This is a genomic window from Comamonas composti DSM 21721, from assembly GCF_000429845.1.
Classification (GTDB): Bacteria; Pseudomonadota; Gammaproteobacteria; order Burkholderiales; family Burkholderiaceae_C; genus Comamonas; species Comamonas composti.
In genome coordinates, this window is the sequence record NZ_AUCQ01000007.1 from 1 (window position 1) to 114450 (window position 114450).

A 114450-nucleotide genomic window follows, 5' to 3' on the forward strand; every position below is an offset into this window, starting at 1 on the left:
TGCCTTGATCCGCTTTACCATTCAGTTCGGAGACCGTATCTCCGCCAACTGAAGTCCGACCCGTTTACACAAAAATTCGGACACGCCCTTTCTTCGCGCTGGCCCTTGCTTGCACCCGGGTGCAAGCTGCGGCCCATCGACTCGAACTCATCCCGATTGCACTTCAACGCGCCTGCGTAGAGATCGTGAGCACGCTCTTAGCGCCGACAATGGCAGGCAACACCTCCAGTATCTTTATCCCGTGACCTCTGCCCTCACCGCTCCCGCCCCAGTCACCCACTACGAGAACTTCCCCGTGGCCTCATGGCTGTGCCCGCCCCGGTTGCGCGCGCCGATTGCCGCGCTCTACCACTTTGCGCGCACGGCCGACGATCTGGCCGACGAGGGCGAGGCCTGTGCACAAGAGCGCCTGCAGCGGCTTGCGGCCTACCGGTCCGACCTCATGGCCCTGGGCAGCGAGCAGGAATTTCCCATGCTGGCGCGCACCGACTGGCCCCAGGTGTTCGGGCCGCTGGCCACCCAGGTGCGCGCCCACGGCCTGCCGCTGCCTCTGATGGACGATCTGCTCAGCGCCTTCATCCAGGACGTGCACAAGACCGAGGCCGCGCAAGCCTATGCGGACCGCGCCGAGCTGCTCGACTACTGCCGCCGCTCGGCCAACCCCGTGGGCCGGCTGCTGCTGCATCTATACGGCGTGCAGGACGCGCTGTCGCTGGCCCGCAGCGATGCCATCTGCACGGCCTTGCAGCTCATCAACTTCTGGCAGGACCTCTCGGAGGACTTGCCACGCGGGCGCCACTACCTGAACGATGCCGACTGCGCCAGGCACGGCATCGCGCGCGCCGACCTGCGCCCCGAACCCAGCGCCCTCACCCCCGCGCTGCGCGGCCTGCTGGCCGAACAGGCCGCCTGGGCCCGCGCCCTCATGGACCAGGGCGCGCCCCTGGTCCATGCCCTGCCCGGGCGCGCGGGCTGGGAGCTGCGCCTGGTCGTGCAGGGCGGGCTGCGCATTCTGGACAAGATCGATGCACTGCAGGGCGCCAGCCTCCACCAGCGCCCCACGCTGGGCAAGGCCGATGCACCCCGCATGCTGTGGCGGGCGCTGTGGATGAGAAGGCAGCCCGCAGACTGACTCCTAAAAAAAGAGCTGTTAGCGCAACCCAGCTCTTGATTTCAGCTATGTTTTCATCAAAATCCTAGAAGGGTCGCTTGCAAGCAGCTCTGCTTTGCATAGCATCCAGCCTGAACCATGCTGCCTCCTGCATTCTGGATATCCCATGGACGCAATCTGCGCCAGGCATTCCATAATCAAAAACGAGAGCAGCTTTCATTCGAGGATTTCCCTTTGCAGACCCCCATACTCAGCCTGGCCGACATCGAGGCCTACGAACAGGCCCTTCCCCTTTCCGCACGCATTGCCGACACCATCCACCAGGCCTTTGTGCGCACCGCCCAGCGCCACGGCAAGCGCCCGGCGCTGTCCATGGTGCTCAGCGCCAGCCCCGACGAAACACCTCTGACCCTGAACTACGAGCAGCTGCTGGGCGCCATCACCCAGACGGCCAATGCCTTCGCCGACCTGGCCGGGCCCGGTGCCGGCATCGCCTATCTGCTGCCCAATCTGCCGCAAACCCATATGACGCTGTGGGGCGCAGCCACAAGCGGGCATGCGGTGCCGCTCAACCCCCTGCTGCAGACCGAGCACCTGGTCGCCCTGCTCGAAGCCGCCGAGGCCCGGGTGCTGGTCGGCGGCGGTCCGGCCATGGCTGCCCCGCTGTGGGAGAAATGCCTGGCCATACAGGCCGCCATGCCCCAGCTGAAACTGGTCGCCGTGGACCTGCCCGGCCAGCCCGCGCCCGCAGGCGCGCTGAGCTTCGACGCCCTGCGCAAGGCCCAGCCCGCGGACCAGCTCATGTTCGACAGCGGCAAGGGCCCGGACGCCCTGGCCTCCTACTTCCACACCGGCGGAACCACGGGCGTGCCCAAGCTCGTCGCCCATACCCAGCGCAACGAGCTCACGGCCGCGCTGGGCGCTGCCGCGCTCATGAACCTCGACGAGGAGGATGCGATCGCCAACGGCCTGCCGCTATTCCATGTGGCCAGCGCCATGGCCTGCTCGCTGTCGGCCTTTCTGACGGGCGCCCACGTGCTCATCCTCTCGCCCCAGGGCCTGCGCAACCCGGAGATGATCCGCGGCTACTGGTCCATCGTGCAGCGCATGGGCGTGACGATTGCGGGCGCCGTGCCCACCTCGCTGGCCCCCATCCTCGATGCCGGCCCCGTGCCCGAGCTGCCGCATCTGCGCTGCTGCATCACGGGCTCGGCGCCCACGCCGCGCGCCCTGGCCGAGCGCTTTGCGCGCGAGACCCGCAAGCCCCTGTATGAAGTCCTGGGCATGACCGAGTCGGGCGGCGTCACCGCCATCGACCCGCTGGGCGGCGAGCCCAGTTTCTGCTCCGTGGGCTTTCGCATCCCCTACTCCGAGCTGCGCGTGCGCCGCCCCCTGCCCGGCGGCGGCCTGGGCCCGGACTGCGCGCCCGGCGAAGTCGGCCATCTGTTCGTGCGCGGCCCCTCGGTCTCGCCGGGCTACAAGAATGCGGCCCAGAACGCAGGCACCTTCGTCGACGGCGGTCTGGATTCGGGCGATCTCGCCTACCTGGACGAGCAGGGCAAGCTCTTCATCGCGGGCCGCTCCAAGGACGTGATCATCCGCAGCGGCCACAACATCGACCCCGGCATGATCGAGGAAGCCATGACCCGCCACCCGGACGTGGCCTATGCGGCCGCCGTCTCCCAGCCCGACGGCTATGCGGGCGAGCTGCCCGTGTGCTATGTAAGCCTGGCCCCGGGCGCGCGCGCCGATGCCCCGGCCCTGCAGGCGTTGCAGGAGCACGCCCAGCAGCACATTGCCGAGCGCCCGGCCTGGCCGCGCCACATCTACGTGCTGCCCCAGTTGCCCATGACCAGCGTGGGCAAGATCTTCAAGCCCGCGCTGCGCGAGGATGCGGCCTGCCGCCTGCTCGAACCCCAGCTGCGGCAAAGCCTGGGCGAGCTGCTCGCCGGCATCGACGCCAAGGAAGGCGGCAAGCGCGGCCTGCGCGTGACCGTGAGCCTGAGCCGCGAGGATGCGGCCGCGCGCCAGGCGGCCCAGGACATTCTGGCGTCGCACACCTTCGAGCACGCCATCGTGGTCCAGGGCTGATTCCAGCCTGCACCGCTCCCGGCCTGCTATGCAAACCAGAGCTGGTAGCGCTTGTCCTGTCTAGAATTTCAATAAAACCCTATGAAATTTGAGGTCAGGCAAGCGCAAGCAGCTACGATTTTTGCAGATCAGCCTCCGGGCTTTTTCTGCGCCATGGCAGCCATGGGACAATCTGCGCCCATATGAATCCGGATCAGTATGTGCAGGAGAAAGCTGCGGCCTCGGGCAGCAGCTTTTATTACGCCTTTTTGTTCTTGCCGCGCGAGCGCCGCGCGGCGATCACGGCCTTCTACGCCTTTTGCCGCGAAGTGGACGACGTGGTGGACGAGACCTCGGACCCCGGCGTGGCCGCCACCAAGCTCGCCTGGTGGCAGGGCGAGGTGCACAAGGGCTTTGCAGGCCAGCCCAGCCATCCGGTCATGCAGGCCCTGGCACCGCATATCGCCAGCTACGGCATCCAGGAGCAGCACCTGCAGGCCGTGATCGAAGGCTGCCGCATGGACCTCGAGCAGACCCGCTACCTGGACTTCGCAGGACTGGAGCGCTACTGCCACCTCGTGGCCGGCGTGGTCGGCGAAGTCGCGGCACGCATCTTCGGCCAGACCGATGCAGCCACCACGGCCTATGCCCACAAAATGGGCCTGGCCTTCCAGCTCACGAACATCATCCGCGACGTGGGCGAGGACGCGATGCGCGGACGCATCTATCTGCCCATCAGCGAGCTGCAGCAGTTCGACGTCAAGGCCCACGAGATCAACAAGCGCGAGTACTCCGAGCGCTTCACGGACCTGATGCGCTTTCAGGCCCGGCGCGCCCATGGCCTCTACAACGAGGCCCTGGCCCTGCTGCCCGCAGCCGACCGCCGCGCGCAAAAGCCCGGCCTCATGATGGCCAGCATCTACCGCACCCTGCTGCGCGAGATCGAGGCCGAGAACTTCCAGGTGCTGCACCAGCGCATCAGCCTGCCGCCACTGCGCAAGTTCTGGCTCGCATGGAAGATGCAGGCGCTGGGGCGCATGGCGGTATGAGAACAGCCGCCATCATCGGCGGCGGCTGGGCCGGTTTTGCGGCTGCGCTCACGCTTGCGCGCAGCGGCTGGAGCGTGGTGCTGCACGAGGCCGGGCGCGAGCCCGGCGGGCGCGCGCGCGGCATGGAGCTGGCGCTGCCCGACGGCACGGGCCACCGCGTGGACAACGGCCAGCACATTCTGATCGGTGCCTACACCAGCAGCCTGGAGCTGATGCGCAGCGTGGGCGTGGACCCCGAGCAGGCCCTGCTGCGCAAGCCCTTGACGCTGCGCTATGCCGACGGCAGCGGCCTGGGCTTTCCCGACTGGCCCGCACCGCTGGATGCGCTGGCCGGCATCGCCTGCGCACGCGGCTGGAGCGCTGGCCAGCGCCTGGCCCTGCTGACGCGTGCCGCACGCTGGCGATTCGCAGGCTTTGAGTGCGAAGAGAGCACCACCGTGGCCCAGCTATGCAACGGCCTGCCCCAGCGCCTTCTCGATGAATTCATAGATCCGCTGTGCATTTCGGCGCTCAACACGCCCATGCAGGAAGCCAGCGCCAGCGTGTTCCTGCGCGTGCTGCGCGATGCGCTGTTCAGCGGCCGGGGCGGCTCGCACTTCCTGGTTCCGCGCAGCGATCTCGGCACCCTGTTCCCGATTCCCGCAGCCCGCTGGCTTGCGCAACACGGCCAGCGCGTACAGCTTGGCAGCCGCGTCATCGAGATCATCCCCCAGGGCGAGCAATGGGCCTTGGCCACGGCGGCCGGCCACGCGCCCGAACAGTTCGACGCCGTTCTCCTCGCCTGCCCCGCGCCCGAGGCCGCACGCCTGGCCCTGAGCGCCGCCGGCCATGCCAGCCTGCCCGCGCGCGAGGGCATCGCCTTTGAGCGCTGGGCCGCCAAGGCCCAGGCCCTGGAGCACCGGCCGATTGCCACGGTCTATGCCTGGGCCCGGCAGGGCGAGCACCCGGCACGCCTCGCCCTGCCCTGGCTGGCCTTGCGCAATACGCAGCAGGCGCCGGCCCAGTTCGTATTCGACCATGGACAGCTGGGCGGCCCGCCGGGCCTGATGGCCTTCGTGATCAGCCACAGCCAGGCAGACAAGACGCCATTGCAGGCCCAGGTCCTGGCCCAGGCCGAGCAGCAACTGGGGCTGAAGCTCACGGCACTGCGCAGCGTGATCGACAAGCGCGCCACCTTTGCCTGCACGCCTGCACTCAGCCGCCCGGCGCCGGAGCTCGGCCACGGCCTCTGGGCCTGCGGCGACTATGTGCAAGGGCCTTATCCCGCGACCATCGAAGGGGCCGTACGCAGCGGCATACAGACCGCGCAGGCCCTGTGCCTGCCGCAATGACCGGGGCAAGCTGCAGCCCATCGACTCGAACTCATCCCGATTGAGCCCCAACGCGCCTGCGTAGAGATCGTGAACACGCTCTTACATCTTGAGGATTTTTCCATCCATCAATCGGGGCCTGGCCGATTTTTGCGGATTGAACATTCACTACAATGAGCGGCCGGCACTCGAATGCCGTCACCCAGCACCCTCTAATTCACAACACCGGCTGCCAATGCTGCCAGCGCGGATGTTGGGCAACAAACGCCCGAATCGGTTGATTTTTCAGCCGGTTCGGGCTTTTTTTTTCGCCCCTGAGCCTGATCGATTGCCTGTTGAGCGACCCGCCACAGGTCCGGGCCACGCCTGCATGCAGGCGCTTGCGCAGAGCGCCGGCCCGGCCTTTTTGAGCCACCACTTCTTGAGGAGCCGCGAGATGAGACATGGAGATATTTCCAGCAGCAATGACTGCGTAGGCGTTGCCGTGGTCAACTACCAGATGCCGCGCCTGCATACCAAGGCCGAGGTGCTGGAGAATGCGCGCCGCATCGGCGACATGCTGGTGGGCATGAAACGCGGCCTGCCCGGCATGGATCTGGTGATCTTTCCCGAGTACTCGACGCACGGCATCATGTACGACGCCAAGGAAATGTACGAGACCGCCTCGGAGATTCCCGGCGAGGAGACCGAGATCTTTGCCGCCGCCTGCCGCAAGGCAAACGTCTGGGGTGTGTTCTCGCTCACGGGCGAACGCCACGAGGAACACCCCCACAAGGCGCCCTACAACACGCTGATCCTCATGAACAACCAGGGCGAGATCGTGCAGAAGTACCGCAAGATCATGCCCTGGGTGCCCATCGAGGGCTGGTACCCGGGCGACTGCACCTATGTGAGCGAAGGCCCCAAGGGCCTGAAGATCAGCCTCATCATCTGCGACGACGGCAACTACCCCGAGATCTGGCGCGACTGCGCGATGCGCGGCGCCGAGCTCATCGTGCGCTGCCAGGGCTATATGTACCCGGCCAAGGAGCAGCAGATCCTGGTCTCCAAGGCCATGGCCTTCATGAACAACTGCTATGTGGCCGTGGCCAATGCGGCCGGCTTCGACGGCGTCTACTCCTACTTCGGCCACTCGGCCATCATCGGCTTCGACGGCCGCACCCTGGGCGAGACCGGCGAGGAGAGCATGGGCATCCAGTACGCCGAGCTGTCCAAGCACCTGATACGCGATGCGCGCAAGAACGCCCAGTCGCAAAACCATTTGTTCAAGCTCGTGCACCGTGGTTATACGGGCACCATCAACTCCGGCGACAGCCCGCGCGGCGTGGCCGAGTGCCCCTACAGCTTCTACAGCCAGTGGATCAACGACCCCGAGGGTACGCGCGAGATGGTGGAGTCATTCACGCGCGCCACCATGGGCACACCCGAGTGCCCCATGGAGGGCATTCCCAACGAGGCCGTCCAGCATCGCTGATACGGCCGGCCATCCGATGGGATCGCCGCACGGGTCGCGGCAGTCCATGCCGTGGCGCGCCTGGCTGGGTCTCGCAAGAAAACCCGACGATTGAAGACAGGGCCGCAGACAGCGGCTCCAGCCCTGGCTGCCCGGCTCCGCCTGGAGCCGGGACTTCCCTCCCGGTTTGCCAGAAGGATTCGACATGCTAGGTCTGGCCCTGTTCTTCATCGGAGTCGTTCTCATGGTCAATGGCGTGGGCCTGATGGGCCACATCGACAGGCGAGAGTCGGCCATTCTCAACCTGCTGGTGGGCCTGCTGGCCTTGCTGATCAGCGTCATCGGCATCTGGTGGGCCAGAGAGGCGGCGGACTTCTCGGCTGTGGCCGGTGGCCTGCTGTTCGCATTCACCTACCTCTACCTGGCTGCGGTGCAGTGGTGGGGACTCAAGGGCACGGGCCTGGGCTGGTATTGCCTGTTTGTGGCCGTCAGTGCCCTGATCTTTGCAGCCGCGGCCGCAGACATACGGCTGATCGCCATGTGGCTGCTCTGGACCAGCCTCTGGTTTCTGTTCTTCCTGACCCTGGCCCTGAACAAATCGCCGCGCTTTCTGCCCCTCTACACGATCTTCGTGGGCATCGTGAGCTGTTGGATTCCAGGCACGCTCATGCTGCTGGGCAAATGGTGACCTTCATGGACATTCACACGAACTCTTTCATGCAAAAAATGCAGAACCCGGCAAATTCTTCGGACGCGGACCCGCTGGCCGCCTACAGGATCGAGCAACAGCCCTACTACCAGCCCTGGGGCAACGAGATCGCGCTCTACCACCATGCCTACCAGAGCCGGCTGCCGCTGCTGCTCAAGGGACCCACGGGCTGCGGCAAGACCCGCTTCGTGGAATACATGGCCTGGATGCTCAAGCGCCCCTTGATCACCCTGGCCTGCAACGAGGACATGACGGCCTCGGACCTCGTGGGCCGCTATCTGCTCGACGCCGGGGGCACGGCCTGGCATGACGGCCCGCTGACCCTGGCCGTGCGCCATGGCGGCATCTGCTATCTGGACGAGGTCGTCGAGGCACGCCAGGACACCACCGTGGTCATCCATCCGCTGACCGATGCACGCCGCATCCTGCCGCTGGACAAGAAGGGCGAGCTGGTCCATGCCCACCCCGACTTCCAGCTGGTGATCTCCTACAACCCCGGCTACCAAAGCCACGTCAAGGATCTCAAGACCTCGACCCGTCAACGCTTTGCGGCCCTGGAATTCGACTACCCCCTGCCCGAGCTCGAAGCCGGCATCGTGACCCGGGAGACCGATATCTCTCATGCGCTGGCCCGCCAGCTGGTCAGCCTCGCGCAAAGCACGCGGGCGCTCAAGAACCGGGGTCTGGACGAAGGCGCCTCCACGCGCATGCTGATCTACGCAGGCCTGCTGCTGCGCGAAGGGGTCTCGGTGCACGACAGCTGCGAGATGACGATCACCCGTGCCCTGACCGACGACCCCGACACGGCCCTGGCCCTGAGCCAGCTGGTGGAGGCGCACTTCGGCCCGCGCACGCTCACCACCAGCGCCTGAACATGGAACGTCCATTCACGCTGGACCAGGATCAGCAGCACTACCACAGCCTGAGCCTGCTGGCCCAGGGCCTGGCTCACGCCTGGGTCGATGTGCTGCCGCTCACCCTGGCCGAGCAGCCCGTCCCGGCCTCCTTGTTCGGAGCCGCGCCCAGCGGCCCGCCACGCGCCGTGCTCACGACCGGCACCTGGGAGGATGGAGCCACACCGCAGGCCGCACCGCCGCGCTACCGCCTGCTGCTGCCACCGCTGCCAAAGGTGTGCCGCCAACAACGCCTGTCCCAGCACCAGGCCATGGTGGCCCATGCAGTGGCCCATGTGCGGCACTCGCCTGCGGCCCAGCCTGCGGCAGGACTCACGTCCATGGGCCTGGCCGTGGTTTCGGCCGTGGAAGATGCGCGCGTCGAGCTGCTTTTGATCGCTGAGTTTCCGGGGCTGCGTCCCTGGTTCGAACAGGCCCTGGCGGCTGCGCCGGCACTCGACGACCTGGGCTTCACGGCCTTCATGGCACGGCTGGACAGAGTCTTGCTGCTGCCCGGCAGCGAAGACCGGGGCCACTGGCCGAACAAGGCACGCCAACTGTTCCAGCAGGCACTCCAAAAGCATGGCCTGCAGGACTATGCGGCCTTCAGGGCCCTGGCCTCCATACTCGCCAATGACCTGGGCCAGGCACGCGTGCGCATGCCCCAGGACTATGCGCCGCCCAGCCCCTGCAGGGACGACAACAGCTATCTGTGGCGCCATGCCAAGTCCGATGCCGAGCAGGCCCTGGCCCTTCCCCAGGCGCAGCAACGCCAGCGCCCTGCCACCCGCCAGGCCTTGCCGGCGCCACCCCCTGCCGATCTTGAGCTGGGGCGCTTCAGCTACCCCGAATGGAACCATGTGACCGAGCGCCTGCGCCCTGACTGGTGCACGGTCATAGAAAAGCTGCCTGCCTGGCCCCTGCCTGCAACCGCAGACAGGCGCAAACCTGCAGCCCCCCGGCTTGCGCCCTGGCTGCTGCCGCGCGCCCGGCAGCTGGACCGGCGCCAGAAGCTGCGCCGCCAATGGGAGGGCGAGGACATCGACCTGCACGCGGCCATCGACGTGCTGGTCCACCAGCGGCTGGGGCTACAGCCCGAACCCCGGCTGTTTCTGCGCCCCGGCAAGGCCCCCCGCCCCACGAGCCTGCTGGTGCTGCTCGACGTTTCCGAGTCCGTGAACGACGCCAGCAGCGCCACGCCCCAAGGCGTCAGCCTGCTGGAGATCGAGAAACAGGCCGCCCTGCTGCTGGCTCACTCGCCCCTGCAGGGAGCGAACCGGCTGGCGATCCACGCGTTCTGCTCCAACACCCGGGCCCAGGTCTTCTACTACCGCCTGCTGGACTTCGGCCAGCCCTGCAGCGACAGCACCAGCGCCCTGCTCGACAGCCTGGCCGCGCGCTACTCCACACGCCTGGGCGCGGCCCTGCGCCATGCGAACAGTTGCCTGCAGGAGCAGCCCTGGGGCCAGCGCAGCGTGCTGGTCATCACCGATGGCCAGCCCTCGGACATCGACGTGCACGAACCGCGCTACCTGATCGAAGACGCGCGCCGCGCCGTGCTGGAAGCCCGCAGCACGGGCACGCGCATGGCCTGCCTCAGCGTGGACGCCGGGGCCGACGACTATGTGCGCCACATCTTTGGCTGGCGCAATTTCAGCATTGCCCAGGAGCCTGGGCAGTTGCCCGCGCGGCTGATGCAAATGGCAATAAGACTTGCGACATGATTCCTCACTTCGGGCTGAACCAGGGCCCCTGGCCCGCATAGTGCGGCCTGCCCATCAACCGAACCCTCTGGTCTGCTTTGGAATATGCAAATGGAAAAGCACCCAGCTCCCGGCCTGCCGCAGCCGCAAGACGCACCCTGGCCGGCCAGCTCCCGAACGGCCCCGGCCGGCAAGGCCTGGTTCAGCCAGGCCAGCCCGCTCAGAGTCTGTGTCATGCATCCCGACGATGAGCGAAGCCGCCTGCTGATCCAGCAGCTGCAGTACCTGGGCTGCCAGGTCCAGGCCCTGTGGCCCCCACGGCAGCAATTGCCCCTGGCTACCGAAGTGGTGTTTCTGGCCATGCACCCCCAGACCCTGCCCCAGCACCTGGGCTGGGCCCATGCCGAGCAAGCCCCGGCCCTGATTGCCATGCCCGGAGAGGAAAACGCCAGCGCGCTGTCCGGCATGCTGGCGCTCAAGGCGCTGGCCGTGCTGCCCGCAGCGGCCAGCGCCTTCGAACTGCTCTCCTGCCTGCTCGTGGCCTGCGAGACGCACAAACAGGCCCGCAAGCAGCAGGCCCGCATCGACAGGCTGCAGGCCAAGCTCCTGGGCCAGCGCCACGTCATCGAAGCCAAGAAGGTCTTGATGCACAGCCTGCAGATCGATGAGGGCCAGGCCTATGAGCTGATCCGCGAACAGGCCATGCGCAAACGCTGCACCGTGGAGAGCATGGCCGAGACCATTGTCAGCGCCAGCGTGCTGCTGTCACCAGCGGCCCAGGCCGCAAGATCGGCCAGGGCCGAATAGAACGCTGCAACTCGCCCTGTGCAAGGCCTGCCCGGCCCCGGCAGGATCGTTTGCATTCGAGAGCGGGCATCGCAAATACCATGGACCCTCCAAGCACTGTGCTGCCATTTGTAAAACCCGTAGATTTTTCACAAGCCAAAGGCTATGAGTTTGTGAGCGTATAGTGCAGGCACAGCCTGCGCTGGCAGCGTACTGAACAAGTGAATGGGCTGGCTTCCAAGAAGGCCATTCCCTGTTTTTCATACGAGGGTTCATGCATATTTCTTCTCCACTCTCCGACACCGACCTGGCCGACGGCCTGGCCGCCCTCCACTACCAATCACATAACGGTCTGGTCTTGCAACCCAACTCGAATCGCCTGGCCTACGCAGACCCGGAGTTCATGTTCCGCCGCGAAACCCGCGGCATACGCATGCAGCTGGAGCTGCTCAAGCCCGACCTGGCCCAGATCGAGCGCGGCATAGAGCACACCATCGTGGTCTATGGCAGCGCACGCTTTGTGGATCTGGAACAGGCCCAGGCCCAGCTGGAGGCCGCCCGCGCCAGCGGCGACGCCCAGCAGCTGGCCCTGGCCGAGCGCTCCATGCGCAACGCCCAGCGCTACGAACAGGCGCGCGCCTTCACGCGCATCGTGGCCAGCGAGAGCATGGAGCGTGATCTCAGCGAGCGCATGTACATCTGCACGGGCGGCGGCCCGGGCATCATGGAGGCCGCCAACCGCGGCGCCCACGATGCGGGTGCCCCCAACATCGGCCTGAACATCGAGCTGCCGCACGAGCAAAACGGCAACCGCTTCATCACGCCCGATCTGAGCTTCAAGTTCCACTACTTTGCGCTGCGCAAGATGCACTTCATGATGCGCGCCAAGGCCCTGGTGGTCTTTCCCGGCGGCTTTGGCACCATGGACGAGCTGTTCGAGGTGCTGACCCTGGTGCAGACCAACAAGGCCAGGCCCGTGCCCGTGATCCTGTTCGGCACGGACTTCTGGAAGCGCCTGATCAACTTCGAGGTGCTCATCGAGGAAGGCACGATCTCGCCCAAGGACTTGCAGCTGTTCCGCTACACCGACGATCCTGCCGAGGCCTGGGCGTTGATCAAGGAATACCACGCCACGGGTTGGTAAAAATAGATAGCTGCTAGCGCCTGTCACTACTGGATTTCAGATGGTTTTCGACCTGAAATCCTTTACTGGCCAGCGCTAGCAGCTTCTTTTTTTGTAGACAGTCCCAGCCTCCAGGCCGGCTTGAGGCAGCTGCCCATGCCCGCGCCCATGATCCAGAACAGCGAGGCCACGCCGATCAGCGAGCCCACGGCCCCCGAGAGCACGGGCATGGCCACGCTGGAGGCGTTGATCAGCATCAGCCTCAGGCCCAGGGCCTCGCCATGGCGGTGCTCGGGTGTGATCTGGTGCAGCATGCTCATCACCATGGGCTGTACCGAGCCCAGCGAAAACCCCAGCAGCATCGAGCAAATGCCCATGGTCCAGGCCGAGTCCATGAGCGGATAGGCCGCAAACACGCAGGCCGAGACCAGCATCGCGCCCGCCACCACCGCGCCCTCGCGCAAACGCTCCGCGACCAGGGGCATGAGCAGGCGGATCACCGTGGCGGCCACCGCAAACACCCCGAGCAGCGTGCCTATGACCGAGGCGCTGATGCCTTTTTCATGGCCCAGCAGCGGCAGCACAAAGGTGTGCACGTCCCAGCTTGCGGACTGCAGCCAGTTCACGAGCAGCAGTTGGCGAAAGCCGCGCTCGCGCAGCAGATCCCAGGCCTGAGCCTTGGGGCCGCCGGCAGGCGCGCGCACGGGCGGCAGCTCCTGCGTGCTGCGCACCCAGCTCCAGGCCAGCACCGGCGCCAGGGCCAGCAGCACAAAGGCCATGCGAAAGCCCATGGTGCTTTCCTCGCCGCCGAAGTTCGCATAGTCGATGAGCAGACCCGTGAGAAACGGGCCCAGGAAGTTGGAGACCGCCGGGCCTATGGCCAGCCAGCTGAAGACCTTCTTGAGCGCCAGCGCATCATGGGCAATGCGTCCCGCATGGCGCTGCACGGCAATCACCACCATGCCGCTGGCCCCGCCCGTGAGCAGGGCCGCCACGCACAGCGCCGGATAGCTGGGCAGCAGCAGGGCCAGGCCCGAGCCGCCGCTGGCCGCGAGCATGGCCAGGAAGAAGGGCTTGCGAAAGCCTGCACGATCCGCATAGCGGCCTGCGGGCAGGGCCATGAAGACCTGGGTCAGCGCAAACAAGGCCAGCAAAAAGCCCACGGCCACCGCGCTATGGCCTTGCTTTAGCGCCAGCAGCGGCGCCGCCAGGCGCATGCCGGCCATGGTGGCGTGCACGCAGACCTGGGCGGTGATGAGTTTGAGCAGCGCCAGGTTCACATCAGCCCTCGCCGTCCTCACCGTCCTCGGGTGCGCCCGTGCCCAGCAGGGGATCGTCAGGATCGGGCGCGGGCAGCTCCTGCACATCGCGCAGCTTGCGCTGGATGGCGCGCGTGCGCACGCCCATCTGCTCGAAGCGCCTGGCCGCAGCGTCGATGGATTTGCGCGTGGCGTCCACCACCTCGCCGAACTTGGCGAACTCGGTCTTGACCTGGCCGAGCACGGCCCAGACCTCGGACGAGCGCTTTTCGATGGCCAGGGTCTTGAAGCCCATCTGCAGGCTGCTGAGCATGGCCGCGAGATTCGCCGGCCCCGTCATCATCACGCGGCACTCGTTGTGCAGGGCCTCGACCAGGCCCGGGCGGCGCATGACCTCGGCAAACAGGCCTTCGGTGGGCAGGTACAGCACCGCAAAATCCGTGGTGTGGGGCGGGCTCACGTACTTGGCGTAGATCTTCTTCGCCTCCAGCTTGATCGAGGACTCGAACGCATTGCCCGCGGCCTGCATGGCGGCCTTGTCGCCCGCATCCTGGGCATCCAGCAGGCGCTGGTAGGCCTCCACCGGGTACTTGGCATCGATGGGCAGCCACACGGGGGCCTCGTCGCTCTTGCCCGGCAGGCGCACTGCGAACTCCACCATCTCGTCGCTGCCCGGCACGGTCTTCACGTTTTTCGCGTACTGCTCGGGCGTGAGCATGTTCTCCATGATCGCGCCCAGCTGCAACTCGCCCCAGGTGCCGCGCGTCTTCACATTCGTCATCACGCGCTTCAAGTCGCCCACACTGCCGGCCAGGGTCTGCATCTCGCCCAGGCCCTTGTGCACCTGTTCCAGCCGGTCGCTGACCAGCTTGAAGGATTCGCCCAGGCGCTGCTCCAGCGTGGCATGCAGCTTTTCATCCACGGTGCGGCGCATCTCGTCCAGGCGCTGGGCGTTGTCGCTGCGTATGCGCTCCAGCCGCTCGTTGAGCGTGGCGCGCAACTGCTCCGCCCCGGACTGGCTGGACTGGGACAGCCCGGCCAGCTGCTGAGTCACGGCATCCTGCAGCACCGCGAACTGGTGGCGCATCTGCTCGCCATTGCTGCCCAGCTGGTCCTTGAGCGCCGCACCCATGGTGGTCGTGCCGTGGGTGAGCTGCTGGCTCACATCGCTCTTGAGCGAATCCAGCGTGCCGCGCAAGGTCTGGGCCAGGGCTTCGAAGCGCTGCTGCACATGGGCGCTCAACTGCACCCGGCCCTGCTCGGCCGTCTCGCGCGCCTGGCTGCCCTCCTGGCCCAGCCGCAGCGCCAGCTGGCTCAGCTCCTGGCGAAAGGCACCCAGCGCCTGGGCCTGCTCGCTGCGCCCGGCCTGGGCATCGGCCTGGACCTGGGCCAGATGGGCCTGCAACTGCTGGGCCATGCGCTCCATGGCGCCATCGCTCTTGGCCACGGCCATCTGCGTGGACTGGGCTCCTCGCTCGATCTGCTGCAGGCGCAGATCCAGGGCCTGCAGGCCCATAAGCAGGCGCTGCTGCAGCGCCCCCCCCTCCTCCGCCCCCGGCCTGGCTCGCCGCCACAACAGCCACAGCGCAAAGGCTTGCAGCAACAACAAGACGGCCCAGGCGGCCCACCACAGTCCTGGAGATTGATTCACGGCGCTTCCAAAAAAATAGCTGGTAGCGCTTACCCATCAAGCGCAACCAGCCTATTTGACTACAAAACTCAGGTCTTGCCGTGAACGCCTGCGCCCAACCCTGCGCGCGCTTGGGCCGCCCCGGCATCGGGCTGGTTGACGGGCGTGCGCGGCGGCCGGCCTGCGATCAGCATGTCGATGAGGTTGTCGGCCGCCAGCTCGGCCATTGCCCGGCGCGTGCCCAGCGTGGCACTCGCAATATGGGGGGTGAGCACCACATTCGGCACGCTCAGCAGAGCGGGATGCACGGCCGGTTCGTCCTCGAACACGTCCAGGCCCGCAGCCGCGATGCGCCGCTCGCGCAGCGCCTGCGCGAGGGCGGCATCGTCGACGATGCCGCCGCGCGCGATGTTGATCAGCGTAGCCGAGGGCTTCATCTGCGCCAGCTCGGCTGCGCCTATGGTGTGGCGGTTCTCGGGCGTGTAGGGCAGGACCAGCACCACATGGTCGGCCTGGGCCAGCAACTGCTGCTTGTCCACATGGCTGGCCTTGCACTCGGCCTCGATCTCGGGCGCGAGGCGCGAGCGGTTGTGATAGAGCACCTTCATGCCAAAGCCATGGGCGCCGCGCCTGGCAATGCCCTGGCCTATGCGGCCCATGCCGATGATGCCCAGCGTGCTGCCGTGGATTTCGGCGCCCACGAACATGTCGTAGCGCCAGCTCTTCCAGCGGCCTGCGCGCAGATAGTGTTCGCTCTCGCTGATGCGCCGCGCCGTGGCCATGAGCAGCGCAAAGCCGAAATCGGCCGTGGTCTCGGTGAGCACATCGGGCGCATTCGTGCCCTGCACGCCGGCCGCCGTCATGGCCGCCACATCGAAGTTGTTATAGCCCACGGCCATGTTGGCCACGATCCTGAGCCTGGGACAGGCCGCGAGCAGGGGCGCGTCTATGAGCTGGGTGCCCGTGCTCAGAACCCCGTCCTTGTCCTGCAGGCGGGCGATCAAGGCTTCGGGGCTGAAGGCCAGATCCTGCTGGTTGGACTCCAGCTCGAAATGCTGCTCCAGCTTTTGCACGACCTCGGGCGAGATCGCGCGCGCAACCAGAACACGGGGCTTGTGGGCCATGCTTGTCTCCTGTGCCTACTTGAACCAGATGAAGCTCATGATCACGAACAAGGGAATCAGGATCGCGATCGACCAGAGCATGTAGCCGAAGAAGCTGGGCATCTTCACGCCGCGCTCCTCGGCAATGGCCTTGACCATGAGGTTGGGCGCATTGCCGATATAGGTGTTGGCTCCCATGAACACGGCGCCCGCCGAGATCGCCGCCAGCGTGCCGGCCATGGCCGTCATGAGCTCGGCCGCATCGCCGCCTGCGGTATTGAAGAACACCAGATAGGTGGGCGCATTGTCGAGAAAGGACGACAGCAGGCCCGTGGCCCAGAAGTACATCAGCGTGTCGGGCGAGCCGTCCGGGCGCGTGACCGCGCTGACGATGGCGCCGAACGGCCCGTCGACGCCGGCCTTGAGCATGGCGATCACGGGGATGATGGTCAGAAAGATGCCCGCGAACAGCTTGGCCACTTCCTGCATCGGTGCCCAGCCGAACTCGTTGGACTGGTGCACGCTCCTGGGCGTGAGCCTGAGCGAGATGATGGTCACGGCCAGCAGTCCCAGATCGCGCACCAGGCCCGGCAGGCCCACATGGGTGCCGGCCAGCTCGAAGCCTGCATCCGTGCGCCACAGCCCGCTCATGAGCACCAGCGCGCTGACGACCAGCAGCAGCACGAAGTTGAATCCGCCATCAAAGCCCAGGCGGCTGGGGCGGCCGGCCTCGTCCAGGCTGGGCGTGGGATCGGGCAGGCCGGTCTCGCCCGCGCGCCTGAACATCCAGCTGTCGAGTGCATAGAACAAGGCCAGCAGCACGCCGACCAGGAACAAGGTCTCGGGGAAGATGTGGCCCACGGTCCAGAAGAAATCCACGCCCTTGAGAAAACCCAGGAACAGCGGCGGATCACCCAGGGGCGTGAGCGAGCCGCCCGCGTTGGAGACGATGAAGATGAAGAACACCACCACATGCACCTGGTGGCGGCGGTTGTCGTTGGCGCGCAGCAGCGGGCGGATCAAGAGCATGGAAGCTCCCGTGGTCCCCATGAAGCTGGCCAGCACCGCGCCCAGGGCCAGCATGCCCGTGTTCAGGCCGGGCGAGCCCACAAGATTGCCGCGTACATAAATGCCGCCCGAGACCGTATACAAGGCCGTGAGCAAAATCACGAACGGCAGGTACTCGGCCAGCAGCGCGTGGATGAGGTTGGCAGCAGCCGCGCCCGCACCATGGACGGCCGCAAAGGGCAGCAGGAAGGCCAGCGCCCAGGCGGCCGTGAGCTTGCCGAAGTGGTGGTGCCAAAAGCCCGGTGCGAACAAGGGCATGAGCGCGATCGACAGCAGCATGCCCGCAAACGGCACGCCCCACAGCACGGAGAGCTGGGCGCCATCGATTTCGGCTGCCCGGGCCAAGCCGGGCAGGCAGGCCGCGATCGCGACCCAGGCCCAACGGAATGCATGCATGAAAAAGTCTCCTTGGAATCGGTCAAAAACACCGGCGCCCTGGCTTCGCTGGCCTGGCGCCGGCTGGCGGGCAGGCATCAGGCCGGCGCGGCGATCTCGAAGACCTGGCGCAGATAGGCCAGGTATTTCTCGTCATCGCACATGCTCTTGCCAGGCGTGTCCGACAGCTTGGCGACCGGCTGGCCGTTGCAGCGCGTCATCTTGATCACGATCTGCAGCGGCACATGGTCAGGCGGATCGCCGAGATCATTGGTCAGATTCGTGCCGATGCCGAAGGCCAGCTGGCAGCGCCCGTGAAAGCGCTGAAAGAGTTCTATCGTACGCGGCACGGTCAGACCATCGCTGAAGATCAGGGTTTTGCTCAGCGGGTCGATGCGGTTCGCACGGTAGTGCGCAACCAGCCTCTCGCCCCACTCGAACGGATCGCCGCTGTCATGGCGCGCGCCGTCGAACAGTTTGCAGAAATACAGGTCGAAGTCGCGCAGGAAGGCGCTCATGCCATAGACATCCGACAGCGCAATCCCGAGATCGCCACGGTACTCGCGCGCCCAGGATTCGAAGCCGAAGACCTGGCTGTCGCGCAGCCTCGGGCCCAGCGACTGGCAGGCCTGCAGATACTCATGGGCCAGCGTGCCCAGCGGCTTGAGACCCAGCTTCATCGCATACAGCACATTGCTGGTGCCCGCCAGTTGGGATGGCGCGCCGCCCGCGACAGCGCCCACACCCGCGCCGAGTCGCGTGCACAACACGCGCAGTACCTCCTCGTGCCAGGCGCGTGAAAAACGCCGACGCGTGCCGTAGTCGGCAAAGCGCAGTGCCTCCAGCCCGGGGCGCTGCATGAGGGCGATCTTTTCGCTGAGCCGGCGCCGGCCTTCGAGAAAATCCGGCGCCGGCCGCGTATTGCGGAAATAGACCTCGTTGACGATGGCCAGCACCGGGATCTCGAAGAGGATGGTGTGCAGCCAGGGGCCCTTGATCGAGATGTCGATCTCGCCGCTGGGCAGAGCCTGGACCGATATGTATTTCTCGTTAAGCTGGAACAGCGCCAGAAAGTCCACGAAGTCGCTCTTGATGAAGCGCAGCGAACTCAGATAGGCCAGCTCCGTATCCTGAAAACGCAGACTGCACAGCGAGCGGATCTCGGCGCGGATTTCATCCACATAGGGAGCGAGCTGCACGCCGGGGTTGCGGCACTTGAAGCGATATTCCACACGTGCGCCCGGAAACTGGTGCAGCACCACCTGCATCATCGTGAACTTGTAGAGGTCGGTGTCGAGCAGGCTGGTGATGATCATGAACTGGGCCGCGCCCATCGGGCTCTCAATGGCAAACAGCGCTCCAGTGTAGGCGATCCGGCTGGCGCAACGCGCCAGAGAACACCGCGGCCAGTCCGGCCCAGACCCAGCCCGATCAGACGGGTGCTGCAGCCTGCGGCTCAGCCCCGCAGCAAGGGGGCAAGTGCGCCCTTGAGGGCCTCGGGCACGGCCACGGGCCGGCGCGTGGCCTTGTCCACATAGACATGGATAAAGTGGCCTGCGGCTGCCGAAAGCGGCTCCCCGGCCGCGAACAGCCCCACCTCATAGCGCACGCTGGAGCTGCCGATGCGCGCCACGCGCAGGCCGGCCTCCACGGTCTGGGGAAAGGCCAGGGGCGCAAAATAATTGCACTGCGTCTCTATGACCAGGCCAATCGTCTGCCCGGCATGGATATCCAGCGCCCCCTGCTCGATCAGATAGGCGTTGACCGCCGTATCGAACCAGCTGTAGTAGACGACGTTGTTCACATGGCCATAGACATCGTTGTCCATCCAGCGTGTGCCTATGCTGCGAAACACCGCATACGCCTCGCGCGGCTGGGCCACGGGCCTCTCGGGGGAAAGATTCTGGGAAGATGCGCTCATGCCGCGCATTGTGCTGCCTGCCGGGCGCAAAACCCCTCTCAAGAGCCGGTACCTGTCACCTGAAGGACGCAAGGCATGCAAAATCGATACGCGGCACCTTGGCACAGCGAAATGTAATCAGAACGACATAAAAGCAATTTAAAATCAATTGCTTACATAAAAACCACAGAACAGCGCCGTTTTTTGCTGCATTGCAGCAAATTCCTCTTGCTTACTTTGTCACATTCCATAGAATAGAGGCATTGCTGCACTGCAACATGGCATTGGGCCGAACCGGTACAGCTTTTTCCCGCCAACCCAGACCTTCATGGTCCGTTTTTACGGAGATTGATATGAGCTTGACCCCTGACCAAATCCTGAGCGCCCACAAAGCCAACGTAGAGACCCTTTTCGGTCTGACCAGCAAGGCCTTTGCCGGCGTCGAAAAACTCGTGGAACTCAATGTGACGGCCTCGCGTGCCGCCCTGAGCGAAGTTGCCCAGCACACCCAGGCCGTGCTCAGCGCCAAGGATGCCCAGGAGCTGCTGGCCCTGCAGGCCAACCTGTTCCAGCCCCTGGCCGAGAAGACTGCCTCCTATAGCCGCCACCTCTACGAGATCGCCAGCGGCACGGGCGCAGAATTCGCCAAGACCTTCGAGAGCCAGGCCAGCGAAGTGCAAAAAGGCCTGACCTCGTTGATCGACAGCACGGCCAAGAACGCGCCCGCAGGCAGCGAAACCGCCGTGGCCGTGATCAAGAGCGCCGTGACGGCTGCCAACAACGCCTTCGAATCCGTGCAAAAAGCGGTCAAGCAGGCATCGGATCTGGCCGAAGCCAACTTCAATGCCGTGACCACGCCCGTGGCCGAAGCAACGCAGGCCGCGTCGCGCAAGCGTTGATGACAAAGTCCTACAAAGATGGTGTGCAACAAGACCGTAGTTACCCTTAGAATTGCACCCATCGCCGGTTGAAAAACCGACACCAGTTGTCTCCTTGGATCCTCCTGAAATCTTGTTTCACGGATCCTTTTAAACCCAGTCGCAAGACTGGGTTTTTTTTCGTCCCTGCGCTGCCAATCACCTTGCATGGGCTCTCGGTATCTGGCGGCAGGACATGTGCCAGAGGCTATGATTGAGAACAGTTCTCGTTATTCGCTTTCTCATAAGCATCTTCCATAAAGGCCAGCCCGCATGTCCAGCTCCCTCAAAGCCCTGTTCAGTGTTTGTGCCATCGCAGCCGCCTCGGCGGCCTATGCCGATGCCCAGATGCTGAACCTGTACTCTGCACGTCACTATTCGACCGACGAGGAGCTGTACAACGGCTTTACCAAGGCCACGGGCATCAAGATCAACCGCGTGGACAGCGATGACGCCGGCATCATTGCGCGCCTCAAGGCCGAGGGCCAGTCATCGCCAGCCGACGTGATCCTGCTCGTCGACGCTGCGCGCCTGTATCGCGGCGAGGTCGACGGCCTGTTCCAGCCGATACGCTCCAAGCCGCTGGAAGACGTGATTCCCGCGAATCTGCGCGCCCACCCGGCTGCCGACGGCAGCATCAGCTGGTTTGGTCTGTCCACGCGGGCCCGCGTCATCGTCTACAACAAGGCCAAGGTCAAGCCCGAGGACGTGGCCACCTACGAATCCCTGGCCGACCCAAAGTTCAAGGGCCAGCTGTGCATACGCTCGGGCTCCCACCCCTATAACCTGAGCCTGTTCGGCACCATGGTCGAGCACCTGGGCGAGCAAAAGGCCGAGGCCTGGATCAAGGGCATGACGGCGAATCTCGCCCGCACCCCAAAGGGCGGCGATATCGACCAGATCAAGGGCGTGGCCTCGGGCGAATGCACGATAGGCGTGAGCAACAGCTACTACCTCGCACGCCTGATGCGCTCGGCCAAGCCCGAGGACCAGGCCGTCGCGGCCAAGGTCGGCGTGGTCTTTCCCAACCAGAGCAGCTGGGGCACGCATCTGAATATCGCCGGCGGTGCCGTGGCCCGCCACGCCAAGAACAAGGACAACGCCATCAAGTTCCTGGAATACCTGGCCAGCCCCGTGGCCCAGAACTATTTCGCCAACGGCAACAACGAGTGGCCTGCAGCCAGGAACGTCGAGCTGGACAACCCTGCGCTCAAGACCATGACGCAGGGCAAGCCGTTCAAGAGCGAGACCATTCCGATCAGCGCCGCAGGCAGGAACCAGGTCAAGGTTCAGCAGATGCTGGACCGCGCCGGGTTCCAGTAATCAGCCCGCCAAACGGCTCGCGCCGCTTGCCCCCGAGGGAGGCGGCGGCCCTTGCCCGCTGCCCCCGATATTTCCCGCATCAGTGTGAGAAGCCATGCTGAAAGCAGACATCCGGCACACTCGCCCAGCCCGCCTCTCCCGGGCTCCTCTCTGTCTTTCGGCGTCAGTCATTCAAGATCAAAAAAGCGTGTAGCGCTCGCCAGGCAAGCGCTACACGCTATCAAAAAAAGCTGACCGAGCTTAGAGCGTGTTTACGATCTCTACGCTGCCGCGTTGGAGCGCAATCGGGATGAGTTCAAAGCGATGGGGCGCAGCTTGCACCGGGGTGCAAGCAAGCTTTAGCGCTAGAAAATAGCCCGATTTCACTCCAGCCCTTCGGGCCAGTGCCTTTGCGGGCGGTCTGCAGCGTTGCGAATCCTCGCAATAGCACGGCTATTGCTGCGGTGTCGCGCCTTGCATCCCATCCCGCACAGACACTGGCGCGGCACCGAGGAGATCGTAAACACGTTCTTAGAACTCGTAGTTGGCCGAAACCCACAGGCGCCGGCCTTCGAGCGGATTGCGATAGCGGTTGCCGTAGGTCACGGTATTGCCTGTGCGGTAAGGCTGGTAGTCCACAAAGTCCTTGTTGAACAGGTTGTAGACGGCGGCGTTGATGGTGAACTTGGGCGAGACACGGTAGCTGCCGCCCAGGTGAAGCTGGGTATAGGCCTTGTAGTCGCCAAGGGTCTGGGCTGCAGCCACGGTGCTGGCTGAAGTGCCGGGGTCGCGGAAACGTTCGCTGCGGTACTCGGCGCGCAGCCAGCCGCTCCACTGGGCCGAAGGCTTCCAGTCCAGGCGTGCGTTGACCGCATGCTTGGGCGTATCGGTCAGCGGCTTGCCCTTGTTGGCTCCACTTTTCTGCTCGCTCTTGGTGTAGGTGTAGTTGGCGCTGGTGGACCAGGCCTTGCTGATCGCATAGCGTGCGCCCAGCTCCAGGCCGCGCGTATTCGCCTTGTCCACGTTGACCTGCTGGCCGAACATGTCCACATTGGGCCAGTGACCGAAGTCCACGCAGTCAGGCCGGTTGGGCTGGCCTGCAAACGAGCAGTTGGGCAGGCCCGGGCCGCTGGTGATCTTGTCCTTGAAGTCGTTGTTGAACAGCATGGCGTTCAAGCCAAAACCCTGGGCGTTGTCAAAGTAAACGCCCAGTTCGGTGCTGCGGCTGGTTTCGGGCTTGAGGCTGGGCGTGCCAATCAGCGGAATCGTGCCCTGACCACCAAAACCATTGATGCCCGGCACCAGTTGCTCCACACGCGGCGTCTTGTAGCCGTTGCTGACACCGCCCTTGAGCGTCCATTGCGGCGCGGCATTCCACACGCCGTAGACACGCGGACTGGTCTTGCCGCCGAAGATGCTGTGCCTGTCGTAGCGAGCACCCAGGGTCAGCTTGAAATCCTGGGTCAAGCTCCACTCGTCCTCGGCAAACAGGGCTTTTTGCGTGAACTTGAATTGCTCTGGCGCCACGCCGTCCACCATGCTCGCCTGCCACCACTGACCACCCAGGGTGGTCAAATGATTGGCCCAGGGCATGACCAGCTTGGTGTCCAGCACCTTGCTTTGCACTTCCAGCGTACGCGGACCGCCTTCCACGGCGCCCGGCGTTCCCTTGGGAATTGTGCGGCCTATGGTTTCGGTCTGATTGACCATGTAGCTGCTGTCCCAGGTGCCGAAACCATAACGCCCGGTGTGGGCAATGCTCCATTGGTCACGGTTGTACTTTTGCGCGGTGGCATAGCCGCCCGTCAGCGAGCCCATTTGCCCGCGCCCATTGTCATAGGTCTGGCGACCGGTTTCGGCATCGAAAATGATGTCGTGATAGCGGTTGGGCGTGATGGACAGGCGCGCGCCCATGGTGTTGACGCTGGACTTGACGGGATTGCCCCCCATGCTGGGCACGACGATCTGGCCATTGTTGCCCTGGTAGTTGATGTCCGCCCCTTCGCGATGAAAGCGGCTGCCGCGAATCGCCAGACCCACCAGGTCTTGCTTGATGGGCCCGCTCAGGTAGAACTTGCCCGCGTGCGTGTCGCCGAATGAAGACTCCTGCTGCAGCGTGTAGTCCACATTGATGGAGCCGCCCCAGGTCTTGCCGACCTTGCGGGTGATGATGTTGATCACGCCGCCCATGGCATCCGAGCCGTAGAGCGTGGACATGGGGCCGCGTATGACCTCGATGCGCTCGATGGCCGACATGGGTGGCAAAAAGCTGGTCTGCGTGCCGCCGAAGTCGTTGGGCGTGACATTGCCCGCCGAGTTCTGGCGCCGCCCGTCTATGAGCACCAGCGTGTACTCGGGCGGCATGCCGCGAATGCTGATGTTGGGGCCGCCGGTCTTGTCCGTGCCAGCCCCCACGTCCACGCCCTCGACATCCTCCAGCGCCTGGGCCAGGTTGCCAAACCGCTTTTGCTCCAGATCCTGGCGCGTAATCACGCTGATCGAGGCCGGCGCCTCCCGGATGTCCTGCTCGAAGCCCGAGGCCGAGACCACGACTTCGCGCATCGTCGTCTCTTTTTCAGTGTCGGACTGGGCCCAGGAGATATGGGAAACACAGGCCAGGGCGGCAGCAACCGCCAGCGGTGCCGGGCGTAAGAGCGTGTTCACGATCTCCTCGCGGCGCGCCAGTGTCCTCAAGGGTTTGGAGCGAAATCGGGCGATTTGTTCGCGCAGGCCCTTGCTTGCACCCTGGTGCAAGCTGCGCCCCATCGCTTTGAACTCATCCCGATTGCACTCCAACGCGGCAGCGTAGAGATCGTGAGCACGCTCTAAGGCAAAGGAAATCATGAAAACACTCCAAAGGATTGAAAAAGCCAAATCGGTTTGGCGTATCGCTTTGAAATGCTTTGTTATGCGTTACTGGTGACCGGATGTTCAAATCATATACAAACACGAATCACTCTTGTTTTCTTTTTCAAATAAAAACAGATTGCTATCAAAAAAAATCAATACACATCGCGCCTGTAGCGTCCTTGCAAGGCAAGCGCATCAAGCGGCTCGCTTCCCAGCAGCTCCCGCAGCAACTGGTCCACGGCCTGAGCCATGCCTTGCTGGCTGCCGCAGACATAGATCGCAGCGCCGCGCTCCACCCAGGATTTGAGCCGCCCGGCTTCGGCCGCCAGCACATGCTGCACATAGCCGGGGGTTTGCGCATGGCGCGACCAGGCGCGGTCCAGCCTGGCGAGCTGCCCCTGGGCCAGCCACTGCTGCAACTGCGCATCCAGCAAGGCATCGTGCTCGGGATGGCGCTCGCCAAACACCAGCCATTGATCGGCGCAGCCTCGGGCAACACGGGCCTTGATATGGCTGCACAGTCCTGCCAGGCCCGTGCCGTTGCCGATGAGGATCAAGGGTCGGTGAGCGTTGTCGCCCAGCCTAAATCCGCTGTGCGCACGCAGGCGCAGCGCCAGCCGCCCGCCCTCCTCCAGGCCCGTGCACAGCCAGTCCGAGGCCAGGCCCGGCGTGCCATCCGCGCGCGTGCTTTGCCTGACCAGCAGTTGCAGGCAGCCATCGCTGCTGACGTTCGCAATCGAATAATCACGCGGGCGCTCGGGGTCGGACTCCACGCACAAGGAGACCAGGTCGCCCGATTCCCAGGTCGGCAGCGCGCCGCTCTCCGGGACCCAGTCGAGCAGGTAGACTGCCCCGCCCTGGCTGCCCGGGTTCAGGCGCTGTCTGCGCTGCAACACCCAGAGCCGCTCGGGCTCGGGCTCGGTCCAGGCATCGGCCTGCCGGCCTGTCAGGCGCTGCACCAGGCCGCCCACAGCCTCGCGCCAACTGCGCAGGACGGCCTCGTCCATATTGCTCATGCACAGCATGGCCGTCTGTGCCTTCTGGGCCTCAAGCCATGCCTGCACGCGCAGGCCAAACGCACAGAACTGCACATATTCCCTGTCGCCCAGGGCCAGCACATGCGCTTCGTGGCCCTCCAGGTCCAGGGGCTTGTCCAGCATGCGGCGCACAAAGCCCAGAGCCTGATCAGGGGCATCGCCTTCGCCGCAGGTGGCGACCACCCACAGACTGTGAGCGCAGGCCCTGAGGTCGGCTTGCGTGATCTCCTGCAGGCTCATCAGGCGCACGGCGCAGCCCGCTTCGTGCAGCACGCGTGCACTTTCATGGGCCAGGGCTTCGGCCTGCCCGGTCTGGCTGGCATAGGCCACGAGCACCGCAGGGCCGTGACCACTGCCGGCCTGCAGTTGCTGCTGTTCGCGCCGGGCCGCCTGGCTGCGCTGGCGCTGGCGCCAGGCAATGCCCGCGCACAGGGCCACATAGGCCGCCATCAGGGCCAGGGCTGCGCCCACCCGGGCCGAGCTGAGTATCCAATCCATCTTGTGTATCCGCAGCAGGCCCGGCCTACTCCATTGTGTTGTGCAGCTCCTGCCAGGCCGGGGTGCAGCGCCTCAAGGCCGGCTGACTTGCCGCATCCTCGTGCTCATGGAACACGGCGGCGAGTCCCCTCGCCAGAGCAAAGTCCCATCCGGCCTGCGGCCCCAGCACCGTGAGCACCGTGGCCAGCGCATCGGCATGCATGCATTGCGTATGGCACACGGTCACGCTGGACAGCGCATGGGCCACGGGCCGGCCGCTGCGCGGGTCCAGCGTATGCGAGTAGCGCTTGCCCCCTTCGGTGAACACATGCCAGTGATCGCCCGAGGTCGCCAGAGCGCCCTCGCCCAACTCGACCGTCAGGGGTCGGCCTGCGCCCTGAAGGTCGCCAGCCAGCCCCGCCACCGCCACACGCCATGCGCGGCCATCGGGGCGCTTCCCCCAGGCCTTGAGCTCCCCGCCGATTTCCAGCAAGCCGCCATCCCAGCCTGCCTGCTGCAGCCGCTGCGCGACCCAGTCCACGGCAAAGCCCTTGGCAATGCCGCTCAGATCGAGTTGCAGGCCGCCGGGCTGGCGCAGTCTCCGGCTCTGCGGTTGCCATTGCAGGCGCTCATGACCGCTGACGGCCAGGGCCTGGTCTATGTCGGCCTGCGCAGGGCTGATGCCGCTGTGCGCGGCCAGGGGCTCGGGCCTGGGCCCGAAGCCCCAGAGCGAAACCAGCGCACCCAGAGCGGGATCCCAGGCACCGCCGCATGCGCGTGCCCATTGCAGGGCAGCGTCGAGCACCTCGGCAAACTGCACCGGTAGTTCATGCCAGCTTCCGGCTGCCGAGCGGTTGAAGCGCGTGATGGCCGAATCCGGCTCCCAGTTGCTCATCTGGGCAATGACCTCGGCCAGCGTGCCCTCGACCAGTGCCTGCACGGGCTCCAGCTGTGCATAGCCCGGGTTGGCCAGCTTGAGCGACCAGCTCGTGCCCATGGTCGCGCCACCCAGGCTGTGCAGGCGCGCGTCATCCCTGTGCTGCATGTGCAGCCGGGGCCAGGCCTGAGCGGCAAAGCCCTGGGCCACGACTGCGGCCCGGGCCGAATCCCCGGACGGGGTGCTGCCGGGCAGACGCCAGACACTGGCGTCATAACGTATGCGTATGGACTGGCTCATGCCTTGATCACTTTCGAGGTCACTCGTGATTTCATAGCTGGTAGCGCTTGTCCAGTGTGCGGTTGAGGCACTTTTGGCTTGTTTTTTGATCAGGGCAGGACTTCCAGCGTGGCCACATAGGCCAGACGGCGCTCCTTGGCCAGCGAGGATGTGGTCTTGCTGTCCTGGGCATCGGCGTCCAGCCAGTACAGGCCGGCTGCCGGGAACTTGATCTTGAACTGGCCCTTGGCATCGGTCATCAGCTTGATCTCGTCCACGGCATCGCGGTAGCGCTTGCCATCGAGCACGAGCACGACTTCGACGTTCGCCGCAGGCTTGCCATCCACATGCATGGCAAAGCTGGCTTCCTCGCCCACGACCAGGTCGTTGGGATGGCTGACGGGTGCCAGCTCCAGGCCCTTGCCGCTGAGCTTCCATGCAGACGGCTTGCCCAGGGAGACGAAAGTCTCCACGCGGCTCAGGCTTTCGTTGATGCGCACGTCCTTGGCGTCGGACGGTATCTGCTTGGACAGCTCCTCGGCCGATGCCGCGCGCAGGCGCTTGTTCTGGCCCGCAGCGTCCTTGAACATGCCAGTGAAGCCATGGCTGACGATGGCCAGCTGATAGGTTCCGGGCTTCTCGGGCTTGAGATCGAACACACTGCGCAGCTCGCCCTTGGCCTGGTTCTGCGCCGCCACGGCACTGCCATCGGGCGCGGTGATGCGCAGATTGTCCAGCGCCAGCGGGCGATGGTTGAAGAAGAACAGGTCGTTGGATACGGCGGCATCCACCGTGACCCAGTCGGCCTTGGACAGCACCGTGCTGGAAGGCTTCATCCACACGTTGTGGGCATGCGCCCCCAGGGTTGCGCAGGCAAGCGTCAGCGCGGCGGCTATGCGGGTCACAGAAAACATGGGTCTCTCCTTGGAAGTAATCGAATAAGTATCTGGATGCCGTGGATTTCGTCAGGCTCACGCCACACGCACGGCGCATGCAGCTCGCACAGCCCAGAGCCCGGATGCCGGGCCGTCCTGCAGCGCGGACCTGCACCAACAGCTGCCGCTTCTGGCAACTGCAGGGCGGTGCTTCAGGGCTTGAGTTCGAGCGTGATCTCGCCAAGCTCGCTCTTGCCCTTGGCCGACAGTTGCGCGGCCTGCTTGACCGGCCACTCGAAGGGAATGCTTACCAGCTCCCGCCCGCCCACTTCACGTGCGGCCTCGACCTGCAGCTTGTACTGACCCGGGGGCAGCTGAGCCAGTGGATTGCGGCCTTCGGTAAAGCTCAGCTGATGCCTGCCTGCGGGGCGCGTGGGCTGGGTGACGCCATCCATGGGCAGGCTGAGCTCACGGCCCGTGCGGCGCCACCACTGGCGCATGTCCTTGAGCCATTTCGCACCCTCGGCGTTGCGCATCTTCACGTCATACCAGACCGACAGGTTCGCGGCCACGCTGCTGTCGGCACGTTCCAGCCATACGGCCACATAGGGGCGGTGATATTCGGCCACGTCGAGACGCGGCACCTCCACGCCCACCTGCAGGCCGGCAGCCACGGCCGGCAGACCGACGACAGCGCCCAAGGCGGCACCAAAGCGCAAAACGGTTGTAGTCATGAAACTCCTAGGAAGTGGCCGGCACTCAATGCACCAGCAATAGCGCCAGCAAGGCAGGAATCAACAGGCCCAGCCCCACCATGGGCCAGGTCATGGGCCGACGGCCCGCATGCATTTGCAGAATGAACAGCCCCGTCAGGCAGAACACCAGACAGGCGAGCGCAAAAATATCGATGAACAGGCCCCAGGCCGCACCAGCATGGCGGCCCTTGTGCAAGTCGTTGAAATAGGAGATCCAGCCCCGGTCCGTGGATTCAAACTCGGCCTGACCATCGAGCAGGCTCAGGCGCAGCCAGGCATCACCACCGGGCCTGGGCATGGCCACATAGGCCTCGTCCTCGCTCCATTCGACTTCGTGTCCGCGCACATCGGCGCCAAATTCGGCACGTGCCCATTCCTGCACGGCCTGGGGCAAGGCCCGACCCGGTGTGTTCTGCCCGCTCTCCTCCTGATCCTGTGGCTGCAGCAGCTTGAGCAAAGGCTCGGGCAACCGGCCTTCGCGGGCCACGACTTCGGGCTTGGCCTCGATCTGCCCCGCGTGGTTCAACGTAAACCCGGTGAGCGCGAACAGCAGCATGCCGACCAGGCAGACGGCCGAGCTCACCCAGTGCCATTCATGCAGGGTCTTGAGCCAATAGGCCCGGCGGGAGGAAGTGGAAGCAGCTTGAGTCATGCAACAGAAAAGGCACTGCCTTCGACGACAGTGCCTGAGGCCCTGGGCCACAAAAGCCGCAATTGTAGAGCACCCAAATGAAAACCAGTCTCATTTGCAAACTCTTTACCTTGCATAAACAAGAGACAGCTTCAGCCTTCTCCTTCCACGCCTGGGAGCTCCAACATGCGAGCATGCATAATTGACGTTTACGTCAACGTAAACAAGGAGACTTTCATGCAGATCAAGGACAGGGTATTCATCGTCACGGGCGGCGCCTCGGGGCTGGGCGAAGGCACGGCGCGCATGCTGGCTGCCGAAGGCGGCAAGGTGGTGATTGCCGACATGCAGGTCGACAAGGGTGAGGCCGTGGCCAAGGAGATTGACGGCGCCTTTGTGCGCTGCGATGTGAGCCAGGAAGCCGACGGCCAGGCCGTGGTGGACAAGGCCTGCAGCCTGGGCAAGCTCGCCGGCCTCGTCAACTGCGCCGGCATCGCCCCAGCCGAAAAGACCGTGGGCAAGAACGGCGCCCACAATCTTGCGCTGTATTCGAAGACGATTACCGTGAACCTGATTGGCAGCTTCAACATGATCCGCCTCGCAGCTGCGGCCATGTCGGCCAATGAACCCGAAGCCACGGGCGAGCGCGGCGTGCTCATCTCCACAGCCAGCGTGGCCGCCTACGACGGCCAGATAGGCCAGGCCGCCTATGCCGCTTCCAAGGGCGGTGTGGTCGGCATGACCCTGCCCATTGCACGCGATCTGGCGCGCAGCGGCATCCGCAACATGACGATTGCGCCCGGCATCTTCGGCACGCCCATGCTGTTCGGCATGCCCCAGGAAGTACAGGACGCATTGGCCGCTGGCGTGCCCTTCCCCAGCCGCCTGGGCACACCGGCCGACTATGCCAAGCTGGTCAAGCACATTCTGGAAAACGACATGCTCAACGGCGAGGTCATCCGCCTGGATGGCGCAATTCGCCTGGCACCACGCTAAAACCTGCCATCCCTGCGCCTGCCCGCGCAGGGATTCCAGCCTTCAAGCACATGGCGACGGCTCAGCACGGCCATAGCCACGCCATCATCGCCCCACCTCTCACACGGCTTCAGCATGCTGTGCTGCACACGGCCAGCCCTCCCGCGCATGCCGACAAGCCTTCTTCGGCCAAGCCCGCTACACGCCAGGGCCAGCGCCTGAGAGCGTGTTCAAGATCTCCTCGCGGCACGCCAGCGTGGAGAGCTTGAACAGGCTCTGATCCCACACCATCCTCCTCCAGTTCGGTGAGCAGGCCCAGGACCGCTCTGCGATCTGCGGCCCTGCCCGCATCCCCCCGCATCTCATCATGGGAATAACAATCATTTTTATTGACCGACGGTCGGTCGTTAAATATGATGCAGCCCTCTTTGACAAAACTCATCTCCAGAGCCGCAATGCCTCGCCACTCCACCCCTTTCCGCCGCACACCTCCGGCGAACCGTTCTCAGATCCACATTGCCATTGCAACCTCTCTGATGCTTCTTGGGCCTTTGCAAGCCCATGCAGCCGCTGGGGTGGCAGACACCGCTGCACTCCCAACCGTCACAGTGACCGGGGGATCGTCCGCAGACCAGGGCAATGGAGCCGTGCATGGCTATGTGGCCGAGCAGTCCACCGCAGGCACCAAGACCGACACCCCCATACTGGAGACACCGCAGTCGATCTCGGTGGTGACACGTGAGCAAATGGAAGTGCTGCAGCCGCTGAGCAGCAGCGAGGCATTGCGCTACACGGGCGGAGCCGTCAGTGAGAAATACGGCGGTTTTGGCGGCCAGCTGGATTTGACGCGCATCCGCGGCTTCGATGCCGACTACTACCTCGATGGGCTGCGCATCATCAGCAATGTCTCGACATGGACGCCGCAGATCGATCCCTTTTCTCTGGAGCGCATCGAGGTGCTGCGAGGCCCCTCTGCCGCACTGTATGGGCAAGGAACGGGCGGGGGCATCGTCAACCAGGTCAGCCGCCGCCCGCAGGCCGAGGCCTCGAACGAGGTCATCATGCAGCTCGGTAATTTCGGGCGGCGCATGCTCGGCATAGACACCACCGGCCCAGCCAATGCCGACGGCAGCTTGCTCTACCGCTTCACCGCGACAGGCCTGGACTCTGAAGGGCAGGTCGAGGATGTGAAGCACCAGCGCATCTACATCGCACCGGCACTGACCTGGCGCCCGAACACTTCCACGTCATGGACGCTGCTGGCCACCCACTCGCGCGAGCCTGAAATCCCGGACTACAACAGCCTGCCCGCTGCAGCCGTGGGCCTGGACAACAGCCCTTTTGCGCCAATCAATCGCCGGCGCAATTACACCAACATGGATTTCCAGGATTCGAGCCGCAAGCAGAACTCGGTCAGCTCGCTGTTCGAGCACCAGTTCGGCAATGGCTGGAAGTTCACCAGCAATTCCCGCTATATGTATATCAACTCGGACATCCAGCGCACATCGATTTATGCGTACGAGGACCGTGGCGGGCATTTGTGGCTGCAGGGCACGTATGGGCTGGCGCCGGCCAGCTCCAACACTTTCTCCACCGACAACCATGTCACCAAAACCTTCGAGCTGGGCAGCACACGCCACACCGTGCTGGCGGGCGTGGATTACGCAAGAGGCTCCATGCGCAGCGATTCCTACCGCATGGACCCCGTGGCCTTTGACCCCTACGATCCGACCAATTACCGCCCCGTTGCCGTGCCGGACTTCAGCCACAGCATGTCTGCGACGCCGTACAACGTGCGCCAGCAGTTCGAGCGGGTGGGGATTTACGCCCAGGATCAGATGGCCTATGAGCGCTGGCGCCTGACCCTCAACGCGCGCCATGACTGGTCCAAAACCGACGACCAGTCCCGCAGCTACTCACCCAAGTGGAATAACAGCCAGCAAAAGGACAGCAAGTGGAGTGGCCGCCTGGGGCTGAACTATCTGTTCGACAGCGGCGTGGCACCTTATCTGAGCTATGCCACTTCGTTCGACCCGGTGCTGGGTAATGACGTCCACGGCCGAGCCTTTGCGCCCACCGAGACCACGCAGTACGAAGCCGGTGTGAAATACCACCCGGCCGGCTCCAAAACCTTGCTCTCGGCGGCCGTCTTCCAGATCAACCAGACCAACGTCAAGACGGCGGACACGCGCAATCTGGGCTTTTGGACGCAGTCCGGCGAGGTGCGCTCGCGCGGGCTGGATTTGCAGGCCAGCGCGGAAATCGTCCGCAATCTGAACCTGCTGGCGAGCTACTCCTATCTCGACAACGTGCTGGTCAGCGATGCCAACTACCAGGGCAAAAGTCAGGCCCAGACACCCCGACACAGTGGCGCCTTGTGGCTGGACTACCGCGTGGCATCGGGCTGGCTCAGCGGCCTGCGTGTGGGCGCCGGTGCCCGCTACCTGGGCAGCAGCTTCGGCAATCCGATGAACACCTTCACCGTGCCCTCGGTCACGCTCGTTGATCTGGCCTTCAGCTACGACCTGGGTCACCTCAGCCGCGACCTCCATGGCGTATCGCTTGCCATCAATGTCAGCAATCTGGCCAACAAGCAGTACATCGCCAGTTGCGGCTCGCAACTGTCCTGCTTCATAGGGCAAGACCGCACGATCACGGCCACGGCCAGGTTCCGCTGGTGATGCAAGCGAGCCGCAATCACCGCCGAACGCTGCTGCAAGGCGCATGGGCTGCGGGGCTGAGTGCCCTGGCTGGCGTTGTTCCTGCGCAGGCTGGGGCACACAGCACCAGCGTGACCGACATCGCCGGCAGGGTGTTGACGCTGCGCACACCGGTACGGCGTATGGTGCTGGGCGACGGCCCACTGGCCTATGTGGTGGCTCTGCTTGGCAACGGGGATCCCTTCAGCTCTGTGGTGGGTTGGGGGGATAACTTTCGCTCTGCCGATCTGGGTGGCTATACGGCCTATCGCCAAAGGTTTCCCTCTATCGACCGCATACCGACCTTCAGGGGCTCGACCGTGGGTGCCATCGATATCGAGCTGGCGATTTCGCTGGAGCCCGACGTGGTGGTCTTGAATCTGAGCTCCAGGTCGGCAGCCGAATCCTCCGGCCTGTTGGCGCGGCTGTCGCAGGTGGGCGTTCCGGTGGTCTTTGTCGATTTCCGCACCCGCATGTTCGAGAACACCACACGCAGCATCGACATCATGGGCCAGATCATGGGCCGCCCGGAGCGGGCTGCGGACTTTCTGCGCTTTCGGCAGGCGCAAACGCTGCGCGTCACGCAGCGGCTGCAGAGACTGAAACACAGACCATTGGTGATGCTGGAAAGAGCGGCAGGGCTTTATGACGATTGCTGTCTCTCCTATGGCAATGGGAATTTCGGCGAACTGGTGGCTGCGGCTGGCGGAACCAATCTGGGCAGCCAGGTGTTGCACGGGACCTTCGGCACCCTGCATCCCGAACAGGTGATCGCAGCCGACCCCGATGTCATCCTGGTCACCGGCGCCAACTGGAAGCTGTATTCCCCCGTGGGCGACTGGGTGGACCTGGGGCCCGGCTCGGACCCCGCAGCAGGCCAGGCCAGCTTGCGCCGCCTGATGAAGAGGCCTGCCTATCGATCGCTGCGTGCCGTGCATACAGGGCGGGTCCATGCCATCTGGCATCCGTTCTACGACAACCCCTATTACTTCATCGCGCTGCAGCAGATTGCCAAGTGGCTGCATCCCGATCTTTTTCACGATCTGGATCCGGACGCGACTTTTCGCGAGCTGCACCAGCGCTTTCTCCCCATCCCCTACCAGCCCGGCTATTGGCTCAGTCTGAACCCCTCCACATGACCTCGACCCCTTCGCATGCCGACCCCTCGATGCTCGAGAACGGCCGGCATTTCTATCAGCGGCTTTCACGCAAACGCAGCCTCATGCTGTGGGTGATGGCCTTGCTCACCATTGCCTGTTTTGTGCTGGACCTGTCGCTGGGCCAAGCCTTGTACGCACCAGGTCAGATACTGCGCGCACTGTGGGATAGCGATGCGGCACCCGCCATCCACGTCATCCTGTGGGATATCCGGCTGCCCGTGGCGCTGTCTGCCCTGGTGGTTGGCGCCAGCCTGGCGATTGCAGGCGTGCAAATGCAGACGGTGCTGAACAACCCGCTGGCCAGCCCTTTCACCTTGGGCCTTTCCGCAGCCGCAAGCTTTGGTGCAGCCATAGGGCTGGTGTTGGGCGTGAGCATTCTGCCCGCAGCTGCCGTGGCTTTTGCCATTCCCGCCAACGCCTTTTTGGTGTCCATGGCTGCAGCGCTTTTTATCCACCGCATGAGCCGGCGCCGCGGCATCACCACCGAAATGATTGTGCTGCTCGGCACCACCCTGGTTTTCACCTTTGGTGCGCTGCTTGAGGCCCTGCAATACGTGGCACCGGACCAGGCGCTGTCTGCCGTGGTCTTCTGGACCATGGGCAGTCTCTCGCGCAGCAACTGGCTCAAGCTCGGCATCATGGGTGCCGTCCTCGTGCTGGTGTGGCTGGCTTTTGCCAAACAGGCCTGGGCCATGACGGCTTTGCGACTGGGAGAGGCCCGCGCCAGCAGCCTGGGCGTTCCTGTGGACCGCCTTCGCCTGCAAGGCATTTTGCTGGGGAGTCTGCTGGCATCGGTGTGCGTGTCTTTTGTGGGCACCATAGGCTTTGTGGGGCTGGTGGGGCCCCATGTCGCACGCATGCTGATAGGGGAAGACCAGCGTTATCTGCTTCCGGCCTCGGCCCTGTGCGGTGCGGCCATGCTGTCCGCCGCTTCCGTTTTGAGCAAATCCCTGCTGCCCGGGCAGACGCTGCCGATTGGCATCGTCACCTCGCTGGTGGGCGTGCCTTTGTTTTTCATCTTGATTTTGAGGACGCGCACACGATGAAAGACATGCTGGAGATAGCTGCCGTGTCTGTGTCGTTTGGCACCCGCAAGGTCCTCAACGACATCAGCTTCGGCCCGCTGCGTGCAGGCAGCGTCACGGCCTTGTTGGGCTCCAATGCGGCGGGAAAATCCACGCTGTTGCGGTGTCTGGCCGGCGAGCTGCAAGGCCATGGCGTGGTCCGCGTGGACGGCCAGCCCCTGGCGCACTGGCCTGCCCATCACCCCAACCGGCCGGCACATGTGCCGCAGGACTACTCGATGCGCTCATCGCTGCGCGTTTTCGAGGCGGTCTTGCTGGCAGGCAAGCAGGCAGCAGGAGGCTGGTCTGTGTCCAACGGCGAGCTCGATGCCGTGACCCAGATTCTGGCGACCCTGCAAATCGACGGGCTGGCAGACCGCGAGCTGAGCGCGCTCAGCGGAGGGCAGCGCCAACTGGTGTCCATTGCACAAGCCCTGGTGCGCCAGCCACGCGTCTTGCTGCTGGACGAGCCCACCAGTGCCCTGGATCTGCAGCGCAAGTTCGAGGTGCTGGAGCTGCTGAGAGGCCAGGCTCGGCAAAACGCCATGTGCGTTGTGATGGCCATCCATGACATAGACCATGCCCTGCGCTTTGCGGACCAGGTGGTGGTGCTGCACAACGGCTCCGTGCTTGCCAGTGGTGCGCCAAACCAAGTCCTCACGCCGCAGTTGCTGGCCCGCGTGTATGGCGTGCAGGCCCGCGTGGAGCAATGTTCCCAGGGGTTGTGGCATGTGATGGTGGATCAATCGCTGCGCCGCAACGCCGCATGGACAAGGACAACACCAGAGGAGCAGCCATGCTGACCATCATCGCCAAAGACGCCTTGCGCGCACGCATAGAAAAGGCCTCGGGCGGCAAACAAACCGTTCTCTACACCGCCAAGGGCCAGCCCAGCCACATGAACATCGTGCCGGGTTGGCGGCTGGAAGACATCGCACCGGGACTGGGCCAGGGCCTGCACCCGGCCTTCATCGTCGACGGCCATGAAAAGCGCGAATTTTTCTATGGAAGCTATGCCGGAACACTGAGCGATGGCGAATTGCTGAGCCTGCCGGATATGCCTGCGGCCTGCCGCCTAGATTTCGACATGGCCTGGCAGGCAGCGCGTGCCTGCGGCCAGGGCTGGCATTTGAGCAGCAATGCCGAGCGTGCAGCGCTGATGCTGTGGAGCCATGCGCAAGGCTGTGCATCGCACGGCAACACCCAGTTCGGCCAAGATGCGCAAGCGCCTGGAGAGAAGGGCGTTCGTATCGATGGCGGGGCTTGCGGCCTGGACGGTGGCGAGCCCGCTGTGCTGACCGGTTCCGGTCCGTACAGCTGGCGCCATGACCATTCGCCGCACGGCATTGCCGACCTCACCGGCAACCTCTGGGAGTGGCAGACCGGCCTGCGCCTTGTGGACGGTGAGGTGCAGGTGATACCGGACAACAACGCCGTGCATGCCAGCGCATCCGCAGACTCCAGGCACTGGAAGGCCATCTGCCTCAGTGATGGCGCGCTGGTGGAGCCTGGCACCGTGGGCACGGCCAAGCTCGATGCACCTACGGACCGCAAGGATGGCAATGCAGGGCTTCCCGTTTGGGCAGAGAAAATCGGGAACCGCAATGGCATGGCTGGCAGCAATGCCAACAGCCCAGGTCTGCTGGACGCCGCTTTTGACGCCATGCGTGCCGATGCCTTTGGCGCTTTCCAGCGCCTGGCCATGCTGGGTCTGGCGCCCCATGCCCGTACCGGGAGCGCCGAGCAGGTGTATCTGCGCAACTATGGCGAGCGCATCTTCCTCAGCGGCGGGGCCTGGTATTCGGGCGCCATGGCAGGCCAGCGGACGCTATGCCTCAGCCATCCCCGCGGGCATGCCAGCACCTCGGTCGGCGCACGCCCGGCCTTTATCCTCTGACGGGACTCAGCCATGGACAAGTGAAGGTCTGGGCCTATGCCCCAGCCTTTTTTGTCGGATTCAACATCTGAAGACATGCTGCAGAGACGCTGCGCGCAAAGGGTTTGATGTTCTTTGTTTTGGCAGCGATGACATCGTCGGTTGCGCCGTGTACACCCGAGTAGATCAGCAGGGCCACCACCCTGGGCACGGGCGGTGACCAGACACCGGCCCGGCAACCACCATCAATGATCTCCAGCAACTGGTCCAGGATGGCATTCTTGGCCTGGTTGGCGCGGTCATGGTGGTGGTGGTTGGTGTAGACGATGTCGTGGATGCGATAGGTCTTCACATAGGTCTCGACATTGGCATAGACCCAGACCTGCAGCCGGCCGACCCAGTCATCAGCTGCGCAAGCAGACATGGCCTGTTCGAGGCTGGCCATGAAGTGCTCTGTATAGCGCTTGCCCAATGCCTCCAGCATGTCGGTCTTGGCCGAGAAATAATGGTAGAAGGTGCCTTTGGCGACCTGCGCCGATTCGACGATGTCGCTGATCGTCGTGGCCTCGACCCCTTTTTCCAGGAAGAGCTTTTCGGCTGCCGCCATCAGCTCTTCCAGACGTACCTCGGCTGGCTTGGTTCTGGGGCGACCCGGGCGCTTGGCTGTGGAGTCCCTGGCAGGCGTTTTTTCTTTCATCGCGTCAATTGATCTGGGTATGGGCAAGCAGGGGCCAGTCTAAAGGAACGGCAACCGCAAAGCCGGAAGTGACTTTGCATCTTATTTATTGACCGACGGTCGGTCGAAAAATAAGATGGGGTATGACTTCCTCTTCCATCGATTCTCTTAGGTTCACAGACCAGCAGGTCTTCAAACGCCGCTGTGCTGTTGCTGCGGCCTATCTGGGTACTTTTCTGGCCACGCTCGACATCAGCATCGTCAACGTCGCGCTTCCCACATTGCAGCAAGCCTTGCACACCGATATCGCCGGGCTGCAGTGGGTGGTGAACGCCTATGCCATTTGCCTGTCGGCCTTCATGCTTTCAGCCGGGCCGGTGGCGGATCGCTATGGGCATAAGCGCGCCTGGATTTGCGGCGTTGTGCTGTTCACCATAGGTTCTGCGCTGTGTGCTGCGGCGTCCTCACTCAACCCGTTGCTGGCGGGCCGGGCACTTCAGGGCCTGGCCGGAGCACTGGTCATACCGGGTGCCTTGCCCATCCTGGCGCATGCCTATCCCGACCCCAAGCAGCGGGCCCATGTCATCGGTGGCTGGTCTGCCTTCAGTGCGCTGGCGCTGGTGCTGGGGCCATTGCTGGGAGGGGTGTTGCTGCATTTCTGGACATGGCACAGCATATTTCTCATCAACCTCCCCCTGGGCGTGCTGACGGTTGCATTGGGACTGTGGGGGATTACCGAGCGCAAACACCCCCAAGAGGCCGCGCTGGACCCAGCAGGGCAGTTGCTGAGTGTGCTTTTCCTCGGGACTTTGACATATGGGCTGATTGAAGCGGGAGAGTCCAGTTTCACGGCCGCACCTGCCATGGCAGCGCTGGGCCTGGCATTGCTGGCCGCCGTTCTGTTTGTGTTTACCGAGCTGAAGGTAAAGCGTCCGCTGGTGCCTTTGGAAATGTTTCGCCAACCCCAACTGGCGTTGACGAATCTGGCATCGTTCGTGCTGGGCTTCTCCTACTACAGCAGCCTGTTCTTTTTCTCCATCTTCTTGCAAGGTGTGCAGAGCTGGTCACCGGTGGAGGCGGGCTGGCGGATGATGCCGCTCTTTGTGGTCACGGGCTTGACCTCGGTGCTTTTCGGCAAGCTGAGTGCCCGGTTTTCTTTGCACCGGCTCATGGTGACAGGGTATGCGCTGACCTCGCTGTCCATGGCCGCCATGGCGCTTTTCACGACTTCCACACCGTATGCCGTTGTCGGAGCCCTTTTTGTTCTGATGGGACTCGGGGTTGGGCTGGCCGTCCCGGCCACGGGAGTGGCAGTCATGGAGAGTGCACCGCCCGCACGTGCAGGCATGGTCTCAGCCATGCTCAACGCCTTGCGCCAAATGGGCATGACGGTGGGTATTGCCCTGCTGGGGGCATTGATGACCCACAGGGCCATACAGGTGATGGCGAGCTCGCCAGAGCTGCAAGATGTGGCAGGCGCAGCAGACTTGGCCAACCAGGCGATCACACACCACGTGGTGCCTGAATCTCTCTCGGCCTTGTACGCAAGTTCTCTTGGCAGCGGTTTCCAAATCGCGATGCTGGTTGCAGCCTTGGTCTGCGGGATGGCCACAGCATTGCTGATGTCCATGAAACGGGCCGCCTGACACAGACTCCTGCGCGCGTGCTTTTGCACGCGTCGCAGTGACCGGCACCGCCCTGAGCTTGGCTCATGCCGCCCGGACCGTCCTTCGCCCACTCTGGCCAAGCACATCGCTGCGGCAGGCTGGCCTCGATCCCTATCCAGTCTTCGAATCCATGGCCGGCAACGCATGTCAATGCGCCATTCGAAGAGCCGGCGAATGGCGCATTGGCCAGGCCGCTCAGGGGCTTGGTCAACAACTCATCCCAGCTTTCGATCACTGCCGAACATGGCCCGACTTCGGCTGCATGGTCTTTTATCGCTCTTCACGTTTGCCCACGTTCGTGTGAGCTCTGCCCTCCAAGAGAGCCTCTTTTTACCTTTGGGCGACCCGATGGCAAAAACCGCCCCAAGCTGACCTCAAACTGACGCTGATCAAAAAAACAATAAAAACCCGATCAAACGCTTACCTATAAAGCGCTTAAAGCTATTAATTTGATTGCAAAAAACGGCCATTGAATCAACCAGACAGCATGAAAAATCGCAAAAAAGCCTGCATTCTCTTCATGCACTTTTGCATGAAAAACCTTGGGTTTATATAATTTAATCTTTCTTACAACCTGCTCCGCAGGGTATGGCCGTCACACAAAACGGCCTTCAATCCCCTCCGGCGAATGTCTGCGCTATGCCGCACTTTCGTCATCCGGGACTGAATCCGGTCCAGACATTCAGGTATTGCACGGCATGGATTGCATGGCCGCAATGCCAACCAGGGAAGCTGTACGCCGTGCTGCGACAGTGCTCCCACCCCAAGGCTCTTGCGCAACGCCCCGCGTGCCATTCGAGCTGTCTCGGGTGCTCTTCGTACCCGTGTAATTTGTGACCACAAGCCTTTGCGCCTTGTCGCTTGAAAAGCATCAGGGCTTGAATCCGGCTTGTGCGCCGGCCCCCTTTTTCCGGGGAGCCTGTCTGTGTATCACCTCTTCAAAAGGAGAACGCCACAGTGGCCAAGCGGATCGATATAGATCATGTATTCAAAGTCTTCGGCAACGAGCCCAAGGTCGCACTCGAGTTGGTGCGCCAAGGCCGTAGCAAGCAGGAAATCCTGGAGCGCACCGGTCAGTCGATTGGTGTGTTCGATGCCCACTTCAACATAGAGGCTGGCGAGATCTTCGTCGTCATGGGCTTGTCGGGCTCGGGCAAATCCACGCTGGTGCGCATGCTCAATCGCCTGATCGAGCCCACCAGCGGGCGGATTCTGGTGAATGGAGAAGACATCAATGCCTTGAGCGAGCGAGAGCTGCGCGCCTTGCGTCGCAAGGATATTTCCATGGTCTTCCAGTCGTTCGCCCTCATGCCGCACATGAGCGTGCTGGACAACACGGCCTTTGGCCTGGAGCTCGCCGGCGTTGCCAGATCCGAGCGTGAGCAGCATGCCCAGGCAGCGCTTGAGCAAGTGGGTCTTGGCGCCTGGGGCGCAAGCTATCCCGACGAACTCTCAGGCGGCATGCAGCAGCGCGTGGGCCTGGCCAGGGCCCTGGCATCGGACCCCTCGATTCTTCTCATGGACGAGGCCTTCTCGGCGCTTGACCCCATCATTCGCACCGAGATGCAGTCCGAACTGCTGAGGCTGCAGCAGATCAAGCGTCGCACCATCGTCTTCATCTCCCATGATCTGGACGAAGCCATGCGCATCGGCGACCGCATCGCCATCATGAAGGACGGCCAGGTCGTACAGGTGGGCACACCCGACGAGATCCTGCGCGAGCCTGCGAACGACTATGTGCGCAGCTTTGTGCGCGGCGTGGATGCTGCCTCGGTATTCAAGGCTGGCGACATTGCGCGCCAGGCCCTGACCGTGGTGTCCGAACACAGTGACCGTGGCTGCCGTGCAGCGCTGCGCCTGCTTGAGGACCTGGATCGCGACTACGCCTATGTGGTCACCGCTCACCGCCAGTATCTGGGCGTGGTCTCCTCCGATTCGCTGCAGCAGGCGCTGCGCGACCACGCCGGGCCCCTGGGTCTGCGCCATGCCTTTCTTGCCGATGTGCAGGCGCTGGAGGCATCCACACCCGTGGCCGACCTCTATGGACGTGCTGCCGCAGCGCCATGCGCCCTGCCCGTCAGCGACGAGGAAGGACGCTTTCTGGGCGTGGTCAGCCGCACCACCATGCTGCGCTTTCTCGACCGCGACACCCCTCCTGTTCCGCCGCCGCAAAAAACCACGCCGGCCATCACGCTCAATCCGCACTTCCCCGCCTCGGCCGATCAGCCCACACTGGGCCCAAGCCCCAGCGCACCCAGTGCAGAACAGCAAGCAGGAGATGCACGATGAACGAGAACAACAACATTCCCGACAACATGGATGCAACCGCTGGCACCGACCCCTGGGCCGATGCTGGCGGCCAGACTGCGGCCACAGCCGAGGCCAGCCAGGACCCCTGGGGCGCGACCAGCGCAACCGCAAGTGATGCAACCCAGGACCCCTGGGGCTCCGCCAGCAGCGCCGATGCAGCCGGCAGTGACTGGCTGGGCGCGGCCTCCAGCCCCGACCCCGCTGGCGATGGCTTGAGCAGCCTGTGGCAGCAGATCAGTACCGAAGGCCTGCCCGTGCAATCCTGGATCAACCAGGGCCTGGACTGGGTAGTCACGAACTTCCGCCCTTTCTTCCAGGCCGTGCGTGCGCCCATCGACGGCACGCTGACCGGCGTCACAGACATGCTTCAGGCCATTCCCTGGCCCGTGCTGATCGTGATTCTTGCGCTCGTCGCCTGGCAATTCGCAGGCCGGGCCCTGGCCTTGGGCACAGCCATCTCCCTGCTGGCCGTGGCCGCGCTGGGCATCTGGTCCGAAGCCATGGTGACTCTGGCCCTGGTACTGACCTCGCTGGTCTTCTGCCTGATCATCGGTCTACCTGTAGGCATCTTGCTGGCATCCAGCGAACGGGCCGAACGCTGGATGCGCCCCGTGCTTGATGCCATGCAGACCACGCCGGCCTTTGTCTACCTGGTGCCCGTGGTCATGCTCTTCGGCATTGGCAATGTGCCAGGCGTCATCGTGACCATCGTGTTCGCCCTGCCTCCGCTGATACGCCTGACCAATCTGGGCATACGCCAGGTCCGGCCTGACCTCATCGAAGCCAGCCGCGCCTACGGTGCCTCGACCTGGCAACTGCTCTGGAAGGTGCAACTGCCGCTGGCCCTGCCCTCCATCATGGCCGGCGTCAACCAGGCTTTGATGCTGTCCCTGTCGATGGTGGTCATCGCCTCCATGATTGCCGTAGGCGGCCTTGGACAGATGGTCTTGCGCGGGATTGGGCGCCTGGACATGGGCCTGGCCACCGTAGGCGGTCTGGGAATCGTGCTGCTGGCCATTGTGCTGGACCGCATCACCCAGGCCATGGGCCAGCAGCGCCGCGGCGGCCTGCATTGGTGGCATGGCGGCCCCGTAGGCTGCCTGACCCGCCTGCTGGGCGCCAAGCCCGCACAGAAAAACGGCGGCTAAGCCGCAGTTTGTGACGACGAGGCGTCTGCCCTGCAAGGCAAGACGCCCACTGTTTTACTTCACCAAGGAGGAACGCAAGCATGACCCAAACCTTGAACCCACATTTCCAGCAACGCCAGCCCGCCCTGGCCCGCTGGCTGCGTACCACGGCTGCAACCGCGGCCATGGCCCTGGCCGGCGCCAGCGCCATGGCCGCAGACCAGCTCCCAGGCAAGGGCGTCAAAGTCCTGCCGCTCAAGAGCTCGATTGCCGAGGAAACCTTCCAGACCCTGCTGGTCATGAAAGCTCTGGAGCAGTTGGGCTACGACGTACAGCCCTTCAAGGAGGTCGAGTACCCGACCGCTCATACGGCTGTTGCCAATGGGGACGCCACCTTTCTGGCCACGCACTGGAACCCTCTGCATGCAGACTATTACAAGAACTCCGGTGGAGACGCCAAGTTCTATCGCAAGGGCGTGTATTCGGACAACGCAGCCCAAGGCTATCTGATCGACAAGAAGACGGCCGAGGCCTACAAGATCACCAACATCGAGCAGTTCAAGGATCCCAAGATCGCCAAACTATTCGATACCGATGGCGATGGCAAGGCCGACCTCACGGGCTGCAACCCCGGCTGGGGCTGCGAGTCCGTGATCGAGCACCAGCTCACAGCCTACAAGCTGCGCGATACGGTGACCCACAAACAGGGCACTTATTCAGCCCTGATCGCCGACACCATCACACGCTACAAATCCGGCAAGCCCATCTTCTACTACACCTGGACACCCTACTGGGTGAGCAACGTGCTCAAGCCCGGCAAGGATGTGGTCTGGCTCGAGGTGCCGTTCTCCTCCCTGCCTGGCGAGCAATCCAAGCTCGACACCAAGCTGCCCAATGGCAAGAACTACGGCTTTGTGGTCAACAAGCAGCACATCGTGGCCAACAAGGCCTTTACCGACAAGCATCCCGATGCAGCCAAGCTCTTCGAGCTCATGCACTTGCCAGTGGCCGACATCAATGCCCAGAACAGTTTGATGAACCAGGGCCAGAACAAGAGCTCCGACATAGAGCGCCATGTGAACGGCTGGATCAAGGCTCACCAGCAGACCTTTGACAGCTGGATCGACCAGGCCAGGGCAGCAGCCGCCAAGTCCTGACCGGACCTTGCGCAAGACACTGGTCACGGCCTGCGCCGCTCTAGTCTGCGCAAGCTGCGCATGACCAGGATGCGCGAGCGGCAAGCCTGAGCCCCGGCAACAAAGGCTTGCCACATCACCGCCGCAGCCGCATTCGCGCCCCAGACGCGGATGCGGTTCCGGCGTTTTACCCCTGCCTTCCTGCAAACCAGGATGGCACGTGCGCCCAGGGACAGGGGCGCATGCGTGGAGAACAAGGGCCGCCCGCAAGGCGCTCGCCCTGCGATGGCCCATGCAGATAAGACAAGACATGAATAAAATCTTCTACCTCACCGCCCAACATCAGCATTCTGCAAGCCGCAGGAGTCTGCTTGGCACCATTGCCGCAGCCCTGCTTTGCACAGCAAGCCTGCCCGCGCTGGCGGCGTCGGATGCACAGCTTCCAGGCAAGGGCGTGAGCGTCATTCCGGTCAAGAGCGCCTTGATCGAGGAAAGCTTTCAGACCCAGCTCGTGGTCAAGGCGCTGGAGAAGCTGGGCTATGAGGTCAAGCCTGTGGAAGAGCTCGAATATCCACTGGCCCACGTCGCCGTTGCCCGCGGCGATGCCACCTTCATGGCCAATCACTGGAATCCTCACCACTCGGAGTTCTACAAGACCGCAGGTGGTGATGCCAAGCTCTCGCGCAAGGGCGTCTACTCTGCCGGAGCCGTGCAGGGCTACATGATCGACAAAAAGACGGCTGATCAATACCAGATCACCAACCTCGGGCAACTCAAGGACCCCAAACTGGCCAAGCTGTTCGACACTGACGGAGACGGCAAGGCCAACCTCATCGGAGCTAGCGCAGGCTGGGGCGGCGAAGCCGTGATCGATCACCAGCTGGATACTTTCGGACTGCGCGCCACCGTGAACTACACCCAGGGCAACTACCCGGCACTCATCGCAGATACCCTGACCCGGTTCAAGCAAGGCAAGCCCGTGCTCTATTACGCCTGGACGCCCTACTGGCTCAGCAATGTGCTGCAACAGGGCAAGGATGTGATCTGGCTTCAGGTCCCCTTCTCGGCCATGCCCGGTCTGCAGACAGGTACAGATACCAAGCTGGCGAATGGCAAAAACTACGGTTTTCCACTGAACAACGAGTACATCGTGGCCAACAAGAGCTGGGTCGAAAAGCATCCTGCTGCGGCCAAGCTGTTCGAGATCATGCAACTGCCCATTGGCGACATCAGCATGCAGAACCGGCTCATGCATGAAGGCCAGAACAAGCCTGCCGACGTGGAGCGCCATGTAAACAGCTGGATCAAGGCTCATCAAAAAACCTTTGACGGCTGGCTCGAACAAGCCCGCGCCGCAGCCCGCTAAGGCCGCAACGCCCCCTGCCAGCTACCGACAGCACTGTGGCGGCATCTTGGTTACTGGGCGTGAGCCGCACAGCGGCCGAGATACACGCCCGGCCACGCTTTCATGGCTGCTCGCTCAACCCGGGGCGCATTTGCATCACCCTGGGCCCCGACCGCTTCAGCGCATGCGATGCAAGAAGCTATCGAGTTGAAAGCCGGCCATCATCGCCATGCCGCACAAACCGGCGCTTTGGCAGTCATGAACACAGAAGCTGATCCGGTATGACGCGGCTCAAATCGAGATGCCGGCCTGATCGGCCACCATGGCCCAGCGCGCGACCTCGCTGGCAACCATTCGGGCCAGGGCCTTGGGCGATCCGCCCCCCGGCTCTGCCCCAAGCATGAGCCAGCCCTCGGTGAACCCCGGATTGCTGAAAGCCCGGTTCAAGGCCTGATTGAGCCTGAGCACCACGGACTGCGATAGCTTGTCGGGGGCAAACAGTCCAAGCCAGCAGGCTGCTCCATATCCAGCAGAGCCGGCTTCTGCCACCGTTGGCACCTCGGGCAAAGCGCGGGTGCGCGACGCAGAGGTCACGGCAATGGCCCGTACCCTGCCCTGCCTGATATAAGGCAGGGCCGAGGGCACAGGCTCGAACATCAGATGCGTGCGACCTGCCGCCAGATCCTCCAGGGCCTGACTCGAGCCTTCGTAGACCACATGCTTTACCCGGGTGCCGGTCGTGCACCTGAACTGCTCGGCCATCATGTGCTGCATGCTGCTCACCCCCAGCGATGCATAGCTGTACCTGTCGGGCTGGGTCTTGAGCAAGGCAATGAGCTCAATGACACTGCCGGCCTCGAAAGAGTTGCTGACGATGAGGACATGACTCACTCGCCCCACATAGCCCACGGGCGTCATCTCCCGGATGTCGTAACCAAGCTGCGCATTCAGGGACTGAGCCACTGCGTGGTGTACGGCCCCCAGCAGCAAGGTATAGCCATCGGCCGCAGCCTTGGCCACATACTTTGCCCCCAGCGTCCCGCAAGCGCCATCTCGGTAGGACACAAGCACCGGCTGACCAAGCTCAAGGCTCAACTGCCCGGCCAGCATCTGCGAGAACCCATCCAGCACACCACCCCGCGCAAACGGAGCCACCAGACTGATGGGCTGAGATGGATAACGGGGCTGGGCAGATGACAGACCCGGCAGCATCCAAGCTGAACCTGCTGCCGCACTCCATGCCAGTAAATTTCTACGCTGTAGATCCATCTCTCGTCCCAGACACCAAGTCCTTGGCAGCCATGGAAGGCCGTGTACCAGCCCTGCCACCCGAAAAAATGTCATTATTTGTTTCAAATGTTCTGCATTGTGTCAAATTAAACCCTGCTCGTCAGTTGTTCGACCGCCAAGAGTGATACGGATCTCGCCAAAGTGAAGAGGGAGAGCCGCTCTTTGTTCAAACCCCAGGCAAGCCGGATTTCAGCCGGCTTCACTCAAAATGCGCGCAGGCCATACAGTCCCTGGCGAAAACCCTGACTCTGTCCCGTGGCTGACTGCTGCTGGGCAACAGCCCGGAATAATGCACCCATGCTGCAAGAAGCCCCTTCTCCCCTCCCGAGCAAAGCTGTGGATGCCTATGTCCCAACCCGCTTTGCAAGTTCACGCCAGATCCCGATCCGTACGCTTTCCTACCATGTGCTGAGCTGGGGACAGCCCGGCCCCGCAGTACCGCTTGTACTGCTGCACGGCTGGATGGACATCGGCGCCTCTTATCAGTTCGTGGTCGATGCGCTAAGCGCAGGCTTTGCAGACTCGCGCCTCATCATCGCCCCCGACTGGCGCGGCTTTGGGCGCAGCCGTATGCCCGGACCTTGCGACCGCCATGACTTCGCCGACTATCTCGCGGATCTGGACCAACTGCTCGATGTCGTGGCAGGGGAACAGCCCGTGGACCTGGTAGGGCACAGCATGGGAGGCAATGTGGCCATGATGTATGCAGGGGCCAGGCCCGGGCGCATCCGTACCCTGGTCAACCTCGAAGGCTTCGGCCTGCCCGCCACCCGACCCGAGCAGGCTCCGGCGCGCTACGCGCAATGGATGGATGAAATCAGAAAGCTTGGGAGCGGAGAGATCACGCTCAAAAGCTATGACAGCCTGCACGCCGTGGCTCAGCGCCTGATGAAGACCAACCGCCGTCTGCCTCAGGACAAGGCCTTGTGGCTCGCAGAGCGCTGGGCGGCCCCCAATGCCCAGGGCCGCTGGGAGATTCAAGGCGATGCAGCACACAAGGTAAGCAGCGCCCAGCTCTACCGCCTGGATGAAACCCTGGCCTTGTACCGCGCGATCACGGCCCCGGTTCTTGCTGTGGAAGCCAGCGACGACAGCATGGGCCAGTGGTGGAAAGGCCGCTACGGCCTGGAGCAGTACCATGAGCGGCTCAAGCAGGTGCACCGCTGCCAGGTTGCCGTAGTGCAGGATGCTGCCCACATGCTCCATCACGATCAGCCCGCAGCCGTGGCAGCTCTCATAGAAAAATTCGCAACTTCGACCTGAGTCTCTTGACCTGCTCTGGCAAGCAAAATGCCGGAGCAGGCTGCTCAGCAAAAACAAAAAGCCGCATCCACGAATGAATGCGGCTTTCAAAACTGGCGGAGTGGACGGGACTCGAACCCGCGACCCCCGGCGTGACAGGCCGGTATTCTAACCAACTGAACTACCACTCCTGGCAGGAAGCTTTGCAGCTATCTTCATAGCATCAAGCGCTTCAAACTTGGCGACCCTACGGGGATTCGAACCCCGGTACCTACCGTGAAAGGGTAGTGTCCTAGGCCTCTAGACGATAGGGTCAATTCCTAGAACGATGCGAGCCTTGCAGCTCGCCGTCTCAATTTTGGTGGAGGTAAACGGGATCGAACCGATGACCTCTTGCATGCCATGCAAGCGCTCTCCCAGCTGAGCTATACCCCCTTTCACATCAAGCCTAGCATTCACATGCCCTGCTTGCTGCGATCCAAAAATTGTAGCACAGACCAATCGTCAAAAAACAAATCCGATGATATGCCGAGCGGCACAGAGGCCTCACAAGCCAGACACGGGCAGAAGTTTGCGACCCGAGAGCAGGCCAGGAAGGCGGTGATGGACTGGATGGCCTTCTACAATCACCGCAGGCTGCATTCGGCGCTGGGCTATCTCAGTCCTATGCAGTACGAGCAACGCTGGTACGAGGCACAGCGTAAAAAGGCCGCGTAGATCATGGGCTAAGAGCTACACAAAACAGGGGCAAGATCACATTGCAAGACTGCTGCAAGACGGACGCTTTGCGCCGGCACGTGTGGCCGCACCCAGGCATGAGCCCTATGGCGCCCTGGTCACCCATGTCTGGGACCTCTCGGGCGTCCTGCTGCACCTGGCCCAATGGGACAGGCCCTGAATCTCCAGTCCTGTCTTTCGAGCCCGCGCCCTTTCTCCTTGTAACCCATGCCCCAGCCTCCACGCCCTGCGCTGCCCTTTTCCCAGGCCTGCGAAAACAACCGCGCGCCCATTCTTGAAGTCCTGCAGACAGCGTTCGCCGGATTGCGCCATGTGCTGGAGATAGGCTCGGGCACAGGCCAGCACAGCGTGTACTTCGCGCCGCGCCTGCCGCACCTGATCTGGCAGACCAGCGACCTCACCGAGAACCATGCAGGCATTGCGGCCTGGCATGCGTCCCGACCAGCTCCCAATCTGCGCCTCCCGCTACGCCTTGACCTGCAGGCCGATGGCTGGCCGCAAACCCGGGAGGGCGCATTTGATGCCGCCTTCTCCAGCAATACCGCCCATATCGTGGCCTGGTCGCTGGTGCAGCGCATGTTTGCACTGCTCGGCGCCCATCTGCCTGCGGGTGGCAAATTTGCGCTCTACGGTCCGTTCAACTACGGCGGCAACTACACCAGCGACAGCAACCGCGCCTTCGACCTGTGGCTGCGCGAGCGCGATGCACGCAGCGGCCTGCGCGACTTCGAGACGGTCCAGTCCCTGGCACGAAACCATGGCCTGGCCCTGGAAGCCGACCATGCCATGCCTGCCAACAATCGCTTGCTGGTGTTTGTCCGCCAGGGCGTCTGATACGGTTGGGACTTTGCGGCTCTCACCTCTTCCCTGTTTGCATGACCTGGCTTTTGCTCTTTCTGCATGTGCTGCTGATCTCAGGCTTCAGCCTGCGCATCCTGCTGCGCGATGATCTTCGCCCCGATGTACGCATGGGCTGGCTCACGGTGATGGTGCTCGTGCCTTATGCGGGCTGCGTGCTGTATTACCTGTTCGGCGAGGCTGCCCTCGGACGGCTGGGGAGCGACAGACAGCACAAGCGCTATCCCGGTGTCGCCGCCTTTGTGCGCCGGCATCTGCCCGCGCGCCAGGCCTGGATTCCATTCCTGGCCCAAGGCGTCGAAGCGGCACCGGCCGTGAACGCACAGTGGCAACCGGCGTTTGACTACGCATCCTCCATCAATGGCTTCGCCGTGACCACGGGCAATCATGCCCAGTTGATGCGCGACGGCAACCAGGCGCGGGCACGCATGCTGGCCGACATGGATGCGGCCTGCAGCGAAATCCATGTGCTCTATTACATCTGGCTGGACGACGAAACCGGCACCGCCCTTGCCCAGGCCTTGATGCGGGCCGCCCGGCGCGGCGTGACCTGCCGGGCCATGGTGGACGGCCTGGGCTCGCGTGCCCTCATAGGCTCGCCGCTGTGGCAGCAGATGCAGCAGGCGGGCGTCCAACTCGCCGTGGCCCTGCCCGTGAACCGGCCTCTCAAGGTCATACTCACCAGCCGCATCGATTTGCGCAACCACCGCAAGATCACCGTGATAGACGGCACAACCGGTTATTGCGGCAGCCAGAACTGTGCCGACGAGGCATTTGCCGTCAAGGCCCGATACGCCCCCTGGGTGGACATCATGCTGCGCCTGCAAGGCCCTGTGGTCGCGCAGATGCAGATGATCTTTGCGAGCGATTGGCGCCAGGCCAGCGGCAAGAGCCTTGCCCCTTTGCTGCCCCCGGCCGATCTCGCCGGCAAAGCGGGCTTTGCGGCCCTGGCCATTGCCGAAGGGCCGAACGAGCGCCGCCGCTCGACACCGCACCTGGTCTCCACGCTGCTGGCCAGCGCACGCCACGAAGTCGTGATCTCCACGCCCTACTTCGTGCCCGACGCCACAGTCCTCGAAGCCCTGTGCGCCACGGCCCTGCGCGGCGTCGCCGTAACCCTCATCGTGCCCGCACGCAACGACTCCTGGATCGTGGGCGCGGCCAGTCGAAGCAACTACCGCCGACTGCTGGCCGCAGGCGTGGGCATTCTCGAATTCCGCCCTGGCCTGCTGCATGCCAAGACCTTGTGCGTGGATGGGGAGGTGGCCCTCGTGGGCTCGACCAATCTGGACCTGCGCAGCTTCGATCTCAACTTCGAGAGCAATGTGCTGCTGCACGACCGCGCCCTCACCGCCGCCATACGCGCACGCCAGCAGGCCTATGCCGATGCGGCCGACACCATCACCATGGAGCAGGTGCTGGCCTGGCGCTGGAGCAAGCGCATCTGGCACAACCTGCTGGCCACGCTCAGCCCCGTGCTCTAGCCCCGCCCCCGAATGCAGGGGCTCCCAGCCTCGCATTTCGGCAAGCAAATCCCTTGTAATCCTGGGGCCTTGAACTGCAGCAACGGCTCTTGAAAAGAGACCTCATCCAGTCTGCAAGCGGCTTGCCCGGATTCGACCTGAAACAGGTCTAACTTCGGTCTTGTCGGCCCGGTTTTCCCGCGCAAAATATTGCTTATAAAGCATAGCAATATCGGAGACATGCCCTTGGATCACTGGTCCAATCTTTCCAGCGGAGAAATGCTGGTGCTGGAGTCCGTTTTCTGGTCGAAGGCTGCGTCCCGACATGAGGTCGCGACACGCCTCCACCTGTCCAAGAGCAAGGCCAATGCACTGATTGCCGACCTCCTGGCCCAAGGGCTGCTGCAGGAGACAGGGCCTGGCCCAGCCAGCACGGGCCGTCCGGCCGAAACCTTGTGCCTGTCGAATGCACTGGGAATTCTGCTCGCCATCGATATCGGTGCGACCTGCATGTCGATTGCGGCACTCACGCCCAGCCTGCTGGTGCTGGCCCAGTGCCGCGAAGATGTCGATGTGCGCGATGCACAGCAAGGCCCTACCGTGGTGCTGGCACGCATCAAGGTCTTGGCACTGCGGCTTCTGGAGCAATGCGGCAAGAGGGCAAAGGACGTTCTGGCCATTGGCATTGGCGTTCCCGGCCCCGTGAATTTTGAGAATGCACAGATGGTCAGCCCACCGCTCATGCCGGGCTGGGGTGATTTTTCCATCCGCGACTTCATGCGCGACAGCTTTGAGGCCCCGGTCTTCGTGGACAACGACGTCAACATCCAGGCCATTGGCGAGCTGCGCCAGCAGCAGGGCACATCGAACTTTCTCGTGCTCAAGGTGGGCACGGGCATCGGCTGCGGCATCGTCTGCGACGGAAAGATCTTCCGGGGAGCCACAGGCTCGGCCGGTGATGTAGGGCATATCTGCGTGGACACTTCCGGCCCTCACTGTCATTGCGGCAATACAGGCTGCCTGGAAACCATGGCTGCACGCCCTGCCGTCGAGCGCCAGGCCTGGGAGGCCATGGAACGCGAGGACAGCCAGGTACTGCGCCGCCATGCAGGAGAACAAGGCATGCTGACTCTGGCTGCCGTGGGAGCAGCCAGTCGTGAAGGTGATATGGAGGCCAACCGCATCATTCAGCGCGCAGGCAGTTTGGTGGGCCAGATGCTGGCCTCGGTGGTCAACTTCTTCAATCCATCACATGTCTTTCTCACGGGCAGCGTCGTCACCGTAGGGCCCTTGTTCCTCGCCTCCGTACGACAAAGCGTCTACCAGCGCTCACTCGCGCTTTCCACGCGCAACCTGCATGTCCAGTACTCCTCCTTGGGCGATGCTGCAGGCTTGACGGGCGCCGGCGTGCTGGCCATGCAGGAATTTCTCAAGTCACGGAGGCTGCACCGATGAGCCGAACTGAGCCTCTTTGCGTGGAGTTTGTCGATATCGTCAAGGAATTCGGCAGCGTGCGCGTGCTGCGCGGCTTGAGTTTTTCCCTGAGGCCTGGCCGTGTGCATGGGCTGCTGGGCGAAAACGGAGCCGGCAAATCCACGCTCATGAAAATACTGGCGGGCTATGAGGCTCCGACCTGTGGGAGCGTGCTGGTCAACAGCCGGATCCAGCGCTTTGCCAGTTGCCGCGATGCCGAGGCCCTGGGCATTGTGCTGATCCACCAGGAGTTCAACCTGGCCGATGACCTGAGCGTGGCCCAGAATATTTTTCTGGGCCACGAGCTCAAGCGCAACTGTCTGCTAGACGAAGCGGCCATGGAAAGCGCCTCTGCCCAGGCACTCGCACGGATAGGCCTGGACCTCTCCCCCAGAGCCAGGGTCGGAGATCTTCAGGTCGCTGAAAAGCAACTGGTGGAGATCGCCAAGGCACTGTCACGGCACGTACGTCTGCTGATCATGGACGAGCCCACAGCCTCGCTCACGCCCAGCGAAACCCGGCGCCTTTTTCTGCTGATCGAGCAGTTGCGTACCGATGGTGTAACCGTGGTCTACATCTCGCACAAGCTCGATGAGGTGGAGCACATCACCGACGATGTCATCGTCATGCGTGACGGCGGCTTTGTGGCCTGCTCGCCCACCAACACGCTGACACGCGCACAAATGGCCCAGCTGATGGTGGGGCGTGAGCTGGCCGATCTCTACCCCCCGCGCAGCTCCGTCTCCGATACGGCCCCCGCCCTGCTCGCAGTACGCGACTTCAACGTACCGGGCTGGGTACAGGATGCAACGTTTGCGGTGCACGCCGGTGAGATTCTGGGCTTTGCAGGCCTGGTCGGTGCAGGCCGCACCGAATTGTTCGAGGGGCTGCTGGGGCTGCGGCCTGCCCATGGCGATGTAACGATGCAGGGTCGGGCCCTCTCGCATGGCAAAGGCTGGCGAACGCCGAAGGAAGCGATGCGAAGCGGTCTCACCTATCTGAGCGAAGACCGCAAGGGAAAAGGCCTGCATCTGGATTTCGGCCTGAGACAGAACCTGACGCTGATGGCGCTGGAGCAGCATGCAAGGCCCTGGCTGCGAAGCGCTTGCGAAAAGTCCGCGCTCGTTGACGCCGTGCAGCGTTACGGCATACGCAGCCGCTCGCTGGACGTGAAGGCCGCAGCCCTGTCGGGCGGCAACCAGCAAAAGCTAGCCCTGGCCAAGGTATTGCAGCCCGGCCCACGGATCATCGTGCTGGACGAGCCCACGCGCGGCGTCGATGTCGGGGCCAAGCGGGACATTTACTTTCTGATCCACGAACTGGCCTGCGCCGGCCTGGCCGTGATCGTGATTTCTTCTGAACTGGTCGAGCTCATCGGCCTGTGCCATCGCGTTGTGGTGATGCGGGCTGGCCGCTGCGCAGCCACGCTGGACACCTGCCACCTGAACGAAGAGGAACTGATAGGCCATGCAACAGGAACCATCACCGCCCATGTCCCGGACTCCAGCCATCAGCCACAGGGGCAGCCGTCACTTCAGCCTCCACTGGCGTAGCCTGGGCCCTGCACTGGGCCTGGCCCTGCTGTGTCTGGCGGGAGCCTGGCTCAACAGCGATTTCGCGAGCCTGGAGAACCTGCTGAATGTGCTGTCACGCACGGCCTTCATCGGCATCATTGCCGTGGGCATGTGCTTTGTGATCACCACGGGCGGCATCGATCTGTCGGTGGGGTCGATGGCTGCGTTGATTGCGGGCTGCGTGATCATGTTCATCAATGCAGCCGCGCCCTGGCTGGACTCCCCTTTGCTGGCCGTGATCCTGGGCGCCTTGCTGGCCTTGATCATGGGCGCGCTGTGCGGCCTGGCCCATGGCCTGTTGATCACCAAGGGACGTATCGAGCCTTTCATCGTGACCCTGGGCACACTGGGGATCTTTCGCGCCGTGCTGACCTATCTGTCCGACGGTGGTGCGCTCTCGCTGGACGACAGCCTGCTGGCCATCTATGCCCCGGTGTATTACGGCAGCCTGGCCGGCATTCCCATCCCCGTCTGGGTGTTCGTCCTGGTGGCGATTGCCGGAGGCATCATTCTAGGCCGCACCCCCTATGGCCGCTATGTGCAGGCCGTGGGCTCCAACGAGCAGGTGGCACGCTATGCCGCCGTCGATGTGGTGCGGGTCAAGATCATCACCTATGTGCTGCTGGGTCTGTGCGTGGGCATTGCCACGCTGCTGTATGTGCCGCGCCTGGGTTCGGCCTCGCCCACCACGGGCTTGCTGTGGGAGCTGGAGGCGATCACCGCCGTCATCGTCGGCGGCACGGTGCTCAAGGGCGGCAGCGGCTCAATGACGGGCACGGTCATAGGCGCCATCGTGCTATCGGTGATCAGCAACATCCTGAATCTGACCAGCGTCATCAGCGTCTACCTGAATGCGGCCGTGCAGGGCGTGGCCATCATCGCCGTCGCATTGCTGCAGAGGCGGTGACTCAACGCGAGGCGCGTCGCAGCAGGCCAGGGGCATGTCCTCTTTCTGCACCAGGGATCACAGCTTTTTCTGCAGTGACTTTATTTCAACCAAGGAGGCCTTTATGACGCTTGCAACACGACTCGCCATGCTTTTATGCGCTGTTATCGCTCCGCTATCGGCGCTGGCCGAGCCCGAGTTGCGGCTCGGAGTCTCCATTCCTGCGGCCACGCACAGCTTCATGGGCGGCATAGGCTACTGGGCCAACCGGGCCAAGGCCGAGCTGGAGAAGACCCACAAGAATCTTTCGATCACCATCAAGACTTCGGCCAATGCTTCGGAGCAGGCCAACCAGTTGCAGGACCTGGCCGGGGTGAACCGCATCAATGCGCTGGTCATTTTCCCCTTTGAGTCCGGCGCACTCACACGCCCCGTGGCCGAGGTCAAGCGCAAAGGCGTCTACATCACCGTGGTGGACCGGGGCCTGACCGACACCAGTGTGCAAGACGCCTATGTGGCCGGCGACAACACCGCATTTGGCCGGGTGGCTGGGGAATACATTGCCCAGGCCCTGGGTGGCAAAGGCGAAATCGTGGCCTTGCGCGGCATTGCCACCGAGCTGGACAACGAGCGCATGAATGCCTTTAACGCCGTGCTGTCCAAGCATGCGGGCATCAAGCTGCTGGATGCCAAATACGGCAACTGGAACCGCGATGACGCCTTCAAGGTCATGCAGGATTATCTGACCCGCTTCAAGCACATCGATGCGGTCTGGGCCGCCGATGACGACATGGCCGTGGGCGTGCTCAAGGCCATACAACAGGCCAAGCGCGAAGACATACGCCTGGTCTTTGGCGGGGCCGGCGCCAAGCACATGGTCAAGACCATCATGGATGGCAGTGACAAGCGCATCACGGCCGATGTCAGCTACTCGCCCAAGTTCATCTACGACGCCATACGGCTCACGGCCGAGGCCAGGCTTGCGGGCAAGGGCATGCCGGCCACGACCCTCGTGCCCTCGGTGCTGATCACCAAGGACAACGCCCGGCAGTTCTATTTTCCGGATTCGCCGTTTTGACTTAGGGCCCCCCTGAGTCGCCTTCGGCGCCTTCCCCCCGCTCTTCGCTCGCTGCGCTCGCGGGCAGGGGGACGACACCGGCGCTGCGGGGCGGCCCTTGCGCGGTGTCCTTGGCTTGTGCCGTGCCAGTTTTGTGGGCTGTGCGTCTGGTTTTGCTTCCTTGACTTTTCTCCCTCGCCCCTTAGGGGAGAGGGTGGGGGTGCCTGGCAAAGCTCGGCGCTGCGCCATGGACAGAGGGGAAGCGATGAAGCCGATTTGCCTTCAACAGGATGTATGTGGATGAAGACCATCAAAGGACCCGCGATTTTTCTCGCGCAGTTCATGGGGCATGAGCCGCCTTTCGACAGCTTTGCCAACCTGGCCTGCTGGGCCGGCCAATTGGGCTACGAGGGAGTGCAAGTGCCTGCTGATGCCCGCGTGATCGATCTGGAGCGGGCCGCCAGCAGCACGGCGTATTGCGATGACCTGCGCCGCCAGGCCGAGGATGCAGGCGTGGCCATCACCGAGCTGTCCACGCATTTGCAGGGGCAGTTGGTGGCCGTGCATCCAGCCTACGAAGCATTGTTTGACGGCTTTGCGCCAGCCCATGTGCGGGGCAATAGCGTGGCGCGCACGGTTTGGGCCACGGAGCAGCTGCTGCTGGCGGCCCGCGCTTCGCGCAATCTGGGGCTCACCGCCCATGCCACGTTTTCAGGCGCCTTGGCCTGGCCCTATGTCTACCCCTGGCCGCAGCGGCCGGAAGGCCTGGTGGAACAGGCGTTTGAGGAACTGGCGCGCCGCTGGCGGCCGATTCTGGATGCATTTGACACAGCGGGTGTAGACGTCTGCTACGAACTGCATCCAGGCGAAGACCTGCATGACGGCCTGAGTTTCGAGCGTTTTCTGGCCGCCGTGGATGAACATCCGCGCGCCTGCATCCTCTACGACCCCAGCCACTTTGTGCTGCAGCAGCTGGACTATCTGGCCTTTATCGATATCTACCACGCGCGCATCAAGGCCTTCCACGTCAAGGACGCGGAGTTCCGTCCGACGGGCAGACAGGGCGTGTATGGCGGCTACGGCAGCTGGGTGGAACGGGCCGGCCGTTTTCGCTCGCCGGGCGATGGGCAGATTGATTTCGGCGCCATCTTCTCCAGGCTCACCCAGTACGACTATCCGGGCTGGGCGGTGCTGGAGTGGGAGTGCGCGCTCAAGCATCCGCAGCAGGGCGCACGCGAAGGCGCAGCCTTTATTCGCCGCCATTTGATTCCCGTGGCAGAGCATGCATTCGACGATTTCGCCGGCAGCGGCATCAACGCGGCCCAGACCCGAGCCCTGCTGGGTCTGGGCGAGGTTGCGCCATGACGCGCAAACTCCGACTGGGCATGGTGGGGGGCGGCGAAGGCGCCTTTATCGGTGGCGTGCACCGCACAGCCGCGCAGCTGGACGGACATTACGAGCTGCTGGCAGCCGCGCTGTCCAGTGAGCCCCAAAGAGCTGCGCGCAGCGCGGCCGCCCTGGGGCTGGACCCCGAGCGCAGCTATGCCGATTACCGTGAAATGGCCAGGGCAGAGGCAGCCCGGCCCGACGGCATCGAGGTGGTGTCCATTGTCACGCCCAACCATTTGCATGCGCCGGTGGCCACGGCCTTTTTGGAGGCCGGCATGCATGTGATTTGCGACAAGCCGCTGGCGCTGTCGCTGCAGGAGGGTGAAACCCTGGCCGCACTGGCACGCCAGCGCCAGCGCGTCTTTGCGCTCACCCATCCCTATGCCGGCTATGCGATGGTGCGCCACGCCCGTGCCCTGGTGCGAAACGGTGCATTGGGTGCGCTGCGACTGGTGCAGGTCGAATACCAGCAGGACTGGCTGAGCCAGCCCATTGAGCAAGATGGCCAGCACAAACAGGCCTGCTGGAGACTGGACCCCGCGCGCAGCGGCCCCACGGGCTGCCTGGGCGATATCGGCAGCCACGCCTACCAGCTCGCGGCTTTTGTAAGCGGCATGCTGCCGTCCCAGGTCAGCGCCGAACTATGCAGCTTTGTACCCGGGCGCCAGCTGGATGACCATGCACAAATGATGCTGCGCTACACCTGTGGTGCCCGTGGCCTGCTGTGGGCCAGCCAGGTGGCAGCAGGTTGCGCAAATGCGCTGCGGTTGCGCATCTTCGGCAGCCAGGCAGGCCTGGCCTTCGACCAGGAGCGGCCGGACGAGCTCTGGCTCACCCCCGTGGGCGGGGCTGCACAGTGTCTGCGCCAAGGGCACGTGGACAGCGCCGCAGCCCGCCATGCCAGCCGCGTTCCGGCAGGCCACCCCCAGGGCTATCAGGAGGCCTTTGCCCAGCTCTATGTCGATGCGGCCGAGCAGATCCGGGCCCGGCAGCAAGCGCGCGCACCTTTCCCGGAATCACTGGACCTGCCCACGATCGAGGATGGCCTGGCCGGCCACCGCTTTATCGACGCTGCACTGGCCAGCCACCGCAAGAATGGCCTGTGGATGGATATACAGGCGGTGCGAAATGCGCACTGACCTCATAGAACTGCGCCGCACTGCGAAGCTGCAGCGCAAGCCCTGCAATCCAGGCGAGAGCTCTCCCCTCGGCACCTCCGGGCCGGTGGACGCCGGCTTCAAGCCTTGTGCCTTCATTCCTGTTCACCAAGGAGACAAAAGCATGCAAGACCAGCGCAGAAGCTTTCTCAAGCACGGTACCGCCGCCATCGGCAGCCTCACCGTCGGACTCTCGACTCAGGCCAGCACCCACCACGGCACACGTGTCGACCGCAGGCCCATAGGCCTGCAGATCTATACGCTGGGCAGTGCCGTCGAAAAAAATCCGGAGGCCAGCTTCAGCGCAATCGCCAAGATGGGCTATGGCGAAATCCAGGCCCTGACATATGCCCATCTTGCGCCGGCCGACCTGCGCCGCGCAGCGGTCAACGCCGGCTTGCTGTTGCGCACCACCCATCTCGATTTCTCATCGAACGCCGACCCGTCGGCCTTGCTGGAAATCGCGCATCAGCTGGGCGTAGTCCAGGTCGCCAGCTCCGTGCTGGCGCCGATACCGCAGGCCAGCTCCGCCTATCTGCAGACCACGGGCTCCATGACGGTCAGCGATTTTCAGCGCGTGGCCGAGCGGGCCAACCGCATAGCAGAGTTGACCCTGCGCGCGGGCTTTTCCTATGCCTATCACAACCACAATTTCGAGTTCCTCGATCTGGGCAACGGAGTCTGCGGCTACGACGTGCTCCTGCGCGAAACAGACCCGCGCTATGTCAAGTTTGAGCTCGATTGCGGCTGGATGAGCTTTGCAGGGGGCAATGTCTGCAGCTATCTGCAGCGCCATGCCGGGCGCTTTAGCTCCCTGCACATCAAGAATTTCGACCGGATCGGCCATTCGAGCACGCTGGACAAGACTGCGTCATCGCATCTCACCGAGCTCGGCACCGGCGTCATTGACTACCGCCCGATTCTGGATCTGGCCCTGGCGCAGGGCCTCTCTTACCTGATCGTCGAGCACGACCCGCGCAATGGCGTGCCCATCTCCATGGACATGGTCCAGCGGGAATTCGACTTTCTGAACGGGCTGCTTGCGACCACACCGCCGGACACGACCCATCTGGCCTGAAAGGATTTTCGCGGCAAGCTCCTTTATTAAGAGCGTGTTCACGATCTCCTCGCGGCGCGCCAGTGTCTTTGCGGGATGGGATACGAGGCGCGACACCGCAGCAATAGCCGTGCTATTGCGAGGATTCGCAACGCTGTAGACCGCCCGCAAAGGCACTGCCCCCAAGGGTTGGAGCGAAATCGGGCGATTTCTTCGCGCTGGCCCTTGCTTGCACCCCGGTGCAAGCTGCGGCCCATCGACTCGAACTCATCCCGATTGCGCTCCAACGCGCCTGCGTAGAGATCGTGAACACGCTCTGAGAGCGCCTTGCGCTTGCCTGGCAAGCGCTTGAGGCCAATTCAACCCCAAACCCAGGACATGGTCCCGGATCGTGCACAGACCTCTTGTCTCCGGTGCTGGCCGGTCCGAATGAACTTTGCCGCACACATCCACACCAAGCACTTGGCGCCGAACCCGTGCCCCGAGACCGGTCTTGTCGCAAAGGCAGGGCCTGGCTTGGGGCATGATTGGGCTCTTTGTCTCTCACTACCGTCTGCGCTGCCGATGAAGCTGCTTGTTGATTTCTTTCCCATCATCCTGTTCTTTGTGGCCTTCAAGGTCTGGGGCATTTATGCCGCCACGGCCGTGGCGATCGCCGCCACCGTGGTGCAGATTGCCTATCTGCGCATGCGCCACGGCAAGGTCGAGCCCATGCAATGGGTGAGCCTGGGTGTGATCGTGGTCTTTGGCGGCGCGACCTTGCTGGCCCACAACGACACCTTCATCAAATGGAAGCCCACGGTGCTGTACTGGCTCATGGGTGCAGCCCTGCTGATCGGCCAGTTGGCCTTCAAGAAAAACCTGCTGCGCTCGGTCATGGGCGCCCAACTGAAATTGCCGGATCCAGTGTGGCGCAAGCTCAACTGGAGCTGGACCGCCTTCTTCGCCCTCATGGGCGCACTCAACCTGGCCATTGCCTACCGCTTCGATACCGACACCTGGGTCAACTTCAAGCTGTTTGGCGGCATGGGCCTGATGTTTTTGTTCGTCATCGGCCAGGCGCTCTACATGGGCCGCTATCTGCAGGAAGACAAGGGCGCGGCCGCCGAGCCCGCCCCTGCCCTGCCCGGCCAGGACCAGCAGCCATGAGCGCGAACCTGCCCATCACGGCCGAGGCCATGACCGATGTGCTGCGCGTGCGCCTTGCGCCCGCACAGCTGGAGGTCATCGACGAAAGCTACAAGCATGCAGGCCATGCAGGGGCCAACGACACCGGCTTCGGCACGCATTTTCGCGTGCGCATTGCCTCACCTCTGTTCCTGGGAAAAACGCGTCTGGCACGCCATCGCCTTGTGTATGATGCGCTGCAAGACTTCATTGACCAGGGTGCTCATGCCATCGCCATTGAGGTCCTGTGATCCAACAGGCTCCGTCTCTGCGGAGCCTGTTGCGTATGACGCCTTGATTCTGTCTTTGCAAACATTGGAATTCACATGAAAAAACAACTTCTGACCAGATTGGTGGCGACAGCCTTGCTGAGCACAGCGGCCCTCTCCGCCTCGGCCCAGAACCTGGCCGTCGTCAACGGCAAACCCGTGCCCAAGGCACGCATGGAGTTGTTCAAGCAGCAAGTCGAGCAATCCGGCCAGCCCATCACTCCCGAAATCGAGGACAAGATCAAGCAGGAGCTGATCAAGCGTGAAGTGCTGATGCAGGAAGCCAACAAGCGCGGCCTGGCCAATACCGAGCAGTACAAGCAGCAGATGGAAATGGCCCGCCAGGCGGTGCTGATCCGTGCGCTGTTCGACGACTTCATCAAGAAGAACCCCGTGACCGAAGCCGACGCCAAGGCCGAGTACGACAAGTTCGTCGCTGCCAACGGCGGCAAGGAATACAAGGCCAGCCACATCCTGGTCGAGGACGAGGCCCGCGCCAAGGCCATCATTGCCGAGGTCAAGGGCGGCAAGAAATTCGAAGACATCGCCAAGAAAGAGTCCAAGGACCCCGGATCGGGAGCTCGCGGCGGCGATCTGGACTGGGCCAACCCCGGCACCTATGTGCCCGAGTTCACCGAAGCCCTGATCAAGCTCGACAAGGGTGGCCTGACCCAGGCCCCGGTCAAGTCCCAGTTCGGCTGGCACATCATCCGCCTTGACGACGTGCGCGAAGCCGAGCTGCCCAAGTTCGAGGACGTCAAGCCCCAGATCATGCAGCAGCTGCAGCCGCAAAAGGTCGAGGCCTTTGAAAAGCAGCTCATGGACAAGGCCAAGATCCAGTAATTGCCTGCACGCCTGGGCCCTGCTACGGGCCCGCGCTGCCAACAGCCCGCCCTGCGGGCTGTTTCCGTTTCTGGACCACCGTGGCCGGGAGGCCTTTCCCGGCCCGGGGAGATGCTGCCGCAGGCAGCTGCAGCGGCCTTGATTTCATGCACAATGGCCCGCGCCATCCACGGATGGCAAACGCTGGGGGTGCCCTGGTGCACGAGAGCGCTCGCGCTTTCGCACCGGGGCTGAGAGAGTCCCTTTGAACCTGATTGCGCATGCGCCCTCCCAGGCCTGCATGCCCGAGATCATCCTCGCGCAGGGAAGCTGTTGTCTTTGCTCCAGGCCGCCGGTGCTCGTCCATCTGCAGTCCAAACTAGCGGTCACGGCCCCTGCTTCGTTTTTCAGCGGAGCATTCATGTCATCCAGTTCTTCACACCAGGGCGAAAACCAGGCCCTGCTCCCAGTTGCCGAGCAGCAGCGCGTTTTCCAGTGGCACGACCATGCCTCGCTATGGTTCAGCCTGGGCGTGGGCCTGCTGGTCATGCAGGTCGGCGCCTATCTGATTCCCGCCATGGGCACGCGCGAAGCCATGATGGCCATCGTCGGCGGATCGCTGCTGGGCGCAGGGCTGCTGGCCTGGATGGCCAAGCTCGGCTGCGACAGCGGCCTGTCCAGCGCAGGCCTCATGCATGGGGTCTACGGTCGGCATTTCGCACGCCTGCCGATTCTGCTCAACATCGTGCAACTGCTGGGCTGGGGAACTTTCGAGCTCGTGGTGATGCGCGATGCCACCGTGGCCATCGGCCGCCAGGCAGGCCAGATGGCAGCCGGTCACTGGCCTTTGATGGCAACCCTGCTGTGGGGCGGTGTGGTGTTGGCGCTGATCAGCGGCTCCATGGTGAAGCTCGTGCGCCGCCTGATCTCGCGCGTGGCCCTGCCCCTGGTCGTGCTCTCCCTGCTGTGGCTGAGCTGGCAGTTTCTCTCCCTGGCACAGGAGCAAGGCCTGGCCGAGCTTTGGCAGCGCAGGGGCGAAGGCGGCATGAGCGTGCTCTCGGCCCTGGACCTGGTGATTGCCATGCCCATCAGCTGGCTGCCCCTGGTGGCCGACTATGCGCGCCACGGCAACAGCGGCCGCTCGGCACTGAGCGGTACCTGGACGGGCTTTGCTCTGGCCAACATCTGGTGCTATGCGCTGGGTGTGCTCGTGGCCCTGACCCTGCCCAGCGCCGACCTGGTCACGGCCTTGCTGCTGGCTCAGGGCGGGCTCATTGCCCTGTCCCTGGTGCTCATAGACGAGATCGACAACGCCTACGGCGACACCTATTCGGCCGCCATGTCGGCCCACAGCCTGCTGCCGCGCTGGAGCATACGTGCCTGGGGCATGCTGATCGCCGTGGCCTGCACGGCCCTGGCCTTGGTCCTGCCCATGCACAGTCTGGAGCCTTTCCTGCTGCTTCTGAGCTCCTGCTTCGTGCCCTTGTTCGGCGTGGTGCTGGGCCGTTTGTGCGGCGGCGTGGATGCGGCCCGGCAGCTGGCGCTGGCTCCGGCCGTACGCTGGGATGCCGTGGGCCTGTGGCTCTGCGGCGTGGCCTTCTACCATCTGCTGCCCCTGCTCAGCCAGACCCTGGGCTCGGCCATTCCCACGCTGCTCCTGTGCTTTGTTCTGGCGCGCATCACGCGCCGCGATTAAAACCAACGCTCCTTTAAAGATAGCTGCAAGCGCCCGCCCCATAAGCGCTTTAGGCCTTTTCATTGCAGATTCTGGCTATGGCAGCCTCAGTGCGCGCCGGCGGCGCTCAGCAGCTTGACGATCTGCGTCTGGCCGCGCTGCCTGGCATGGGCCAGGGCGGTCATGCCGTCGCGATCCGCGAGATCGACATCCGCGCCAGCCGCTATGAGCTGGCGCACGATGTCCTGGTGCCTGGGCCCGCCATCGCTGAGCAGCACGGCTTCGAGCAGGCAGGTCCAGCCCAGGCGATTCACATGGTTGATGTCCACGCCTGCGGCTATCAAGGTCTTGACGACTTGCACATGGCCGCGCTCGCAGGCCGGGATCAGGGCCGTTCCGCCATAGCGGTTCGTGCTCTTGAGGTCGGCCCCGTGGGACAGGCTCATGCGCAGAATCTCCAGGCGGCCTGATGCACCAGCCAGCAGGTAGGCACTGTCCTGCATGAGGTTCTTGCGGTTCGGATCGGCTCCGTGCGAAAGCAGCGCTTGCGCGACCTCTGCATGGTTGGCCCGGGTGGCCAGCAGCAAGGGAGTATCGCCCTGGTCATCGGCAACATCCACCGGGGCGCCGCGCTTGAGCCACTCGTTCACCGCTGTGGTATCCCCGGCCCTGGCGGCCGCAAGCAGGCCCTGGCCGGCGGCCGAAGCTGCGGCTGCAGGCTCGGCCCGGGCACCGGCGGCTGCCGCAAGCAGGCTGGCCGCGACAAGCGCGCGGCTGCGATATGTCCATTTCTCACTCATTCAAACCTCCATCCAAAACCAGGCCCATGGCGGCATGGCCGCGCATGCCGGAGCCCGCGCAGGGCCCTGCAGACATTGGCAGCGCCCGGGCCTTTCATGCTAACCCGGGCCAGCCTGGCTGCATGCCCTCACGCCCCGGCTGCAGGGCTCGGCACACTGCCCTGAAAAATTGTTGGAACTATGAGTATGGGTATGGGTCGCACCTGACTGTCTTCCACAAACCAATGTTGGGTACCAACGAAAGGAGCTTGAGTTTCGTGCCACGTCTTCAACGCCGCACCACGGGCTGGCTGGCTGCCGCCATTACCGCCTGCGCCATCTTCTCCACAGCGCTCACCCCGCTCCAGGCGCAAGCCCGGGAGTTCGTGAGCATCAAGAGCTCGACCGCCAATGTGCGTGACAAGCCCAGTACCAAAGGCACCAGCATCCTGTGGGAGCTTGGCAAGGGCTATCCGCTGCAGGTCGCAAACCGCCAGGGCAAATGGTTGCGCGTCAAGGACCATGAAAGCACGCTGGGCTGGGTGCACTCCTCGCTCACGCACAAGACCCCGCACCTGCTGGTGACCGCCCCTACCGCCAACCTGCGCGCAGGCCCGGGTACCCAGCACAGGCGCGTGGGCAGGCTGGAGCAAAACGAGATCGTGCGCACGCTCAAAAAACAGGGCAACTGGGCCCAGGTCAAGCGCGACAACGGCCAGCAGGGCTGGGTGTCGCGCAAGCTGGCCTGGGGCTGGTGAGAGACACGCGCTTTCGCCGCCTCTGAACAGCCCCTTGCCGGCCAGGAGGCTGCGCGTCTGCGGCACAGCGCAGCAGCTCAGGCGCCGACAATCACCTGGGCGCGCGGCGCATAGCCATGGTTCAGCGGGCCCTGGCCGCCCCCCGTATGCACATCGGCACCGGCTGCGATGGCGCCCAGAATGTATTCACGCGCCAGACTCACCGCCTGCTCCAGGGGCAGGCCCAGGGCCAGGTGGCTCGCAATCGCCGAGGACAGGGTGCAACCCGTTCCATGGCCGTTGTGCGTGACGATACGCGCAGACTGCAGGCGCAGCCTGCGCCCTTGCGCCTGCCCCAACAGGTCCACGACAAGATCGCCGGGCAGGTGCCCGCCCTTGAGCAGCACCGCATGCGCGCCCAGCTCCAGCAGTTGCTGTACGGCCCCGTCGAGCGCATCCACGCCGTCTATGCTGCGCCCCAGCAGCAAGGCCGCCTCGTCGAGATTGGGAGTCACCACGGCCGCCAGTGGAAACAGCTCGCGCACCAGCACCTCGGCGGTCTGCGGTGCGATCAGCCGGTCGCCGCTGGTGGCCACCATGACCGGATCCAGCACCACGTTGCGCAGACCGTGGCGACGTATGGCATCGGCCACGACCAGAACGACTTCGGGCGTGGCCAGCATGCCGATCTTGATCGCATCGGCGCCAATGTCCTCGATCACGGCATCGATCTGGCCACGCAGAATATCCACGGGTATCCCATGGATGCCCTTCACCCCGAGGGTGTTTTGCACGGTGATGGCGGTGATCGCCGTCATGCCATAGCAGCCCAGGGCGCTGCAGGTCTTGAGATCGGCCTGGATGCCGGCGCCACCGCCACTGTCCGATCCTGCAATGATGAGCACGCGGGCATAGCGCCTGGCTGACGGGAGATCGAGGGTCGAAGCTTGCGAAGAGGGAGAAACTGCAGTCATGGGAAAAAATTATCGCCCATGCGCATGGTCAATACCGGCGCATGGCGATTGTGATGTAATGCTTCGCGACGGACGAAACAGGGGTGTCCCATGCGCGCGGACCTGGCAACAGCCAGCACCTGCACGCTTGAGCGACTGAGAAACACCCTGGGGATTGGGCCTCGCCCCGCCGGATGCCGCGCCTGCGGCACCCGCGTCCCCTGCACCCGATCCAGGTAATGCTGGCGTGGGGAGTTTCAATGCAAGCGCCAAGGCATGCCGTGTTTTGTCCCGCATATGCACCCTGGCACGGCCGCCTCGCGGCCTCCGGTTTTGCATGTGCGCCCCAACCGATTGAATGCACATGCCCGCTCTACACGCTTCCTCTCGCATCGCCATTCTGGGCGCCGGCCTCATGGGCCGGCTGCTGGCCCTGGCGCTTGCACGCCAAGGCCACTCCATCAGCCTCCACGATGCCCAAGGCCCCGACGGCGCAGGCGCTGCGGCACGCGTTGCCGCCGCCATGCTCGCCCCTCTTGCCGAGTCGGCCATCACCGAGCCCGGCGTGGTGCGCATGGGCCAGCACGGCCTGACACGCTGGCCCGAGCTGCTGGCCGAGCTCGACGCCCCGGTGTACTTCCAGCAAAACGGCACGCTGATTCTCTGGCACCGCCAGGATGCCGGCGATGCCCGGCGCTTTTGCGGCCTGCTGGAGAAAAACCGCCGCATCAACCCCGAGCTGCCGGCCTTGCAGCATCTCGCGGACCAGGAGCTGCAGACCGCCGAGCCTGCGCTGCAGCAGCGCTTTGCCAGCGGCGTTTACCTGCCCGATGAAGGCCAGCTCGACAATCGCCAGCTGCTCGCGGCCCTGCACCGGACGCTGGAGCGCCTGGGCGTCGCCATGCACTGGCACCGGGCGATCGAGCTTTCGGACTTCAAGCCCGGCCAGGCTGGCGAGCCCGACTTCGTGTTCGATTGCCGGGGCCTGGGAGCACGTGGTCAATGGCCGGCGCTGCGCGGCGTGCGCGGCGAAGTCGTGCGCCTGCATGCGCCCGAAGTCACGCTGCAGCGTCCCACGAGGCTGATCCACCCGCGCTACCCGATCTACATCGCGCCCAAGCAGGAGCATTTGTTCGTCATAGGGGCGACCGAGATCGAGTCCGACGACATGTCCCCTGCCAGCGTGCGCTCCACACTGGAATTGCTGAGCGCCGCCTACACCGTGCACCCAGGCTTTGCCGAAGCCAGGATTCTGGAGATCGCGACCCAGTGCCGCCCCACCCTGCCCGACAACCTGCCGGCCGTGCGCTGGACTTCCGAGCGCAGCATGGAGGTCAATGGCCTTTATCGCCACGGCTTCATGATTGCACCGGCTATGCTCGACATCGTGCTGCAGATGCTCGACACCGGCGACTGCGAACTTGCGCGCCGCTTCGACGTGGCCGTGGAGCAGGCCGGATTGCAGCTGACCCAGGCCTGAAGCGGCCCCTGCCTTTTTCCATAGCCATGAAAATTCTGATCAATCAGCAAGCCATCGAACTGCCGGCCCAGGCCAGCGTGGCGCATGCGTTGCAAGACCTGGACCTGAAGCCGCCTTATGCAGTGGCCGTGAACACGGTCTTCGTGCCCAAGTCCCAGTACGCCAGCCAGATCCTGAGCGAAGGCGACCGCGTGGAAGTCATCTCGCCAGTCACCGGCGGATGAGATGACGCCCAGGCCTGGGCACGCGCCTGCCCCAGGCGCGCTGCCAACGCATTACCCCTCTCCTCTTCGAGCGCCCGCCCCATGACTTCGAACTCCACCACCAGCGACAGGCTGGAACTCTACGGCCACAGCTTTGACAGCCGGCTGCTGCTGGGCACGGCCCGCTACCCTTCGCCAGCCGTGCTGGAAGCTGCCGTGCGCCGCGCCCAACCGGCCATGGTCACGGCCTCGCTGCGCCGCCAGGGCAGCAATGCAGCCGAGACCGGCGCCAGCTTCTGGGAACTGCTCAAAAAGCTGGATGTGCCCGTGCTGCCCAATACGGCCGGCTGCATGACCGTGCAGGAGGCTGTGACCACGGCCCAGATGGCACGCGAAGTGTTCGAGACGCCCTGGATCAAGCTGGAACTCATAGGCGACGACTACACGCTTCAGCCCGACACGCTCAACCTCGTGGAAGCCGCCTCCATCCTGATCAAGGAGGGCTTTCAGGTCCTGCCCTACAGCACCGAGGACCTGGTGCTGTGCCAGCGCCTGGTGGACGTGGGCTGTCAGGCCGTCATGCCCTGGGCCGCTCCCATCGGGACCGGCCGCGGCCCCGTGAACCCCTATGCAATGCAGATGCTGCGCGAACGCCTCAAGGTGCCGCTCATCGTCGATGCCGGCCTCGGCCGGCCTTCCCATGCCTGCCAGGTCATGGAATGGGGCTATGACGCCGTGCTGCTCAACACGGCCGTGGCCCTGTCCGAGGACCCCGTGCTCATGGCCGGGGCATTTGCCGATGCGGTTGCCGCAGGCCGTGCCGCGCGCAAGGCCGGCGCCATGGACGAGCAGACCGCGGCCCAGCCCAGCACACCCGTGCTGGGCACGCCTTTCTGGCACCACGCTTGAAAGACCGCAACATGCCCGACAACATACAAGCCATGGCCCAGGCGCTGGTCGACACCCATGAGGCCGCGTTTCGCAGCCCGGATCTCCCGGCCCAACCCCGACCTGCAGCACTCAGCCAGGAACCGGTCTACCTGGCCGCCCTCGAGGCCTGCAGCCGCCTGGGCTTCATCGCCATTGACGCCCAGACCCTGGCCCAGGCCTGGCTGGCCCAAAGCCAGCGCCTAGGCAGCTTTGATGCACGTCTATGGCCCTGTGACGCACGCGATTTCGGCCTGGGCACGGGTGAAGCCGGCAAGGCCTTTCCGTCCTGCCCGCAGCAGCTAGGCCTTTATGCAGTGCTGCCCGATGCCACGTGGGTTGGCCGCATGGCCCAGGCCGGCGTGCCCACGGTGCAGTTGCGCTACAAGAGCGAGGACAGCGCCGCGATTGCACGCGAAGTGCGCGCCGCCGTGGCTGCAGTCCAAGGCACGGAAGTGCACCTGTTCATCAATGACCACTGGCGTGCAGCGATCGAAGCCGGCGCCTATGGCGTGCATCTTGGCCAGGAAGATCTGGACGCACTCGCCGCCAGCGACCTGCAAGCCATTCATGCATCGGGCCTGCGGCTTGGCGTCAGCACCCATGGCTATGCGGAAATGCTGCGCGCCCACCGCGTGCAGCCCAGCTATATCGCACTCGGCGCCGTATTTCCGACCACGCTCAAGAAAATGGCCACGGCTCCCCAGGGGATTGCGCGTCTTGCGGCCTATGCAAAGCTCATGCAGCGCTACCCACTGGTCGCGATTGGTGGCATCTCGGCCACGCAATTTGCCCAGGTGCTTGCCACGGGCGTGGGCTCGGTCGCCGTGGTGCGTGCGCTGGTCAATGCAGCCGACCCCGAAGCCGCTGCGCAGGAGCTGCTGGCCCTGATTGGCCAGGGGTGACGCCGGCGCCAGGGCCTGCGCGCACTGGATTTCAGTGCAGCAGTCTTTGGCTCGCATCCACCACCTGCAGATGCAGCAGGGTGAAGTACAGCGTGACATCGCTTTGCTGGTCCACGAACGTGCCCAGCGCATGCTGCAGCCGGCCCGCAATGCAAAGGCATTCCGTGGCCTCGGGACGCGCGCCCGCGACCTGCGGCGTGGTAAGCAGGCCCAGGCCGTGCTTTTCACCAAAGTCTCTGACGACTTGCAAGGCCTGACCATGCTGGGCAGGAATGGCATCGTTGGCCCAGCTCCACAAAAAGCTGCCCTGGCTTTCGCTGGTCGTACCCACCAGGCATACGGTCGCCACCACATCGTGCAAGCCACCTTCCAGGGTCAGCGTGGCGCTGTCCAGGTCCCAACGGCAACCGGGCGAGCCCAGCAGGCCGAATTCGGCCGGCCACTGGGAGTTCTTCTGCATCATGGACTCCACAGCCTCGCGGCTCCACTGCGTCCAATCGGTGCTGCTGTCTTTTTCGCTCATCTTGCTTGCAGGCTTAGAACGTGTTTACGATCTTAGGTTGTGGCGCCCATTTTGAGCCTGTTTGCGCAAGCCACAGGAGCCCTGCCTGATCCAATGAAAAGGGCTCAGCCTCTTTCGAAGCTAAGCCCTTTCAAATGGTCGGCGTGGCGGGATTCGAACTCGCGACCCCTTGCACCCCATGCAAGTGCGCTACCAGGCTGCGCTACACGCCGAAAACGGGAACAAAAGAAAAACCCAGTCTTTGAAGACTGGTCTTTCTGAATCAATGGTCGGCGTGGCGGGATTCGAACTCGCGACCCCTTGCACCCCATGCAAGTGCGCTACCAGGCTGCGCTACACGCCGAAGACTTAGATTATATGCTGCTTTTTGCTATTGAAACAAAAGTAGCTCACGGATCTGCAAAAGCTCCTCACGCAGGCTGACGCGCCCTGTGCTCGCCTGCGGCAGAGCATCGACCTGCAAGGGCGGGCCTGCAGGCGGCAATGCACTCTGATCCTCTCCTGCCTCGACCAGCGGCGGCTGGGTAGAGGCTGGGGCCGGTGTCGGGGCCGCTCCACGCGATTCGCGCAAGCGGTTGCGCGCGCCGTTGATCGTAAAGCCCTGTTCGTACAGCAGCTCGCGTATGCGCCGGATCATGAGCACCTCGTGGTGCTGGTAATAGCGGCGATTGCCACGGCGCTTCATCGGGCGCAGCTGCGTAAACTCCTGCTCCCAATAGCGCAGCACATGCGGCTTCACGTCACACAGATCCGCTACTTCACCTATGGTGAAGTAGCGCTTGGCCGGAATCTGGGGCAGGGATGAAGCCATGGCAAACACTGGAAAGGTCAGAAGCTGCGCAACAGCGGCTGCAGCGCAGGAGCGAGGTGCCTATGCTAGACCATCCCTCATTCGCTGGGCAGCGCATCCGCCTCGTGCCCGTTACTACTGTCCTGCGACACCCGCCTGGATCTGCTCTTTGAGCTTGCTGCTGGCATGAAAGGTGACCACGCGGCGCGCCTCGATGGGAATGGCCTCGCCGGTGCGCGGGTTGCGCCCCGGCCGGGGCGCCTTGGTGCGAACCTGGAAGTTGCCAAAGCCCGAGAGCTTCACATCTTCGCCATCCACCAGGCTTTGCGAGATCAGCTCGAAAAACGCATCCACCATTTCCTTGGCCTCGCGCTTGTTGAGGCCAATTTCGTCGAACAGCAAGTCGGCCAGCTGCGCCTTGGTCAGCGCCGGGCTGTCTGCATTGCCCACGGCCAGCTGAATTTCGAATTCTTCCTGCATCGCTCTCCTCCTCATGCGCGCAAGCGCGCACCCAGTTGCTGCTGCAACTGCTGCAGTACGGCCTGTACGACCTGCTCGATCTGTGCATCGGCCAGCGAACCCTGGTCGCTGCCCAGCGTCAGGCGCACGGCCAGGCTTTTCTCGTCTTGTGCCAAGGTGCCCGGTGCGGCTTCTTCGCCGGCCTTGAGCTTCTTGGGACGGAACACGTCAAACAACACGGCCGAGCGCAAAATGCCGCCGGACACGCCTTGCTGAACCGCCTCCATCACCTGGGCATGGGTCACGCTTTCCTTGACCACCACGGCAATGTCACGCTCCACGGCCTGGTGCTTGGCCACGGGGGCAAACACCGGCACCTGGCGGGCCAGCACGGCGTCCAGTTCGAGTTCGAACATCACCGGTGCCTGGGCCAGATCCCATTCCTGGCGCCACTTGGGGTGCAACTCGCCAACAAAGCCAATGGCCTTGCCATCCAGCAGCACGCGGGCGCAGCGGCCGGGGTGCATGGCGGGGTGTTCTGCAGCCTCGAATACGGGCTTGGCCGGGGCCAGCAGTGCCTCCACATCGCCCTTGGCGTCGTAGAAGTCGACCTTGGCCTCTGCCCTGCCCCATTGCAGCTGGTCGGCCGGTCCATAGGCCAGACCTGCCACGCGCATGGGTTGGTTAAAGCCCTTCACCGTGGTGTCGGAGTCCTGCACGGACGTGTCCTTGAAGAACACGCGGCCCAGCTCGAACACACGCACACGCTGGGCCTTGCGGTCCACGTTGAACTTCAAAACCTGCAGCAGCGAGCCCAGCAGCGAGGAGCGCATCACGCTCAAATGGCTGGCAATGGGGTTGAGCAGCTGAATGGCATTGGTGTTGCCTGCCAGCTCTTGCTCCCATTTCTCTTCGACAAAGCTGAAGTTGATGGTTTCCTGGTAGCCCAGGGCTGCCAGCTCGCGGAGCACGCCAAAAGGGCTGCGCTGGTTCTCGGCGCGCAGCTTGGGCGTGGTGGGGGCCAACGGCTTGGTGGTGGGCAGGTTGTCGTAGCCGACCATGCGGGCCACTTCTTCGATCAGGTCTTCTTCCAGATTGATGTCGAAACGGAAGCTGGGCGCGGTCACGCTGATCACGCCTTCTGCAGCCACGGCGGCAGGCAGGCCCAGGCCGTTCAAGGCATCCAGGCATTGCTGCTGCGTCACGGCCATGCCAATCACCTTGGCGGCACGCGCCACGCGCAGTTGCACGGTCTTGGCCGCAGGCATATTGGGCTGGTGGTCGTCCATGGCGCCGACTTGCGTCTCGGGCGTGCCGCAGATCTCCAGCACCAGTTGGGTGATGCGCTCGATGTGCTCTACGGTATGTGCGGGGTCCACACCGCGTTCGAAGCGGTGGCCCGCATCGGTGGCGAAATTGAAGCGGCGCGAACGGCCGGCAACGGCCTTGGGCCACCAGAATGCGGCTTCGATGTAGATGTTGCGGGTGTCGTCAGACACGGCCGTGGCGTCGCCACCCATGATGCCGGCCAGGGATTCGACCTCGCGCTCGTCGGCAATCACGCCTACCTGTCCGTCCACGGTGATGGTGCTGCCGTTGAGCAGCTTGAGCGTTTCGCCCTCTTTGCCCCAGCGCACTTGCAGGCCGCCGTGGATCTTGTCCAGGTCAAAGATGTGGCTGGGGCGGCCCAGCTCGAACATCACATAGTTGGAGATGTCCACCAGGGGCGAGACGCCGCGCTGGCCACAGCGGGCCAGGCGGTCCAGCATCCACTGGGGGGTCTTCACTTGTGTGTTGACGTTGCGCACGATGCGGCCGGAGAAGCGGCCGCACAGGTCGGTGGCTGCTATCTTCACGGGCAGCTTGTCTTGCGTGGCCACGGCGGCGGCGGGGAAGGACAAGGTCTTGAGCGGCGCGCCCGTCAGGGCCGACAGCTCGCGCGCCACGCCATACACCGAGAGACAGTGCGCCAGATTGGGCGTGAGCTTGAGGGTGAACAGCGTATCGTCCAGCTTCAGGTACTCGCGCACGTTCTGGCCCAAAGGGGCGTCGGCCGGCAGTTCCAGCAGGCCGCTCGCATCGTCGTCAATGCCCAGCTCCTTGGCCGAGCACAGCATGCCAAAGCTTTGCACGCCGCGCAGCTTGCCGATCTTGATCTTGAACGGCTTGCCGTCTTCGCCCGGGGGCAGTTCGGCACCCACGGTGGCGCAGGGAATGCGTATGCCCACGCGCGCATTCGGTGCGCCGCAGACGATGTTCAGCAGCTCGGGGCCGCCGACGTCAACCTGGCACACGCGCAGGCGGTCGGCGTCGGGGTGTTGCACGGCCTCCTTGATTTCACCGACCACGATGCCGGTGAAGGGAGGAGCCACGGGGTCGAGCTCTTCGACCTCCAGACCTGCCATGGTCAGGGTGTCAGCCAGCTCTTGGGTGCTCAGGGCCGGGTTGCAGAACTCGCGCAGCCAGGATTCAGGAAATTGCATGTTCGTCTTCTTTGTCTTGGGCGCCCTCTGGCCTGGGTTGCGGCCGGGGCATGCTGCTCAACAAAACAGGAGCTGCAAGCGCTTGGTACTTCTTGGTTTCAGCATCATTTCGATTTGAAATGGTGACAGGCCTGCGCTCGCAGCTCACTTTTTAATTACTGGAATTGCGACAGGAAGCGGATGTCGCCATCGAAGAACAGGCGCAAGTCATTGACGCCATAGCGCAGCATGGTCAGCCGGTCCGGCCCCATGCCAAAGGCAAAGCCTATGTATTTCTCGGGGTCCAGGCCCATGTTGCGCACCACATTGGGGTGCACCTGGCCAGAGCCCGCCACCTCCAACCACTTGCCTGCCAGCGGACCGCTCTGGAACTGGATGTCGATCTCGGCCGAGGGTTCGGTGAACGGGAAGAAGCTGGGGCGAAAGCGCAGCACCAGGTCTTCTTGTTCAAAAAAGGTCTTGCAAAAGTCGGTGAACACGACTTTCAAATCCTTGAAGCTCACGTTCTCGCCGACCCACAGGCCTTCGCACTGATGGAACATGGGCGAGTGGGTGGCGTCCGAGTCCACACGGTAGGTGCGGCCCGGGGCAATCACGCGGATCTCGGGCATGGTCTGACCGGCATCCAGCTGATTGCGGTATTTCTTCACATGCTGCACGGCATGGCGCACCTGCATGGGGCTGGTGTGGGTGCGCAGCAGATTGGGCGCGTTTTCCGTGCCGCCTTCCACATAGAAGGTGTCGTGCATGGAACGCGCGGGGTGGTCTTCCGGCGTGTTCAACGCCGTGAAGTTGAACCAGTCGGACTCGATCTCGGGGCCCTGGGCCACATCAAAGCCCATGGAACCAAAAATGCCCTCGATGCGCTCCAGCGTCAGCGACACGGGGTGCAAACCACCGGTGCCGCGGCGGCGACCGGGCAGGCTCACATCCAGCACCTCGGCCTTCAGATGGGCTTCGAGCTCGGCATCGGCCAGGGCTTTGCGGCGGGCAGTCAGGGCAGCCTCAATGGCCTGCTTGGCCACGTTGATGGCGGCGCCGCGCGACTTCTTCTCTTCGACGGAAAGCTGGGCCATGCCCTTCATGAGCTCGGTCATCTTGCCCGATTTACCCAGAAACTGCGCCTTGGCGTTTTCCAGATCGGCAGGGGTGGCGGCCTGCGCAAACAACTGCTGCGCGCTCTCGACCAGAGAATCCAACTCGTTCATATCGACTCTTTATCGATTTCAATACCTGGTGCTTGGGGCCCGCATGGCAGCAAAAACACCCGGTGATAAAAAAACAAGGGCTAGTGCCTTTTCAAGCCCTAGCCCTTGCTGATAGTGCGTCAGCAGCTACTACATCGAGCAACTACCGATCGTGAACTCAAGCAGCCAGCTTGGCCTTGACTTGCTCCACGATGGCGCTGAATGCAGCCTTGTCGTGCACCGCGATATCGGCCAGCATCTTGCGGTCGATTTCGATGGCAGCCTTCTTCAGGCCGTTGGCGAACTGGCTGTAAGTCAGGCCCAGCTCACGGGAAGCCGCATTGATACGGGCAATCCACAGCTGGCGGAACACACGCTTCTTGGTACGACGGTCACGGTATGCATATTGACCGGCCTTCATCACCGCCTGTTTGGCGATGCGGAAGACATTGCCGCGGCGACCGCGGAAACCCTTGGACAGGGCCAGAACTTTTTTGTGACGGGCGCGGGCCGTTACACCACGTTTGACGCGAGGCATTTGTTTTCTCCTTGTTCGTCAGTGAATTACAGACCAGCGCCAGGCAGCATCTTTGCGATGGAGCCCATATCGCCTTCATGCACGCTGACAATGCCACGCAGGTGGCGCTTGTTCTTCGTGGTCTTCTTGGTCAAGATGTGACGCTTGAAGGCTTGACCGCGCTTGACGGTACCACCCGGACGAACGCGAAAACGTTTCTTCGCGCTGCTCTTGGTTTTCATTTTGGGCATTTGAATGCTCCTGTTAATTGTGCTCGTGAGGCGGCGCGCAACCTGCTCGCACTTGCTGGCCCCGAGACACTTCTTTCACCGGCAAGCCGGCTGCAGACCTCGAAGGTCTGCGCATTGCGCCCTGGTCCGTGCAGTTCAAGACACGCACCAGGGCGCAAATTCAAAAACCGTTTTCACGGCCACCCCAAAAGCAAGCTCTCAGGGAAAACCGCAATTATGCCTTATCAGCGACCGCTGCAGTCTCAGGCTTGCCTGAGGGCGCGCCAGGTTTCTTGCGCGCCGGAGCGATCATCATGACCATCTGGCGGCCTTCGAGCTTGGGAAACTGCTCGACCTGGATGGTGTCCGACAAGTCATCGCGCAAGCGATTGAGCAGATCCAGACCCAGTTGTTGGTGCGTGATTTCACGGCCACGGAAACGCAGCGTGATCTTGCACTTGTTACCCTCAGCCAGGAAGCGGCGAATATTGCGCAGCTTGATGTTGTAGTCGCCATCGTCGGTACCGGGCCGGAATTTGACTTCCTTGATTTCGATGACGGTCTGCTTGGCCTTGGCCTCGGCAGCCTTCTTCTGCTCCAGGTACTTGAACTTGCCGTAATCCATGAGACGGCATACCGGAGGGCTGGCGGTGGCGGCGATCTCCACCAGGTCCACGTCCAACTCTCCAGCCATGCGCAGCGCCTCTTGTATAGGCACTATGCCCAAAGGCTCATTCTCAGGCCCGGACAGACGCACTTCAGGCGCCATGATTTCACGGTTGAGGCGATGCTTGCGCTCTTCACGTTGGCGCCGATCACGAAATTCAGTAGCTATGGTTCTCACCCTTGATCTTGGTTTGCCACAATAGCGTGGCCGCTTGCGTGCAGCACGCGCAAGCGATCAACGCCCTGGATGGAGGAAGTTTCAGACTTTAGCCGCAATGTCCTTGGCCGCAAGCTCGATGAAAGCTTCAACCGACATCACGCCCAGATCCTTGTTACCCCGTGCGCGCACTGCCACCGCACCTGCTTGCCTCTCCTTGTCGCCTGCGACAAGGATGTAAGGCAGCTTTTGCAACGAATGCTCGCGTATTTTATACGTAATCTTTTCGTTACGCAGATCAGATACCACTCTAAGGCCTTGATTCGGCAACGCTTTTTGCAGCTTTTGCACAACTTCGCGCACATAGTCTGACTGGGCATCAGTGATATTAAGCACCGCGACCTGCACGGGAGCCAGCCAAAGCGGCAAGGCACCGGCGTGCTGCTCGATCAAAATACCAATGAAACGCTCGAGTGAACCGACGATGGCGCGGTGCAGCATGACGGGACGATGGCGATTGCCATCCTCTCCCACATACTCGGCATCCAGGCGCTCGGGCATGGAAAAATCCACCTGTATGGTGCCGCACTGCCATTGACGTCCTATCGCGTCCTTGAGCGTGTACTCGATCTTCGGGCCGTAGAACGCACCGTCGCCAGGAGCGATCACATATTCACAGCCCGAAGCCTCCAGACTGTGGATCAATGCAGCCTCTGCCTTGTCCCAGCTTTCATCCGATCCAATGCGGGCCTCGGGACGCGTAGCGACCTTGTAAATAATTTCATTGAAGCCAAAGTCTTTGTAGACTTTTTGCAACAATTCCGTGAATGCCAGCACTTCGGGCTGGATTTGGTCTTCCGTGCAGAACACATGGCCATCGTCTTGCGTGAAACCGCGCACACGCATGATGCCATGCAGACCGCCTGTAGGTTCGTTGCGATGGCACTGGCCAAATTCGCCATAGCGCAGCGGCAGGTCGCGGTAGCTCTTGATGCCCTGCTTGAAAATCAGGATGTGGCCCGGGCAGTTCATGGGCTTCAAGGCGTAGTCGCGCTTTTCCGACTCCGTGATGAACATGTTGTCGCGGTACTTGTCCCAGTGGCCTGTCTTCTCCCACAGCGTCTTGTCCAGAATCTGCGGACCCTTGACTTCCTCGTAGCCGTTGTCGCGGTAGACGCGGCGCATGTACTGCTCCACCTCCTGCCACACACGCCAGCCCTTGGGGTGCCAGAACACCGTGCCGGGCGAGCATTCGTCGATGTGGAACAGGTCAAGCTCGCGGCCCAGGCGACGGTGGTCGCGCTTTTCGGCTTCTTCAATGCGCGTGATGTAGGCCTGCAAGTCTTTCTTGTCGGCCCAGGCCGTGCCGTAGACGCGTTGCAGCTGCTCATTCTTGGCATCACCACGCCAGTAGGCGCCGGCCAGCTTGGTCAGCTTGAAGACCTTCAGAAAGCGCGTATTGGGCACGTGGGGGCCACGGCACATGTCCACATATTCCTGGTGGTAGTACAGGCCCATGGCTTTTTCGTTGGGCATGTCTTCGACCAGGCGCAGCTTGTAGTCCTCGCCACGGTCTTTGAAGACCTGGAGGACTTCGGCGCGTGGCGTCATCTTCTTGACCACGTCGTAATCCTGGGCGATCAGCTCTTTCATGCGCGCCTCGATGGCGGCCATGTCTTCGGGCGTGAAGGGACGCTCGTAGGAGATGTCGTAGTAAAAGCCCTCTTCGATCACCGGGCCGATCACCATCTTGGCCGTGGGATACAGCTGCTTGACGGCGTGGCCAACCAGGTGGGCCGTGGAGTGGCGGATGATCTCCACGCCATCCTGGTCCTTGGGCGTGATGATCTGCAGCTTGGCGTCTTCACTGATCAGATCGCAGGCGTCGACCAAACGACCATTGACGCGGCCGGCAACCGTATTCTTGGCCAGGCCAGCGCCGATGGACTGGGCCACCTGCATCACAGTGACCGGGCCGTCGAATTCTCGTTGCGAACCGTCGGGAAGCGTAATCTTGAGCATGGAAATCCTTGGAAACCTAATGTGGGATACGGGGCCGCGGCCGATGCCTCATCTGAAAAGCAAAAAGCGCGGAACTGGGCCGCGCTTTAATCAAGGGGAGAAAGCTGTGTGACTGCTTCTCGTGCAGGCGCGAACCGCCAGCCGCTTAGCGGCTGAAAAACCTCTCGGTCGTAGTTCGCGGTGTCATAACCAACATTGCCTTTCTCGCCCTTGTAAGTTGAAGTAATTTGAAAACTCGCAGCATTTTAACCCGCTCAAAAGAAAAGCGCCCGAAGCACAAGACTTCGGACGCTCTTCCCCCCTTATTTACCTGAAGCTAGACGCATTGCAGCTCAGTGGAACTGCTCCTCTTCGGTGGAGCCAGCCAGAGCCTTGACGCTGGACGAACCGCCTTGGATCACGGTGGTCACGTCGTCGAAGTAACCTGCGCCCACTTCCTGCTGGTGCGACACAAAGGTGTAGCCCTTGTCGCGTGCGGCGAACTCGGGTTCCTGGATCATTTCCACGTAGTGCTTCATGCCCTCGCCGCGAGCGTATTCGTGGGCGAACTTGAAGGTGTTGTACCAGTTGCTGTGGATGCCAGCCAGGGTGATGAACTGGAACTTGTAACCCAGGGCCGACAGGTCTTCTTGGAAGGAAGCGATCTGGCTGTCGTTGAGGTTTTTCTTCCAGTTGAACGAAGGCGAGCAGTTGTAGGAGAGCAGCTTGCCAGGGCAGGCAGCGTGCACGGCCTGGGCAAACTCACGGGCAAAGCCGATGTCGGGCACGCCAGTCTCGCACCACACCAGGTCGGCGTAGGGAGCGTAGGCCACGCCGCGGCTGATGGACTGCTCCAGGCCGTTCTTGACGCGGTAGAAGCCTTCTTGCGTACGCTCACCGGTCAGGAAAGCCTGGTCGTTCTCGTCGTGGTTGCTGGTGATCAGGTTCGCGGCTTCGGCGTCGGTACGGGCCAGAACGATGGTGGGCACGCCCATCACGTCGGCGGCAAAGCGGGCCGCAATCAGCTTCTCGCAGGCTTCACGGGTGGGCACCAGCACCTTGCCGCCCATATGGCCGCACTTCTTCACGGCGGCCAGCTGGTCTTCGAAGTGCACGCCGGCAGCGCCTGCCTGGATCATGTTCTTCATGAGCTCGAAAGCGTTGAGCACGCCGCCGAAGCCGGCTTCTGCGTCGGCCACGATGGGCAGGAAGTAGTCGATGAAGTCCTTGTCGCCAGGGTTGATGCCCTTGCCCCACTGGATTTCGTCAGCACGCTTGAAGGTGTTGTTGATGCGGCGCACCATGGTGGGCACCGAGTCATAGGCGTACAGCGACTGGTCGGGGTACATGGTCTCGGAGGTGTTGCCGTCGGCAGCGACTTGCCAGCCCGACAGGTACACGGCCTCCAGACCTGCCTTGGCCTGCTGCATGGCCTGGCCGGCGGAGATGGCGCCGAAGGCGTTCACATAGCCCTTCTTGGAGCTGCCATTGATCTTGTCCCACAGCACTTCGGCACCGCGCTGGGCCAGGGTGTATTCAGGCTGCAGGCTGCCGCGCAGGCGCACCACATCGGCGGCGGAGTAACCGCGCTTGACGCCCTTCCAGCGGGGGTTGGTGGCCCAGTCCTTCTCAAGGGCGGAGATCTGCTGTTCGCGGCTCAGTTGCTGGTTCAAGGATTGGGGCATGTCGTACTCCTGGAAATGATGGAAAGAGTCAGCTGGGTAGTTAACTGGATGATCTGAGAGCAGCCGTTTTCTGGCTACCTTGAGAACAAGTTTAAGTCTTATACAAGACTAAATCCATGTCTTATGTCTTATACAAGACTAAAATTTATTTGTTAAAAAACAATGGTTTAGAATTATTTTTCTCAATGCAAAATTGAATTTCTTGTATTGAGAAATTTTTCCGCATTGCAGCATTTCAATTTCCCACATTATGGAAACGTAACTTCATAGTGCGAAAACCACCTCTTCCAGCGTTCTTGCCCCAAAAGGCTCGCGCTGGCATGCGCGCCCACAAAAACAAAGTGCAAAGCGCCAGCTTCTCAGCGCGTGCTTACGATCGCCTCGGTGACACACCCGCGTAGAGATCGTAAAAAAGGTCGTAAGAACGTGTTTACGATCTCTACGCTGCCGCGTTGGAGCGCAATCGGGATGAGTTCAAAGCGATGGGGCGCAGCTTGCACCGGGGTGCAAGCAAGCCACAGCGCGAAGAAATCGCCCGATTTCGCTCCAACCCTTCGGGCCAGTGCCTTTGCGGGCGGTCTACAGCGTTGCGAATCCTCGCAATAGCACAGCTATTGCTGCGGTATCGCGCCTTGTATCCCATCCCGCACAGACACTGGCGCGGCACCGAGGAGATCGTAAACACGTTCTAAGCACGCTCGGGCTGGCACAGCCTCAGGCCTGCTGTTCATTGCAACCACCGTGACCACGGCCAGAGCTTTCCCGAAGGACAATTCCCAGCCAGCCAAGCCCCGACCTTCAGGCCAGTCCTGCCAAGTGAATTGGCTGCCATCGGGCCCGGCAAGTCCATCAACAAGACAGGACACAGGCTTGCGTCTGCACAAAGAGGGTCAGCCAGGCCTCTCGTGAAAGCGGCTTATGGCTTGTCCAGATCAATAGGCTGGTCATAGACCACCATGCCATCGGCATCGGCATACAGCCAGTCGCCGGGACGCACCCAGACACCTTGAATCTGCACAGGTACATCGCGCAGGCCCTGGCCCTTTTTGAGGGTGGGCATGGGATTGAGTGCCAGTGCACGTATGCCCACCTGCGCGGCGTTGAGCTCGGCCACATCACGCACGCAGCCATAGACCACGATGCCGCTCCAGCCATTGCGCTCGCCGAGAACCGCCAGATTGCCCCCGACCAGAGCCCGACGCATGACGCCGCCGCCATCCACGATCAGCACCCGCCCCTGCCCTGGCTCTGTCAAGGCTGCGCGCACCAAGCTGTTGTCGTCCAGGCACTGGACTGTGCTCACGGCCCCGGCAAAGGCCTGCAGGCCGCCAAAGGATTGAAACAAGGGGGGCAAGACACGAAATCGGCCATCAGTGTCTTCAAGGCGCGCATCGCACATGTCGCAAGTGCTGAAATTCGTCGTTGGCATAGTGTTCATCTCCTGATTGTCCGGCACCTCAATGCTCCGGCTCAGTCTCCATCGTGCCATGGCGTCAGAGGTGCGAGAGCGGGATTTCGCCCCGCCACGATGCTCAAGAAATGCAAAATCGCCCTAAAAAGCGGGCTGGAGCAACAAATCGAGGCAAAAAAACAGCGCTCCAGCTTGGAAGAGCGTTTTTTTCCCATTAGCATCGGCCTGCCAGTGGATAGCAGCTGTTTTTCGCTGGTGAAATCCACTCCCAACAAGGAACAAGCAATATGGCAACTGCAAAAAAAGCAACGGCAGCCCCCGCTGCCCCCGCAAAGAAGCGCACTCCTAACGCCGCTTTCATGAAGCCCCTGACTCCCAGCGCCGCCCTGGCCGCCGTCGTGGGCTCCACGCCTTTGCCCCGCACTGAGATCATCAGCAAGCTGTGGGTCTACATCAAGGCCAACAACCTGCAAGACGCGAGCAACAAGCGCATGATCAATGCCGATGCCAAGCTCAAGGAAGTCTTTGGCAAGCCCCAGGTCTCGATGTTCGAGATGGCAGGCTTGATCGGCAAGCACGTCAAGTAAGCCGAAAGGCCATGGCGGGGCAATGGCTCCGCTTGCGCTCAAACCGGCCCAGCGCCGGTTTTTTTTCGCCTGACACGCGGTCAAGCGGGCCTTGCCAGCACAAGCTCGGCGCGGGATTGATCATGAATAATGCAGCAACCCCTGATTGCCACATGGATCTGTATTGCAAATGCGATAAATTCTCATTTATAATTTATTCATCCTAACCATAGCCAGCCACTACTGCCTGCTGCCATGATTGTTTGTGTTTGCCGTCGGATTTCAGATCGAGAGATCGCACGCCATGCCCGCGCGGGCATGAGCTTTGATGAAATCCAGTTCGAGCTCGGGGTTGCCATGCAATGCGGTCGCTGCGAGAGCTGCGCGCGCGACGTGGTAAACCAGTGCTGTGCCACCCAGCCCGTGGCAGCCATTCACAACCAGGCGCAGACCGTGCAGCTTGCCAACTCTATTGTGGAGAGCAAAGCATGGCCTTCTTCTCAGCACTTGTCGGCAGTTTGATTCTTGTGGTTGCATGCACTTGGTGGACTCTGCGCCGCTGAGATCCATCATTGCCGTGCGCCAGCCAGGCGGCCTCGCCGCCACTGGCCGCACCTCTCGCTTTTATGACCCAGTCTGAACGTTTCCCCCCGGCTTCGAATTTTGGCCGCAATGCCGTAATCGCTGGCTCTGTGATTGCCTTCCATGCAGCAGCCCTGTGGGCCATGCAAAATGGTTTGATCAAGCAGGCGCCTCAGGATTTGATCGTGCCAGCGGAGGTGATTGCTGAATTCATAACGCCGCCAGCCCCCGAGCCCGCGCCGCCCGTTCCTACACCGCCACCGCCTCCTGCGCCTGCGCCCAAGCCCCAGGTCAAGAAAGCAGCCCCCCTTCCCAAGGCGATTGCCGACCCCAAGCCGGCCCCGGCTGCCCCTCAAGGCGCCCTGGAGGAGGATCCCGTGCCGGATCCGTCACCCGCACCACCGGCTCCTCCCGCACCGCCCGCCCCCCCGGCGCCGCCAGCCCCTCCTGCACCACCCGCACCTCCCAGGATCGAGCTGCCGTCCAGCAATGCCGCATATCTGAACAATCCCCGTCCGAGCTATCCGTCCATCAGCAGGCGAATGGGCGAGCAAGGCAAGGTGGTATTGCGCGTTCTCATCGACGAAAGCGGCGCCCCGCAGAAAATCGAAATCAACAAGTCCAGCGGATACGAGCGTCTGGACCAGCAGGCACTGGAAGCGGTCAAACGCTGGAAGTTCGTGCCTGGCAAACGTAACGGTGTTCCTGAAGCCATGTGGAACATCGTGCCCATCAATTTTGTTCTCGAGTAAAAGCTTCAGGAGTATTCATGGATTCCCAATTCGGCATCGCCAATGTCTGGACGCAAGGCGACTTCGTCACGCGCGCCGTGGCCATCATCTTGCTGGTCATGTCCGTGGCCTCCTGGCTGGTCATCGTCATCAAGGCGCTGGACATAGTCCGCTTCAAGAAATACGCGCGCAAGGCACAGGATTTCTGGCACAGCCCCGATCTCGCAGAAGGCCTGCAAAAGCTTGGACAGGACAAGGCCAATCCCTTCCGCCATCTGGTGCTTGAAGGGCGTGAGGCCACGGCCCATCACCGCAAGACCAGTGCCCATCTGCACGACACGCTGGACATCAGCGACTGGGTCACGCGCTGCCTGCGCAACAGCATCGGCGAATTCACGGCACGCCTGCAATCGGGCCTGGCGATTCTGGCCTCGGTGGGTTCGACCGCACCCTTCATTGGCTTGTTCGGCACGGTCTGGGGCATCTACCACGCGCTCGTGGCCATCGGCTCCTCGGGCCAGTCCACGATCGACAAGGTTGCGGGTCCGATCGGCGAGGCGCTGATCATGACGGCCCTGGGTCTGGCCGTGGCCATTCCTGCGGTGCTTGGCTACAACGCCCTGGTGCGCGGCAACAAGTCCATCTTGAACAACCTCAACAGCTTTGCCCACGATTTGCACGCCTACTTCGTGACCGGCACCCGCGTCTGCGTCGACGGTCAGGCCCAGGGCAATGTGCTGCCCCTCAAGAAAGGCGCCTGAGCCATGTCGTTCGGAACCATGGACGAATCCGATGAGGTGATGAACGAGATCAACATGACGCCCCTGGTCGACGTCATGCTGGTGCTGCTCATCATCTTCATCATCACCGTGCCCGTGATGAAGCACTCGGTGAACGTGGACCTGCCGCGCGCCGCCAACCAGCCCGAGGAGCTCAAGCCCGCCACCGTGCGCCTGGCCGTGTCCTCCGACGGCCAGTACCACTGGAATGGCGTGGACATCAGCGACGAGCAGCTGGAGCAGAATCTGCAGGCCGAGGCCATCAAGGAGCCCCAGCCCGACCTCCACATCCAGGGCGACAAGAGCGTGCGCTACGAACGCGTGGCCCAGGCCATGGCCGCAGCCCAGCGTGCAGGCGTGCGCAAGATCGGTTTTGTGACCGACCCGGCCAAATAACAGCAGCAGGCCCGGCCTTGCAGGCCTGGTCTCCAATCCGGCCCAGTCCGGCAACGGCCCTCTGGGCCGTTTTTTGTTGTCGGCAATACTTTCAGAAGCCGCAGCACCACCGCCGTGCTCAATCCCTTCGCCCAGCCCACAGGCCCGCATGATGGCCGCGCACAAAGGCCTCTTCCAGCACCGAGTAGCCGGCCCAGTCCGAGTGCGCAAACCACAGTCGCCGCGTTCCCGGTGTGGGCAGCAGGCTCACCGGCTCTCCCTGACATAGCGCCCTGCCCTTGCCATGCAAGGCCTGCAAGGCCACGGCACTCAGGTGCTGCTGATCTCCGGGGCGCGGTATGGCCATGGCATGGCCGTAGCGCGTGATTTCCATGCGTGTGGCCTGGTGCAGCAAGTCGGGGTGAGGCCTCAGCAGGCTTGGCACGATGCGCTCGCGCCAGAACGCAAACGGCTGTGCGAGCAACTGCCGACGGCCATCAGGCCAGTCTCCCAGGGCCTGGTAGTAGCTGAGCACCGTCGGCCGGGGCGTGAGCCTGTCCAGATTCTGGTGGCCCGCATCCACATAGCCGAGGCCACCGGTGTTGGGGTCGTCGAACAGCACGTTGTCCCAGGCCGGCGGTGCGCCCGGCCAGTCCATCAAGGGCTTTTGCAGATGGACATTGGCCACCAGCCAGGGCGCCCAGTCGAGGCGGCCCGCGACAGAGCGCAGAAACTGCGGCGCATCGCGCACCACGCGTGCGGCCACAAAGCTCGGCAAGGCCACCACACAGCGCGCGGCCAGCCAGCGCTCATGGCGCGCCCTGCCGTGGTGATAGGTGTCGATCTGCACCCCATCCGCCGCCTCGGCAATCGCCAGCACGCTGCAATCGGTCTGCAACCCGGTCGCGACCAGACCCGCCAGCAGTTGCTGCACCAGCCAGCCATTGCCCTGAGGCCAGGTCAGCACGGCCGAGCCGGCCTCCTCTGCCTCACGCCCTTCCTCCAGCGGCTGCGGTGTGGCAAAGCCGTGGCGGCTGGCAAAGTAGTGCACGCCGGCCCAGGCCGAGACCCGGTTCAGACCGGCGCCGAAGTCATCGCGGCAGCAGTAATCCAGATACCACAGCAGTTGCGCATCATCCAGGCCCTGCGCACCCAGCCAGCCGGCCATGGTCTGTGCGTCAAGCCCGGCATGCGAGGCCGGCAGCCCTGCATGCCGCTGCCAGACACGTATGGAAGGGATGGCGAATGTGGCCCGGCGCATCTCGCCCGCAATGCAGGCCGCAAAGCGGCGGTACTGCTCCAGGGTCTGCGGCTGCACGCCGTCCACGGGCAGCAGGCCTTCATGCCAGCCGCCCTGCCAGAACAGTCTTTCCTGGGGGCTGTGGCACAGGTGGCGTTCGTCATACTGCCAGCGTCCGGCGCGGCGCTCGCGCAGGCCCAGCTGCTCCAGCCAGTCCTGCACCTCGCTCGCATCGTCGCCGGGCAGCGGCAGGTAATGCGCCCCCAGCGGACAGGCCACGCCCTGCACCTCGCCTGCACGGCTGTTGCCGCCCATGCTTTCCTGCAAATCCAGCAGGACTGCCCCCTGCACGCCCGCAAGCTCCAGCGCACGCGCAGCCGCAAGCCCGGCCATGCCGCCGCCTGCGATCAGCACGGGCGCACGATGGACCACGGCGGGCGGCGGCAGATCCAGGCCCTGGGCCAGGCGCTGCCACCAGGGTTTGAGCGCATGGCCGCGCTCCACGGCCTGGCCCGTGAAGCCGCCTGGCAAGTCCTCGATGCGGGGTGATGGCTGGGTGCAGCCGGCATGTGCCGCCAGCCCCGGCATGCCCATGAGGGCCCTGGCGGCCGCACCCGCCGAGGCCGATTGCAGCCACCGGCGCCGGCCCGGCGAAGAAGGCACGGACATGTGCGAGCTCCTCAAGGCGCGACCTTGCCCCATTCGCGCTCGTAGGTATGGACCAGCACCTGGTTGGACAGGCGGTTGACCTCGGCAGGCACGCGTGCCATGTCCAGCGGAAAATCAAACATCAGCGCCATGCTTTGCGGGCTCAGAAAGCGCAGGCCCGAGGGCAGCGCCTCGGGCAGACGCCAGGGCCTGCGGCTGGCGATCACAAAGCCCCACTCGCCAAAGCTGGGCACATGGGCGTGGTAGGGGCGGGTCGTGAGGCCAATGGATTCCACGGTCTGCACCACGGTCCAGAAGCTCTGGCGCGCGATCAGGGGCGAGGTGGTCTGGATCACCGCATAGCCGCCGGCCGCCAGGCGCTTGTCCAGCAGCGCATAAAAGCTGTTGGTGAACAGCTTGCCGATGGCGAAGTTCGTGGGATCGGGAAAGTCCACGATGAACACATCGAACATCCCGCCCTCCTGCTGCAGCCACTGGAAGGCATCGGTATTCACGATGTGCACACGCGCATCGCTCAGGGCATGCTGGTTGAGCGCGCCCAGCATCGCATGGGTCTTGAAGGACTCGGTCATCACGGGATCGAGCTCGACCAGGGTCACCGACTCCACCGACGGGTACTTGAGCACTTCGCGCACGGCCATGCCGTCGCCACCGCCCAGCACGGCCACGCGCCTGGGCGCGCCATGCGCGGCCATCACGGGGTGGACCAGGGCCTCGTGGTAGCGGTACTCGTCGCTTTGCGCAAACTGCAGATTGCCGTTGAGATAAAGCCTGGCGCCCTGGCGTCCTTGCGTGACCACGATGCGCTGATAGGGCGAGCTGCTGGAGAGCACGATGCGGTCCTGGTAGAAGTGATCGTCGGCCAGGCGCGTCAGATGTTCGGCCCCCCACAGCCCCAGGCCCAGAATGCCCAGCACGGCCGCGCAGGCCAGGCCATGGGCGCGCGGGCGGCGCAGTTCGTGACGGAACAACGCCAGCGCCCACACGGCCACGGCCGCATTCATGAAGCCGAACAGCAGGCCTGTGCGCACCAGGCCGAGCTGGGGCACGAGCAGCAGCGGAAACGCCAGGGAAACAGCCAGCGCGCCCAGGTAGTCAAAGGTCAGCACCTGGGAGACCAGATCCTTGAAGGCCACGTTGCGCTTCAGAATGCGCATGACCAACGGAATCTCCAGCCCCACCAGCGTGCCCACGAGCAGCACCAGCCCGTAGAGCAGAAAGCGGAACGCCCCCGGCACATAGGCATTGGCCAGGAACAGCACGGCCGGCAAGGCCCCGCCAATCAGCGCCACCAGCAGCTCGATACGCAGAAAATGCGCAGGCAACTGGTGCTCGAAATAGCGCGACAGCCACGAGCCTATGCCCATGGCAAACAGATAGGTGCCGATGATGGTGGAGAACTGCAGCACCGAGTCCCCCAGCAGATAGGAGGCCAGTGCGCCGGCCGCAAGCTCATACAGCAGGCCGCAGGCCGCGATGATGAAGACGCTGGCCAGCAGCGCCACATCGATGGGCCGGGCCCCAGTGCCCGGCTTGGCGATCGATTCCGTCAAATGGACCTCGGTGATTGAAAATGCGAATGGCTGGGAAGCCTCTCACCCCCGCCCTGTCCCCCAAGGGGTGAGGGCGCCAGGCCAGCGGCCCAGCGCACACAACGGGCGCGACCCAATCCAGGGACGCTCAGCAAGGGCCGCGCAGCAAAGAGCGTCGTCCCCCTGGGGGGAAGGCGCCGAAGGCGACTCAGGGGGGATTAATGAATCGCCGCAGCCACGATGATGCTGATGCCCAGGCACATGGCCGCGACCACCATGGCCAGGGCCTTGTTGTGCTTTTCCACGATCTCGGCCCACAGGTCCACGGGCGTGATCTTGTCGATGATGATGAAGCACAGCCAGAACACCACCACGCCGACCAGGGCGTAAACAATCGAGCCGAAGAAGACCGAGGGATTGAACCAGTTGAAATTCATGATGTGTTTTCCTTTGCTCTACTTGTGGCTGCCGCCCGAGGTGAAGCCACCCCAGGAGCCGCCACGGCTGCGGGTATAGCTGTTGCAGTTGCCGCTCTGGTTGACGAGCTGGCCCGAGGCATCGACGACCCGCCCCTGGCCGGGCTCGCAGTCCGTGCGGGTGCAGGCCTTGATCGCGAACAGGCTCATCAGCAGCACTGCAAGACCGATGAAGATGACCTTGATGGTCAGGCGCCCGCCTGACGAGATGCCGACCTGGGAGCGGTCGAGCAGGTGACTCACGCCGAAGGCCGCAGACAGCGTCGTCACCGAGACCGCCGTGCCGTGGCTCCAGGTGACTTCGCCCTTTTCGTTCTCGCTGGACAGAAAGGCCTTGCTGCGCTCGCCCACGCTCACATAGTCCACATTCTGCGTGATCTGCCCACGCCGCACGGGCCAGTAGAACTCGCCCAGCGCATACGTGGTCTCGGCCGCATAGCTCGACTCCCGCACGTACTGGCGCTTGAGGTACTTGGCCTTGTCGCGGCGCCTGTTGAGCTGGGGCAGGCCCGTGGTCACGCGCGCCATGCTCCAGCCGTCCAGGGAGTCGATCAAGAACGCAAAGCCGGCCTTCTGGTTGTAGAGCAGATACTCTTCCCAGCCAAAGCTCTCGTCGTCGCCGGGCTCCTTGCCCATGCGGTGCTGAAAACCCACGACCTGCCATTGCAGGCCTTCGAGCATGCCCTTGCTGCCCATGGGAATCGAGGGTCTTACGGGCTCGTGCTGCTCGGCATAGGCAAGCTGCTGGCCCATGCCCTGTTCCAGATCGATGAGCGAGCCGCAGCTCGGGCAGCTCAGACTCTTGGTCGATGAAAAGCGCACGGGAACGCCGCCGCCGCACTTCGGGCAATTGAAGTGCCGGCCCTGCTCGCCCTTGATCGACGGGCCTTCGCGCAGGCCCTGCATCTTCAGATCGGCGAGCTTCACGGGCCCGCCCAGGCTCAGGCTCGGCGGGCCGCCGTCAAACTCCAGCGACAGCACCTGGCCTTGCTCGCTGCGCAGCTCCACCACCTGGAAAGGCTTGCCGGGCTCGGGCAGTTGTGCAAGCTGCCCCTGGGCCGACAACAGGTGCACGCTCTGCACGCTGGTCACGCCAAAGGTCTTGCCGCCCAGCTCCAGGCTGCGGCCCAGGCGCCATTCGCGGGGCTCGAAGCGCTGGATCTGGTGCTGCGGCGTCCAGGGCCAGGACCAGACGAACTGGCCGTTATCCTCGCTCAGATAGCCCAGGGCCCCGTCGCTGAGCGCGGCAACCCACTCGCTCCAGACCCCGGCCCGGCTCTTGAGTTGCAGCCGCCCGACCAGGGTAAAGGGCTCGGAGCGGCCGTCGCGCTCGACCGAGCCCGAGGCACCGATGCGCATCGGGCTGTAGTCCTCGAAAACCTCGGCCATGGAGCCCTTGCGCTGCAGCACCTCGCCCTGACGCAGCACGGTGCTGCGGCAGAACTCACAGATCGCATAGCTGGCCTGGGCACTGGCGAACTCCACAGGCGCACCACAACCGGGACAAGGGGCGCGATAAATGCGCTCGTAGGAGCTGGTGGCCATAGTGGGGGCTATGAATAAAAGAGCTTGGAGCGCTTGATATGTAAGGAACTCAAGTTTAAAACATGCTGAAACTCAGATACAGCACGCGCTAACAGCTTCTTTTTCAAGAGCGCCCGCAGTTCTGGTGCAGCCTGCCTCAGCCCTTTTTGGAGCCTGTGCCTTTGGGTGCCGCGCCAGCCTTGGCGGCCTCGCCCTTCTTCTGACCCAGCTTGGACTCCTTGCCGGCCAGCAGGCGCTGGATGTTCTCGCGGTGGCGCCAGATCAAGAGCGCGCTCATGGCGATGATGGCCGCCGTCACCGGCGTCTCCGCATACCAGACCAGGCCGCTGGCCAGCAGATAGAACACGGGAGCAAACACCGCCGCAACCAGCGAGGACAGCGACGAGTAGCGAAACAGCACGGCCATGGCCAGCCAGACCAGGGCCACGGCCAGCCCCAGCCAGCCGTTGATGCCCAGCAGCACGCCCAGGGCCGTGGCCACGCCCTTGCCGCCCTCGAACCTGAAGAACACCGGGTACAGGTGACCCAGGAAGGCCGCCACCGCCACCAGGGCCAGCGTGCCCTCATGCAGGCCGAAGTCCGCGCCGAACCAGTGCACCAGGGCCACGGGCAGCCAGCCCTTGGCCGCATCCAGCAGCAAGGTCACGGCCGCAGCCGCCTTGCTGCCCGAGCGCAGCACATTCGTGGCCCCGGGATTGCCGCTGCCATAGGTGCGCGGATCGCTGAGCCCCATGGCGCGGCTCACGATGACGGCAAAGGAAAGCGAGCCTGTGAGATAGGCGGCCACGGTGGCGATGAGAGGGTAGAGCGCGTTCAATTCCTGTCCTTGTCCACGATAAAGGCTGCGGCCAGCCCCTTTGGAGCCGGCCGCAGCCCTGAATATTCAAAAGCGTTTGAAGCGCCTATTTTGCCAGCGCCCCGCACAGCGCCCATGCATGCAGCACAGGCCCGAGGCGCTGCACCGGGCGGGCGCAAGCAAAAGCTATTCCTGCAATGCGCACTGCACGGCCTGGGCATCGAGCAGATCGAAGCAGTCGTGCGGCGCCAGCTGCACCAGAAAACCGCGCCTGCCGCCATTGATGGCAATGCGCGGCAGATCGAGAATGCTTTGCTCCATGTACACCGGCATGGCACGCCGCGTGCCGAACGGCGAGGTGCCGCCCACGAGATAGCCGCTGTGGCGGTTGGCCACCTCGGGCTGACAGGGCTCCACGCTCTTGGCGCCGATCTGGCGCGCGAGATTCTTGGTCGAGACCTTGCAGTCGCCATGCATGAGCACGATCAGCGGGCGCGCATCCTGGTCCTGCATGACCAGGGTCTTGATCACCATGTGCTCGTCCAGGCCCAGGCTGGCCGCACTTTGCGAGGTGCCGCCATGCTCCACGTAGTCATACGGGTGCTCGCTGAATGCAATCTTGTGAACGCGCAGCATCTTGGTGGCCGGCGTCTCGCTGACATGGGCATTTTTCCTGGTCATTTTTCTGAGTGAAGTTCCGCGCCCAAGACTATACGCCGAGCAGACCGGGCCCTGCCGCAGCCGACAACAGGCTGCAGGCAGGCCCCGTCTCCCCATCCCTGTGCGCCTAGCCCTGTGGCGCCGGATACTTCAGCCAGGTTCCCTTGAGTCGGGTCTGGCCGATGCCGGGCTGGGTGTAGTCGCAGACGCCATCCGGGAAGATGCTGCTCAGGCGCAGCCTTTCCTGCGCCGTGGGCACGACCGGCAGATAGTCGGCCTCGTCAACCGGCTTGAGCCGGCACTTGATCACATCGTCGGTCACGGGCGCGCCAGCCACCATGCGTGGCGCCGCTGTCTTGGGGTAGGCGGCATTGCAGATGCCAGCGCCGTCATAGCTTGCGCTCTCCTGCACGCGCGAGCCATCGCTGGCCAGCCAGCAGGAATCCACGGCCTGCGCAGGCTTGAAGCGCACGATCTTGTCCGTGCTCAGCGGCGCGGCATCGCCGGCAATGCCGTCCAGCCACTGCGTCATCAGGCCCAGCCGCTGGGTGAAGGCATTGCGCAAGGCCAGCACCAGGGTGGTCTTGACGGCGGGCGCGCCCAGGTCCGGGTGGGGCAGAACCCAGATCACCTGGTTGTCGGCACGGCCGTTGGAGCGCATCAGCTGCTCGCGGATCTTGATGTCGTTGTAGATGGTGTGGATGTCGCCTGCAGGCTCGGCATAGGCGCGCATGTGCATGATGGGCACCGTGGCCAGTCCGCCAGCGCCCGAGCCCATGCGCCCCATCTCGTAGCTCAGCCGCAGCGCCTCGGCATCGGCCACGGTGCGCCGGGCCGTGAGATTGCCGTCGGCGTCGAAGCCGCCCACGCCCGCGTTCACGTCGAGGAACTGGCCCATGCTGATCTGGCCCCGGCGCAAGGCCTGCAGCCCGTACTGCACGCCCACATTGTCCAAGGGCCGGCGCGCGGCGCCCGTCAGCGGATCCTGACCCAGGGTGTTGACGTTGATGTCATACACCGTGCAGCGCGCGCCCCGGGGGTTGGTCACGGGGTGATAGACCTTGCTCTGATCCATCAGGCCGCAGGCCGGATTGATGGAGCCATGCGTGGCCAGCACCGCATCGCCATTGCCCGCATCCCAGTTCGCACAGGTATTGCCCAGGGGTGTGTTGAGATGCCCTTCGAAAGCCTGGCGGATGCCGCTCTGGTTGAGCGCGGCATTCGCGGGGTCCCTGAAGAAGCGGTTGAGCAGGCGGCAGTCGGACACCGCAAGCGCCGTGCCGAACACATCGGGAAAGGCTGCATCGGGCATGAGGCCGTCGAGGATGCCCGGGTAGTTCTGGGCGATCAGCATCTGCTGAATGGCCCCGCCCGAGCCGCCCATGCCCAGCATCCAGCGCGGCACGCCATAGGTCTTGGCAATGTGCTCGCGCAGGCGCATGGCGGTCTCGGCCGCAAGCACGTCGTTGACGTTGACCTTGTTGATGTTCAGCGAGGACATCACATAGGCAAAGCCGCTGCCCAGGGCGACCACGTTCTGCGGGTCGGTCAGGTCGCTGGTCTTGAACACGTCCTTGAAGGTGTTCGAGCCCTGGTTGTACTGGGCGGCCGTGGATTCGCCAAAACGAAACACCACGCGCCCGTTCCAGGCGCCATTCCACTGACCGGCCTTTTGCGGATCGTCGAGCACGGCGATGCGATAGATGGAGCGGTTGATGGTGCCCGATTCCACTCGCACGATGAAGGGCACGTTCCGGCCCTCCAGCGTGGTCGTGCTCGCCAGATCGGCCGGCCTAGGCCCCAGGGGGTCGGCCAGGGGCAGGAACTGGGGCTGGGCCGCCGTGGTCAGGTAAAACCAGTCATGCCTCGTGGCCACGGAGCAGTTTGCATCCAGAGGCGCACCCAGCTCGGCATTCACGGTACGGCACTCGAAAGGCGTGAGCCGGGGGCCGGAGAAGACCGGCGCATCGGCCGCATGGCTGACCAGGGCCAGCTCGCCCAGGGCCTTGGGCTTGTCGGCCTCACCCACGCGCGCCAGCAGGCGGCTCTCTCCCAGGGCCAGGCCCTCGACCAGGCCTTGCAGATGCCGGCCCTGGGCATCTGCGGCAAGAGCCGACGTGACCTCGGCCTGTCCTGCGAAAACACGCACTTCGGAAGCCTGGATGCCTTCGGGCAAGCCCACCCGGACCACGGCCGAGCCGCCACTGACCATGTCGGCCCGGCTGGACAGGACCTGCAGCGTCAGCGCGGCCGGCTTGGGCGGTGCGGGCTGGCCCGACCCGTCCGAGCCGCCGCAGCCGGCGAGCACGGCAGCCGCCAGCAGGCCCAGGGCCGCCCACGGAGTCTGGAAAAAACGCTTAGGCATGACAAATCCTCCCATCAAAGCTTGGCCGGACGGCCTGTATCGGGCTGGCTGTAATCGCAGACCCCGTCGGGGAAAATGCGTGCCAGCCAGTCCTTTTGCGCACTGCCAAAGGTCTGGCTGCCGTAGGTGCCATCGGCCAGGGCCGTGGCCAGGGGCTTGAGCGCGCACTTGAACATGTCGCCGCGCAAGGAGTCTCCGGCCTCCATGCGCGGGCTGCTGTAGATCCTGTAGCTGCTGGTGCAGGCGCCGGGGGCCTGGTCGTCCATGACGCCGCTCCACACCGTGCTGCCGGCCGCAATCGTCTGGCCCTGGGCGTTGAAGCACTGATCCATGAAACGCTGGGGCTTGCTGCCCGTGCTCAGATAGCTGTCGAGCACGGCCAGCGCATCCATGGCACGCGTGGCCACGCCGGCGGCGCTGGTCTCGCCCGTGATCCAGATGACCTGGTTGTCCTGCTTGCCGCCTGCGGCCTGCAGGCGTGCACGCGCCGAGAAGGACTGGCGCGAGTTGTGCATGTCCAGCACATCCTCCTTCCAGGGCCGCAGATCGATCAGGGGAATATCCAGCGTGCGCCCGCTGAACACCTGTCCCGAGGCATAGGCCGCCTGCATGGCGCCGAGGTCGCCGCTGCGCCGCCTGGCAGGCGTGCCTGCGGCCGTGCGGCAATCGCTGCTGCGGTGCATGTTGGCGCTGTCGAACGGATCGCTGGCCATGGCCCAGTTGACGAACTGCTCCTGCTCCTTCCAGCTGCCCACGCAGGCATTGATGCGCAGGAATTCATCCACATCCATGCTGCCGCTCTTGAATGCCTTGAGGCCGTACTGCACGCCCACGTTGTCGATGGGAATCGGGGCAAAGCCCTTGTCGTTTCTGCCGTAGATGTTCTCCAGGTCGTTCCAGTGCGTCCACTTCACATTGGCGGCCCAGTTCGCGCTCCAGCCCGTGGCTGCGGCCACGGAGTTGAACGCAGGGTCGTAGAACACGGGATTGATCACGCCCGGCCCTGCCGTGCCCCAGCCTTCTATGCATTCCGAGGATGCGCTCAGCGAGGGCAGGAACTTGTTCTTCTTGCCGCCGGGCAGCAGATCGCTGGTGGCCAGGCCTTCTACGAGCGTGCGATTGCTCCAGGTTCCCCACAATGAGCCCGCATTGAGCGCCACCTCGTCGTAGAAATACTTCTCCAGAAGCGAACAGTCCGAGACATAGATCGCCTGGGTCACCATGTCCGGGTAGGACTGTATGGGCACGCCCGCATCGAACAGGCCCTTGGGTCTGTTTTGCCCGAACACGTATTGCTGCACGGCCCCGCCCGAGATGCCCATGGCCACCGTGTACTTGGGCGCACCATAGGTCTGGACGAAGTGCTCCTTGACCATGACGGCCGTCTCCTCGGCCAGGCGCAGGTTGTAGTGCACACCGGTTTCGTTGCCCGAGGAGGAGACCACCGCATAGCCCTGGGCCAGCAGCTTGGGCATGATGGGGCGCTCCTCGCTCCACAGGCCGCCAAACCACATGGCCTTGCCCTGCTGGCGGCCCACGCCGACGCCGCCGCGCATCCAGTAGACCATCTTCTGATTCCAGGCACTCTTGTCCAGGGCCTCGGGGCTGTCGGCGCTTTCCGCATATGGCGCCAACATGGCCACGCTGTAGGCAAAGCGGTTGATGGTGCCGGCCTCCACGCGCACCACAAAGGGCAGCTCGGCCCCGTTCAGCGAGAGCCGCTGCAGATTGGCCGGAGGGTTCGCGAACTGGGTTGCGGGGTCGAAGACCGCAAAGTCGCTGCCCGTGTAGTAGAAGTAGCGCACCTGGGTCTTGACGCTGCAGCGCGCGCTGTAGCCCAGCAGGCGCGAACTGCGGTCGCCTGGGATCTCGTACACGGGCTGGCCCACGCCGTCCTGGTTGTCCACTTCGGGTGCCCCCAGGTTGGACTCCAGCGTGCGGCACAGAAAAGGCTGCTGCTGCGGACCGCTGAACTGCGTGGGCCCCGAAGGCCCCTGCTCGCCCGCCCAGAACTTGAGGCCGGCCAGCGAGACCTGGGGCGCTGTCGGCCCGGGTCCGGAAGAGCCGCCCTCACCGTTGCCGCCCCCGCTGTCCACCGACGCGGGGCCGTCGCTGCCGCCGCAGCCAGCCATCAGGGCCGCAGCCAGGCCCAGCGCGGCCCAGGGGCCGGCTGCCAAGGAAAAGAGTCTCATGTCTTGTCTCCCGCACGGTGATGGGACCGTATTTCTTATGTCTGCCGCGCCGCGTGGCAAGAAGCGTCTGCCTGCGCGGCCCGCCAGTCCATGCTAAGAGTCAAGACAGGTTACCCACAAGTCAGATCACCGGGAAAGCGCTGTCAGAAAAACGGGCACAAAGCAGGCGCAAAGCGGGCGCAACCGGGAAATCACTGGGGTCCGTGCAGGTACGGTTGGCGCACATAATCGCCCTGACTACTATTACAAATGGAGACATGGCCCCCGCCATGCCAGCACGCAGGCCAATGAGGCAACCTCCTGCCCCCCTTTTTCCCGAAAGCCCGGCGATTGCGCTCAGCAGTATCGCCAGGCAGTCCGTGGCCGGCATCTACATCCTGCAGGACGCCAACTTTCAGTACAGCAACGACACCTTTGCAGGCATGGCCGGCTACAACGGTGACGAGGTCGTGGGCCGGCCGCTGCGCGAATGCGTGCCGCCGGACTATGAAGCCGAGGTCATGGACCGCTACAACCGCCGCATCTCGGGCGAGGTCAAGAGCATGCGCTTCATCACCCGTGGCCTGCACCGCGACGGCCATGTGGTCTATATCGAGGTCCACGGCCAGGCCATGGAGTTTCGCGGCCGCCCTGCAGTGGTTGGCGTCGGCGTGAATGTGACCGAGCAGTTGCTGCGCGATGAAGAGCTGCGCCAGTCGCGCCAGGAGTACCGGCAGCTCGCCTCCTATCTCAACACCATGCGCGAGCAGCAGCGCGCCGAGTACGCGCGCGAAGTCCACGATGTGCTGGGCGGGCTGCTGACCTCGATGAAGCTGGATGTGGGTCGCATCGCACGGCGCTCGCGCTCCAGCGCCATACGCGGGATTGCAGCCGACCTCAACGCCCTGCTCGTCGAGGCCATAGGCAATGTGCGCGAGATCTCCGAGTCCATGCGCCCCCAGGCGCTGGACCACCTGGGCCTGGCTGCAGCCATGGCCAGCCATCTGGCGCGCTTTCGCGAGCGCGCCGGTCTGCGGGCCAGCCTGGAGCCGCTGGACTTCGAGCTCGACCTGCCGCGCTGGCGCTCTATCGGCGTATTTCGCATCTTTCAGGAGGCCTTGACGAATGTCGCACGCCACGCCAAAGCCACGGCCGTGGTTGTGCGCCTGCGCCATGAGGCAGACGACTTCGTGCTCGAGATCGAGGACAACGGCTGTGGCATGGCCGCAGCCGATTGCTTCGAGCCCAATCCCCTGCGCTTTTCCCTGGGCCTGATCTCCATGCGCGAACGTGCGCACGAGCTCGGCGGCGAGCTGCGCATAGACTCGGCCCCGGGCCAGGGCACGCGCGTGGTGCTGACCGCGCCCATCGTCAGCAATCCGCTGGCCATGCACGCATGATCCACATTCTCATCATCGATGACCACGCCATGTTCCGCTCGGGCCTGCGCAAGGTGCTGCAGGAAGCCTCCGACATGGGCTGCGTGCAGGACACCGGGGACTGGCGCCACGGCCTGGAGCTGCTGGCCTGCGGCTCCATCGAGGTGCTGCTGCTGGACATCAACCTGCCCGAGCGCAGCGGCCTGGATCTGCTGACCCTGATACATGCGCGCCACCCCGAGGTTCAGGTGATCATGCTGAGCATGTATTCCGAGCCCCAGTACGCGTTGCGCGCACTGCGCTGCGGCGCCATGGGCTATGTGGCCAAGGACATGGAGGCGCGCGACCTGATCACCGCCATACGTCAGGTGCGCCAGGGCAAGAAGTTCGTGACGCCATCGATATCCGCGGCCCTGCTGGACTCCATGAACGGCCTGGCCTCGCATCCCAGGCCGCATGAAAAGCTGTCGGCGCGCGAGTCGCAGATACTGCGCATGATCGTCGCCGGCGATGCGCTGACCAGCATTGCCGAGCATCTGCGCATCAACGTCAAGACCGTGAGCACCTACCGCAGGCGCATTCTGGAAAAGCTGGGGCTGAGCTCCAACGCCCAGCTCGTGCAATACGCCATGCACAACCGGCTGCTCGACTAGAGCGCCCACCACAGCGGTGCGGCCGCGTCATCGAAATCTGACAGCCCAGGCCCGCTCTTCCGACTGTTCAGCCTTCCAGCCTGTGCCTACCATGGGTTGGCCGCCGACACGCACGCGGCACAGCCCACACAACGGCAGACGCAGCGGCCGAGCCGCCCGATCCGCCACAGAGGAGACAAACAACGTGAAGCCCTTCCACCTTCTGGCCGTGAGCGCGGCCTGCGCCGCCCTGGTCGCCGCCTGCGGCGGCAGCGACTCCCCGTCGACCACCCCCACGACCCCCACCGAGCCTCCGCAGGTCAAGCTCAGCGCACTCTCCAGCCAGCCCCAGTACGTGTCCGGCGGCGATGTGCTGGTGGCCGTGGATGCGCCAGAAAAAGACCAGGCCCAGCTGTCCTTCTGGCTCAACGGCAGCCAGACCACGCCCGAGCGCGCGAGCGCCACCGCCACGCGCATGCAGGCCCTGGTCAAGGGCCTCAAGCTCGGCGACAACCAGCTCGAAGTGCGCCATGCAAGCCACGGTAAGCTGGCCGAGCTCAAGCTCACCAACCACCCCATCACCGGCCCGATGTTCTCGGGCCCGCAGCAGGAGCCCTTTCTGTGCTCGGTGGTCAGCGATCTTGGCAAGGAGCCTCTGGTCGATACCCAGGACAGCAAATACTTTGCGGTCAAGAGCGACGGCAATGTGGTGGGCTACAGCAAGAACTGCTCCATCGACTCCTACGTGGAGTATTACTACCTGCCCGCGGGCAAGAAGAGCCATGGCGACTACAAGCCCATGCCCAGCGACGGCTCGCGCCCGGCCGACATGGGCACGACCACGCTGACTGACGGCCGCACCGTGGACTTCATCGTGCGCTGGGAGCGCGGCACCATCAACCGCTTCATCTACCAGTACGTGATGCTGGCCCCCATGGGCGAGAACCCGGCCAAGCCCGACACCAGCCTCTGGAACGGCCGCCTGGTCTATCACTTCCAGGGCGGCGTGGGCTTTGGCCATTACCAGGGCGGTCCCGACAAGCGCGCCGGCCTGGTCGATGCGCTGGCAAAGGGCTATGCGGTGGCCTACTCCACAGGCAACCGCACGGGCGAGCACTACAACCTGGTGCTGGGCGGCGAGACCGCGATGATGACCAAGGAGGGCTTCATCAAGCGCTATGGCGTGCCCAGCTATACCGTGGGCCTCGGAGCTTCCGGTGGCGCCATACAGCAGTACGTCTACCCGCAGAATCACCCCGGCCTGCTGGATGCCGCCGTGGCCGTGCAGCCCTATCCCGACATGGTCGGCCAGATCCCCCATGTGGGCGACTGCGAGCTGCTCGAGTACTACATGGACGTGACCGACGCAGCCAGCGGCAAGTGGCAGACCACAAAGAACCGCACCTGGCTCGTGGGCATGAATGCCGAGGACAGCGTGGTCAACCCCTTCCTGGGCCTTCAGCCCTACCTGCCCGATGTGAAGATGGCTCCGGGCTCGACCGAATGCCGCAACGCCTGGATGGGGCTCACGGCCGGCGCCATGAATCCCAAGTTCGATGCCGACGGCATCCTCGCCAAGGCCAGCGCCGGCGGGCGCATGGACATCAGCCGCTTCAGCTTCTCCGGCTTCAGCCACTTCGACGATGTGCTCAACGTCTATGGCCTGGGCGCCGACGGCTATCCACGCTCGACCTGGGACAACGTGGGCGTGCAATACGGCCTGCAAGCCATGAAGGACGGCAAGATCAGCCCCGTCGAGTTCCTGGACCTGAACCTGAAGATAGGCGGCTGGAAGCAGCCCGGCGAGATGGTGAGCGAAGGCTTCCCCTATAACGGCACGGGCAGCGCCGAGCAGCAAAAGGCCGCCACCGTTGCCGGCTACTTCGACCCCTGGGGCATGCGCAACATGAACCGCTGGAACCCGGCCGACCCCGAGAAACCAGCCCCTCGCTCCAGAGGAGATGTGGATGCCATCAAGGCCATGTACCAGTCCGGTCTGGTCTTCCATGGCAAGACCGACATACCGACCATTGACTGGCACCCCTACCTGGAACACCGCCTGGACATGCACAACGCCCACCAGTCGTTTGCGGTGCGCAAGCGCATCCGTGCGGCCATGGGCAGCTCGGACCACCAGGCGATCTGGTTCACCCAGACCCCGGCCACCAAGGGCAACGACTTCGACCAGGTGCCCATGGCCCTGGAGGTCGTGGACGAATGGATGGGCCAGATCCGCGCCAACCCCGGTCGCAGCGTGGCCGAAAACCGCCCCGCACGCGCCGTGGACAGCTGCTTTGACACGGCGGGCAAGCCCATAGCCTCGGGGGCCTCGGTCTGGGACGGGATACTGGACAGCAAGCCCAAGGGCGCCTGCACCACGCAGTTCCCGATGTACGGCACTTCCCGCATCGTTGCCGGTGCACCCATCGAAGGCGGCATCTTCAAATGCGCGCTCAAGAGCGTGGACCAGGCTGTAAGCGACGGCACCTATGGCAGCTGGACGCCCAATGCCACCCAGGTCCAGGCGCTCAAGAGCATCTTCCCGGAGGGTGTGTGCGACTACAGCAAGCCTGACCAGGGCAAGCCGTGACGCGAACTGACTGAAGTCTTTGCGGGCTGAAGTCTTTTCGGGTTGACTGGGCGCCGCCTCCGAAACCGGGGGCGGCGTTTTTCATGCGCCCAGCCAAGAGCGCTTCAAGGCCTGTGCATACGGCACATGGTCGGCAGCTGAGCCTGCTCTGCGCCGATCTCCTTGATGACCTGAAAGCCATAACCCGAGCCTTCGACATCGAAGGCCACGCCCGCACTGCCCTTGCGCTGCATCATGCCCACGACCAGGGGCTGCTGAAACTGGTGGTCCTCGGCGCGCATATGGCCGGCGCGGCCCGCGAGCTCGACGCGCGCCGTCTCCAGGGCACGCGCCACGGCCAGGGTGTCGGTGCTGCCAGCTTTCTCCATGGACTGGGCCAGGGCCTCGATCATGAGCTGCATGCGCATATGCACATAGTCATCCTCGGGCCTGGGAAAGCGCTGCCTGAAGGCCTTGTAGAACTGCGCGCTTTCGGGCGTGGCCACATTGGGCAGCCAGTCGGCCACGGCCAGCACCTTGCCCACGCCGGCTTCGCCCATGGCTGCGGGCGCGCCCAGGGCGTTGCCATAGAAGGTGTAGAAGCGCCCTTCGAACCCGGCCTCGCGTGCGGCCTTGACCAGCAGCATCAGATCGTTGCCCCAGTTGCCCGTGACCACGGCCTGGGCGCCGCTGCGCTTGATCTTGGCCGCATACGGGGCAAAGTCCTTGATGCGCCCCACGGGATGCAGCTCATAGCCCACGACCAGCACATCGGGCCTGAGCCGGCCCAGCTGGTTTCTGGCCTCGCGCAGCACGGCCTGGCCAAAACTGTAGTCCTGACCTATCAGGTAGGCGCTGCCTATGTCCGCATCTTCCCTGAGCACCTGCATCAGGGCCGTCATGCGCATGTCGGCATGGGCATCGAAGCGGAAATGCCAGAAGCTGCACTTCTCGTTGGTCAGCGCGGGGTCCACGGCCGAGTAATTGAGGTAGAGCACGCGGCGCGCGGGATCGCGCTCGTTGTGCTTTTGGATGGCGTCGATGAGTGCCGCTGCCACGGCCGAGGAGTTGCCCTGCAGCACCACGCGCACGCCGTTGTCTATGGCCGCGCGCAGGGCCGACAAGGCCTCCTCGTTCTGGCCCTTGCTGTCATAGCGTTCCAGCACCAGCGGATGCGAGGCACCCGCTGCCAGACGCACGCCGCCGCGCGCGTTCACGCGCTCCGTGGCCCACAGCAGGTTGCGATACACGGGCTCGCCGGTGTTCGCAAACGGGCCCGACAGGCTCTCGATCAGGCCCAGCTTGATGGGGCTGCGATTCAGCGCCCATGCGGGCAAGGCGCCTGCACATAGCGTCGTGACGCCACTTTTCAAGATGCGGCGGCGCAATTTATTCATCACAAAATTCCTCTTGAAAAGCAGCTTGCGCCGCCTATCTGTAAAGCATGCGGCAACAGCCAAAGCCGCGCAGTTTATAGGAGCTGACTCACCATGATTTTCACGCCCGTTCTTCGCCGCAACGCTTTCACCCCTCGCGCCGCCGACCTTTCCCTGCAGCGCTTTCTGCAAGACACCCTGGGCCACACTGCAGCACCCGCGAATGTCCAGGTGCAGCGCGACGAAAAGGCCACCACCTTGCAAACCGACCTTCCGGGCCTGGCCCGCGAGCAATTGCAGATCAGCATAGAAGGCAGCGTGGTGCGCGTGAGCAGCGTCGAAGATGCTGCGCGCCAGGTGCAGCGCGCCTGGGAGCTCGACCACGAAATCGATGCCGCCCAGAGCCGCGCCAAGCTCGAACACGGCGTGCTGACCCTGACGCTGGCACGCAAGGCCCCCGAGAGCAAGGCCACGACCCTGGTCGTTGAGTAAGCCCGGACCTCGCCGCTAGCCCTTCAAAACAATAGCTGCCAGCGCTTGCCCCCAGGAGATTTCAGGTCAAAACCTATCTGGAATCACCATAGGACAAGCGCTGGCAGCTATGCTTTTTCAGGCCAGTGAATCCAGGGGCCAGCGCGGCTTGACGTCGAAGGCATAGCTCTTTTGCGCGGCCTCGCGCCCGGCCTGCAGGCGCATGGCCGCAGCCATGGCAATCATGGCGCCGTTGTCGGTGCACAGATGCAGCTCGGGGTAATGCACGCGGATCTGGCGCCTGGCACAGGCCGCATCCAGCTGCTCACGCAGCATCTTGTTGGCCCCCACGCCGCCGGCCACGACCACGCGCTTCATGCCCGTCTGCTTCAAGGCAGCCAGGGTCTTCTTGACCAGCACCTCGACGATGGCCGCCTGGGTGCTGGCCGCAAGATCGGCCTTGCGCGCATCGAGCTCATCACCGAGTTTTTTCGCCTGGGTGAGCACTGCCGTCTTGAGCCCGGCAAAGGAAAAATCCAGGTCCCCGGAATGCAGCAGCGGCCGGGGCAACTTGAAGGCCTGCTCATCCCCGCCTTGCGCCAGGCGCGCCAGCTCTGGCCCGCCCGGATAAGGCAGGCCCAGCAGCTTGGCCGATTTGTCGAAGGCCTCGCCAGCCGCATCGTCTATGGTCTCGCCCAAAATGGCATAGCGGCCCACGCCGTCCACACGCATGAGCTGGGTGTGGCCGCCCGAGACCAGCAAGGCCACGAACGGGAACTCGGGTGGATCGGCACTCAGAAACGGCGACAGCAAATGGCCTTCGAGGTGGTGTATGCCCAGCACGGGCTTGTCCAGCGCTGCCGCCATGGCGCAGGCCGCGCCCGCGCCCACGAGCAGGGCGCCCGCCAGGCCCGGGCCGCGCGTGAACGCAACCACATCAACCTCGTCGAGCGCACAGCCCGCATCATCGAGCACGCGCTGGGTCAGGGGCAGCACGCGGCGGATGTGGTCACGGCTCGCAAGCTCGGGCACCACACCGCCATAGGCACGGTGCATCTCGATCTGGCTGTGCAAGGCATGGGACAGCAGCTGGGGCAGGCCCGCGCCCTCGGGCGTGCGCACCAGGGCCACGCCGGTTTCATCGCAGGAGGACTCTATGCCCAAAATTAGCAGACTCATGGGCGCAAGTGTAGGGTCTGCGCACGGGGCCTGCGGCCCGCATGCCGCAATGGCCCCGCCTCCACCTTAACCTCTACACATGCACGGGCGGGGCCCCGCTGATGTAGTGCTCCAGCTGCTGGATGGTGAACTGCTGGGCCGAGATGATCTCCTTGACGATGTCACCGATGGAGATCATGCCCAGCAGTTGGCGATGGGCATTGAGCACAGGCAGATGGCGTATGCGCAGCGAAGTCATGAGCGACATGCACTCCTCGCTGCTTTGCTCGGGCGAGACGCAGTGCACCTTGCGCGTCATGACCTCGCCCACCGTGGTCGCGGCCGAACTACGGCCCTGCAAGGCAATCTTTCGCGCATAGTCACGCTCGGTGATGATGCCTGCGATATGCGCATCATCCAGCACCAGCAGCGCGCCCACGCCCTTTTCAGCCATGCGCTGCAAGGCCAGCAGCATGGTGTCCGAAGCAGCTACGCTGTAGATGGAATTGCTGCCCTTGGCCTTGAGGATGTCTGCCACTGTACTCATGCTCGCTCTCCTTGGATGTCAGCGCTCGATGCGCGCCTGCCATCCAGTGTCGCGGGCATGGGAGGCGATTGCAATCTCAACCCCACCGGGATCAACCCTGTTGCGCCCGCCAAAGCCGGGCCCAAGACACGGTCTAGCGCTTGCCCAGCAAACCCGTCCCCAGCTTGATCAAATCTCCCATGTCCAGCTTGCCGTCACCGTTCTGATCGAGCAGGCTGCCCAGCAAGCCGCCGGCGGCACCGCCCTTGGCCTGGATCTGACTACTCTCTTTGCCCAGGGTCTGCCCGAGGTCGCTGGCACTCATGCCACCGGCCTGCACGCGCTGGGCCAGAAAGGACATCACGATGGGTGCGAGCAAGGTCAGCAACTGACCGGCATTGCCGCCCAGCCCCGTGGCCTGGCCCAGTTGGGACTCTGCCTTTTGGCGCCCGGCACCGAACACCTGACCCAGGATGGCGCCTGCATCGCTGCCCTGGCCTGCAGCCCCACCGCCCAGCACCGAACCCAGAATCGACCCCAGGCCGCCCGCCGAGGCAGCACCGCCATTGCCCAGCAGGCCGCCGAGCAAGCCGCCCAGATCCATGCCGCCGCCACCGCCTTTCAAGGCCCCGAGCAGATCGGCAGCGCCCTGCGGCTGGGATGCGTTCTGCCCCAAGGCACCAAACAGCATGGGCAAGGCCAGGCCCACAGCCTGCTCGGTCTGCACGCTGTCAACGCCGAGTTGCTGTGCCAGGCCTTGCATGGGAGCGCCCTGCAACTGGCCCATGAGCTCGTCGGTCAGGGATGAAGAATCGACCATGAAATTTCTCCTCAGAAAAAGCTGCTGCCAAGCAACGTGGCTTGTATATGTAAAAACAGTTACCGAACCAGCGATCTTAGAGCTTGCCGGTGACGTCCTGCCGATCTCTGTTGCGACCTCAAGACGCACCGGGTGATCAAGCCGGGCTGGCGCAGGCTTTCACCTGCAGCCCGCCTCCTCTTGCCAAGACGGTGATCTTGACCTGCCAGCGCCCTTGTGTGTGGGAAGCCCCATTTCCGAAAGTGAGGATGCGGCCCGCATCTTCATATAACAAATAGTTATCAAACACGTGAAAGAATACGCTTCCCACCCTGAGCCTCAGACCCTGAACCATGGGCATTTCACATTATTTAAAAGACATTGGCCGTGGCACCAAGGGTGCACGCCCGCTCAGCCGCGAGCACGCAGCCGATCTCTGGAGACAGTTGCTCGATGGCCGTGTGAGCGAGCTCGAAGTCGGCGCCTTTTGCGTGGCCATGCGCATCAAGGGCGAAACCGCCGAAGAGATGGCCGGCTTTCTGGATGCCACCGAGCAATCCCTGCCCGCCTGGCCCGGGGGCCGGCTGCCCGCCGTGATACTTCCCAGCTATAACGGTGCGCGCAAGCTGCCCAACCTCACTGCGCTGCTGGCCGCCCTGCTCGCACGCCAGGGCCTACCCGTTCTGGTGCATGGCAGTGCGAGCGAGGACTTGCGCATCGACACCCAGGCGATATGGCGCGAGCTGCAGTGGCCTGTGCTCACGCAGCCAGGGCCCCTGGTCCCGGGCCAGGCCTGCTGGATACCGACCCAGGCCTTTGCCCCGGGTCTGGAAAAGCTGCTGCAGGTCCGCCGCCAGATAGGGCTGCGCAATCCCGCGCACAGCCTGGTCAAGCTGCTGGACCCTCTGGCAGGCGGGCAGCGGGACACCCCGGCCAGCCTCGTCGTGAGCAGCTACACCCATCCCGAATATGCACAGTCCATGGCCGCCACACTGGCGCTGCGCCAAAGCTCGGGCCTCTTGCTGCGTGGCACCGAAGGCGAAGCCGTTGCCGATCTGCGTCGCCAGCCGGCCATGCAGGTCTGGCTGAACGGCGAGTGCGGCTTTGCCCAGGAGTCCACGCCAAGCCACGGCCAGACGACACCGCCCCTGCCCGCAGGCCTGGACGCAGCCAGCACGGCCGAATACATACAGGCCATGCTGGCCGGGCGCATTCCCGTGCCCGATTCGATCACCCGCCAGGTGAGCTTCATCTCGGTGCTGCACCAGGCCATGGATCAGCGTCCAGCCAAGGCACTCCAGGCCCTGGCTCAAAACTTGCTGCAAATTTCGATGCAGGACCTTCCACAGAACCCGGAAAAATCCCATGTCTGAAACCAGCGCACCTCAAGCAGGCACACCCCACCCCGTCCGCCAGGGCCGCTGCACGCTGGTCGGCGCCGGCCCCGGCGATCCCGAGCTGCTCACGCTCAAGGCCGTCAAGGCCATCGAGGCCGCAAGCCTGCTGCTCGTGGACGACCTCGTCAACGACGCCGTGCTCGCCCATGCAAGTTCCAGTGCGCGCATCGTCCATGTGGGCAAGCGCGGTGGTTGCAAGAGCACACCCCAGGCGTTCATCGAAAAGCTCATGCTGCAAGCCGTTCATGAGGGAGAAAACGTGGTGCGCCTCAAGGGCGGCGACCCCTTCATCTTCGGACGCGGCGGCGAGGAGGTCGAGCATCTGCGCGCAGCCGGTGTAGAAGTCGAGGTTGTGAACGGCATCACGGCTGGTCTGGCCGGCCTGACCAGCCTCGGAGCACCGCTCACCCACAGGGACCGCGCCCATGGCGTGGTCTTCATCACCGGCCATGCCAAGCCCGGCGATGCGGGCACCGACTGGCGCCAGCTGGCAGCCACGGCACGCGATGCACGCCTGACCCTGGTGATCTACATGGGTGTGAGCAGCAGCCAGCACATCTCCCACGAGTTGCTGCACGGCCTGCCATCGGCTACGCCGGTGGCCGTCATAGAAAACGCCAGCCTGCCCCAGCAGCGCCACGCCTTGACCACACTGGGCGCCCTGCCCCTGTGCCTGGCCGAAACCGGCCTGTCCAGCCCCAGCGTCATCGTCGTGGGTGATGTGGTGCAAGGCATTGCTGCCTGGGAGACTGACTATCCCCTGGGCCGCTTGGTGGCCACCTCCTGAAAGGGGGCGACAGCGAAGCCCAGACAGCACCCCTGGCTTGCTGTCTCTGGCCTTGCCAGCGCCCAGGCCGGCCAGCTCAGGGGGCGAAAGCGCAAGAGCTCGAACAGGATCTGACAAATCTCCACAACGCTTGAAGCACAAGCCTCATATAAACTCGCGCCCACCAGAAAACGACGCAAGCAATCCACATGCTAGAAAAACTCAAGGTCTTCACCGACAGCCACGGCGAATTACGCAAGGGCCGGGGCCTGATCTCTGGCGTGATTGCCCTGACCCTGGGCATGCTGTGCCTGCTGGGTGTTCTGGCCTTTCACTTTCCTGAATACCTGACCACACCCGAACTGCGCAAAAGCTATGACGTAAGCCTCATGCGCCAGATACTGTTCTGGTCCATGGTCGTTGCCGGCGCACTGTCCCTGGTCAACATCATCTTCAACCGCTCGCGCTGGCTGTCGAGCTTTGCATTCGGCCTTGTGGCCGTCTCGGCCATGCTCGGCGGCCACAAGGTCGAGGTCGACCCCAACTTTCCCGATCACACGCCCTACATCGGTCTGGACTGGTTCATTCTCGACCTGCTGGGCAGCTCACTGATCTTCATCTTCATCGAAAAGCTGTTTGCACTGCGCAAGGACCAGCCTGTGTTTCGCGCCGAGTGGCAGACGGACTTTCATCACTTCATCGTCAACCACATGGTCGTGGGCTTTGTGCTGCTGGCCACCAACCTCATGGTCCACAAGTTCTTCGGCTGGGCTGCGAGCGACGGCATACGCGGCTGGGTCCAGGGGCTGAATTTCTGGGTGGCGCTGTTTCTGATCATTCTCGTGGCCGACCTGGTGCAATACTGGACGCACCGTGCCTACCACGAAGTACCCGCGCTGTGGCGCCTGCACGCGGTACACCACAGCGTGAAAAGCATGGACTGGCTCGCAGGCTCGCGCCAGCACATTCTGGAGCTGCTGATCACACGCACCCTGGTGCTGGCCCCCATCTACGTGCTGGGCTTTGCCAAGGACGTGATCGACGCCTACATCGTCATCGTGGGCTTTCAGGCCGTGTTCAATCACGCCAACGTCAGCATACGTCTGGGGCCGCTGCGCTATGTACTGGTGACGCCCAACTTCCATCACTGGCACCACAGCCAGGACCAGGAGGCCCTGGACAAGAACTATTCAGCCCACTTCGCATTTCTCGACTATCTGTTCGGCACGGCCGTGAAAAGCGACAAACTCTGGCCCGAGCAATACGGCGTGCTTGGCGACTATGTGCCCAACGGGTTCATCAAACAGCTGAAATTCCCTTTTACCTGGAAAGGGTGACGCTCCCGAGCCGCCTTCGACGCCGTCTTCCCAGGGAGCAGCAGCCCTGACGCCCTGTCCCAGCACCGGGCATTGCCATGACAAGCCCGCCGAGGGCTACTGCCGCCGCTGAGGGACAATCGCCTTTTTTGCTCTTTCGATTGTTGTGTCCACTTTTGATTTCGACGCCGTCATCATCGGCGCGGGCGCGGCCGGCCTGTTCTGTGCGGCCCAGGCCGGGCAGCGCGGGCTGTCCGTGCTGCTCATAGACCATGCGCCCAAGCTGGCCGAGAAGATTCGCATTTCCGGTGGCGGGCGCTGCAATTTCACGAACCGCGACCTGGATGTGCGTGCACCACACAAGCATTTTCTGGGGCGCAACCCCCAGTTCTGCCGCTCTGCCCTGTCGCGCTTCACGCCTGCAGACTTCATCGCCCTCATGGAGCGGCATGGCATTGCCCACCACGAAAAACACAAGGGCCAGCTGTTTGCCGACCGCTCTGCCGAGGACATCATTGCCATGCTGCAGACCGAGTGTGCGGCCGGCCAGGTCACGCTCTGGCAGCCCTGCCGCGTGGAATCCGTGGAGTTTTCAGTCAAAACGCCCTCCAGCGCTGATGTATCAAGCGCTGGCAGCTATCAAATTCAAAGTGACAAAGGTCTGATTCGCAGCCGCAGCCTGGTCATCGCCACCGGGGGCCTGAGCATTCCCAAGATAGGAGCCACGGATCTTGGCTACCGCCTCGCCCAGCAGTTCGGCCTGCCGCTGGTGGAGCGCTCGCCCGGTCTGGTTCCGCTCACCTTCGACGGCGCGGCCTGGCAGGCCTATGCAGGTCTTGCAGGCCTGGCCTTGCCTGTGGAGATCAGTACCGGCAGCAAGAAAAGCCGCATGGCTTTTCTGGAGGATTTGCTGTTCACCCACCGCGGCCTCTCGGGCCCGGCCGTGCTGCAGATATCGAGCTACTGGCAGCCAGGCACGCCGATCGCCATCAATCTCGCCCCCGCAGTCGACCTGCAGGCCGAGCTGCTCGCCGCCAAGAACCGCTCGCGCAAGCTCATCGCCAACGAACTCGCGCAGTGGCTGCCCGCACGCCTGGCCGATGCCTGGGTGCAGCAGGACGCAGCCTGGCAGCGCCCCATTGCCGAGGCATCGGACAAGGCCTTGATTGCACTCGCGCAACGGCTCTCGCGCTGGGAGATCACGCCCACGGGCACCGAGGGCTACAAGAAGGCAGAGGTCACGCTGGGCGGCGTGGATACCCAGGCCCTGTCCCAACAGACCATGGAGTGCAAAACCCAGCCGGGCCTGTTCTTCATAGGCGAGGTCGTCGACATCACGGGTTGGCTGGGCGGCTACAACTTCCAATGGGCCTGGGCCAGCGCCCAGGCCTGCGCGCAGTCCCTGCCCAAGGACTGACCCTGGCCGCACATGCACTCTGGCGCAAGCGCTACCACTCGCTTATAATGCTTCGCTTTGCTGGCAATTGCCCCGTCGGCCAATACTAGTTACATAGAGACGGGCGAAACCGCTGCGCATGGCTTCTGGGCCCGATCTTCCCAGGAACCCTCTGGCAGCACAGATATCTGGAAATTTCCACTAATGACCACCATCCGCGTTAAAGAAAACGAACCCTATGAAGTTGCGCTGCGCCGCTTCAAGCGCACCATCGAAAAACTGGGCCTGCTGACCGACCTGCGCGCACGCGAGTTCTACGAAAAGCCCACGGCCGAGCGCAAGCGCAAGAAGGCTGCCGCCGTCAAGCGCCACTACAAGCGCGTGCGCAGCATGCAGCTGCCCAAGAAGCTGTACTGATCAGCCTCTGGAACAGCCGGCTTTCATAGGCCGCTCAACCCGCGCTCGGGACGCCAGGCGCGGGTTTTTTGTTTTTGCCGCTTTTTCATCCCTGCTGCGTGCAAGCGCAGCCTTCCAGGAGATCCGCCATGAGCCTCAAGGCCCGTATCACCGAAGACATGAAGACCGCCATGCGCGCCAAGGACAGTGCGCGTCTGGGCACCATACGCCTGCTGCAGGCAGCCATGAAGCAAAAGGAAGTCGATGAGCGTGTGGAGCTCGATGACGCAGCCATCATCGCCATCGTCGACAAGCTCATCAAGCAACGCAAGGACAGCATTGCCGCGTTCGAGACCGCCGGCCGTCAGGATCTGGCCGATGTGGAAAAGGCCGAGCTCGATGTACTCAAGGTCTATCTGCCCGAGCGCATGTCCGAGGCCGAGATTCTTGAAGCCGTGCGCGCCATCGTCGCCGAAGTCGGCGCCAAGGGCCCTGGCGACATGGGCAAGGTCATGGGCGCCGTGAAGGCGCAGCTGGCCGGCAAGGCCGACATGGGCCAGGTCTCTGCGGCAGTCAAGGCTGCGCTCGCAGGCTGACGCGATTTGCCGCTCCGGCTGCGGCCGCCCTCCGGGCCAGGCCACAGCTAGCGGGTATGGCGCCGCACAGCGCAAGTGCAGCACCCGCGCCTGTACCGCGCCATGGAAGACGCGTTGCGGCTATGCCTCCAGCAGCAAGCTGGCTGTCACCACCGTTCCACCGGGGCCCGACTCCACCTCAAGCACCGCCCCCATGCGTTCGGCACGCGCGGCCATGCTGCGCATGCCCACCGACAGGCCGGCACGGCGTACGGCCTGTACATCGAAACCGCAGCCATCATCCTCGATGCGCACAGAGAAAACATCGGCCCGGGGCTGTGCGCATTCCACTGTTACGCGCTGCGCCTGGCTGTGCTTGATGACGTTGGACAGGGCCTCCTCCATCAGCCGCGTGAGACCCAGGCACTGCAGTGCGCTCGGCCGCCGCTGCCAAAGCGGGGCCGTGTCCCAGCGCGTCTGCACGCCGGTTTCGTCAAAGATGCGGGTGAAGCGGTGGCGCAGCGGTGCGATCCACTGCACCGGTGTCTCGGGCACGGTAGCGCCTGCGCTGGACCCATGGTCTATTACCTGACGCAAATCATCGCGCAGCAATTTCAACAGGGACAGCACGCGGTCGTTGGGCAAGGGCTGCTGGGCCTGCTCCACCAGCGCCATGCCACGCACCAGGCTGCCACCAAGACCGTCATGCAGATCATGGGCGATCTGCATGCGCTCTTGCAGTTTGGCGTTGTCCAGTGCCTGGGCGTGTTCACGCGCTGCAAGCTGAGCCAGTTCGGTACGTGCTTCGGCCACGCGCGCCTCCAGCTCGCGCCGAAAGCGTTCAGCGCTGCGCATTTGCTGAGCGAGCTGGCCTGCGAGCAGCAGCATCACCAGCGCAACCGTGGCGATGCCGCTGAGTGCTGCCCAGTTGCGCGCCACCTGCCATGCATCCGGCATCCAGCCCAGAGCAAACAGCGCCACGATCACGAACGCCAGCCAGCACAGCGCCAGCAGCCGCTGCGCCACCGGCCGTCCCGGTCGCCACGCATGCCATTGAAACTGCAGGCCGTTGAGCAGGAACACCAGCAGCGCCCCCTGCCAGATGACAGCCCACCAGACATCTTCCCTGCCCTGCGGCGCCAGCCATGCCGCCGCCGCCCCCAAGGCTGCCAGCAACCACAGCCCACGTTCGGCCCGAGGCAGGTGCTGCTCACCGAAACGCAAGGTGAACATGCACGCACACAGCACATAGCCGATCAGCGCAACCAGGCTGAAGCGGGCCCGATCCAGCGAATCGGCAAAAGGCCAGGGCGTGGAGGCCAGGTAGGTGCTCAGATAGACCAGCCAGCACAGCGACATCAGGGCAAACCAGCCATAGGCCCGCTCCTGCCGCCGCAGACCCCAAACGACCAGGAACAGCGTGGCTGCCATGCCCGCAAGCACGGCATTGATGAGGTATATCGTGCGCTGGCGCCATTGGGCACGGTCGTGCCTGGCAGCTACGGTGGCGGCATCGCCCAGGCGCAGTGCGCCCAGACCGGACCACAGCCCGGGGCGGCCCGCAACGCGCACCCAGACCGTGTTGCCGTCTGCATGCAGGGCGGATGGGGGCAGCCGCCACCAGCGCGGCACATTCCAGCTTCGTGACAGCGGCTCGCTCATCGACGCATCGCTCCACAGCAGATCGCCATTGATGAACACCTCGCCCGCGATGCCGATGCCATCAATGCCCAGCGCCTCGCAAGTGCCTTGCAGGACAACGCGGTACCAGACCACGCCGTCATGCGCGGGCCAGCGGCGGCTCCAGGCATCCGGCAGGGTGACGGACTCCCAGCCGTCAACGGGGCGCGTGGAGGCCTGCACCTCGCGCGCGGACTGTACGCTCTGGATGCAGTCCTGGGCCCAGACACTGTGGCAGCAAAGCAAAAGCAACAGCCACCACCATCCATGCGTCCACCGATGCACTTGTCCGCGCATCAACCCAGCCACCCACGCGAGCGCGCCTTGTACACCGCTCCCGTTCGCGAAGAAACGGCCAGCTTGCGGTACACGCGCTTGATGTGGCTTTCCACCGTATAGCGCGAGAGAAACAACTGCTCGGCAATCTCGCGATTGGACAGGCCATCGGCCACCAGCCTCAAGATCTCATGCTCGCGTTCGCTCAGCCCCCCCTCCAGCGCCGGGGCCGTCCCAACCGCTGGCGGCGAAGACAGCTCCTCCGGCAGAAACGCCAAAATACGCCGCGCGATGAAGGGGTCGATGGGCGCCCCCCCACGCAGCACGCTGCGGATGGAAATCTGCACCTCCACATCGTCGCGCTCTTTGAGCACATAGCCCGTGGCCCCGGCACGCAGCGCACCCAGAATCGCGTCCTCGGAACTCCAGGCCGACACCACCAGAATGCCCAGGCCCGGATCATCTGCACGCAACTGCGCGATCAGCTCGCACCCATCACCATCGGGCAGATGCAAGTCCACCAGCGCCAGCGCCACGGGCTGCTGTGCCAGGCATTCGCGCGCCTCGGCTAGGGAGGCGACAAACAACAGCGCATCCGCCGTATAGCCCAGCGCCAGCAGCACGGCACGCAGGCGCTGCTGCAGCAGCGGCTCGTCTTCCACCACCAATACGGGAGCAGGCAGCAGGAGTTCGGGAGCGGAGACGGTCATAGCAAATGGGTAGAGGAAAAAGGTCTGCACATGAATAGCCGGCCATCGTAGGCCACCCTGGCGCGCACGCCCATCCCTGAAATCAGGGAATCTGCAGCGAACCCGGCAAATTACCCAATTTCAGTGATGTTGCAAAAACCTCGGATTCATGTAATTTCCCCGCCCTTCGCATGGGCCGAGATGCCGACCTGTAGCGGCCGCTGATTGGGCACCAGAAACCACTCCATGAGAAATCGCAATCCAGAACGCTATCCTATTGATAGCTGAAAGCACTCTACCATCAAGCGCTTCAGGCGAATTTGACCCCAAACCATCACCAAGCTCCAAAGAATCAGCGCCCGCTATACTGCCGGCCCTGTACAGCCAAAATCTTTCGAGCATGCGTGCCCCCGTTCTTTTGCGTCCTCTGGTGTATCTGAGTCTGGCAAGTCTTGTGGCCTGCGGCAGCAACCCTCCTGCCAAGCCCGGGACCTCGGCGATTGCTGAAGCCACTCCCGCCGCGTCCGTCTCCGCCCCTGGCACGATCAGGATCGGCCTGGCCCTGGGCGGTGGCGCGGCCAAGGGCTTTGCGCATATCGGCGTGATCAAGATGCTGGAGGCCAATGGCTTCACACCGGCCGTGGTCTCGGGCACGAGTGCGGGCGCCGTGGTGGGCTCCATGTATGCCAGCGGCATGAACTCGTTCGAGCTGCAGGAAAAGGCCGTGGCCCTGGACGAAGCCAGGATTCGCGATCTGCAGCTGTCTTCGGGCGGT

General features: G+C 63.6%; 101 protein-coding genes, 5 tRNA genes and 1 pseudogene (1 of these 107 only partly in view). 60 read left to right on the plus strand and 47 right to left on the minus strand.

The features are described from left to right. Positions 1-241: 241 nt before the first annotated feature. The 4 genes from hpnC to hpnE all read left to right on the plus strand — a co-directional run bounded on the left by hpnC (position 242) and on the right by hpnE (position 5561). Positions 242-1132 (plus strand): squalene synthase HpnC, encoded by an 891-nt coding sequence (hpnC, locus tag G486_RS0106545; RefSeq protein ID WP_027014821.1) that lies wholly within the window; start codon positions 242-244, stop codon positions 1130-1132. Between the two features lie 213 nt (positions 1133-1345). Further along, the gene (locus tag G486_RS21670; RefSeq protein ID WP_034386884.1) at positions 1346-3202 is read left to right on the plus strand and encodes an AMP-binding protein; all 1857 of its coding nucleotides are present in this window, start codon (positions 1346-1348) and stop codon (positions 3200-3202) included. A gap of 182 nt (positions 3203-3384) precedes the next feature. Further along, entirely contained in the window at positions 3385-4230 is an 846-nt protein-coding gene (hpnD, locus tag G486_RS0106555) for a presqualene diphosphate synthase HpnD (RefSeq protein ID WP_027014822.1), read from the plus strand. Continuing rightward, a complete protein-coding gene (hpnE, locus tag G486_RS0106560; RefSeq protein WP_027014823.1) occupies positions 4227-5561 on the plus strand; it encodes a hydroxysqualene dehydroxylase HpnE in 1335 nt (444 codons plus the stop codon). Before hpnD ends, hpnE begins: the two co-directional genes overlap by 4 nt. Positions 5562-5757: 196 nt before the next feature. Here hpnE and G486_RS23955 read toward each other — a convergent pair whose 3' ends face one another. Then, complete coding sequence (locus tag G486_RS23955) at positions 5758-5985, minus strand: hypothetical protein (protein WP_156919932.1); 228 nt, start codon at positions 5983-5985, stop codon at positions 5758-5760. On the opposite strand from G486_RS23955, the gene G486_RS0106565 reads away from it, so the two are divergent. The 6 genes from G486_RS0106565 to G486_RS0106590 all read left to right on the plus strand — a co-directional run bounded on the left by G486_RS0106565 (position 5977) and on the right by G486_RS0106590 (position 12228). Then, positions 5977-7014: an aliphatic amidase gene (locus tag G486_RS0106565; protein ID WP_027014824.1), complete on the plus strand. Its 1038-nt coding sequence runs from the start codon at positions 5977-5979 to the stop codon at positions 7012-7014. The genes G486_RS23955 and G486_RS0106565 overlap by 9 nt on opposite strands. Before the next feature lie 184 nt (positions 7015-7198). Then, positions 7199-7681 (plus strand): AmiS/UreI family transporter, encoded by a 483-nt coding sequence (locus G486_RS0106570; RefSeq protein ID WP_027014825.1) that lies wholly within the window; start codon positions 7199-7201, stop codon positions 7679-7681. A 38-nt stretch (positions 7682-7719) separates the two neighbouring features. Next, positions 7720-8574, plus strand: coding sequence for a CbbQ/NirQ/NorQ/GpvN family protein (locus G486_RS0106575; protein WP_027014826.1), 855 nt, complete (start codon positions 7720-7722; stop codon positions 8572-8574). Positions 8575-8576: 2 nt separating this feature from the next. After that, on the plus strand, positions 8577-10319 hold the full coding sequence (locus G486_RS0106580) for a nitric oxide reductase activation protein NorD (RefSeq protein ID WP_034386839.1): 1743 nt from the start codon (positions 8577-8579) through the stop codon (positions 10317-10319). Between the two features lie 90 nt (positions 10320-10409). Further along, a complete protein-coding gene (locus G486_RS21675) occupies positions 10410-11105 on the plus strand; it encodes an ANTAR domain-containing response regulator (protein ID WP_051303233.1) in 696 nt (231 codons plus the stop codon). Between the two features lie 253 nt (positions 11106-11358). Beyond that, positions 11359-12228: an LOG family protein gene (locus G486_RS0106590; RefSeq protein WP_027014828.1), complete on the plus strand. Its 870-nt coding sequence runs from the start codon at positions 11359-11361 to the stop codon at positions 12226-12228. A gap of 62 nt (positions 12229-12290) precedes the next feature. Here G486_RS0106590 and G486_RS0106595 read toward each other — a convergent pair whose 3' ends face one another. The 6 genes from G486_RS0106595 to G486_RS0106625 form a co-directional block, all read right to left on the minus strand. Continuing rightward, the gene (locus G486_RS0106595; protein WP_027014829.1) at positions 12291-13487 is read right to left on the minus strand and encodes an MFS transporter; all 1197 of its coding nucleotides are present in this window, start codon (positions 13485-13487) and stop codon (positions 12291-12293) included. A gap of 1 nt (position 13488) precedes the next feature. Further along, positions 13489-14982, minus strand: coding sequence for a DNA recombination protein RmuC (gene rmuC, locus G486_RS0106600; RefSeq protein WP_084455117.1), 1494 nt, complete (start codon positions 14980-14982; stop codon positions 13489-13491). Between the two features lie 203 nt (positions 14983-15185). After that, the gene (locus G486_RS0106605; protein ID WP_027014831.1) at positions 15186-16220 is read right to left on the minus strand and encodes a 2-hydroxyacid dehydrogenase; all 1035 of its coding nucleotides are present in this window, start codon (positions 16218-16220) and stop codon (positions 15186-15188) included. 15 nt (positions 16221-16235) lie between these two features. Beyond that, on the minus strand, positions 16236-17663 hold the full coding sequence (locus G486_RS0106610; RefSeq protein WP_027014832.1) for a sodium:proton antiporter: 1428 nt from the start codon (positions 17661-17663) through the stop codon (positions 16236-16238). 77 nt (positions 17664-17740) lie between these two features. Next, the gene (gene pncB / locus G486_RS0106620; RefSeq protein WP_027014833.1) at positions 17741-18958 is read right to left on the minus strand and encodes a nicotinate phosphoribosyltransferase; all 1218 of its coding nucleotides are present in this window, start codon (positions 18956-18958) and stop codon (positions 17741-17743) included. 140 nt (positions 18959-19098) lie between these two features. Further along, on the minus strand, positions 19099-19563 hold the full coding sequence (locus G486_RS0106625) for an acyl-CoA thioesterase (protein ID WP_027014834.1): 465 nt from the start codon (positions 19561-19563) through the stop codon (positions 19099-19101). A 332-nt stretch (positions 19564-19895) separates the two neighbouring features. On the opposite strand from G486_RS0106625, the gene G486_RS0106630 reads away from it, so the two are divergent. Together G486_RS0106630 and G486_RS0106635 are read left to right on the plus strand one after the other, a co-directional pair. Further along, on the plus strand, positions 19896-20441 hold the full coding sequence (locus G486_RS0106630) for a phasin family protein (RefSeq protein ID WP_027014835.1): 546 nt from the start codon (positions 19896-19898) through the stop codon (positions 20439-20441). A gap of 291 nt (positions 20442-20732) precedes the next feature. Beyond that, positions 20733-21782 (plus strand): Fe(3+) ABC transporter substrate-binding protein, encoded by a 1050-nt coding sequence (locus G486_RS0106635; protein ID WP_027014836.1) that lies wholly within the window; start codon positions 20733-20735, stop codon positions 21780-21782. Positions 21783-22292: 510 nt separating this feature from the next. Here the strand turns inward: G486_RS0106635 and G486_RS0106640 are convergent. From G486_RS0106640 to G486_RS0106665, 6 genes are all read right to left on the minus strand, one after another. Continuing rightward, positions 22293-24605 (minus strand): TonB-dependent receptor domain-containing protein, encoded by a 2313-nt coding sequence (locus G486_RS0106640; protein WP_455350716.1) that lies wholly within the window; start codon positions 24603-24605, stop codon positions 22293-22295. A gap of 158 nt (positions 24606-24763) precedes the next feature. After that, positions 24764-26146 carry a sulfite reductase subunit alpha gene (locus tag G486_RS0106645; protein WP_027014838.1) on the minus strand — a complete coding sequence of 461 codons (1383 nt, stop codon included), beginning with the start codon at positions 26144-26146 and terminating at the stop codon, positions 24764-24766. A 25-nt stretch (positions 26147-26171) separates the two neighbouring features. Continuing rightward, positions 26172-27302, minus strand: a complete 1131-nt coding sequence (locus G486_RS0106650; RefSeq protein ID WP_034386842.1) for an FAD:protein FMN transferase — start codon at positions 27300-27302, stop codon at positions 26172-26174. An 89-nt stretch (positions 27303-27391) separates the two neighbouring features. Further along, the gene (locus G486_RS0106655; RefSeq protein ID WP_027014840.1) at positions 27392-28195 is read right to left on the minus strand and encodes a DUF4198 domain-containing protein; all 804 of its coding nucleotides are present in this window, start codon (positions 28193-28195) and stop codon (positions 27392-27394) included. A gap of 173 nt (positions 28196-28368) precedes the next feature. Continuing rightward, positions 28369-28890 (minus strand): DUF2271 domain-containing protein, encoded by a 522-nt coding sequence (locus G486_RS0106660; protein WP_027014841.1) that lies wholly within the window; start codon positions 28888-28890, stop codon positions 28369-28371. Between the two features lie 25 nt (positions 28891-28915). Continuing rightward, positions 28916-29563 (minus strand): PepSY-associated TM helix domain-containing protein, encoded by a 648-nt coding sequence (locus tag G486_RS0106665; RefSeq protein WP_027014842.1) that lies wholly within the window; start codon positions 29561-29563, stop codon positions 28916-28918. 216 nt (positions 29564-29779) lie between these two features. Between G486_RS0106665 and G486_RS0106670 the strand changes: the two genes are divergently transcribed. The 6 genes from G486_RS0106670 to G486_RS0106700 all read left to right on the plus strand — a co-directional run bounded on the left by G486_RS0106670 (position 29780) and on the right by G486_RS0106700 (position 37337). Beyond that, positions 29780-30538, plus strand: a complete 759-nt coding sequence (locus tag G486_RS0106670; protein WP_027014843.1) for a 3-hydroxyacyl-CoA dehydrogenase — start codon at positions 29780-29782, stop codon at positions 30536-30538. A 554-nt stretch (positions 30539-31092) separates the two neighbouring features. After that, the gene (locus tag G486_RS0106680) at positions 31093-33198 is read left to right on the plus strand and encodes a TonB-dependent siderophore receptor (protein WP_245587259.1); all 2106 of its coding nucleotides are present in this window, start codon (positions 31093-31095) and stop codon (positions 33196-33198) included. 110 nt (positions 33199-33308) lie between these two features. Further along, on the plus strand, positions 33309-34355 hold the full coding sequence (locus G486_RS0106685) for an ABC transporter substrate-binding protein (protein WP_245587260.1): 1047 nt from the start codon (positions 33309-33311) through the stop codon (positions 34353-34355). Beyond that, complete coding sequence (locus G486_RS0106690; protein ID WP_034386846.1) at positions 34352-35422, plus strand: FecCD family ABC transporter permease; 1071 nt, start codon at positions 34352-34354, stop codon at positions 35420-35422. Before G486_RS0106685 ends, G486_RS0106690 begins: the two co-directional genes overlap by 4 nt. Next, on the plus strand, positions 35419-36243 hold the full coding sequence (locus tag G486_RS0106695) for an ABC transporter ATP-binding protein (protein WP_027014848.1): 825 nt from the start codon (positions 35419-35421) through the stop codon (positions 36241-36243). Before G486_RS0106690 ends, G486_RS0106695 begins: the two co-directional genes overlap by 4 nt. Continuing rightward, a complete protein-coding gene (locus G486_RS0106700) occupies positions 36237-37337 on the plus strand; it encodes a hypothetical protein (RefSeq protein ID WP_027014849.1) in 1101 nt (366 codons plus the stop codon). The genes G486_RS0106695 and G486_RS0106700 overlap by 7 nt, the downstream gene beginning before the upstream one ends. A gap of 34 nt (positions 37338-37371) precedes the next feature. Here G486_RS0106700 and G486_RS0106705 read toward each other — a convergent pair whose 3' ends face one another. Next, the gene (locus G486_RS0106705) at positions 37372-38013 is read right to left on the minus strand and encodes a TetR/AcrR family transcriptional regulator (RefSeq protein WP_027014850.1); all 642 of its coding nucleotides are present in this window, start codon (positions 38011-38013) and stop codon (positions 37372-37374) included. 122 nt (positions 38014-38135) lie between these two features. On the opposite strand from G486_RS0106705, the gene G486_RS0106710 reads away from it, so the two are divergent. From G486_RS0106710 to proX (G486_RS0106730), 5 genes are all read left to right on the plus strand, one after another. After that, positions 38136-39638 (plus strand): MFS transporter, encoded by a 1503-nt coding sequence (locus tag G486_RS0106710; protein WP_051303235.1) that lies wholly within the window; start codon positions 38136-38138, stop codon positions 39636-39638. A gap of 978 nt (positions 39639-40616) precedes the next feature. Next, positions 40617-41948, plus strand: coding sequence for a glycine betaine/L-proline ABC transporter ATP-binding protein ProV (gene proV, locus G486_RS0106715; protein WP_027014852.1), 1332 nt, complete (start codon positions 40617-40619; stop codon positions 41946-41948). Beyond that, positions 41945-43117 carry a glycine betaine/L-proline ABC transporter permease ProW gene (proW, locus tag G486_RS0106720; protein WP_027014853.1) on the plus strand — a complete coding sequence of 391 codons (1173 nt, stop codon included), beginning with the start codon at positions 41945-41947 and terminating at the stop codon, positions 43115-43117. Before proV ends, proW begins: the two co-directional genes overlap by 4 nt. Positions 43118-43197: 80 nt before the next feature. Then, positions 43198-44253, plus strand: a complete 1056-nt coding sequence (gene proX / locus G486_RS0106725; protein WP_027014854.1) for a glycine betaine/L-proline ABC transporter substrate-binding protein ProX — start codon at positions 43198-43200, stop codon at positions 44251-44253. 289 nt (positions 44254-44542) lie between these two features. Next, on the plus strand, positions 44543-45598 hold the full coding sequence (gene proX, locus G486_RS0106730) for a glycine betaine/L-proline ABC transporter substrate-binding protein ProX (protein WP_051303237.1): 1056 nt from the start codon (positions 44543-44545) through the stop codon (positions 45596-45598). Positions 45599-45868: 270 nt separating this feature from the next. Here proX (G486_RS0106730) and G486_RS0106735 read toward each other — a convergent pair whose 3' ends face one another. Beyond that, complete coding sequence (locus tag G486_RS0106735) at positions 45869-46789, minus strand: tripartite tricarboxylate transporter substrate-binding protein (RefSeq protein ID WP_051303238.1); 921 nt, start codon at positions 46787-46789, stop codon at positions 45869-45871. Positions 46790-47164: 375 nt separating this feature from the next. Here G486_RS0106735 and G486_RS0106740 point away from each other — a divergent pair, with 375 nt between their 5' ends. After that, positions 47165-48130, plus strand: coding sequence for an alpha/beta fold hydrolase (locus tag G486_RS0106740; protein WP_027014857.1), 966 nt, complete (start codon positions 47165-47167; stop codon positions 48128-48130). A 93-nt stretch (positions 48131-48223) separates the two neighbouring features. On the opposite strand, the gene G486_RS0106745 is transcribed toward G486_RS0106740, so the two are convergent. From G486_RS0106745 to G486_RS0106755, 3 genes are all read right to left on the minus strand, one after another. Next, positions 48224-48300 (minus strand) — tRNA-Asp (locus G486_RS0106745). A gap of 48 nt (positions 48301-48348) precedes the next feature. Then, positions 48349-48424, minus strand: a tRNA-Glu gene (locus G486_RS0106750). 44 nt (positions 48425-48468) lie between these two features. Then, positions 48469-48544 (minus strand) — tRNA-Ala (locus tag G486_RS0106755). Positions 48545-48667: 123 nt separating this feature from the next. On the opposite strand from G486_RS0106755, the pseudogene G486_RS0106760 reads away from it, so the two are divergent. From G486_RS0106760 to G486_RS0106830, 14 genes and pseudogenes are all read left to right on the plus strand, one after another. Further along, positions 48668-48826 (plus strand): annotated as a pseudogene (locus G486_RS0106760) (IS3 family transposase); the annotation flags it as partial. A 228-nt stretch (positions 48827-49054) separates the two neighbouring features. After that, positions 49055-49681 carry a DUF938 domain-containing protein gene (locus tag G486_RS0106770; protein ID WP_027014859.1) on the plus strand — a complete coding sequence of 209 codons (627 nt, stop codon included), beginning with the start codon at positions 49055-49057 and terminating at the stop codon, positions 49679-49681. Positions 49682-49722: 41 nt separating this feature from the next. Beyond that, positions 49723-51189 carry a cardiolipin synthase gene (gene cls / locus G486_RS0106775; protein WP_027014860.1) on the plus strand — a complete coding sequence of 489 codons (1467 nt, stop codon included), beginning with the start codon at positions 49723-49725 and terminating at the stop codon, positions 51187-51189. A 219-nt stretch (positions 51190-51408) separates the two neighbouring features. Then, positions 51409-52623, plus strand: a complete 1215-nt coding sequence (locus tag G486_RS0106780; protein WP_342667334.1) for an ROK family protein — start codon at positions 51409-51411, stop codon at positions 52621-52623. Beyond that, positions 52620-54194, plus strand: a complete 1575-nt coding sequence (locus tag G486_RS21680) for a sugar ABC transporter ATP-binding protein (protein ID WP_051303239.1) — start codon at positions 52620-52622, stop codon at positions 54192-54194. The genes G486_RS0106780 and G486_RS21680 overlap by 4 nt, the downstream gene beginning before the upstream one ends. Then, positions 54133-55122, plus strand: coding sequence for an ABC transporter permease (locus tag G486_RS0106790; RefSeq protein ID WP_027014862.1), 990 nt, complete (start codon positions 54133-54135; stop codon positions 55120-55122). Before G486_RS21680 ends, G486_RS0106790 begins: the two co-directional genes overlap by 62 nt. Positions 55123-55249: 127 nt before the next feature. After that, positions 55250-56179, plus strand: a complete 930-nt coding sequence (locus G486_RS0106795) for a substrate-binding domain-containing protein (RefSeq protein ID WP_407059792.1) — start codon at positions 55250-55252, stop codon at positions 56177-56179. A 279-nt stretch (positions 56180-56458) separates the two neighbouring features. Continuing rightward, positions 56459-57523, plus strand: coding sequence for a sugar phosphate isomerase/epimerase family protein (locus G486_RS0106800; RefSeq protein ID WP_027014864.1), 1065 nt, complete (start codon positions 56459-56461; stop codon positions 57521-57523). Next, complete coding sequence (locus G486_RS0106805) at positions 57520-58686, plus strand: Gfo/Idh/MocA family protein (protein ID WP_034386849.1); 1167 nt, start codon at positions 57520-57522, stop codon at positions 58684-58686. Before G486_RS0106800 ends, G486_RS0106805 begins: the two co-directional genes overlap by 4 nt. A 142-nt stretch (positions 58687-58828) precedes the next feature. After that, complete coding sequence (locus G486_RS23090; protein WP_169728581.1) at positions 58829-59782, plus strand: sugar phosphate isomerase/epimerase family protein; 954 nt, start codon at positions 58829-58831, stop codon at positions 59780-59782. 543 nt (positions 59783-60325) lie between these two features. Next, positions 60326-60910 carry a septation protein A gene (locus G486_RS0106815; protein ID WP_027014866.1) on the plus strand — a complete coding sequence of 195 codons (585 nt, stop codon included), beginning with the start codon at positions 60326-60328 and terminating at the stop codon, positions 60908-60910. Continuing rightward, entirely contained in the window at positions 60907-61179 is a 273-nt protein-coding gene (locus G486_RS0106820; RefSeq protein ID WP_027014867.1) for a BolA family protein, read from the plus strand. Before G486_RS0106815 ends, G486_RS0106820 begins: the two co-directional genes overlap by 4 nt. Positions 61180-61254: 75 nt before the next feature. After that, entirely contained in the window at positions 61255-62040 is a 786-nt protein-coding gene (locus tag G486_RS0106825; RefSeq protein ID WP_027014868.1) for a foldase protein PrsA, read from the plus strand. Between the two features lie 400 nt (positions 62041-62440). Beyond that, entirely contained in the window at positions 62441-63715 is a 1275-nt protein-coding gene (locus G486_RS0106830; protein WP_027014869.1) for a purine-cytosine permease family protein, read from the plus strand. An 86-nt stretch (positions 63716-63801) separates the two neighbouring features. Here the strand turns inward: G486_RS0106830 and G486_RS0106835 are convergent, their stop codons facing one another. After that, positions 63802-64494 carry an ankyrin repeat domain-containing protein gene (locus tag G486_RS0106835; protein ID WP_027014870.1) on the minus strand — a complete coding sequence of 231 codons (693 nt, stop codon included), beginning with the start codon at positions 64492-64494 and terminating at the stop codon, positions 63802-63804. 257 nt (positions 64495-64751) lie between these two features. Between G486_RS0106835 and G486_RS0106840 the strand changes: the two genes are divergently transcribed. Continuing rightward, complete coding sequence (locus tag G486_RS0106840) at positions 64752-65231, plus strand: SH3 domain-containing protein (RefSeq protein ID WP_027014871.1); 480 nt, start codon at positions 64752-64754, stop codon at positions 65229-65231. A 77-nt stretch (positions 65232-65308) separates the two neighbouring features. On the opposite strand, the gene thiD is transcribed toward G486_RS0106840, so the two are convergent. Continuing rightward, positions 65309-66184, minus strand: coding sequence for a bifunctional hydroxymethylpyrimidine kinase/phosphomethylpyrimidine kinase (gene thiD, locus G486_RS0106845; protein ID WP_027014872.1), 876 nt, complete (start codon positions 66182-66184; stop codon positions 65309-65311). A 394-nt stretch (positions 66185-66578) separates the two neighbouring features. On the opposite strand from thiD, the gene G486_RS0106850 reads away from it, so the two are divergent. The 4 genes from G486_RS0106850 to thiE all read left to right on the plus strand — a co-directional run bounded on the left by G486_RS0106850 (position 66579) and on the right by thiE (position 69678). Further along, on the plus strand, positions 66579-67643 hold the full coding sequence (locus tag G486_RS0106850) for an FAD-dependent oxidoreductase (protein WP_034386897.1): 1065 nt from the start codon (positions 66579-66581) through the stop codon (positions 67641-67643). 26 nt (positions 67644-67669) lie between these two features. Beyond that, a complete protein-coding gene (thiS, locus tag G486_RS0106855) occupies positions 67670-67867 on the plus strand; it encodes a sulfur carrier protein ThiS (protein WP_027014874.1) in 198 nt (65 codons plus the stop codon). An 81-nt stretch (positions 67868-67948) separates the two neighbouring features. Next, positions 67949-68755, plus strand: coding sequence for a thiazole synthase (locus tag G486_RS0106860; protein ID WP_027014875.1), 807 nt, complete (start codon positions 67949-67951; stop codon positions 68753-68755). Between the two features lie 11 nt (positions 68756-68766). Next, the gene (gene thiE / locus G486_RS0106865) at positions 68767-69678 is read left to right on the plus strand and encodes a thiamine phosphate synthase (protein WP_027014876.1); all 912 of its coding nucleotides are present in this window, start codon (positions 68767-68769) and stop codon (positions 69676-69678) included. A 31-nt stretch (positions 69679-69709) separates the two neighbouring features. Here thiE and G486_RS0106870 read toward each other — a convergent pair whose 3' ends face one another. The 13 genes from G486_RS0106870 to rraA form a co-directional block, all read right to left on the minus strand. Beyond that, a complete protein-coding gene (locus tag G486_RS0106870; RefSeq protein ID WP_027014877.1) occupies positions 69710-70201 on the minus strand; it encodes a DUF6882 domain-containing protein in 492 nt (163 codons plus the stop codon). A 135-nt stretch (positions 70202-70336) separates the two neighbouring features. Further along, positions 70337-70413, minus strand: a tRNA-Pro gene (locus tag G486_RS0106875). A 54-nt stretch (positions 70414-70467) separates the two neighbouring features. Continuing rightward, positions 70468-70544, minus strand: a tRNA-Pro gene (locus G486_RS0106880). Positions 70545-70571: 27 nt separating this feature from the next. Beyond that, a complete protein-coding gene (locus G486_RS0106885) occupies positions 70572-71012 on the minus strand; it encodes a MerR family transcriptional regulator (protein WP_027014878.1) in 441 nt (146 codons plus the stop codon). A gap of 114 nt (positions 71013-71126) precedes the next feature. Then, positions 71127-71471 carry an integration host factor subunit alpha gene (locus G486_RS0106890; RefSeq protein ID WP_407059790.1) on the minus strand — a complete coding sequence of 115 codons (345 nt, stop codon included), beginning with the start codon at positions 71469-71471 and terminating at the stop codon, positions 71127-71129. 11 nt (positions 71472-71482) lie between these two features. Continuing rightward, entirely contained in the window at positions 71483-73933 is a 2451-nt protein-coding gene (pheT, locus tag G486_RS0106895) for a phenylalanine--tRNA ligase subunit beta (protein WP_027014880.1), read from the minus strand. A 155-nt stretch (positions 73934-74088) separates the two neighbouring features. Beyond that, on the minus strand, positions 74089-75141 hold the full coding sequence (gene pheS / locus G486_RS0106900) for a phenylalanine--tRNA ligase subunit alpha (protein ID WP_027014881.1): 1053 nt from the start codon (positions 75139-75141) through the stop codon (positions 74089-74091). A gap of 157 nt (positions 75142-75298) precedes the next feature. Further along, the gene (gene rplT, locus G486_RS0106905; RefSeq protein ID WP_027014882.1) at positions 75299-75658 is read right to left on the minus strand and encodes a 50S ribosomal protein L20; all 360 of its coding nucleotides are present in this window, start codon (positions 75656-75658) and stop codon (positions 75299-75301) included. Positions 75659-75684: 26 nt separating this feature from the next. After that, positions 75685-75888, minus strand: a complete 204-nt coding sequence (rpmI, locus tag G486_RS0106910) for a 50S ribosomal protein L35 (RefSeq protein ID WP_027014883.1) — start codon at positions 75886-75888, stop codon at positions 75685-75687. A gap of 214 nt (positions 75889-76102) precedes the next feature. Further along, positions 76103-76711 (minus strand): translation initiation factor IF-3, encoded by a 609-nt coding sequence (infC, locus tag G486_RS0106915; protein WP_084455101.1) that lies wholly within the window; start codon positions 76709-76711, stop codon positions 76103-76105. Positions 76712-76792: 81 nt separating this feature from the next. Beyond that, complete coding sequence (gene thrS / locus G486_RS0106920; protein ID WP_027014885.1) at positions 76793-78712, minus strand: threonine--tRNA ligase; 1920 nt, start codon at positions 78710-78712, stop codon at positions 76793-76795. A gap of 332 nt (positions 78713-79044) precedes the next feature. Continuing rightward, a complete protein-coding gene (aceA, locus tag G486_RS0106925; protein ID WP_027014886.1) occupies positions 79045-80376 on the minus strand; it encodes an isocitrate lyase in 1332 nt (443 codons plus the stop codon). Positions 80377-81292: 916 nt separating this feature from the next. Then, positions 81293-81814 (minus strand): ribonuclease E activity regulator RraA, encoded by a 522-nt coding sequence (rraA, locus tag G486_RS0106930; RefSeq protein WP_027014887.1) that lies wholly within the window; start codon positions 81812-81814, stop codon positions 81293-81295. Between the two features lie 90 nt (positions 81815-81904). On the opposite strand from rraA, the gene G486_RS24265 reads away from it, so the two are divergent. The 6 genes from G486_RS24265 to G486_RS0106955 all read left to right on the plus strand — a co-directional run bounded on the left by G486_RS24265 (position 81905) and on the right by G486_RS0106955 (position 84841). After that, entirely contained in the window at positions 81905-82150 is a 246-nt protein-coding gene (locus G486_RS24265; RefSeq protein ID WP_169728580.1) for a hypothetical protein, read from the plus strand. After that, positions 82075-82374 carry an SWIB/MDM2 domain-containing protein gene (locus G486_RS0106935; RefSeq protein ID WP_027014888.1) on the plus strand — a complete coding sequence of 100 codons (300 nt, stop codon included), beginning with the start codon at positions 82075-82077 and terminating at the stop codon, positions 82372-82374. The genes G486_RS24265 and G486_RS0106935 overlap by 76 nt, the downstream gene beginning before the upstream one ends. 234 nt (positions 82375-82608) lie before the next feature. After that, the gene (locus G486_RS0106940) at positions 82609-82875 is read left to right on the plus strand and encodes a (2Fe-2S)-binding protein (protein WP_027014889.1); all 267 of its coding nucleotides are present in this window, start codon (positions 82609-82611) and stop codon (positions 82873-82875) included. A 104-nt stretch (positions 82876-82979) separates the two neighbouring features. Beyond that, a complete protein-coding gene (locus G486_RS0106945) occupies positions 82980-83687 on the plus strand; it encodes an energy transducer TonB (protein ID WP_034386852.1) in 708 nt (235 codons plus the stop codon). Positions 83688-83704: 17 nt separating this feature from the next. Continuing rightward, positions 83705-84427: a MotA/TolQ/ExbB proton channel family protein gene (locus G486_RS0106950; RefSeq protein WP_027014891.1), complete on the plus strand. Its 723-nt coding sequence runs from the start codon at positions 83705-83707 to the stop codon at positions 84425-84427. A 3-nt stretch (positions 84428-84430) separates the two neighbouring features. Next, complete coding sequence (locus tag G486_RS0106955; protein WP_027014892.1) at positions 84431-84841, plus strand: ExbD/TolR family protein; 411 nt, start codon at positions 84431-84433, stop codon at positions 84839-84841. Positions 84842-84959: 118 nt separating this feature from the next. On the opposite strand, the gene G486_RS0106960 is transcribed toward G486_RS0106955, so the two are convergent. From G486_RS0106960 to G486_RS21690, 8 genes are all read right to left on the minus strand, one after another. Further along, positions 84960-86729 (minus strand): NAD(P)-binding protein, encoded by a 1770-nt coding sequence (locus tag G486_RS0106960; protein WP_027014893.1) that lies wholly within the window; start codon positions 86727-86729, stop codon positions 84960-84962. 11 nt (positions 86730-86740) lie between these two features. Beyond that, positions 86741-88282 (minus strand): polyamine aminopropyltransferase, encoded by a 1542-nt coding sequence (locus G486_RS0106965; RefSeq protein WP_051303242.1) that lies wholly within the window; start codon positions 88280-88282, stop codon positions 86741-86743. Positions 88283-88479: 197 nt separating this feature from the next. Continuing rightward, positions 88480-88698, minus strand: coding sequence for a DUF350 domain-containing protein (locus G486_RS0106970; protein ID WP_027014895.1), 219 nt, complete (start codon positions 88696-88698; stop codon positions 88480-88482). 18 nt (positions 88699-88716) lie between these two features. After that, on the minus strand, positions 88717-90282 hold the full coding sequence (locus G486_RS0106975; protein ID WP_027014896.1) for a DUF4178 domain-containing protein: 1566 nt from the start codon (positions 90280-90282) through the stop codon (positions 88717-88719). A 136-nt stretch (positions 90283-90418) separates the two neighbouring features. Continuing rightward, the gene (gene plsY / locus G486_RS0106980) at positions 90419-91099 is read right to left on the minus strand and encodes a glycerol-3-phosphate 1-O-acyltransferase PlsY (RefSeq protein ID WP_027014897.1); all 681 of its coding nucleotides are present in this window, start codon (positions 91097-91099) and stop codon (positions 90419-90421) included. 165 nt (positions 91100-91264) lie between these two features. Continuing rightward, on the minus strand, positions 91265-91759 hold the full coding sequence (gene ybaK, locus G486_RS0106985; RefSeq protein ID WP_027014898.1) for a Cys-tRNA(Pro) deacylase: 495 nt from the start codon (positions 91757-91759) through the stop codon (positions 91265-91267). 106 nt (positions 91760-91865) lie between these two features. Continuing rightward, entirely contained in the window at positions 91866-94103 is a 2238-nt protein-coding gene (locus G486_RS0106990) for a DUF6351 family protein (protein WP_156919936.1), read from the minus strand. Positions 94104-94117: 14 nt separating this feature from the next. Next, positions 94118-96295: a DUF6351 family protein gene (locus tag G486_RS21690; protein WP_051303245.1), complete on the minus strand. Its 2178-nt coding sequence runs from the start codon at positions 96293-96295 to the stop codon at positions 94118-94120. A 287-nt stretch (positions 96296-96582) separates the two neighbouring features. On the opposite strand from G486_RS21690, the gene G486_RS0107000 reads away from it, so the two are divergent. From G486_RS0107000 to G486_RS0107010, 3 genes are all read left to right on the plus strand, one after another. After that, a complete protein-coding gene (locus G486_RS0107000; protein ID WP_034386855.1) occupies positions 96583-97674 on the plus strand; it encodes a PAS domain-containing sensor histidine kinase in 1092 nt (363 codons plus the stop codon). Continuing rightward, positions 97671-98306 carry a response regulator gene (locus tag G486_RS0107005; protein ID WP_027014901.1) on the plus strand — a complete coding sequence of 212 codons (636 nt, stop codon included), beginning with the start codon at positions 97671-97673 and terminating at the stop codon, positions 98304-98306. The genes G486_RS0107000 and G486_RS0107005 overlap by 4 nt, the downstream gene beginning before the upstream one ends. 184 nt (positions 98307-98490) lie before the next feature. Next, positions 98491-100875 carry a DUF6351 family protein gene (locus G486_RS0107010; protein ID WP_027014902.1) on the plus strand — a complete coding sequence of 795 codons (2385 nt, stop codon included), beginning with the start codon at positions 98491-98493 and terminating at the stop codon, positions 100873-100875. Between the two features lie 104 nt (positions 100876-100979). Here the strand turns inward: G486_RS0107010 and G486_RS0107015 are convergent, their stop codons facing one another. Beyond that, positions 100980-102251 carry a branched-chain amino acid ABC transporter substrate-binding protein gene (locus G486_RS0107015; RefSeq protein WP_027014903.1) on the minus strand — a complete coding sequence of 424 codons (1272 nt, stop codon included), beginning with the start codon at positions 102249-102251 and terminating at the stop codon, positions 100980-100982. A 93-nt stretch (positions 102252-102344) separates the two neighbouring features. On the opposite strand from G486_RS0107015, the gene G486_RS0107020 reads away from it, so the two are divergent. Then, on the plus strand, positions 102345-102722 hold the full coding sequence (locus G486_RS0107020; RefSeq protein ID WP_027014904.1) for an Hsp20/alpha crystallin family protein: 378 nt from the start codon (positions 102345-102347) through the stop codon (positions 102720-102722). 117 nt (positions 102723-102839) lie between these two features. On the opposite strand, the gene tsaD is transcribed toward G486_RS0107020, so the two are convergent. From tsaD to G486_RS0107035, 3 genes are all read right to left on the minus strand, one after another. Beyond that, positions 102840-103880, minus strand: a complete 1041-nt coding sequence (gene tsaD / locus G486_RS0107025; RefSeq protein WP_027014905.1) for a tRNA (adenosine(37)-N6)-threonylcarbamoyltransferase complex transferase subunit TsaD — start codon at positions 103878-103880, stop codon at positions 102840-102842. A gap of 73 nt (positions 103881-103953) precedes the next feature. Then, on the minus strand, positions 103954-104406 hold the full coding sequence (locus G486_RS0107030; protein ID WP_027014906.1) for a CBS domain-containing protein: 453 nt from the start codon (positions 104404-104406) through the stop codon (positions 103954-103956). Positions 104407-104539: 133 nt separating this feature from the next. Then, entirely contained in the window at positions 104540-105205 is a 666-nt protein-coding gene (locus G486_RS0107035) for a DUF937 domain-containing protein (RefSeq protein ID WP_027014907.1), read from the minus strand. A gap of 332 nt (positions 105206-105537) precedes the next feature. Between G486_RS0107035 and ybiB the strand changes: the two genes are divergently transcribed. The 6 genes from ybiB (at position 105538) to G486_RS0107070 (ending at position 111051) form a co-directional block, all read left to right on the plus strand. Continuing rightward, a complete protein-coding gene (gene ybiB, locus G486_RS21695; RefSeq protein WP_084455104.1) occupies positions 105538-106557 on the plus strand; it encodes a DNA-binding protein YbiB in 1020 nt (339 codons plus the stop codon). Next, positions 106550-107368, plus strand: a complete 819-nt coding sequence (gene cobA, locus G486_RS21700; protein ID WP_051303248.1) for a uroporphyrinogen-III C-methyltransferase — start codon at positions 106550-106552, stop codon at positions 107366-107368. Before ybiB ends, cobA begins: the two co-directional genes overlap by 8 nt. A 188-nt stretch (positions 107369-107556) precedes the next feature. Next, positions 107557-108684: a sterol desaturase family protein gene (locus G486_RS0107055; RefSeq protein WP_027014909.1), complete on the plus strand. Its 1128-nt coding sequence runs from the start codon at positions 107557-107559 to the stop codon at positions 108682-108684. Between the two features lie 145 nt (positions 108685-108829). Beyond that, positions 108830-110080 carry a BaiN/RdsA family NAD(P)/FAD-dependent oxidoreductase gene (locus tag G486_RS0107060; protein WP_027014910.1) on the plus strand — a complete coding sequence of 417 codons (1251 nt, stop codon included), beginning with the start codon at positions 108830-108832 and terminating at the stop codon, positions 110078-110080. A 183-nt stretch (positions 110081-110263) separates the two neighbouring features. Beyond that, entirely contained in the window at positions 110264-110476 is a 213-nt protein-coding gene (gene rpsU, locus G486_RS0107065; protein WP_003052999.1) for a 30S ribosomal protein S21, read from the plus strand. A 128-nt stretch (positions 110477-110604) separates the two neighbouring features. Further along, positions 110605-111051 carry a GatB/YqeY domain-containing protein gene (locus G486_RS0107070; RefSeq protein WP_027014911.1) on the plus strand — a complete coding sequence of 149 codons (447 nt, stop codon included), beginning with the start codon at positions 110605-110607 and terminating at the stop codon, positions 111049-111051. A gap of 120 nt (positions 111052-111171) precedes the next feature. Here G486_RS0107070 and G486_RS0107075 read toward each other — a convergent pair whose 3' ends face one another. Together G486_RS0107075 and G486_RS0107080 are read right to left on the minus strand one after the other, a co-directional pair. Beyond that, entirely contained in the window at positions 111172-112962 is a 1791-nt protein-coding gene (locus G486_RS0107075; protein WP_245587261.1) for a sensor histidine kinase, read from the minus strand. A 44-nt stretch (positions 112963-113006) separates the two neighbouring features. Then, the gene (locus G486_RS0107080) at positions 113007-113696 is read right to left on the minus strand and encodes a LuxR C-terminal-related transcriptional regulator (protein ID WP_027014913.1); all 690 of its coding nucleotides are present in this window, start codon (positions 113694-113696) and stop codon (positions 113007-113009) included. A 379-nt stretch (positions 113697-114075) separates the two neighbouring features. Here G486_RS0107080 and G486_RS0107085 point away from each other — a divergent pair, with 379 nt between their 5' ends. Next, positions 114076-114450: the beginning of a patatin-like phospholipase family protein gene (locus tag G486_RS0107085; RefSeq protein ID WP_027014914.1), read on the plus strand. Its footprint extends 672 nt past the window's final position; 375 of the gene's 1047 nt are visible here — the first part of the coding sequence; its start codon is at positions 114076-114078; the stop codon falls past the right edge of the window.

What these genes read in the sequence shown, in the direction of transcription:
- G486_RS0106650 (WP_034386842.1), bottom strand. Translation starts at nt 27,302, where the DNA reads ATGAGCCAGTCCATACGCATACGTTATGACGCCAGTGTCTGGCGTCTG.
- pncB (WP_027014833.1), bottom strand. Translation starts at nt 18,958, where the DNA reads ATGATCATCACCAGCCTGCTCGACACCGACCTCTACAAGTTCACGATG.
- G486_RS0106780 (WP_342667334.1), top strand. Translation starts at nt 51,409, where the DNA reads ATGCCCTTGGATCACTGGTCCAATCTTTCCAGCGGAGAAATGCTGGTG.
- G486_RS0106575 (WP_027014826.1), top strand. Translation starts at nt 7,720, where the DNA reads ATGCAGAACCCGGCAAATTCTTCGGACGCGGACCCGCTGGCCGCCTAC.
- G486_RS0106700 (WP_027014849.1), top strand. Translation starts at nt 36,237, where the DNA reads ATGCTGACCATCATCGCCAAAGACGCCTTGCGCGCACGCATAGAAAAG.
- G486_RS0106610 (WP_027014832.1), bottom strand. Translation starts at nt 17,663, where the DNA reads ATGCATGCATTCCGTTGGGCCTGGGTCGCGATCGCGGCCTGCCTGCCC.
- G486_RS0107080 (WP_027014913.1), bottom strand. Translation starts at nt 113,696, where the DNA reads ATGACCGTCTCCGCTCCCGAACTCCTGCTGCCTGCTCCCGTATTGGTG.
- G486_RS0107035 (WP_027014907.1), bottom strand. Translation starts at nt 105,205, where the DNA reads ATGGTCGATTCTTCATCCCTGACCGACGAGCTCATGGGCCAGTTGCAG.
- G486_RS0106665 (WP_027014842.1), bottom strand. Translation starts at nt 29,563, where the DNA reads ATGACTCAAGCTGCTTCCACTTCCTCCCGCCGGGCCTATTGGCTCAAG.
- G486_RS0106670 (WP_027014843.1), top strand. Translation starts at nt 29,780, where the DNA reads ATGCAGATCAAGGACAGGGTATTCATCGTCACGGGCGGCGCCTCGGGG.
- G486_RS21690 (WP_051303245.1), bottom strand. Translation starts at nt 96,295, where the DNA reads ATGAGACTCTTTTCCTTGGCAGCCGGCCCCTGGGCCGCGCTGGGCCTG.
- proX (WP_027014854.1), top strand. Translation starts at nt 43,198, where the DNA reads ATGACCCAAACCTTGAACCCACATTTCCAGCAACGCCAGCCCGCCCTG.
- G486_RS0106795 (WP_407059792.1), top strand. Translation starts at nt 55,250, where the DNA reads ATGCTTTTATGCGCTGTTATCGCTCCGCTATCGGCGCTGGCCGAGCCC.
- G486_RS0106735 (WP_051303238.1), bottom strand. Translation starts at nt 46,789, where the DNA reads ATGCTGCCGGGTCTGTCATCTGCCCAGCCCCGTTATCCATCTCAGCCC.
- pheS (WP_027014881.1), bottom strand. Translation starts at nt 75,141, where the DNA reads ATGAACGAGTTGGATTCTCTGGTCGAGAGCGCGCAGCAGTTGTTTGCG.
- G486_RS0106990 (WP_156919936.1), bottom strand. Translation starts at nt 94,103, where the DNA reads ATGCCTAAGCGTTTTTTCCAGACTCCGTGGGCGGCCCTGGGCCTGCTG.
- G486_RS0107020 (WP_027014904.1), top strand. Translation starts at nt 102,345, where the DNA reads ATGATTTTCACGCCCGTTCTTCGCCGCAACGCTTTCACCCCTCGCGCC.
- G486_RS0106850 (WP_034386897.1), top strand. Translation starts at nt 66,579, where the DNA reads ATGGGCCGGCTGCTGGCCCTGGCGCTTGCACGCCAAGGCCACTCCATC.
- G486_RS0106885 (WP_027014878.1), bottom strand. Translation starts at nt 71,012, where the DNA reads ATGGCTTCATCCCTGCCCCAGATTCCGGCCAAGCGCTACTTCACCATA.
- rraA (WP_027014887.1), bottom strand. Translation starts at nt 81,814, where the DNA reads ATGAACACTATGCCAACGACGAATTTCAGCACTTGCGACATGTGCGAT.
- G486_RS0106935 (WP_027014888.1), top strand. Translation starts at nt 82,075, where the DNA reads ATGGCAACTGCAAAAAAAGCAACGGCAGCCCCCGCTGCCCCCGCAAAG.
- G486_RS0106960 (WP_027014893.1), bottom strand. Translation starts at nt 86,729, where the DNA reads ATGTCCGTGCCTTCTTCGCCGGGCCGGCGCCGGTGGCTGCAATCGGCC.
- rplT (WP_027014882.1), bottom strand. Translation starts at nt 75,658, where the DNA reads ATGCCTCGCGTCAAACGTGGTGTAACGGCCCGCGCCCGTCACAAAAAA.
- G486_RS0106590 (WP_027014828.1), top strand. Translation starts at nt 11,359, where the DNA reads ATGCATATTTCTTCTCCACTCTCCGACACCGACCTGGCCGACGGCCTG.
- G486_RS0106570 (WP_027014825.1), top strand. Translation starts at nt 7,199, where the DNA reads ATGCTAGGTCTGGCCCTGTTCTTCATCGGAGTCGTTCTCATGGTCAAT.
- G486_RS0106655 (WP_027014840.1), bottom strand. Translation starts at nt 28,195, where the DNA reads ATGTTTTCTGTGACCCGCATAGCCGCCGCGCTGACGCTTGCCTGCGCA.
- cobA (WP_051303248.1), top strand. Translation starts at nt 106,550, where the DNA reads ATGTCTGAAACCAGCGCACCTCAAGCAGGCACACCCCACCCCGTCCGC.
- G486_RS0106945 (WP_034386852.1), top strand. Translation starts at nt 82,980, where the DNA reads ATGACCCAGTCTGAACGTTTCCCCCCGGCTTCGAATTTTGGCCGCAAT.
- G486_RS0106970 (WP_027014895.1), bottom strand. Translation starts at nt 88,698, where the DNA reads ATGAATTTCAACTGGTTCAATCCCTCGGTCTTCTTCGGCTCGATTGTT.
- G486_RS0106830 (WP_027014869.1), top strand. Translation starts at nt 62,441, where the DNA reads ATGTCATCCAGTTCTTCACACCAGGGCGAAAACCAGGCCCTGCTCCCA.
- G486_RS0106640 (WP_455350716.1), bottom strand. Translation starts at nt 24,605, where the DNA reads ATGATTTCCTTTGCCTTAGAGCGTGCTCACGATCTCTACGCTGCCGCG.
- thiS (WP_027014874.1), top strand. Translation starts at nt 67,670, where the DNA reads ATGAAAATTCTGATCAATCAGCAAGCCATCGAACTGCCGGCCCAGGCC.
- rpmI (WP_027014883.1), bottom strand. Translation starts at nt 75,888, where the DNA reads ATGCCCAAAATGAAAACCAAGAGCAGCGCGAAGAAACGTTTTCGCGTT.
- G486_RS0106645 (WP_027014838.1), bottom strand. Translation starts at nt 26,146, where the DNA reads ATGGATTGGATACTCAGCTCGGCCCGGGTGGGCGCAGCCCTGGCCCTG.
- ybaK (WP_027014898.1), bottom strand. Translation starts at nt 91,759, where the DNA reads ATGACCAGGAAAAATGCCCATGTCAGCGAGACGCCGGCCACCAAGATG.
- G486_RS0106630 (WP_027014835.1), top strand. Translation starts at nt 19,896, where the DNA reads ATGAGCTTGACCCCTGACCAAATCCTGAGCGCCCACAAAGCCAACGTA.
- G486_RS0106815 (WP_027014866.1), top strand. Translation starts at nt 60,326, where the DNA reads ATGAAGCTGCTTGTTGATTTCTTTCCCATCATCCTGTTCTTTGTGGCC.
- hpnD (WP_027014822.1), top strand. Translation starts at nt 3,385, where the DNA reads ATGAATCCGGATCAGTATGTGCAGGAGAAAGCTGCGGCCTCGGGCAGC.
- thiD (WP_027014872.1), bottom strand. Translation starts at nt 66,184, where the DNA reads ATGACTGCAGTTTCTCCCTCTTCGCAAGCTTCGACCCTCGATCTCCCG.
- G486_RS0106825 (WP_027014868.1), top strand. Translation starts at nt 61,255, where the DNA reads ATGAAAAAACAACTTCTGACCAGATTGGTGGCGACAGCCTTGCTGAGC.
- G486_RS0106580 (WP_034386839.1), top strand. Translation starts at nt 8,577, where the DNA reads ATGGAACGTCCATTCACGCTGGACCAGGATCAGCAGCACTACCACAGC.
- G486_RS0106955 (WP_027014892.1), top strand. Translation starts at nt 84,431, where the DNA reads ATGTCGTTCGGAACCATGGACGAATCCGATGAGGTGATGAACGAGATC.
- G486_RS0106950 (WP_027014891.1), top strand. Translation starts at nt 83,705, where the DNA reads ATGGATTCCCAATTCGGCATCGCCAATGTCTGGACGCAAGGCGACTTC.
- G486_RS0106565 (WP_027014824.1), top strand. Translation starts at nt 5,977, where the DNA reads ATGAGACATGGAGATATTTCCAGCAGCAATGACTGCGTAGGCGTTGCC.
- G486_RS21675 (WP_051303233.1), top strand. Translation starts at nt 10,410, where the DNA reads ATGGAAAAGCACCCAGCTCCCGGCCTGCCGCAGCCGCAAGACGCACCC.
- G486_RS0106975 (WP_027014896.1), bottom strand. Translation starts at nt 90,282, where the DNA reads ATGGCCACCAGCTCCTACGAGCGCATTTATCGCGCCCCTTGTCCCGGT.
- ybiB (WP_084455104.1), top strand. Translation starts at nt 105,538, where the DNA reads ATGGGCATTTCACATTATTTAAAAGACATTGGCCGTGGCACCAAGGGT.
- G486_RS0106805 (WP_034386849.1), top strand. Translation starts at nt 57,520, where the DNA reads ATGACGCGCAAACTCCGACTGGGCATGGTGGGGGGCGGCGAAGGCGCC.
- G486_RS0106635 (WP_027014836.1), top strand. Translation starts at nt 20,733, where the DNA reads ATGTCCAGCTCCCTCAAAGCCCTGTTCAGTGTTTGTGCCATCGCAGCC.
- cls (WP_027014860.1), top strand. Translation starts at nt 49,723, where the DNA reads ATGACCTGGCTTTTGCTCTTTCTGCATGTGCTGCTGATCTCAGGCTTC.
- G486_RS0107000 (WP_034386855.1), top strand. Translation starts at nt 96,583, where the DNA reads ATGAGGCAACCTCCTGCCCCCCTTTTTCCCGAAAGCCCGGCGATTGCG.
- G486_RS23955 (WP_156919932.1), bottom strand. Translation starts at nt 5,985, where the DNA reads ATGTCTCATCTCGCGGCTCCTCAAGAAGTGGTGGCTCAAAAAGGCCGG.
- G486_RS0106625 (WP_027014834.1), bottom strand. Translation starts at nt 19,563, where the DNA reads ATGAGCGCATCTTCCCAGAATCTTTCCCCCGAGAGGCCCGTGGCCCAG.
- G486_RS0107005 (WP_027014901.1), top strand. Translation starts at nt 97,671, where the DNA reads ATGATCCACATTCTCATCATCGATGACCACGCCATGTTCCGCTCGGGC.
- aceA (WP_027014886.1), bottom strand. Translation starts at nt 80,376, where the DNA reads ATGCCCCAATCCTTGAACCAGCAACTGAGCCGCGAACAGCAGATCTCC.
- G486_RS24265 (WP_169728580.1), top strand. Translation starts at nt 81,905, where the DNA reads ATGCTCAAGAAATGCAAAATCGCCCTAAAAAGCGGGCTGGAGCAACAA.
- G486_RS0107015 (WP_027014903.1), bottom strand. Translation starts at nt 102,251, where the DNA reads ATGAATAAATTGCGCCGCCGCATCTTGAAAAGTGGCGTCACGACGCTA.
- G486_RS0106660 (WP_027014841.1), bottom strand. Translation starts at nt 28,890, where the DNA reads ATGACTACAACCGTTTTGCGCTTTGGTGCCGCCTTGGGCGCTGTCGTC.
- G486_RS0106860 (WP_027014875.1), top strand. Translation starts at nt 67,949, where the DNA reads ATGACTTCGAACTCCACCACCAGCGACAGGCTGGAACTCTACGGCCAC.
- G486_RS0107030 (WP_027014906.1), bottom strand. Translation starts at nt 104,406, where the DNA reads ATGAGTACAGTGGCAGACATCCTCAAGGCCAAGGGCAGCAATTCCATC.
- G486_RS0106705 (WP_027014850.1), bottom strand. Translation starts at nt 38,013, where the DNA reads ATGAAAGAAAAAACGCCTGCCAGGGACTCCACAGCCAAGCGCCCGGGT.
- G486_RS0106790 (WP_027014862.1), top strand. Translation starts at nt 54,133, where the DNA reads ATGTCCCGGACTCCAGCCATCAGCCACAGGGGCAGCCGTCACTTCAGC.
- G486_RS0106710 (WP_051303235.1), top strand. Translation starts at nt 38,136, where the DNA reads ATGACTTCCTCTTCCATCGATTCTCTTAGGTTCACAGACCAGCAGGTC.
- thiE (WP_027014876.1), top strand. Translation starts at nt 68,767, where the DNA reads ATGCCCGACAACATACAAGCCATGGCCCAGGCGCTGGTCGACACCCAT.
- G486_RS0106800 (WP_027014864.1), top strand. Translation starts at nt 56,459, where the DNA reads ATGAAGACCATCAAAGGACCCGCGATTTTTCTCGCGCAGTTCATGGGG.
- tsaD (WP_027014905.1), bottom strand. Translation starts at nt 103,880, where the DNA reads ATGAGTCTGCTAATTTTGGGCATAGAGTCCTCCTGCGATGAAACCGGC.
- proX (WP_051303237.1), top strand. Translation starts at nt 44,543, where the DNA reads ATGAATAAAATCTTCTACCTCACCGCCCAACATCAGCATTCTGCAAGC.
- G486_RS21680 (WP_051303239.1), top strand. Translation starts at nt 52,620, where the DNA reads ATGAGCCGAACTGAGCCTCTTTGCGTGGAGTTTGTCGATATCGTCAAG.
- G486_RS0107055 (WP_027014909.1), top strand. Translation starts at nt 107,557, where the DNA reads ATGCTAGAAAAACTCAAGGTCTTCACCGACAGCCACGGCGAATTACGC.
- G486_RS0106690 (WP_034386846.1), top strand. Translation starts at nt 34,352, where the DNA reads ATGACCTCGACCCCTTCGCATGCCGACCCCTCGATGCTCGAGAACGGC.
- G486_RS0106770 (WP_027014859.1), top strand. Translation starts at nt 49,055, where the DNA reads ATGCCCCAGCCTCCACGCCCTGCGCTGCCCTTTTCCCAGGCCTGCGAA.
- rmuC (WP_084455117.1), bottom strand. Translation starts at nt 14,982, where the DNA reads ATGGGCCTGCAGGCCCTGGATCTGCGCCTGCAGCAGATCGAGCGAGGA.
- thrS (WP_027014885.1), bottom strand. Translation starts at nt 78,712, where the DNA reads ATGCTCAAGATTACGCTTCCCGACGGTTCGCAACGAGAATTCGACGGC.
- G486_RS23090 (WP_169728581.1), top strand. Translation starts at nt 58,829, where the DNA reads ATGCAAGACCAGCGCAGAAGCTTTCTCAAGCACGGTACCGCCGCCATC.
- proW (WP_027014853.1), top strand. Translation starts at nt 41,945, where the DNA reads ATGAACGAGAACAACAACATTCCCGACAACATGGATGCAACCGCTGGC.
- G486_RS0106890 (WP_407059790.1), bottom strand. Translation starts at nt 71,471, where the DNA reads ATGCAGGAAGAATTCGAAATTCAGCTGGCCGTGGGCAATGCAGACAGC.
- G486_RS0107070 (WP_027014911.1), top strand. Translation starts at nt 110,605, where the DNA reads ATGAGCCTCAAGGCCCGTATCACCGAAGACATGAAGACCGCCATGCGC.
- G486_RS0106740 (WP_027014857.1), top strand. Translation starts at nt 47,165, where the DNA reads ATGCTGCAAGAAGCCCCTTCTCCCCTCCCGAGCAAAGCTGTGGATGCC.
- G486_RS0106940 (WP_027014889.1), top strand. Translation starts at nt 82,609, where the DNA reads ATGATTGTTTGTGTTTGCCGTCGGATTTCAGATCGAGAGATCGCACGC.
- G486_RS0106870 (WP_027014877.1), bottom strand. Translation starts at nt 70,201, where the DNA reads ATGAGCGAAAAAGACAGCAGCACCGATTGGACGCAGTGGAGCCGCGAG.
- G486_RS0106695 (WP_027014848.1), top strand. Translation starts at nt 35,419, where the DNA reads ATGAAAGACATGCTGGAGATAGCTGCCGTGTCTGTGTCGTTTGGCACC.
- G486_RS0106605 (WP_027014831.1), bottom strand. Translation starts at nt 16,220, where the DNA reads ATGGCCCACAAGCCCCGTGTTCTGGTTGCGCGCGCGATCTCGCCCGAG.
- rpsU (WP_003052999.1), top strand. Translation starts at nt 110,264, where the DNA reads ATGACCACCATCCGCGTTAAAGAAAACGAACCCTATGAAGTTGCGCTG.
- hpnE (WP_027014823.1), top strand. Translation starts at nt 4,227, where the DNA reads ATGAGAACAGCCGCCATCATCGGCGGCGGCTGGGCCGGTTTTGCGGCT.
- G486_RS0106835 (WP_027014870.1), bottom strand. Translation starts at nt 64,494, where the DNA reads ATGAGTGAGAAATGGACATATCGCAGCCGCGCGCTTGTCGCGGCCAGC.
- G486_RS0106820 (WP_027014867.1), top strand. Translation starts at nt 60,907, where the DNA reads ATGAGCGCGAACCTGCCCATCACGGCCGAGGCCATGACCGATGTGCTG.
- pheT (WP_027014880.1), bottom strand. Translation starts at nt 73,933, where the DNA reads ATGCAATTTCCTGAATCCTGGCTGCGCGAGTTCTGCAACCCGGCCCTG.